The 115,343-nt window shown below is 73.1% G+C and carries 90 protein-coding genes and 1 pseudogene (1 of these 91 running past the window's edge); 42 read left to right on the plus strand and 49 right to left on the minus strand.

From position 1 onward, the window contains the following. The first annotated feature begins 245 nt into the window (after window positions 1-245). Both ABZ721_RS11160 and ABZ721_RS11165 read left to right on the plus strand, forming a co-directional pair. Window positions 246-686 (plus strand): SPW repeat protein, encoded by a 441-nt coding sequence (locus ABZ721_RS11160; protein WP_358788347.1) that lies wholly within the window; start codon window positions 246-248, stop codon window positions 684-686. 131 nt (window positions 687-817) lie between these two features. Continuing rightward, window positions 818-1,333 (plus strand): hypothetical protein, encoded by a 516-nt coding sequence (locus ABZ721_RS11165; protein ID WP_358788348.1) that lies wholly within the window; start codon window positions 818-820, stop codon window positions 1,331-1,333. A 14-nt stretch (window positions 1,334-1,347) separates the two neighbouring features. On the opposite strand, the gene ABZ721_RS11170 is transcribed toward ABZ721_RS11165, so the two are convergent. Together ABZ721_RS11170 and ABZ721_RS11175 are read right to left on the minus strand one after the other, a co-directional pair. Then, window positions 1,348-2,007 (minus strand): response regulator transcription factor, encoded by a 660-nt coding sequence (locus ABZ721_RS11170; RefSeq protein ID WP_358788349.1) that lies wholly within the window; start codon window positions 2,005-2,007, stop codon window positions 1,348-1,350. Further along, a complete protein-coding gene (locus ABZ721_RS11175) occupies window positions 2,004-3,170 on the minus strand; it encodes a histidine kinase (RefSeq protein ID WP_358788350.1) in 1,167 nt (388 codons plus the stop codon). Before ABZ721_RS11175 ends, ABZ721_RS11170 begins: the two co-directional genes overlap by 4 nt. 134 nt (window positions 3,171-3,304) lie before the next feature. Here ABZ721_RS11175 and ABZ721_RS11180 point away from each other — a divergent pair, with 134 nt between their 5' ends. From ABZ721_RS11180 to ABZ721_RS11200, 5 genes are all read left to right on the plus strand, one after another. Continuing rightward, window positions 3,305-4,216 carry an ATP-binding cassette domain-containing protein gene (locus ABZ721_RS11180; RefSeq protein WP_358788351.1) on the plus strand — a complete coding sequence of 304 codons (912 nt, stop codon included), beginning with the start codon at window positions 3,305-3,307 and terminating at the stop codon, window positions 4,214-4,216. After that, complete coding sequence (locus ABZ721_RS11185; protein ID WP_358788352.1) at window positions 4,213-5,088, plus strand: ABC transporter permease; 876 nt, start codon at window positions 4,213-4,215, stop codon at window positions 5,086-5,088. Before ABZ721_RS11180 ends, ABZ721_RS11185 begins: the two co-directional genes overlap by 4 nt. Window positions 5,089-5,177: 89 nt before the next feature. Continuing rightward, complete coding sequence (locus ABZ721_RS11190) at window positions 5,178-5,753, plus strand: TetR/AcrR family transcriptional regulator (RefSeq protein WP_358788353.1); 576 nt, start codon at window positions 5,178-5,180, stop codon at window positions 5,751-5,753. Between the two features lie 4 nt (window positions 5,754-5,757). Continuing rightward, on the plus strand, window positions 5,758-6,306 hold the full coding sequence (locus ABZ721_RS11195; RefSeq protein ID WP_358788354.1) for a hypothetical protein: 549 nt from the start codon (window positions 5,758-5,760) through the stop codon (window positions 6,304-6,306). An 87-nt stretch (window positions 6,307-6,393) separates the two neighbouring features. Further along, a complete protein-coding gene (locus ABZ721_RS11200) occupies window positions 6,394-7,647 on the plus strand; it encodes an MFS transporter (protein WP_358788355.1) in 1,254 nt (417 codons plus the stop codon). A 65-nt stretch (window positions 7,648-7,712) separates the two neighbouring features. Here ABZ721_RS11200 and trxA read toward each other — a convergent pair whose 3' ends face one another. Continuing rightward, window positions 7,713-8,048, minus strand: coding sequence for a thioredoxin (gene trxA, locus ABZ721_RS11205; protein WP_358788356.1), 336 nt, complete (start codon window positions 8,046-8,048; stop codon window positions 7,713-7,715). Window position 8,049: 1 nt separating this feature from the next. Then, a complete protein-coding gene (locus ABZ721_RS11210) occupies window positions 8,050-8,481 on the minus strand; it encodes a MerR family transcriptional regulator (RefSeq protein WP_358788357.1) in 432 nt (143 codons plus the stop codon). Between the two features lie 126 nt (window positions 8,482-8,607). Here ABZ721_RS11210 and ABZ721_RS11215 point away from each other — a divergent pair, with 126 nt between their 5' ends. Both ABZ721_RS11215 and ABZ721_RS11220 read left to right on the plus strand, forming a co-directional pair. Then, window positions 8,608-9,426, plus strand: coding sequence for a DeoR/GlpR family DNA-binding transcription regulator (locus tag ABZ721_RS11215; RefSeq protein WP_358788358.1), 819 nt, complete (start codon window positions 8,608-8,610; stop codon window positions 9,424-9,426). Then, window positions 9,423-10,097: an NUDIX domain-containing protein gene (locus ABZ721_RS11220; protein ID WP_358788359.1), complete on the plus strand. Its 675-nt coding sequence runs from the start codon at window positions 9,423-9,425 to the stop codon at window positions 10,095-10,097. The genes ABZ721_RS11215 and ABZ721_RS11220 overlap by 4 nt, the downstream gene beginning before the upstream one ends. 27 nt (window positions 10,098-10,124) lie before the next feature. Here ABZ721_RS11220 and ABZ721_RS11225 read toward each other — a convergent pair whose 3' ends face one another. Beyond that, a complete protein-coding gene (locus ABZ721_RS11225; RefSeq protein WP_358788360.1) occupies window positions 10,125-10,652 on the minus strand; it encodes an ATP-binding protein in 528 nt (175 codons plus the stop codon). Window positions 10,653-10,742: 90 nt separating this feature from the next. Between ABZ721_RS11225 and ABZ721_RS11230 the strand changes: the two genes are divergently transcribed. Further along, entirely contained in the window at window positions 10,743-11,426 is a 684-nt protein-coding gene (locus ABZ721_RS11230; protein ID WP_358788361.1) for a TetR/AcrR family transcriptional regulator, read from the plus strand. 70 nt (window positions 11,427-11,496) lie between these two features. Next, window positions 11,497-12,012 (plus strand): DinB family protein, encoded by a 516-nt coding sequence (locus ABZ721_RS11235; protein ID WP_358788362.1) that lies wholly within the window; start codon window positions 11,497-11,499, stop codon window positions 12,010-12,012. 56 nt (window positions 12,013-12,068) lie between these two features. Here the strand turns inward: ABZ721_RS11235 and ABZ721_RS11240 are convergent, their stop codons facing one another. The 3 genes from ABZ721_RS11240 to ABZ721_RS11250 all read right to left on the minus strand — a co-directional run bounded on the left by ABZ721_RS11240 (window position 12,069) and on the right by ABZ721_RS11250 (window position 14,813). Beyond that, window positions 12,069-12,974 (minus strand): DUF3626 domain-containing protein, encoded by a 906-nt coding sequence (locus ABZ721_RS11240; protein WP_358788363.1) that lies wholly within the window; start codon window positions 12,972-12,974, stop codon window positions 12,069-12,071. A gap of 98 nt (window positions 12,975-13,072) precedes the next feature. Further along, window positions 13,073-13,585, minus strand: a complete 513-nt coding sequence (locus ABZ721_RS11245; protein ID WP_358788364.1) for a DUF2199 domain-containing protein — start codon at window positions 13,583-13,585, stop codon at window positions 13,073-13,075. A gap of 55 nt (window positions 13,586-13,640) precedes the next feature. After that, window positions 13,641-14,813 carry an alanine--tRNA ligase-related protein gene (locus ABZ721_RS11250; protein ID WP_358788365.1) on the minus strand — a complete coding sequence of 391 codons (1,173 nt, stop codon included), beginning with the start codon at window positions 14,811-14,813 and terminating at the stop codon, window positions 13,641-13,643. 416 nt (window positions 14,814-15,229) lie between these two features. Here ABZ721_RS11250 and ABZ721_RS11255 point away from each other — a divergent pair, with 416 nt between their 5' ends. Then, entirely contained in the window at window positions 15,230-16,072 is an 843-nt protein-coding gene (locus ABZ721_RS11255) for an NAD(P)H-binding protein (protein WP_358788366.1), read from the plus strand. Window positions 16,073-16,138: 66 nt separating this feature from the next. On the opposite strand, the gene ABZ721_RS11260 is transcribed toward ABZ721_RS11255, so the two are convergent. After that, window positions 16,139-17,215 (minus strand): DUF3800 domain-containing protein, encoded by a 1,077-nt coding sequence (locus ABZ721_RS11260; protein ID WP_358788367.1) that lies wholly within the window; start codon window positions 17,213-17,215, stop codon window positions 16,139-16,141. A 180-nt stretch (window positions 17,216-17,395) separates the two neighbouring features. Here ABZ721_RS11260 and ABZ721_RS11265 point away from each other — a divergent pair, with 180 nt between their 5' ends. Beyond that, window positions 17,396-17,968 (plus strand): 3'-5' exonuclease, encoded by a 573-nt coding sequence (locus ABZ721_RS11265; RefSeq protein WP_358788368.1) that lies wholly within the window; start codon window positions 17,396-17,398, stop codon window positions 17,966-17,968. A 27-nt stretch (window positions 17,969-17,995) separates the two neighbouring features. Here ABZ721_RS11265 and ABZ721_RS11270 read toward each other — a convergent pair whose 3' ends face one another. From ABZ721_RS11270 to ABZ721_RS11285, 4 genes are all read right to left on the minus strand, one after another. Then, the gene (locus ABZ721_RS11270; RefSeq protein ID WP_358788369.1) at window positions 17,996-18,283 is read right to left on the minus strand and encodes a DUF6343 family protein; all 288 of its coding nucleotides are present in this window, start codon (window positions 18,281-18,283) and stop codon (window positions 17,996-17,998) included. Window positions 18,284-18,337: 54 nt separating this feature from the next. After that, window positions 18,338-19,660 (minus strand): LCP family protein, encoded by a 1,323-nt coding sequence (locus ABZ721_RS11275; protein ID WP_358788370.1) that lies wholly within the window; start codon window positions 19,658-19,660, stop codon window positions 18,338-18,340. 233 nt (window positions 19,661-19,893) lie between these two features. Further along, window positions 19,894-20,091 carry a hypothetical protein gene (locus ABZ721_RS11280; protein WP_358788371.1) on the minus strand — a complete coding sequence of 66 codons (198 nt, stop codon included), beginning with the start codon at window positions 20,089-20,091 and terminating at the stop codon, window positions 19,894-19,896. Between the two features lie 180 nt (window positions 20,092-20,271). After that, window positions 20,272-20,676: an ATP-binding protein gene (locus tag ABZ721_RS11285; RefSeq protein WP_358788372.1), complete on the minus strand. Its 405-nt coding sequence runs from the start codon at window positions 20,674-20,676 to the stop codon at window positions 20,272-20,274. A gap of 447 nt (window positions 20,677-21,123) precedes the next feature. Here ABZ721_RS11285 and ABZ721_RS11290 point away from each other — a divergent pair, with 447 nt between their 5' ends. Beyond that, on the plus strand, window positions 21,124-22,137 hold the full coding sequence (locus ABZ721_RS11290) for an alpha/beta hydrolase (protein WP_358788373.1): 1,014 nt from the start codon (window positions 21,124-21,126) through the stop codon (window positions 22,135-22,137). A gap of 87 nt (window positions 22,138-22,224) precedes the next feature. Here the strand turns inward: ABZ721_RS11290 and ABZ721_RS11295 are convergent, their stop codons facing one another. Then, window positions 22,225-22,428 carry a cold-shock protein gene (locus ABZ721_RS11295; RefSeq protein ID WP_269276869.1) on the minus strand — a complete coding sequence of 68 codons (204 nt, stop codon included), beginning with the start codon at window positions 22,426-22,428 and terminating at the stop codon, window positions 22,225-22,227. A 318-nt stretch (window positions 22,429-22,746) separates the two neighbouring features. On the opposite strand from ABZ721_RS11295, the gene ABZ721_RS11300 reads away from it, so the two are divergent. Further along, entirely contained in the window at window positions 22,747-23,613 is an 867-nt protein-coding gene (locus ABZ721_RS11300) for an RICIN domain-containing protein (protein ID WP_358788374.1), read from the plus strand. 37 nt (window positions 23,614-23,650) lie between these two features. Here ABZ721_RS11300 and ABZ721_RS11305 read toward each other — a convergent pair whose 3' ends face one another. Together ABZ721_RS11305 and ABZ721_RS11310 are read right to left on the minus strand one after the other, a co-directional pair. After that, window positions 23,651-26,395, minus strand: a complete 2,745-nt coding sequence (locus tag ABZ721_RS11305; protein ID WP_358788375.1) for a right-handed parallel beta-helix repeat-containing protein — start codon at window positions 26,393-26,395, stop codon at window positions 23,651-23,653. Further along, window positions 26,392-32,703, minus strand: a complete 6,312-nt coding sequence (locus ABZ721_RS11310) for a putative T7SS-secreted protein (RefSeq protein ID WP_358788376.1) — start codon at window positions 32,701-32,703, stop codon at window positions 26,392-26,394. Before ABZ721_RS11310 ends, ABZ721_RS11305 begins: the two co-directional genes overlap by 4 nt. Before the next feature lie 229 nt (window positions 32,704-32,932). On the opposite strand from ABZ721_RS11310, the gene ABZ721_RS11315 reads away from it, so the two are divergent. After that, window positions 32,933-33,919: a hypothetical protein gene (locus ABZ721_RS11315; protein WP_358788377.1), complete on the plus strand. Its 987-nt coding sequence runs from the start codon at window positions 32,933-32,935 to the stop codon at window positions 33,917-33,919. Window positions 33,920-34,008: 89 nt separating this feature from the next. After that, entirely contained in the window at window positions 34,009-34,314 is a 306-nt protein-coding gene (locus ABZ721_RS11320; RefSeq protein WP_358788378.1) for a hypothetical protein, read from the plus strand. A gap of 76 nt (window positions 34,315-34,390) precedes the next feature. Here the strand turns inward: ABZ721_RS11320 and ABZ721_RS11325 are convergent, their stop codons facing one another. Genes ABZ721_RS11325 through ABZ721_RS11335 form a run of 3 tightly spaced genes read right to left on the minus strand, consistent with a single transcriptional unit; the run spans window position 34,391 to window position 41,165 of the window. Next, window positions 34,391-39,049 (minus strand): FtsK/SpoIIIE domain-containing protein, encoded by a 4,659-nt coding sequence (locus ABZ721_RS11325; protein WP_358788379.1) that lies wholly within the window; start codon window positions 39,047-39,049, stop codon window positions 34,391-34,393. Next, window positions 39,046-40,608 (minus strand): hypothetical protein, encoded by a 1,563-nt coding sequence (locus ABZ721_RS11330; RefSeq protein WP_358788380.1) that lies wholly within the window; start codon window positions 40,606-40,608, stop codon window positions 39,046-39,048. The genes ABZ721_RS11325 and ABZ721_RS11330 overlap by 4 nt, the downstream gene beginning before the upstream one ends. Further along, window positions 40,605-41,165 carry a sigma-70 family RNA polymerase sigma factor gene (locus ABZ721_RS11335; protein WP_358788381.1) on the minus strand — a complete coding sequence of 187 codons (561 nt, stop codon included), beginning with the start codon at window positions 41,163-41,165 and terminating at the stop codon, window positions 40,605-40,607. The genes ABZ721_RS11330 and ABZ721_RS11335 overlap by 4 nt, the downstream gene beginning before the upstream one ends. A 455-nt stretch (window positions 41,166-41,620) precedes the next feature. On the opposite strand from ABZ721_RS11335, the gene ABZ721_RS11340 reads away from it, so the two are divergent. Together ABZ721_RS11340 and ABZ721_RS11345 are read left to right on the plus strand one after the other, a co-directional pair. Next, a complete protein-coding gene (locus ABZ721_RS11340) occupies window positions 41,621-42,727 on the plus strand; it encodes an LLM class flavin-dependent oxidoreductase (protein WP_358788498.1) in 1,107 nt (368 codons plus the stop codon). 29 nt (window positions 42,728-42,756) lie between these two features. Beyond that, on the plus strand, window positions 42,757-43,392 hold the full coding sequence (locus ABZ721_RS11345; RefSeq protein ID WP_358788382.1) for an FMN reductase: 636 nt from the start codon (window positions 42,757-42,759) through the stop codon (window positions 43,390-43,392). A gap of 62 nt (window positions 43,393-43,454) precedes the next feature. Here the strand turns inward: ABZ721_RS11345 and ABZ721_RS11350 are convergent, their stop codons facing one another. Both ABZ721_RS11350 and ABZ721_RS11355 read right to left on the minus strand, forming a co-directional pair. Then, complete coding sequence (locus ABZ721_RS11350) at window positions 43,455-43,892, minus strand: nitroreductase family deazaflavin-dependent oxidoreductase (RefSeq protein ID WP_358788383.1); 438 nt, start codon at window positions 43,890-43,892, stop codon at window positions 43,455-43,457. 66 nt (window positions 43,893-43,958) lie between these two features. Continuing rightward, on the minus strand, window positions 43,959-44,120 hold the full coding sequence (locus ABZ721_RS11355) for a hypothetical protein (protein WP_358788384.1): 162 nt from the start codon (window positions 44,118-44,120) through the stop codon (window positions 43,959-43,961). 785 nt (window positions 44,121-44,905) lie between these two features. Here ABZ721_RS11355 and ABZ721_RS11360 point away from each other — a divergent pair. Continuing rightward, window positions 44,906-45,559 carry an LPXTG cell wall anchor domain-containing protein gene (locus ABZ721_RS11360; RefSeq protein ID WP_358788385.1) on the plus strand — a complete coding sequence of 218 codons (654 nt, stop codon included), beginning with the start codon at window positions 44,906-44,908 and terminating at the stop codon, window positions 45,557-45,559. Between the two features lie 50 nt (window positions 45,560-45,609). Here the strand turns inward: ABZ721_RS11360 and ABZ721_RS11365 are convergent, their stop codons facing one another. After that, window positions 45,610-45,846: a DUF6011 domain-containing protein gene (locus tag ABZ721_RS11365; RefSeq protein ID WP_358788386.1), complete on the minus strand. Its 237-nt coding sequence runs from the start codon at window positions 45,844-45,846 to the stop codon at window positions 45,610-45,612. A 96-nt stretch (window positions 45,847-45,942) separates the two neighbouring features. Then, window positions 45,943-47,106 carry a beta-1,3-glucanase family protein gene (locus ABZ721_RS11370; protein ID WP_358788499.1) on the minus strand — a complete coding sequence of 388 codons (1,164 nt, stop codon included), beginning with the start codon at window positions 47,104-47,106 and terminating at the stop codon, window positions 45,943-45,945. A 338-nt stretch (window positions 47,107-47,444) separates the two neighbouring features. On the opposite strand from ABZ721_RS11370, the gene ABZ721_RS11375 reads away from it, so the two are divergent. Next, window positions 47,445-48,278 carry a DUF1932 domain-containing protein gene (locus tag ABZ721_RS11375; RefSeq protein ID WP_358788387.1) on the plus strand — a complete coding sequence of 278 codons (834 nt, stop codon included), beginning with the start codon at window positions 47,445-47,447 and terminating at the stop codon, window positions 48,276-48,278. Window positions 48,279-48,420: 142 nt separating this feature from the next. Here ABZ721_RS11375 and ABZ721_RS11380 read toward each other — a convergent pair whose 3' ends face one another. Further along, complete coding sequence (locus ABZ721_RS11380; protein WP_358788388.1) at window positions 48,421-49,914, minus strand: metallophosphoesterase; 1,494 nt, start codon at window positions 49,912-49,914, stop codon at window positions 48,421-48,423. A gap of 177 nt (window positions 49,915-50,091) precedes the next feature. Then, on the minus strand, window positions 50,092-50,565 hold the full coding sequence (locus ABZ721_RS11385) for a VOC family protein (RefSeq protein ID WP_358788389.1): 474 nt from the start codon (window positions 50,563-50,565) through the stop codon (window positions 50,092-50,094). A 150-nt stretch (window positions 50,566-50,715) separates the two neighbouring features. Between ABZ721_RS11385 and ABZ721_RS11390 the strand changes: the two genes are divergently transcribed. Then, the gene (locus ABZ721_RS11390) at window positions 50,716-51,933 is read left to right on the plus strand and encodes a M20 family metallopeptidase (RefSeq protein ID WP_358788390.1); all 1,218 of its coding nucleotides are present in this window, start codon (window positions 50,716-50,718) and stop codon (window positions 51,931-51,933) included. A 166-nt stretch (window positions 51,934-52,099) separates the two neighbouring features. Here ABZ721_RS11390 and ABZ721_RS11395 read toward each other — a convergent pair whose 3' ends face one another. From ABZ721_RS11395 to ABZ721_RS11405, 3 genes are all read right to left on the minus strand, one after another. Beyond that, window positions 52,100-52,435 carry an Lsr2 family protein gene (locus tag ABZ721_RS11395; RefSeq protein WP_358788391.1) on the minus strand — a complete coding sequence of 112 codons (336 nt, stop codon included), beginning with the start codon at window positions 52,433-52,435 and terminating at the stop codon, window positions 52,100-52,102. 180 nt (window positions 52,436-52,615) lie between these two features. After that, window positions 52,616-52,954 (minus strand): DUF296 domain-containing protein, encoded by a 339-nt coding sequence (locus ABZ721_RS11400; protein WP_358788392.1) that lies wholly within the window; start codon window positions 52,952-52,954, stop codon window positions 52,616-52,618. A 58-nt stretch (window positions 52,955-53,012) separates the two neighbouring features. Further along, window positions 53,013-53,582 carry a GNAT family protein gene (locus ABZ721_RS11405; protein ID WP_358788393.1) on the minus strand — a complete coding sequence of 190 codons (570 nt, stop codon included), beginning with the start codon at window positions 53,580-53,582 and terminating at the stop codon, window positions 53,013-53,015. A gap of 104 nt (window positions 53,583-53,686) precedes the next feature. Between ABZ721_RS11405 and ABZ721_RS11410 the strand changes: the two genes are divergently transcribed. Together ABZ721_RS11410 and sigJ are read left to right on the plus strand one after the other, a co-directional pair. Beyond that, window positions 53,687-54,106 (plus strand): SRPBCC family protein, encoded by a 420-nt coding sequence (locus tag ABZ721_RS11410; RefSeq protein WP_358788394.1) that lies wholly within the window; start codon window positions 53,687-53,689, stop codon window positions 54,104-54,106. A gap of 149 nt (window positions 54,107-54,255) precedes the next feature. Next, a complete protein-coding gene (gene sigJ, locus ABZ721_RS11415) occupies window positions 54,256-55,140 on the plus strand; it encodes an RNA polymerase sigma factor SigJ (protein WP_358788395.1) in 885 nt (294 codons plus the stop codon). A 37-nt stretch (window positions 55,141-55,177) separates the two neighbouring features. Here the strand turns inward: sigJ and ABZ721_RS11420 are convergent, their stop codons facing one another. Continuing rightward, a complete protein-coding gene (locus ABZ721_RS11420; protein ID WP_358788396.1) occupies window positions 55,178-55,684 on the minus strand; it encodes an O-acetyl-ADP-ribose deacetylase in 507 nt (168 codons plus the stop codon). Between the two features lie 214 nt (window positions 55,685-55,898). Between ABZ721_RS11420 and ABZ721_RS11425 the strand changes: the two genes are divergently transcribed. The 3 genes from ABZ721_RS11425 (at window position 55,899) to eccD (ending at window position 58,060) form a co-directional block, all read left to right on the plus strand. After that, the gene (locus tag ABZ721_RS11425; RefSeq protein WP_358788397.1) at window positions 55,899-56,249 is read left to right on the plus strand and encodes a WXG100 family type VII secretion target; all 351 of its coding nucleotides are present in this window, start codon (window positions 55,899-55,901) and stop codon (window positions 56,247-56,249) included. Between the two features lie 36 nt (window positions 56,250-56,285). After that, window positions 56,286-56,603, plus strand: coding sequence for a WXG100 family type VII secretion target (locus ABZ721_RS11430; RefSeq protein ID WP_358788398.1), 318 nt, complete (start codon window positions 56,286-56,288; stop codon window positions 56,601-56,603). A 77-nt stretch (window positions 56,604-56,680) separates the two neighbouring features. Beyond that, window positions 56,681-58,060, plus strand: a complete 1,380-nt coding sequence (gene eccD / locus ABZ721_RS11435) for a type VII secretion integral membrane protein EccD (protein WP_358788399.1) — start codon at window positions 56,681-56,683, stop codon at window positions 58,058-58,060. Window positions 58,061-58,125: 65 nt separating this feature from the next. Here eccD and ABZ721_RS11440 read toward each other — a convergent pair whose 3' ends face one another. Next, window positions 58,126-58,827, minus strand: coding sequence for a response regulator transcription factor (locus ABZ721_RS11440; protein WP_358788400.1), 702 nt, complete (start codon window positions 58,825-58,827; stop codon window positions 58,126-58,128). 221 nt (window positions 58,828-59,048) lie between these two features. Here ABZ721_RS11440 and ABZ721_RS11445 point away from each other — a divergent pair, with 221 nt between their 5' ends. Together ABZ721_RS11445 and ABZ721_RS11450 are read left to right on the plus strand one after the other, a co-directional pair. Then, window positions 59,049-60,080 (plus strand): hypothetical protein, encoded by a 1,032-nt coding sequence (locus ABZ721_RS11445; RefSeq protein ID WP_358788401.1) that lies wholly within the window; start codon window positions 59,049-59,051, stop codon window positions 60,078-60,080. Between the two features lie 66 nt (window positions 60,081-60,146). Further along, a complete protein-coding gene (locus ABZ721_RS11450) occupies window positions 60,147-62,894 on the plus strand; it encodes a right-handed parallel beta-helix repeat-containing protein (protein ID WP_358788402.1) in 2,748 nt (915 codons plus the stop codon). 33 nt (window positions 62,895-62,927) lie between these two features. Here the strand turns inward: ABZ721_RS11450 and ABZ721_RS11455 are convergent, their stop codons facing one another. Then, complete coding sequence (locus ABZ721_RS11455; protein ID WP_358788403.1) at window positions 62,928-63,548, minus strand: hypothetical protein; 621 nt, start codon at window positions 63,546-63,548, stop codon at window positions 62,928-62,930. Window positions 63,549-63,836: 288 nt separating this feature from the next. Between ABZ721_RS11455 and ABZ721_RS11460 the strand changes: the two genes are divergently transcribed. From ABZ721_RS11460 to ABZ721_RS11480, 5 genes are all read left to right on the plus strand, one after another. Continuing rightward, window positions 63,837-64,139 (plus strand): WXG100 family type VII secretion target, encoded by a 303-nt coding sequence (locus ABZ721_RS11460; protein WP_358788404.1) that lies wholly within the window; start codon window positions 63,837-63,839, stop codon window positions 64,137-64,139. 78 nt (window positions 64,140-64,217) lie between these two features. Beyond that, window positions 64,218-64,673, plus strand: a complete 456-nt coding sequence (locus tag ABZ721_RS11465) for a WXG100 family type VII secretion target (protein WP_358788405.1) — start codon at window positions 64,218-64,220, stop codon at window positions 64,671-64,673. A gap of 108 nt (window positions 64,674-64,781) precedes the next feature. Continuing rightward, the gene (eccCb, locus tag ABZ721_RS11470; protein WP_358788406.1) at window positions 64,782-68,837 is read left to right on the plus strand and encodes a type VII secretion protein EccCb; all 4,056 of its coding nucleotides are present in this window, start codon (window positions 64,782-64,784) and stop codon (window positions 68,835-68,837) included. Window positions 68,838-68,943: 106 nt separating this feature from the next. Beyond that, complete coding sequence (locus ABZ721_RS11475; RefSeq protein ID WP_358788407.1) at window positions 68,944-87,162, plus strand: nucleotidyl transferase AbiEii/AbiGii toxin family protein; 18,219 nt, start codon at window positions 68,944-68,946, stop codon at window positions 87,160-87,162. 301 nt (window positions 87,163-87,463) lie between these two features. Beyond that, window positions 87,464-89,140 (plus strand): IPT/TIG domain-containing protein, encoded by a 1,677-nt coding sequence (locus ABZ721_RS11480; RefSeq protein ID WP_358788408.1) that lies wholly within the window; start codon window positions 87,464-87,466, stop codon window positions 89,138-89,140. Window positions 89,141-89,184: 44 nt separating this feature from the next. Here the strand turns inward: ABZ721_RS11480 and ABZ721_RS11485 are convergent, their stop codons facing one another. From ABZ721_RS11485 to ABZ721_RS11495, 3 genes are all read right to left on the minus strand, one after another. Further along, window positions 89,185-89,841, minus strand: a complete 657-nt coding sequence (locus ABZ721_RS11485; protein ID WP_358788409.1) for an ABATE domain-containing protein — start codon at window positions 89,839-89,841, stop codon at window positions 89,185-89,187. A 78-nt stretch (window positions 89,842-89,919) separates the two neighbouring features. Continuing rightward, the gene (locus ABZ721_RS11490; protein ID WP_358788410.1) at window positions 89,920-90,762 is read right to left on the minus strand and encodes an amidohydrolase family protein; all 843 of its coding nucleotides are present in this window, start codon (window positions 90,760-90,762) and stop codon (window positions 89,920-89,922) included. 5 nt (window positions 90,763-90,767) lie between these two features. Next, entirely contained in the window at window positions 90,768-91,079 is a 312-nt protein-coding gene (locus tag ABZ721_RS11495) for an L-rhamnose mutarotase (RefSeq protein ID WP_358788411.1), read from the minus strand. Window positions 91,080-91,366: 287 nt separating this feature from the next. Here ABZ721_RS11495 and ABZ721_RS11500 point away from each other — a divergent pair, with 287 nt between their 5' ends. Next, window positions 91,367-91,780, plus strand: a complete 414-nt coding sequence (locus ABZ721_RS11500; RefSeq protein ID WP_358788412.1) for a hypothetical protein — start codon at window positions 91,367-91,369, stop codon at window positions 91,778-91,780. A gap of 56 nt (window positions 91,781-91,836) precedes the next feature. Here the strand turns inward: ABZ721_RS11500 and ABZ721_RS11505 are convergent, their stop codons facing one another. Further along, window positions 91,837-92,034: a hypothetical protein gene (locus ABZ721_RS11505; RefSeq protein WP_358788413.1), complete on the minus strand. Its 198-nt coding sequence runs from the start codon at window positions 92,032-92,034 to the stop codon at window positions 91,837-91,839. 137 nt (window positions 92,035-92,171) lie between these two features. On the opposite strand from ABZ721_RS11505, the gene ABZ721_RS11510 reads away from it, so the two are divergent. Continuing rightward, window positions 92,172-92,912: a methyltransferase domain-containing protein gene (locus ABZ721_RS11510; RefSeq protein WP_358788414.1), complete on the plus strand. Its 741-nt coding sequence runs from the start codon at window positions 92,172-92,174 to the stop codon at window positions 92,910-92,912. 37 nt (window positions 92,913-92,949) lie between these two features. Here the strand turns inward: ABZ721_RS11510 and ABZ721_RS11515 are convergent, their stop codons facing one another. Then, window positions 92,950-93,561 carry a hypothetical protein gene (locus tag ABZ721_RS11515; protein WP_358788415.1) on the minus strand — a complete coding sequence of 204 codons (612 nt, stop codon included), beginning with the start codon at window positions 93,559-93,561 and terminating at the stop codon, window positions 92,950-92,952. A 224-nt stretch (window positions 93,562-93,785) separates the two neighbouring features. On the opposite strand from ABZ721_RS11515, the gene ABZ721_RS11520 reads away from it, so the two are divergent. Continuing rightward, window positions 93,786-94,385, plus strand: a complete 600-nt coding sequence (locus ABZ721_RS11520; protein ID WP_358788416.1) for a GNAT family N-acetyltransferase — start codon at window positions 93,786-93,788, stop codon at window positions 94,383-94,385. A gap of 27 nt (window positions 94,386-94,412) precedes the next feature. Here ABZ721_RS11520 and ABZ721_RS11525 read toward each other — a convergent pair whose 3' ends face one another. Then, the gene (locus tag ABZ721_RS11525; RefSeq protein WP_358788417.1) at window positions 94,413-95,141 is read right to left on the minus strand and encodes a YoaK family protein; all 729 of its coding nucleotides are present in this window, start codon (window positions 95,139-95,141) and stop codon (window positions 94,413-94,415) included. A 133-nt stretch (window positions 95,142-95,274) separates the two neighbouring features. After that, window positions 95,275-96,156 (minus strand): isocitrate lyase/PEP mutase family protein, encoded by an 882-nt coding sequence (locus ABZ721_RS11530; RefSeq protein WP_358788418.1) that lies wholly within the window; start codon window positions 96,154-96,156, stop codon window positions 95,275-95,277. 332 nt (window positions 96,157-96,488) lie between these two features. Between ABZ721_RS11530 and ABZ721_RS11535 the strand changes: the two genes are divergently transcribed. From ABZ721_RS11535 to ABZ721_RS11545, 3 genes and pseudogenes are all read left to right on the plus strand, one after another. After that, window positions 96,489-97,394, plus strand: a complete 906-nt coding sequence (locus tag ABZ721_RS11535; RefSeq protein ID WP_358788500.1) for a DUF1152 domain-containing protein — start codon at window positions 96,489-96,491, stop codon at window positions 97,392-97,394. Between the two features lie 142 nt (window positions 97,395-97,536). Continuing rightward, a pseudogene (locus ABZ721_RS11540) lies at window positions 97,537-97,941 on the plus strand (DoxX family protein); the annotation flags it as partial. Window positions 97,942-98,201: 260 nt separating this feature from the next. Beyond that, window positions 98,202-98,702 (plus strand): levansucrase, encoded by a 501-nt coding sequence (locus ABZ721_RS11545; protein WP_358788419.1) that lies wholly within the window; start codon window positions 98,202-98,204, stop codon window positions 98,700-98,702. A 12-nt stretch (window positions 98,703-98,714) separates the two neighbouring features. On the opposite strand, the gene ABZ721_RS11550 is transcribed toward ABZ721_RS11545, so the two are convergent. The 11 genes from ABZ721_RS11550 to ABZ721_RS11600 all read right to left on the minus strand — a co-directional run bounded on the left by ABZ721_RS11550 (window position 98,715) and on the right by ABZ721_RS11600 (window position 112,577). Continuing rightward, the gene (locus tag ABZ721_RS11550; RefSeq protein WP_358788420.1) at window positions 98,715-100,241 is read right to left on the minus strand and encodes an HAD-IA family hydrolase; all 1,527 of its coding nucleotides are present in this window, start codon (window positions 100,239-100,241) and stop codon (window positions 98,715-98,717) included. A 51-nt stretch (window positions 100,242-100,292) separates the two neighbouring features. After that, entirely contained in the window at window positions 100,293-101,279 is a 987-nt protein-coding gene (locus ABZ721_RS11555; RefSeq protein ID WP_358788421.1) for a hydroxyacid dehydrogenase, read from the minus strand. A gap of 23 nt (window positions 101,280-101,302) precedes the next feature. Next, the gene (locus ABZ721_RS11560; RefSeq protein ID WP_358788422.1) at window positions 101,303-102,256 is read right to left on the minus strand and encodes a carbohydrate ABC transporter permease; all 954 of its coding nucleotides are present in this window, start codon (window positions 102,254-102,256) and stop codon (window positions 101,303-101,305) included. After that, window positions 102,253-103,179 carry a sugar ABC transporter permease gene (locus tag ABZ721_RS11565; protein WP_358788423.1) on the minus strand — a complete coding sequence of 309 codons (927 nt, stop codon included), beginning with the start codon at window positions 103,177-103,179 and terminating at the stop codon, window positions 102,253-102,255. Before ABZ721_RS11565 ends, ABZ721_RS11560 begins: the two co-directional genes overlap by 4 nt. 137 nt (window positions 103,180-103,316) lie before the next feature. Beyond that, on the minus strand, window positions 103,317-104,645 hold the full coding sequence (locus ABZ721_RS11570) for a sugar ABC transporter substrate-binding protein (RefSeq protein WP_358788424.1): 1,329 nt from the start codon (window positions 104,643-104,645) through the stop codon (window positions 103,317-103,319). A 137-nt stretch (window positions 104,646-104,782) separates the two neighbouring features. Continuing rightward, window positions 104,783-105,895, minus strand: coding sequence for a substrate-binding domain-containing protein (locus tag ABZ721_RS11575; RefSeq protein ID WP_358788425.1), 1,113 nt, complete (start codon window positions 105,893-105,895; stop codon window positions 104,783-104,785). Between the two features lie 141 nt (window positions 105,896-106,036). Next, window positions 106,037-106,417 carry a hypothetical protein gene (locus ABZ721_RS11580; RefSeq protein ID WP_358788426.1) on the minus strand — a complete coding sequence of 127 codons (381 nt, stop codon included), beginning with the start codon at window positions 106,415-106,417 and terminating at the stop codon, window positions 106,037-106,039. 69 nt (window positions 106,418-106,486) lie between these two features. Further along, window positions 106,487-107,146, minus strand: coding sequence for a DUF5825 family protein (locus ABZ721_RS11585; protein WP_358788427.1), 660 nt, complete (start codon window positions 107,144-107,146; stop codon window positions 106,487-106,489). A 31-nt stretch (window positions 107,147-107,177) separates the two neighbouring features. Then, entirely contained in the window at window positions 107,178-109,085 is a 1,908-nt protein-coding gene (locus ABZ721_RS11590; RefSeq protein WP_358788428.1) for a RiPP maturation radical SAM C-methyltransferase, read from the minus strand. Window positions 109,086-109,324: 239 nt separating this feature from the next. Then, window positions 109,325-111,214, minus strand: coding sequence for an alpha/beta fold hydrolase (locus ABZ721_RS11595; protein ID WP_358788429.1), 1,890 nt, complete (start codon window positions 111,212-111,214; stop codon window positions 109,325-109,327). Then, entirely contained in the window at window positions 111,204-112,577 is a 1,374-nt protein-coding gene (locus ABZ721_RS11600) for an MFS transporter (protein ID WP_358788430.1), read from the minus strand. The genes ABZ721_RS11595 and ABZ721_RS11600 overlap by 11 nt, the downstream gene beginning before the upstream one ends. 419 nt (window positions 112,578-112,996) lie before the next feature. On the opposite strand from ABZ721_RS11600, the gene ABZ721_RS11605 reads away from it, so the two are divergent. Next, on the plus strand, window positions 112,997-113,836 hold the full coding sequence (locus ABZ721_RS11605; protein WP_358788431.1) for an MIP/aquaporin family protein: 840 nt from the start codon (window positions 112,997-112,999) through the stop codon (window positions 113,834-113,836). A gap of 94 nt (window positions 113,837-113,930) precedes the next feature. Next, a protein-coding gene (gene glpK, locus ABZ721_RS11610) for a glycerol kinase GlpK (protein WP_358788432.1) crosses the window boundary here: on the plus strand, window positions 113,931-115,343 show its 5' portion. Its footprint extends 102 nt past the window's final position; the window shows 1,413 of its 1,515 coding nt (coding positions 1-1,413); its start codon is at window positions 113,931-113,933; the stop codon falls past the right edge of the window.

A 115,343-nucleotide genomic window follows, 5' to 3' on the forward strand; every position in this document is an offset into this window, starting at 1 on the left:
GTCCTCTCCGGCAACGGCGCCGGCAACAACTGATCCCACCCCGCTCGAAAGCTCTGGCCGCCGGTTTCCACCGGCGGCCAGAGCCGTTTTCGGAGTCGGCAACCACTACCGAAATCATTTCCCATTTACATCATATTGAGACAAGAAGCCTGAGCTACACATACAGGCCACCGAGGAGCACAATGGACTCGCGGTAGTCCCCGCAGACGCGGTCGGACTTGCACAAGCCGAAGGAGGCGAGTCGAATGGCCGATCTGTCACACCACCAGGGGGACATCGGAGCGCACCCGGACGTCTCGGAAATGCGCGATCGCTACGCCCGCGTGCTCGGCGGCCGGGGGGCGGTGGGAGTCGACGGACTTCTGCTCCTGGCCGGACTGTGGGCCGCCATCTCGCCCTGGACGGTGCACTTCGCGCCCACCTCCGCACAGCTGGCACAGAACAACCTGATCATGGGCATCGCGGTCGCCGCGGTGGCGCTGTTCCTGAACCTGGCCCCGCAGCGCATGCAGGGCCTGAGCATGGCCTGCGCGGTGATCGGCGCCTGGCTGATCGTCTCCCCCTGGGTGGTCACCCGCCACCCCGACACCGGCGCGATGTGGAACAACATCATCACCGGCGCCGTCATCTGCCTGCTCGGCCTCGCGGCGGCGGGAATGATGATGAGGAAGAGCCGGGAAGCCTGAGCCGGAACCGTATCCGGAGCGGGTGAATACCGACGGTCGCCCCAGGACCGGCGCAGGCCCGGGGGCGACCGTCCGCGCATTGCGGGCCCCGGGACTTCGTGAGTTGATGCCTCCAGGAGGTGCCGCCCGCCATGACCCCATCGCATCAGGACAACACGCCGCAGAAACGACCGTCGCAGGACCGCCCCCACGGACCGCACGAGATCCTCCAGCACGGGGCGGAGTTCGACGCCGAGGCCGCGAAGCGCCGGCACGACGAGGCGCGGGCGCGGGAGGTCCACACCGCCGCGACGGACGCCCTCATCGCGCGCAGCCGCGCACTGCGGGCCACGCTGCAGGAGCTGCACCGGGTCCCCACGGGCACCCCGGAGGGCCTGCCCGCCTTCCGGCAGGCGTTCCAGGAGCACTGCACGGCGAAACAGGCCACCGTCCACCCGCTCCTGGCGCGGCACGACAAGGCGTCCGTCGCCGTGGTGCGCGACCGTGAGGACGGCGCGCAGCTGCTGCGCCGCCTGGACGACGTCATCGCCGGCAAGGTCGCCGTCGAGGGCCTGACGCTCACCACGCAGCTCGTGCTCGGCGAGGTCGACCAGTACCTCCTGCACGAGGAGCGCGATCTCGTGCCGTGGATGCAGCGCGGCCTCTGACCGGACGGAACGCGTCAGCGGCCGGGCGCGACCAGGCCGAGTTCGTACGCCGTGATGACCAGGTGGACGCGGTCGCGGGCGTCGAGTTTGGTGAAGAGCCTGGCCACGTGGGCCTTCGCGGTGGAGACGCTGATGACGAGCTCCTCGGCGATCTCGGTGTTCGACAGCCCGCGGCCCACGAGCGTCAGCACCTCGCGCTCCCGGTTGGTGACGCCGTCGACCGGGACGGGGCGCGGGGCGGCGGGTTCGGGGCGGCCGGCGAACTCCTCGATGAGCCGGCGGGTGACGCTGGGGGCGATCAGGGCGTCCCCGGCGCCGACGACACGGATCCCGTCGAGGATGGACTCCAGCGGCATGTCCTTGACGAGGAACCCGCTCGCCCCGGCGCGGAGCGCCGCGTAGACGTACTCGTCGTCGTCGAACGTGGTGAGGACGAGGACCCGTGTCGGCAGCGACGGATCCGCGGTGATGCGCCGCGCCGCCTCGATGCCGTCCATCACGGGCATGCGGATGTCCATGACGGCCACGTCGGGGCGGACTTCCCCGGCCAGCGCCACCGCCTCGGCACCGTTGGCGGCCTCGCCCACCACCTCGATGCCGGGGGTGTCGGCGATCAGCACGCGCAGCCCGCTGCGGACCAGGGGCTGGTCGTCGGTGAGGAGGACGCGGATCACCGGGCGGCCGCCGCGGGCACCGGCAGCCGGGCGGCGACGCGGAAGCCGCCCTCCGGACGCGGACCGGCGCTGAAGTCGCCGTGCAGCAGGCTCACCCGCTCGCGCATCCCGACGATGCCGTAGCCGTCGCTCCCGGCACCGCCGCTGCCGAGGTCGGTGATCTCGATGGACAGCTCCGCGTCCCGGTAGTCGACGCTCACCCGGCAGTCGCGGGTGCCGGAGTGCCGCACGACGTTGGTGACCGCCTCCTGGATGATGCGGAAGGCGGACAGGTCGATGTCGGACGGCACGGGCCGGCGCTGCCCGCGCCACCGCACGTCGACGCGGACGCCGGCGTCCCGGGTCCGCTCGACCAGCCGGTCGACGTCGTCCAGCCCCGGCGCCGGCTCCAGGGACGCCGCGCCCGGGTCGGTGCGGCGCAGCGCGCCCAGCGTGCGCCGCAGCCCGGACAGGGTCTCGCGGCTGGTGGCCTCGATGGCGTCGAGCGCCTTGCGGGCCTCGGCGGGCTGCGTCCGCAGGACGCGGCTGCCGACGCCCGCCTGGATGGCGATGATGCCGATGCTGTGGGCGACCATGTCGTGCAGTTCGCGGGCGATGCGCAACCGCTCCGCGGTGACCGCCTGGTGCGTGGCCTGCGAGCGCAGCGTCTCGGCGTGGGCCCGGCCCTGGTGGATCGTGTTGCCGATCAGCCAGGCGATGACCGCGGTCGACGCGACGGCCGCCTGGGCCGCGACCCCCGCGTCCAGGTCGCGCAGCGCCCGGGTGACCGTGTACGACGTCACCAGGACGACCGGCAGCAGGACGGCGAGGATCGACATCCGGCGCGAGCGGGTGGCGGCGATGTAGCCCACCACGGCGTCCGCCAGCAAGAACACCGCGATCGGCGCCTCCACCACCCGCGACCCGAGGGCGACGACCACGCCGCCGAGCGCCACGCCGAGGGAGACCAGCGGCGCGCGGAACAGCAGCAGGGCGCCGACGGTGGTGACGACCGCGACGATCAGCAGCGGAGCGCCCTCGATGTTGCTGTCGAGATCGGTCAGCCGACTCCATTCGTCGGGCCGTTGCAGGGAGCGCAGCAGGATGACCGCCGACCAGAAGGCCCCCACCCACACGCCCAGGGGCAGCCGTTTGAGCAGCGGAGGGCGGGGGGCGGCGGTCATGGGCCGATCGTAGGCCACGGGCCTTCACCCGCGCAGTGGCCCACGGGCGTAGTACCCCGGGCCACCCCGCGGCCCGCCGATGGTGACCGCGGGCCCGATGCGGCGCGGGGTCCGGGACCGGCACCGTTGGCGGCATGATCGAAGCCAGTCATCTCACCAAGCGCTACGGCGACACCGTGGCCGTCGACGGCCTGACGTTCACCGTGCGGCCCGGCACCGTCACCGGGTTCCTCGGCCCGAACGGGGCCGGCAAGTCCACCACCCTGCGGATGATCCTCGGCCTGAACGCCCCGACCGGCGGGTCCGTCACCGTCGACGGGGTCCCGTTCGCGAACCGCCCGCGCGGCCTGCGCCACGTCGGCGCGCTGCTCGACGCCCAGGACGTGCACGGCGGTCGCAGCGCGGCCGCGCACCTGTCGACCCTGGCGCGCGGCAACCGCATCCCGCGGCGGCGCGTCGCCGAGGTGCTGGAGGAGGTCGGGCTGGGCAGCGCGGCCCGGCGCCGCATCGGCGGCTTCTCGCTCGGGATGAAGCAGCGGCTGGGCATCGCGGGGGCGCTGCTCGGCGACCCTCCGGTGCTGCTCTTCGACGAGCCCCTCAACGGCCTGGACCCCGAGGGCGTGCGGTGGCTGCGCGGCCTGTTCCGGCGGCTGGCGTCCGAGGGCCGCACCGTGTTCGTCTCCAGCCACATGATGGGCGAGATGGAGCACACCGCCGACCGGTTGATCGTGATCGGCCGGGGCCGGCTCATCGCCGACCAGAGCCTGGCGGACTTCTCCGCCCGCAGCACCGGCACGGGCGTGACCGTGCACACCCCGGGCCTCGACGCGCTGGCGGCCGTACTGGCCGCGGAGGGCGCGTCGGTGCTGCGGGAGAACGGCACGGTGGGGACGGTGACCGGGCTGAGCGCGGCCCGGATCGGCGAACTCGCCCACACGCACCGCATCGTGCTGCACGAACTGGCCACCCGGAGCACGTCGCTGGAGAGCGCGTTCATGGAACTCACCGCCGGCAGCGTCGAATACCTCGCAGGAGATCCCCGATGAGCACGGTCGCCACCACCACGACCACCACGACCACCGCACCGCCGTCCGCGCGGACGGCCGAGCCCCCGGCACGGTTCACCGATCTCGTCGCCGCCGAATGGATCCGGCTCCGGTCGCTGCGGTCGACGTACTGGGTGCTGGCGGTCGGCGCGCTGGCCACGATCGCGGTCAACGTCAACGCCGTCCACGCCGACCTGACCTACCTCGACCGGCCGCCGCGGCCGGGCATGCCGCCGTTCGTCTACGACCCGCTCCTCCACGGTCTGAACAGCATCGGCGTCTACCTCCTGATGCTGGCGGCGGGCAGCGTCGGCGCCCTCTCGGTCCTCGGCGAGTACGCCACCGGGATGGTGCGCACGACGTTCGCCGCCGTGCCCGACCGCGGCGCGGTGGTGGCCGCCAAGGTGGTCGTCGTCTCCGCGGCCACCCTCGTCCTCGGCGCGGTGGTCTCGGCGGCGTCGTTCTTCGGCACCAATGCCCTCCTGGCCTCGCGCCACGTCGGCCTGTCGATCGGCGACCCCGGCTGCCTGCGCGCGGTCACGGCGTACGCGCTGATCGTCCCCGTGTCGGCGCTCGTCGGCATCGCCTTCGGCGCCGTCATCCGGCACGCCACGGCCACCATCGTCGCGCTGGTGACGCTGCTGTTCATCGCTCCCCTGCTGTTCGGCGGCGACCGCTACCGGATCCTCAAGGAGATCGGGAACGTCCTGCCGGTCGGCGCGGTGGACCGGCTCAAGGAGAACCCCGGCAACCCGTACCTGGATCCGGGCAGGTATCCGGCCACGATCACCGGGTCCTGGCTGGCGCTCGGCGGCTGGGCGCTCGTCTCGGTGGTCGTCGCCGTGGTCGTCGTTCGGCGCCGGGACGTGTGAGGCCGGGACGGGTGAGGACCTGCGCGCGGGCCGCGGTGTCGACCCCTGCTCGATTTACGGATCGATCCGTATCGATTATCCTGGGGCCCATGAACCGAGGGCGCCCGCGTGACCACAAGGTCGACGAAGCCGTCAGCGAGGCGGTACGGGAGATCCTGGACGGCGTCGGGTACCAGCAGTTGAGCATCGACCGCGTCGCGGCCCGCGCGGGAGTCGGCAAGGCCGGCATCTACCGGCGGTGGCGCTCGAAGGCCGAGATGGTGTTCGTCGCCGTGGTGCACGGTACGGAGATCGACCCGCCGCCGGACCGCGGCGGTCTGCGGGCCGATCTGACCGCGCTCGCCGAGCACATCCTCGTCCTGCTGTCCGCGCCGCACGCGCGCAAGGCGCTGCCGGGCCTGATCGCCGACATCGCCGCCGACCCGGAGCTGGCGACCCGGTTCGCCGCCACGTTCATCGACCGCCAGCAGGACGTCCTGACGCAGATCCTCGAACGGGCCGCCGCCCGCGGGGAGATCGGCAAGGGGGCGGATCCGGTGCTGGTGCACGCGCAACTGCTCGGCGCCGTCTTCGTCCACCTCTTCCTACTCGGCGGCACCCCGCCGTCGGACCTGCCCCGGCGGCTGGCCGACGCGGTGGCCGCCGGGCTCGACACTCCGGAGTGACCCGATGGAACTCGACCGCGTGCTCCCCGCCTATGACTTCCGCTCCCGGTTCACCCGGCGCATCGCGGCGGATCCGCCGACCGTCTGGCAGGCGCTGCGGGAGCTGTCCGGCGCGGAGCTCCCGGTCTCCCGCCGTCTGCTGATGCTGCGGTCGGTCGGCCGGAGCCGGCTCGACGGCCCGCTGCTCGACACCTTCCCGACGCCCACCCTCGTCACCGTGGAGGGCGAGGAACTGGTCAAGGGCAAGGTCGCCAAGTTCTGGCGGCTGCAGCCCGAGCTCGCACCGATCCCGCCCGGTGACGCCGCCGCCTACACGGAGTTCGCGGAGCCGGGCTGGGCCAAGGCGGCCATGAGCCTGCGGGTGATCCCCGACGGCGACACCACCGTCGTCGCCTTCGAGACCAGGGTGCAGGGCACCGACGCCCGCGCGCGCCAGGCCTTCCGCGCCTACTGGCTGCTCATCCGGCTGGGCGGCGCCACGTTCATCCGGCTCGAGGTGCTGGGGGCCGTGGCGCGCCGCGCCGAGCGCGCCGCCGCCGGAACACCGGCCTGACCGGCGTCGCCCCGCTGTGTCCCCCTGGCCCACGGTGAGGTCGCATTCCCGCCGGATCGCCGGGATCGGCGACGGTTCCATGGGCGCATGGCCCTCCGAACGAACACCACAGAACCGGGCTCCGCGCCCGCGGCGCCGGCGCTTCCGGCTGCGGCCGGGGCGGCCCCACCGGGTCGACCGCCGCTGGTGCACTGGCTCGCGGTCCTGTCGGTCACCCTGGGGATCTTCTCCATCGTCACCACGGAGATCCTGCCGATCGGGCTGCTGACGCCCATCGGCTCCGCCTTCGGGGTCTCCGAGGGCGTGGCGGGGCTGACGATGACGATGCCGGGCATCGTCGCCGCGATCGCGGCCCCGGTGGTCACGGTGACGACCGGGCGGCTGGACCGGCGGCTGATGCTGAGCGTCCTGATGGGGCTGCTGGCCCTCGCCGACCTCCTGGCCGCGCTCGCGCCCGCCTTCTGGGTCCTGTTGCTCTCCCGGGTGCTGGTCGGCGTCACCATCGGCGGGTTCTGGTCGATCGGCGCCGGCCTCGCACCGCGGCTCGTCCCGGCCGGGTCCGCCCCCCGGGCGACGGCGGTGATCTTCTCGGCGGTCCCGCTCGGCTCCGTGCTGGGCGTTCCGGCCGGTGCGCTCATCGGCCACCTGGCGGGCTGGCGGGCGTCGTTCGCCGTGATGGGCGTGCTGAGCGTGGGCGTACTGGTCGCCCTGCGCACCCTGCTGCCGCCGCTTCCCGCACGGCAGGTGACCCGGTTGGGCGTGCTGCGCGGCATGCTGCGCGAACGGAACATCCGGATCGGGCTGCTGGCCACCTTCCTCGTGGTGCTCGCCCACTTCGCGGCGTACACCTACGTGGAGCCGTTCCTGCAGCAGGTGACTCGGGTGGACGCGGGTGGGATCAGCGTGTTCCTGCTCGTGTACGGCGCGGCGGGCGTCGTCGGCAACTTCGCCGCGGGGTGGGCGATCACGCGCGGCCTGCGGGCCACCTGGATCACCTGCACCGGCCTGCTCGCCGCCGCGACGCTGCTGCTGCCGGTCGTCGGCGGCGGGTGGGTCGCGGCGCTGGGGCTGCTGGTCGTCTGGGGGCTCGCGTACGGCGCGGTCCCGGTCTGTTCCAGTACGTGGTTCGCGCGGTCGGCCCCCCGTACCCCGGAAGCGGCGACCGTGCTGTTCACCGCGTCCTTCCAGGCGACGCTGTCCGCCGGCGCCCTCGCCGGCGGGGTGATCGTCGACCGCACCTCGACCGCGACCGTCATGACGCTGAGCGGTGCGGTGGCGGCGCTCATGGCCGCGATGCTGTGGGGCGCCGGCCGGATGCGCCCGCTGCCGCCCGCACCGTGACCGGCGGAGGGGGCGTCACCCCGGACGGTGCCGCCCGGCCGCACGGCGGCGGCCGGGGCGGCCCGTCAGCGCAGCACGTCCTCGAGCTCCTGGAGCAGCCGCCGCTTCGGACGGGCCCCGACCATGGACTTCACCGGCTGCCCGCCCTCGAAGACCATGAGCGTGGGCATCGACAGCACCCCGTACGCCGACTGCGTCCCCGGATTGGTGTCCACGTCCAGCAGCACCACCTTCAGCCGGCCCGCCTGCTCCTCGGCCACCGCTTCCAGCACCGGGGCGAGCATGCGGCACGGCCCGCACCAGTCGGCGGTGAACTCCACGAGCACCGGGCCCTCGGCCGCCAGCACCTCCTCGGCGAACGTCGCGTCCGTCACCGTGGCCAACCCTGTCGCCTGCGCCATCTCAGTCCCTCTTCCCGTCGTTGTCCTGGTAACCGGCGTATTCGCAGCGCGGCGGTGAGCTCTCCGGCGCCTGCGCGGTGAACTCCACCTCCGCCCGCGCCAGCTGCGCCCCGACCTGCTCGCGCACCTCGCGCAGCCGCGCGATGACGTCGTCGAGCTCGGCGAGCTTGCGCCGGTAGACGTCCAGCGAGGCGGGACACGAGTCCCCCTCCGGATGCCCGGCCCGCAGGCACTCGACGAACGGGCGGGTCTCCTCCAGCCCGAAGCCGAAGTCCTGCAGCGTGCGGATCTGCGCCAGGAGGCGCAGATCGTCCTCGCCGTAGGAGCGGTATCCGTTCCCGGCACGGCGCGCGGGCAGCAGCCCGAGCGTCTCGTAATACCGCAGGGCGCGGGTGGTCACACCCGCTCGTTCCGCCAACTCACCGATCCGCATGACTCGACGGTAGACCTTGACCCCGACGTCAACGCCAGCGTTCCGCCAAGGCCCGCGGCGCCCGGCCGGAACCCCCTTCCGCACATTGATCTACCAAAACGAACACAAGCATGTTAGAAATACGCCATGGGTACTGCGAACCGCCTCGACGTCACACTGCGCCTGGTGCAGGGGACCGAGCGGATGGGCGTCGGGGAACTGGCGCGACGGCTGGGTGTGTCGGAGATGACCGTGCGCCGGGACCTCGACGAGCTGGAACGCCAGGGGATGGTGCGGCGAGTGCGCGGCGGGGCGGTCGCGGCCGGCCTGCCCGAGCAGGGTGCGGGGTTCACGGCGCGCGAGCCCTGGCAGGCCGCGACCAAGGACCGGCTGGGCGCGGCCGTGGCCGAGCTGGTGGAACCGGGCAGCACCGTCCTGCTCGACGCCGGCACCACCACCGTGCACGTCGCGGGCCATCTGATCGCGCGCGCACCGCTGACGGTCGCGGTCCTCAGCCTGCAGGCCGCCGTGCGGCTGGCGGACCAGCCGGGTATCCGGCTGCTCGTGCTCGGCGGGGAGTCCCGCCCCGGCGAACGGTCCCTGGTGGGGCCGATCGCCCTGCGGGCGGTGGACGGGCTCGCCTTCGACTGCTTCGTCATGTCGATCGGCGGGGTGCACGCCGAGCACGGCTGGTCGGAGTTCTCGCTGGACGACTGTGCCGTCAAGCAGACCGCGCTGGCCCGCGCCGCCCGCACCGTCGCGGTGGCCGACGCCACCAAGCTCGGGGTGCAGGCGTTCAGCCGGGTCGCCCCGCTGGACGCGGTGGACACCTTCGTCACCGACGCGGCCGGGGACGACCCGGACACCCACCCCGGCGGACCCGCCACCCTCGCCGCCCTGCGCGACGCCGGGGTCGACACCCGGCTCGCGGGCGACGCCGGCACCACGCAGCGGGCCGCCCGATGACCGCCGGGATCGACACGCCCGACCGCCGCGGGCGGACCGGACTGGACCGGGACGGCCGCGACCTGACCGGCAATCCCCGGGTGGTGGTCCGCGACGTCACGCTGCTGTCCTGCCACTGGTACGTGCTGCGCGCCGCCACCTTCGACTACCGCCACGCGGACGGGCACTGGAGCACCGAGCAGCGCGAGAGCTACGACCGCGGCAACGGCGCCACCGTGCTGCTCTACGACCCCGACCGGGCGACCGTGCTGCTCACCCGGCAGTTCCGCTACCCCGCCTACGCCAACGGCCATCCGGACGGCATGCTCCTGGAGACCGCCGCCGGCCTGCTCGACGAGGACGACCCCGAGACGGCGATCCGGCGCGAGGCCGCCGAGGAGACCGGTCACACGATCGGCGACCTGGAGCACGTCTTCGACGTCTACATGAGCCCGGGATCGGTCACCGAGCGGCTGCATTTCTACGCGGCGCCGTACAGTGCCGCGACCCGCGACACGGCGGGCGGCGGGCTCGCGGCGGAGGGCGAGGACATCGAAGTCCTCGAACTCCCCTTCGCCCGGGCCCTGGAACTCATACGTTCCGGGGAGATCGCCGACGCGAAAACCATCATGCTGCTGCAATGGGCGGCCCTGGAGGGCCCATTCGCCCCGGGCCGACGGCCTGGGAATTAATTGCGGGCCGGGCCGTCCGGCTGTCGCTCATTCCAGCGGGGACTTCGCGCCCTTGAGTTCGAACCAGACGGATTTTCCGCGGTCGGTCAGGTCCACGCCCCAGTCGCTGGCGAGTTGGTCGACCAGGGCGAGGCCCCGGCCGAATTCGTCGTCGGGACAGGCGTTGTAGAGCCGGGGCAGCAGCCTGCTGCCGTCATCGATGTGGCACCGCAGCGTCGAACCGCCGTGGGCGGTCAGCTGGATGGGGCCCGGCGCGTACCGCACCGCATTGGTGACCAGTTCGCTGACGAGCAGTTCCGCGGTGTCCGCGAAATGCTCCATCTCCCACTGCCGCAGCACGGCCCTCAGCGCCGACCTGGCGTCGCGGCACGCCGTCGGGGTACGCGGCAGCGGCCAGGGGCCGCCCGTCGGAAAGTCCCGCACCGGCTCCGGCGGCTCCATCGCCAGCAGCGGCCGCTGGCGCGGCACCGGACCCGCGTACGACCGCCCGCAACCCAGCTGCCCCAGCAGATCCGCCGAGGCGGAGGCGCCCGCGAAAGGGCGAGGTCGGCGCATAAGGACCTCCACTTGCCTTTACCGCATGGAACAGCATTACCGCGAAGTAAAAAGAGTATGTCGACTTTACCGTGGAGTAAAGTGCCGGGCATGATCGATGCGGGGAACAGCACGCCATCGCCGGAGGACCTCTCCGTGACCGAACGGCCACGCAGGCGCGCGCCCTCCCATTCCCGGGAAGCGCAGCTGCTGGACGCCGCATGCGCCGTCTTTGCGGACGCGGGCTTCCTGGCCGCCACCATGGAGGCCATCGCCGCGCGGGCCCGTTCCACCAAACCCACGCTGTACGCGCATTTCGGAAGCAAGGAAGACCTCTACCGGCACTGCAGTGAACGCGCCGCCGAGAACCTCGCCCGGCAGCTTTTCGCGGCGCAGGTGGCAGCCGGGGGCCTTTCGCTGGAACAGCAGGTGCGCGCCGGAACGCTCGCTTTCTTCGATTATGCGGCCGCCCACCCCCACGAGTTCCGGCTCCTGTTCGGCTCGGAGGCCTCGGGCACCGTCCCGGCCGCCCGGCAGCGCCTCATGACCGCCGCCACCGACCGGATCGCCGACCTCATCAGAGAGTTCGCGGCAGCGCACGACCAGCCGCCGTGGGGGGCCAGCGCCACCCTGTGCGCGTCCTTCATCGTCGGGCTCACGGTGGAGGGCGCCCGGAGCGCGCTCGGCGCCGGCCCGCTCAGTCCCCGCCTGGCGGCGGAGTTCGCGACGTCGTTCACGGTGGCCGCGCTGCGGCACATCGACCTCTCCCTGGCCGCGGCCGTCGACGCCGGATGACCGGCGCGCCCGGGCCGTGCCGCGATAATCCCCGTGCACCCGGACGGGGGCTGGGCTACCGTCGGCGCCCATGACGCCTCCTCCCCGCATCCGCCCGCCCTATGACGCCGACGAGCGCACCCAGCTGGTCGGCTGGCTCGACATGCAGCGCGCGATCATCCGCTGGAAGGCCGAGGGCCTGTCCGAGGAGGCCGCCCACCGGTCGGTCCTCCCGACCTCACCGCGGATGACGGTCGCGGGCATCGTCTCCCACATGCGGTGGGTCGAGCACTGCTGGTTCGAGGTCATGCTGCTCGGCCGCAAGGCCGAGGGCCCGCAGTTCGACGACGGGCCCGAGGACGCCGACATGATCGTCGACGACATCCCCCTGGCGCAGCTGCTGGCGGAGTACGAGCGCAGCTGCGAGGTCTCCAACGAGATCATCGCGTCCCTGTCGCTGGACACGGCCGGCAAGCACCCCGACTTCGGCGCCTCCGCCGCGACGCTGCGCTGGGTGCTCCTCCACATGATCGAGGAGACCGCCCGCCACGCCGGCCACCTGGACACCGTCCGGGAACTCGTCGACGGCGAGAAGGGCTACTACTGACCGGAGGACCGCCACGGTCCCCCGGCCCCGCCCGGGCCCCGGCAGCGTCCCCTGGTTCAGGAGACCGCCGCGGCCCGGTCCCGCGTCCCGTCCCGCGTCCGGTCCCGTGCGGCCTCGCCGGATCCGAGCGGCGCGCCGAAGCGTGCCAGGTAGTGCCAGACCTTCTTGAGCGCCTGCGGGTCGTGGCGGCCGGTGCGGACCGCCTCCCCGATGACGCGGGGATCGAGCCGGCCGTCGAGCGCGACGGCGACGCCCAGCTCGACGTACTCCCGACCGCGGAAGTCCGGGTAGCGCCGCAGCTCGTCGACGCCGAGCCGGAAGCCGCCGTGCCACTCGACGGGACAGGGCAGCCGGGCCGCCGCGGCCTCCACGTCCGTGCCGCGGTAGCTGGGATCCAGCACCAGGGCCTCCACGTCGCGGTCGAGCCGGACCGGCCCGTGGACCTGCGCCTCGATGTAGCCGTCCAGCGCGTCCAGCTCCCCCGCCACGGCCAGCTCGACCAGGGCGCAGCGGGTGGCGACACCGAAGTCGGTCGGTTCGGTGAAGCTGTCCGGATAGCAGAACGTGGACCGCGCGACGGCCTCGGCGGTCAGCCGGAAGTGCGACGAGCCGAACCGCGGGGCCGCGCCGACGGGCTCGCGGAGGTGGTCGAGCGCACCGTAGACCGGGCGCTCGTGCGCCGGGGCCTGGTCGTAGGCGCCGCCGAAGATCCGGCTCTCCCACCGCCACCGGTCCCCGCCGGGGTGGGCGGTCAGCCCGCCGTTGCTGGTGCCGGTCACGAACTGCGAGGCGTAGACGCCGTCCTGTGCCAGCCGCCGCAGGATCGGCACGCCGCCCGTCCACCGGTCGGGATGGAAGTTCATCGTCACGCGCAGCCCGGCGGGGACCGGGCCGCCCGTGGACCGGTCCGCGACGTGCCGCAGGGCTCTGGCCTGCGGCGACCGGGAAGTGTCAGCGCTCATCCGTGCAGTCTGCACGAGAGCCCCGCACCGCCGCACCCGGATTGAACGGGCCGCCGGCCGGCAGACCGTGGAGCCGGTCCGCCCGTGCGGCCGGCCGCTCAGGGCTGCGGATGCAGCACCGCCTCGGCGATCTCCCGCACCCGGTCCACGGTGATGCCGGTGCGCTGCTCCACCGCCAAGGGGTGGTCCGTGGGCTCGAGTTCGACGCGGGGGCGGCGGCCGACGGGGCGCGTGTGGACGTTCGTCTTGAGGTCCGTCGTGCTCTCCGGGTACAGGGCCAGTTCCGTCGACAGCCAGCCGAAGTACGGCCGTTCGGCCTCCCGGCCCGGGGTCTCCCACAGCTCGCCGGCCCGCGCGAAGCTCTCCCTGCTGAGTGATATCCACACGCCCCAGGCGAAGACGTCCGTGCTCCCGATCACGGGAAGCTCGATGAGTCCCCGGACGAAGAAGGCCTGGTTCCTGATCACGCACTGGTCCGACGACAACACGCTGTCGGGATCGGTGGCGTGGACCGGTTCCCAGATGTCCGGGGCCGGGGCGGAGTAGCTCATCGGGAGCTCATCGTGGTGCTCACTGCAGGAGGAGCAGAGGAAACCGAGATCGACTGACATGGCGGAGACAATATCCGCTCCCGGAGAGCGCCGAATCCGCGCCGGGCGCCGGTCATCACCCCCGGGAACCGCGCAGTCCGTCCACCAGTTCACGCGGCAGCCCGTGGGTCTCGTGCAGATAGCCGTAGTCCTGCTCGCGCAGCGACCCGTCGTAGCCCTGCCGGGAGAGCACCTGCCGGCCCCGCTCCAGCAGGCGGGAGAAGCGGCGCTCCTCGTCGAGCAGCACGTCCCGCACCGGTCCGGTCCCGCCCGGCTGGCGGAAGTGGTCGAGGGTGTGCTCCAGCGGTTCCGTCGGGAGGTCGGACAGCGTGCGCGACGGGTCGTCCCGCCACAGGGTGGTCAGCACCCGGCGGATCAGCCGGCGCAGCACGTAGCCGCGCCCGGTGTTCGACGGCAGGACGCCGTCGCCGATGACCACGACGCCGGAGCGCAGGTGGTCGTAGACGATCCGCAGCGACACCTCGTCGGTGTCCCACAGGCCGGGGACCGTGCTCGTCCACGGATCGAAGAGGTCGCACTCGTAGACCGAGGGTTTGTCCTGCAGCACGGTCAGCAGGCGTTCGAGTCCCAGTCCGGTGTCGATGGAGGGTTGGCGCAGGAGGCGCAGGCCCCCGTCCTCGCCGCGGTGGTACCGCATCGTCACGTGGTTCCACACCTCGACCCACCGCCCATCGGTGCCGGGGGTGCCGCTGGGCGGTGTGTCGCCGGTCCAGACGAAGATCTCCGAGTCGGGTCCGCAGGGTCCGGTGGGGCCGTTGGACCACCAGTTGTCCTCGCGGGTGAGTTCCACCGGCACCCCCAGCTCGTTCCACGTGCGCAGGGAGTCGGTGTCGGGTCCGACCTGCTCGTCACCGCCGAAGACCGTGACGTGCAGCAGGCCGGGCGGGATGCCGAAGCCGTCGCGCAGCAGCTCGTACCCCCAGCGCAGGCTCTGCGGGCCGCCGTACTCCCCCAGGGACCAGGAGCCCAGCATCTCGAAGACGGTCAGGTGCGTGGGGTCGCCGACCTCGTCGAGGTCGGTGGTGCGCAGGCAGCGCTGGAGGCCGACCAGGCGCCGGCCGAGCGGGTGCGGCCGGCCGAGCAGGTACGGGGTGAGGGGGTGCATGCCGGAGGTGGTGAACAGCACCGGGTCCCCCGGTGGCCGCAGGAGCGAGTCACCGGTGATGCGCTGGTGTCCGCGGTCGCGGAAGAAGTCGACGAACGTGCTGACGGTCCGGTCGGTGTTCATGGCGGTTCCTTCGGGTCATGGGACCGGAAAGGGAACCGGGAACACGGGCTGCCGACCAGGGGTCGTACAGCGCACCGGCGGCCGTTTCCGGTCGCCGGGGACGAGGAGTGGGGTCAGGCGGCGGCAACCGACGAGCTGGTAGCTCGCGCGGTCGCGGCGGTGACGCACCTGGTGATCTCCATGCCTTCGACGGTAACAGGGGCGCCCGCCGGTGCGCCCGTGGTTTTCCGGGCCGCGGTCGGCCGCGCCCGAACGCTCCCGGCCCGCCGTTCCGGCTCCGTGACGTGGGGCACACACGGCGGTGCGCTGTCACACTCCGGCCCGCCGGACGGCTCTCGGGAGGGACTGGGAAACGCCTTCCCAGCCGATGCAGCCGACCCAGCAGACCCAGCAGACCCAGTAGAGGACGACAGCCCATGATCATGATCACCGGTGCCACCGGGAACTTCGGCCGCCCGCTCGTCGCGGAACTCGCCGCGCAGGGAAGCAAGGTGCGGGCGCTGACCCGCACGCCCGCCGCCGTGCGCCTGCCGGCCGGGGTCGAGCCGTGCGACAGCGCCGCGCCCGACTTCGCGGGCGTGCGCGCGCTCGTCGTGAACATCGCCGGGGCTCCCGGCAGCACCACGGCTCTGCTGGACGCCGCCAAGGCGGCCGGTGTGCGCCGGGTCGTCACGCTCTCCTCGCTGCTGGTGGCGACGGAGGGCGAGTCCCCGGCCGAGGGCAGCACCGCCGCGCTCCACCGGGACATCGAGGTGGCGGTGGAGGCGGGCTTCCCGCAGTGGACGCACCTGCGCCCCGGCGCCTTCGCGTCGAACTCCCTGCAGTGGGCGGCGCAACTGCGGGCCGGCGACGTCGTGCACGGTCCCTACGCCGGCGCCTGCACCGCGCCGGTCCATGAGGCGGACCTCGCCGCCGTCGCCGTCCGGGCGCTGCTCGGCGACGACCTGCTCGGGCTGGCTCCCTCGTTGACCGGGCCGCAGGAACTGACCCTCGCGGAACAGGTGCAGACCCTCGGGGCGGTGCTGGGCCGCCCGCTGCGGTACCAGGAGCTCAGCCCCGCGGCCGCCAAGGCCGCGATGCTCGCCCAGAGCTCGTGGGTCCAGGAGGCGATGGTCGACTCCCTGCTGGACTTCCTCGCCGGGACGGTCGGGCGTCCCGCCCTGGTCACCGGTGAGGTCGAGCGCATCCTGGGCCGTCCCGCGCTGACCTACGCGCAGTGGGCCGAGGCCAACGCCGCCGCCTTCGCCGCCGCTTCCTGACCGACCGGCGGCGCACCCCCGGACCGGGCCCGGCGGCCCGATCCGGGGGCAGGGTCCGGGGCGCGTCTACAGCCGAACGCCGGACACCGGGCCCAGCAGGGACCAGCTCCTGCCGTCCCCCCAGAAGGACGTCTCGTCGACGTAGGGCCGCAGCAGCTCGGTGAGTTCCGCGTCGCCGCGGTGGTTGAGCTCGTCGGACGCGATCTTCCGCGCCACGCCGGCGAGGAAGTCGGCGAGCTGGATGCGGGCGTCCGACCGGGAGCTGACGAGCGTCACGCTCGTCAGCCGGCCCCGCGGCCCGTACCCGGGCCCGACGGGGTGCGCCTCGGCGAACAGCCGCTGGAGCTGGGCGATCCGTTCCTCGGTCAGCGTGTTGTTCCGGTCGTGCACGAGGGCGACCGGCCGGGTGCCCTCGCTCCAGTGCGCCACGGTCCGCAGGACCGACGGGATCAGCGGGTCCAGCGCGGGGATCAGGGCCGGGTCGTCGAGCAGCCGGGCCCGGAAGGAGTCCGCGGGCGCTCTGGCCGCGGCGAGCCGCTCCAGGATGTCGTCGACCGGGGTGCCCGCACCGGGGCCGCGCAGCTTGTCGACGGTGCGGAAGAACGACTCGACCGGGGTGCGCTCGCCCCAGAGGTTCTTGGTGCGCATCAGGTTGTTCGCCGACTCCAGGAACTCCTGCCACAGCTCCGACCCGAAGGTCCCGGGCCCCTCGCGGTACAGCTCGACGGCCAGCGCGTGCGCCTCCTCGTCCCGGCTCAGGCCCGCGCTGGCCGCGTGCGCGGCGTTCCCGAGCAGCAGGTCGACCGCCCGGCCGACGACGAAGAACGCCTTGTCGGTCAGGTGTACCTGCGCGTGGCCGTGGATCGGGCCCAACGGCCCGAGCAGCCAGGTCAGGACCGGCCGGTGCTTCTCGCGGAGCAGGTGGTTCGCCTTGTACTCCTGCGCGGGCGAGCGGATCCTGTTCCGTATCTCCTGGATGCTGGCCGCCGCCACGGCGACCTCCAACCGCACGCCGGCATGGGCGAACACGTCCGTGTTGCCCCCCAGGAGGTTCTCGCCGTCGGAACCCGACTCGTCGCAGGCGACCTCGACGAGCCCGCCGGTCGCCGCCGCAGGGAGAGGTTCCTCCCGGTCGCCTGTCACTGCCTGGTCCTCCCGCGGATGGACATGCCCGCCATCATCGGTGATCAGCGCGCGATCCACCATGACTTTTCCACCCCCGTCGCCCCTGGGCACCGGCCGGGCGCACCTGGCCGGCCACCGGGCGGTCGCGGCAGCGTAAACCGGGTGACCGGACGGCGGGCGCCTTCTACGCTCGGCGGCATGGACGGGGCCACGGGACTGCTGAACGTCATCGATGTCGAGGCGACCTGCTGGGCCGGCATGCCGCCGCCCGGGGCGGTCAGCGAGATCATCGAGATCGGGCTGACCGTCGTCGACCTCGACACGGACGAGCGGGTCGCGCGCCACCGCATCCTGGTGCGGCCCGCACGGTCCGCCGTCAGCGCCTTCTGCACCGAGCTGACGGGGCTGACGCAGGCCGAGGTGGACACCGGCGTCGCGTTCGCCGAGGCCTGCCGGCTGCTGGCCGCCGAACACCGGGCGGGGAGCCGGCCGTGGGCCAGCTGGGGCGACTACGACCGGCACCAGTTCACCCGGCAGTGCCTGGCGACCGGCACCGCGTATCCCTTCGGATCCCGGCACACCAACGCGAAGCTGGCCTTCACCCAGGCGCACGGACTGCGCAAGCGCCCCGGCATGGCCCAGGCCCTGCGGATCGCCGGGCTGCCGCTGGAGGGCCGCCACCACCGCGGCGAGGACGACGCCTGGAACATCGCGGCCCTCATCCTCACACTGACCGCGGGCGGCACCTGGCCCGGCACGCCGGCACCCTGACCGCACGCTGACAGGGCCGGTCCCCGGCTACGGGCCGTGGTGCCGCAGACGGCTGTCGCCGCCCCCGGCCGGGCGGTACGGCGGGATGGTCCGGCCCGGCTGGTAGTGCGCGCCCTGGCGCAGGTGCCGGACCACCACGAGCAGGTCCACGACGGCCACCGCGGCCACCGCCGCGAGCGCGAGCGCCCACACCGGATGGCCCGCCACGGCGAACCCCACGGCGCCGCCCACCGCCCAGAGCAGCCCGAACGCGGCCAGCCCCAGCCGCAGCCGCAGGGCGCTGCGCGCGGTCAGCGGTTCGCTTCCGGTACGCATGGTGATGCATCACCTCCCCTCCAGCATCCACCTTCGGGGCGCCGGGTGCGAGCGTCAGCCGCCCGAACCGAACACCGTGCCCGCGCAGGTGTCCTGGTCCGCGGAGCGGGCGTCGGACACGACCGTGGAGGGGAGCGCGGTGGGCGTCCCGGTCGGCTGCGCGGAGTCCCCGCCGGGCGGGTACTTCCCGCCGGTGGTCGCCGAAGCGGAGGGAGTCGGCGTCGCGGGCGGGGTGGTCGCCGTACCGGCGGCGTCCTTTCCGTCGATGGTGCGGTCGGCCTTGAGGGTGGCCCACAGGGTGTCCACGGCGGGATGGACCAGCTCGACGCGCTCACCGCTGAAGCGCCAGGGGGTCGTCAGGAACTTCAGGTCGGGCAGGTCGATGTGTTTCAGCGACGTGCCGAACTCCAGCAGCGCCGTGACCGAGCCGAGGCCGGGGTCCACGATCAGCGACTTCGTCGCGGCGTCCGCGAGCGGCAGCAGCGTGGTGGGGTTGATGCCCTGCCCCTTGATCTTCGCCACCAGGGAGCCGAGGAAGGCCTGCTGGCGCATCATCCGGCCGATGTCGGAGCCGTCCCCGATGCCGTGGCGCAACCGCACGTAGTCCAGCGCCCGCTGGCCCTGGACGTTCTGCTTGCCCTTGGCGAGGACCAGGTTGCCCCGGGCGCCCAGCTTCGGGTTGACGTCGCGCTCGTAGATGTCGTTCGGCAAGCAGACCTCCACCCCGTGGACGGCCTTCGTCATGGCCGCGAAGCCCTCGAAGTTCGCCACGATGGTGTGGTCCACCCGCAGCCCGGTGAGCTTCTCGACGGTGTTCTGCGTGCAGGCCGGGTTGCCCGCGTCGGTCTCCCCGACCGAGAACGCCTCGTTGAACATCGTGTGCGTCCGCTCACTGGTCCAACTGCCGTCCGGCAGGCGGCAGGCCGGGATGGTGACCAGGGTGTCGCGGGGGATGGAGATGCCGATGGCGTGCCGGTGGTCGGCGTAGACGTGCAGCAGGATCGTGGTGTCCGAGCGGGCCGTGCCGCTCTCGCCGCCGCCCAGGCTGCTGTTGTTGCCGCCGCGCGAGTCGGATCCGATGAGCAGGACGTTGACGGGGGTGTTCCCGGTGGCGTCCGGTTCGGCGGCGGGCGGGCGGTCCGCGCTCAGCGCCTCGGCGGGGAAGGTCGTCAGGTTGCTGTTGAGGCGGTAGTAGATGGCGCCGGCCGAGACGACCAGCAGGACCAGCGTGCCGACGGCCGTCCAGGCGATGATCCTCCGGGCCCGGCGACGGGGCCGGCGTGCCGCCGGTATCGCGGGATCGTCGGCGCCGGCCTCGGGTATCCCCTCCGAAGCGGCCCCGTCGTGGTCGTGCGTCTGGTCCCGCGCGCCTGGCATCTGCGTCCCTCTCCCCTGGTGTGCGGATCATGCGTCGCACACCGGAGATGGTCGCAGACAGATATGAGGATAATGTTAGATCTCTCGAACACATCCGAACACCCGGCGCCGGCAGGGTCGCCGTCGGACGCGTACGACGTCCGCAGCGCCGTGGCGTGGCGGCCCCGCCGGTCTCCCGGCCGCCCCCGCACACAGGCTCACGACGCGCTCGCTCCGCGCCGCCGGGGATGCCGTCAGGCGTGCCGCTCGCCGTTGCGGCTGCCGCCGTCGGCGGCGTCCTTCTCGACCCAGTAGTCGCCGTACGCGAGATTGCGGGACGGCGGGCACTTCCCGGCGGGGGCGGCGGGCGGCGGCCTGTCGTCGTCCTCGCGGGGCCGGACGGGGGCGCCGGGCAGCCACTCGTCGCCGACCTCACCGAGCGGGTGGCCCATGGGCAGACGGAAAGGGGCCTCACCGGCTCCTGGGCGACGGCTGTGCTTCGACATGACCATCCGCTCCTCACAGCAGGGCTACCGAGCCGATCCTGACCCGGGTCCCGGAGCCACGCCACCGCGGCAGGCCGATCGGGGGACGCAATCCGCCCGGACGGCAGACACCGGCCGGCGGACGCGTCAGGCGGGCGACGGCTCCCAGCCGGGGACCAGGTCGGCCCACACCCGCTTGCCGCCGTCGCGGGGGGCCGCGCCCCAGCCGCCGGCCAGCCGCCGCACCAGGTTCATCCCGTGGCCGCCGGGCCGGTCCGGCCGGGCGGCCCGCATCACCGGCAGCTCCGCGGAGGCGTCGTCCACGGCGATCCGCAGCCGCCGCTCGTCCCACATCAGGCGCAGCACCTCGGCGCCCGAACCGTGCCGCACCGCGTTCGTCACCAGCTCCGACACCAGCAGCGCCACCACCTGGTAGTCCGGACGCCAGTTCACCGGCCCGCCGGACCCCTCCAGCTGCGCGCACGCCCAGGCCCGTGCCTCCGCGACACCGCTCTTCGTGCCGGACACCTGCAGATTGCGTTCAACCATCATCGAGATCCACCTCGTCAAGCTTCCTGCTCCGTGACCGGCGACCCCACCACCCCGTGCGCCTCCCGGCCGTTTCGCGCGCCTGCACTGCGCCTGCCCGGCCTCGCGCGATCTACGGGTGCGATCCGCCCGCGCGGGCCGCACCGCACGGGATCTTCACCCAGAGTGACGGCTCTTGTCACTGGAAGGGGTGAATCAGGCCCGGAATGGAGGTTCCCGCCAATCCGGGCAAACAGACTGCTACGAACACCTTTTGGTGATCGAAGCGGCGAACGGCCCCTTGTGTGCGGACGCCGCGCATGGTGGGCGCTGGGCGTTCGCTCTTCGTCATCGGGCTGTCCGCCGACTCCACTCGGGTCACGTCATAGAGGCGGAACGGTCCGGACGCCGTTCCCGCCCGCGTGGTCGGGGACGGCGTCACACCGCCCTCCCTGAATTCTGGAGCCCTTCATGTCCACCGACACCGCACCTCCCCAGGGCCGCGAGGCACACCGGCTCGGCACCACCGCCACACTCCCCGGACCCACCCAGGCGGCCTACGGAGTCCACGGGGTCCAGGGAACGGCACCACCCATCCGGGTGGAGGAGCGGGATCTGACCTTCGACGGCTTCCGCTTCACCTGCCGCATCGTGCGCCAGGGCCCGGCCCGCACCGAGCCGCTGCTGGTGCTCGGCGGTTCGTCCCAGGACCGCAACTCCTGGGTGCGCCACGAGAAGTGGCTGGCCCCCCTGGGCCAGGTGATCACCGTGGACCTGCCCGGCTACGGCACCGCCGACTTCCTGCCCGCCAAGTACGGGGTCGACTTCCTGGCGGCGGCCGTCCGCCACCTGCTCGACGAACTCGGCGTGACCGGCGTCAATCTCGTCGCCGCCTGTTACGGCGGGGCCATCGGTCTGCGCTTCGCGCAGCACTACCCCGCGCTCGTCGAGCGCCTGTTGCTGGTCGGCATGACCACCCGCATCCCGGCCGGCTACGCCGAGGCGATGGAGCGCTGGTCCGTCATGATCGAACGCGGCGAGACCGAGCCCATCGCCCGCGAGCTCGCGGACCGCTTCATGTCCCCGCCCGGCACCGGCCACGTCCGCAAGCACGCCGCCGTCGCCCGGCTGGTCTACCAGCAGATCATCGGCCAGAGTCCGGAGGAGCTGCGCAAGTCCGCCGAGCACAACACCCGGCTGATGCGGCACGAGTGGTACCGCCCCGAGCCGTCGCCCGCCGTCCCCAGCCTCGTGGTGACCGGCGAGTACGACACGCTGACCACGCCCGAGATGGGCCGCGAGGTGGCCACGGAACTGCCCGCGGCGTGGTTCACCACGATCAAGGAGACCGACCACCTGGCACCCGTCGAGCGCATCGCCGACTTCGCCGACCTCGTCAGCCGGTTCTGCACGGACCTGTCGCTCACCGACCTGCCGTACGCGAACACCGCCGAGCGCCTGGGTACGACCCTCGTCCCGCGCTGAGGCACCGGGAGTGTGTCCACGCCGGGGAAAGCGCACACGAGAAGGGACCGGGCGGGCAGGCGCCGGTCCCTTCCGGTGTCCGAGGTGTCAGCCGCGGACGATGTTCTCCGCCTGCGGTCCCTTCTGGCCCTGCGTGACATCGAAGGTCACATGCTCGCCCTCCGCGAGCTCGCGATAGCCGCTGCCCGAGATGTTGGAGTAGTGGGCGAACACGTCAGCGCCGCCGCCGTCCTGGGCGATGAACCCGAAGCCCTTTTCCGAGTTGAACCACTTCACCGTGCCGCTGGCCATCGTTTTTGCATCCTTCGTCCGTAACAGTGCCGCCCGAACCGGGCGCCGCGGACACCCCGGATCAGGATGTCCGCCACCGTTCTACCCCACCTGCGGCCCGCTTATACGACCGTCCCGATGCGTGATCACGCCGCGTCGGGCGGGGGCGGGCGCCGACGGGTCCGCGACCGCCGGGAGCGGGAGATAGGTACACTGGCCACGTATCCGGTGAGCGAGGTCAGAGCCAGTGGTCAGTGCCTCAACCCGCCCTCTGGGAACGGTTGATGGCAGTGCTCCGGCGCTTCCCCCGTACACCTCCTGAGTCCGACAGGAGCCTTCGTGCCGTCCCTTCCTTCGAAGCAGTCCGCCGAGCGTCCCGACAGCGCGGAGCCCCGCTTCTCCGACACCTTCGCGCGTCGGCCGACGGTGCCGCGGCGCGGGCTGCTGCCCGGGCGACGGGTCTGGGCCACCACCCTCGCCGTGGCGGCGGTGATCGGCATCAGCGTCCTGACGGTGCCGCTGATCAGCCACATCGATCTGAAGGCGGAGACGGCGGCCGCCGACCGTCCGGTGGTCGCGGAGCCGTCCAGGCCGACCCCGAGCGCCTCCGCGGCGGCCCCCAGCGCGACGGCGCCCGCCGCGCAGACCCGCCCGCAGGCGCCGGCTCAGCCGCCCGCCGCCATCCAGAACCAGCCCGGCGCGGTCGCACCGGCCGCCCCCGCCGCGCAGCCGCCGAGCAGGCCCCAGACGGGTGCCGCCGCTCCCGCGCCGACCAGGGCCCCGGCGCCGGCGCCCAAGCCGAAGCCGAAGCCGAGCGTCGCTCCGGGGTCGTTCGTGGTCGGCACGGGCTCGGGCCGCTGCATCACCGTCCCCGGCGGCAAGGGCACCGACGGCCTCGGCCTGCAGATCGGTACCTGCAGCGGGGCCAACAGCCAGCGCTGGGACTTCCAGTCCGACGGCACCGTGCACTCGATGGGCTACTGCATGGACGTGGCCTGGGGCTCCAGCAACGACGGCGCCGTCATCCAGCTCGCGCGGTGCAGCGGCAACCCGGCGCAGCGCTTCATCATGAGCGGCCAGGGCGACCTGGTGAACCCGCAGGCGAACAAGTGCGTGGACGTGGTCAACAGCTCCACCGCGAGCGGCGCCCGGCTGCAGCTGTGGTCCTGCGCGGGCACCCCCAACCAGAAGTGGCACTTCCGCTGACCCGACCGGCCCCGCCGGCCCCGCCGGCCCCGCCGGTCTACGACGTCTGCTGGGTCTCGAGTTCCGGCAGGTCGAGTTCGGAGAGGGTCACCAGGTCGTCCTCGGTCGGCTCGTCGATCTCCGCGACCCGGTAGGCCTGCCGCTCCGTCATCGCCTGGAACGCCTGGCGGGCGGAGCGGCCGTTGCCGAACCGCCCGTCCCTCGGCACGTGGGAGAAGTAGGTGTCGAGCATGGCCCGTGCCGCGTCGGTGAGGTCGTACTGGTGCGAGGCGGCGTGCTGCTCGACGATCCGCACCAGTTCCGCGGTGTCGTAGTCCTCGAACAGCAGCGTCCGGTTGAACCGGGACGCCAGGCCGGGGTTGGAGTCGATGAAGTGCTCCATCTCGGCCGGGTACCCCGCCACGATCACCACCACCGAGTCCCGGTGGTCCTCCATCAGCTTGACCAGGGTCGCGATGGCCTCCTGCGCGAAGTCGTTGCCCGCGCTGCCCCCGACGGGCGCCAGCGAGTACGCCTCGTCGATGAAGAGCACACCGCCCATGGCCTCCTGGAACACCCGCTGGGTCTTCGGGCCGGTGTGGCCGACGTACTCGCCGACCAGCGCCGACCGGTCGGCCTCCACGAGGTGGCCGCGCTCCAGCAGCCCGACGGCGGCCAGGATCCGGCCGTACAGCCGGGCCACCGTCGTCTTGCCGGTCCCCGGGTTGCCCGCGAAGACCAGGTGCCGGCTCAGCGGCGGCGCCGCGAGCCCCGCCGCGCTGCGGCGCTGCACCATCCGCATCAGCTTGACCAGGGACGCCACATCCTGTTTGACGCGGGCCAGGCCGACCAGTTCCTCGAGTTCGCCCAGCAGGCTCTCCAGGCTCTCCTCCGCCTCCTCGGCCGGCTCGTCCGGGCCGGCTCCCTTGATCCCGGAGGCTCCCGACGGGCCGGACGCCGCCGGGGCGGGCAGCGAGGCGGCGGGCCAGAGCGCGGTCTTCACCCGGACGGAGACGCACTCCTCCACCACGGGATCGGCTCCCGGGTCGGCGCTCAGGTCCTCCCCCGCGTCCTGCACCCGGATCCGCCGCAGCACCGGGGTCGCCCCGGCGCCGAGGTGCACGGCGGGGAACTCGGGGCCCGCGATGTCGCAGTCCTCGAACACCCCGGCCCCGCCCGCCTCGACGATGAGGCCGTTCTTGCCGGGCCGCACGATACGGACCCCGCGCAGCTGCGGCTCCGCGTCCCCGGCGACCACCACACCGGAGCCGGCCGCCTCCCGGACCTCCAGATCCGTCACCCGCGGCCGGGCACCCGCCTCGACGACCAGTCCGGCGGTGCCCGGCCGCAGCACCCGCCCGCCGGTCAGCTCGATCTCTCCCGGGCCGAGCACGACGGCCGCCCGCTCCCCGTCGGTGACCGCGCAGTCCAGCAGCCGCACCGGACCGCGGGCCGCGGCCGTGATGCCGTTGCGGCAGCGCAGCACGCTCAGCCCGCGGACCTCCGCGCGCGCCTCGCCGGCCACGTCGAGCCCCGACATCCCGCAGCGGGCGACCGACCCGTCGGTGATCTCGACCGTCGCGGCGCCGACCACGTGCACACCGTGCTCCGGTGACCCGGACGCCCGCAGCCGGATGAGCACGGCGGTGGCCCGGCCGCCGACGTGCACCGGACTGAACCGGCACTCGCCCACCTCGCAGTCCTCCAGCCGTACGCTCGCGTCGTCCGCGGCGAGCAGGCCGTTGGCGTCCGAGTCGCGTACGGTGCTCTGCCCGGCGGTCAGCCGGGCGGTGCCGTGCACCCGCAGCGCGGCGGCGGCCGTCCGGACGATCCGGGTGTCGGCGAGCCACACCCGCGCGTCGTCGCCCGCGCTCACGCCCGCGCCGCCGCAGTCGCGCAGCACGCACGCGGTGAGCAGCACGTGGCCGTGGCCGGTGACGCTCACCGCGTCGCCGCCCGAGTCCGTCAGTTCGCAGCCGTGCAGGCGTACGCCGTCGTCCGCGCGGAGCGTGCCGTCGGCGGCCTTCGCCGGGTCCGCGGGGGCGGGCGAACTGCCCAGGACGCGCACGGCCTCGCCGCCGCACTCCCGTACCCGGCAGTCCGTCAGGAGCGCGGAGCCCTGGTCCTCGACGAGCAGGCCGCTGCGGCCCGCGCGCTCGATGCGGCTGTCGCGCAGCACGACCCGGGCGCTCTCGCGGACCCGCAGCGCGGAGCCCGACGCCCCGCGCACCGCGGTGCGTTCCAGCTCCAGGCGGGTGGAGCCGCCGGCCACCAGTCCGGTCCCGTCGGCGTCCGCCAGCAGGCAGTCGGTCAGGTGCACGGTGCCGGTGGTGCGCAGCAGGGCACCGGTGAGGGCCGCGCCGGTGAGCGTCAGGTCCCGCAACGCGGCCTGCGCGTCGCCGACGACCTCCAGCCGGCCGCGCACGGTGCCGCCGCCGGACCACTGCGTGCTGCCGCCGGCGAGCCGAACGGCGGGCCGGTTCGCCGCGCCGCCGCGTACCGTCAGCCCGCGCAGCACCACCGCGCCGCCGGCCGTCACTTCGAGGCCGGGCCGCTCCTCGTCGGGAGCGGCGACGGTGACCGCGGCGGGACGGCCGGGCGGGTCCTGGCCGTCCGGCGTCCAGGCCAGCAGCGAGACCCCGCGCTCGATCCGCAGGGCCTCGGTGTACTCGCCGGGGGCGATCCGGATCTCGTCGCCGTCCGCCGCCGCGGTCAGGGCGGCGGCGATCGTCGGGTGCGCCGCCGGGTGCCGGGCCGGATCGGCGACGTAGAGGATCGCCGGTCGGGCGGGGGGCGGGGTCACGAGGCGTCTCCGGGTGGCGGGGGCGGCGGCCGGTGGCGGCCGGGGTTGAGGCTGAGATTACCCATCGCGGCCTGCAGGTCGACGCCCAGCCGGGCCAGTTCCGCCTCGGCCCGGTTCAACGCCGCGTTCGCCCGGCGCACCAGGTCCGCCGCCTGGTGGTAGGCGTGCGAGGCGCCGGACGGCCCGCGGGAGCTGCCCGCGCCGGAACCCCCCGGGGCCGGCTCCAGTCCCTGCAACGCCCGCTGCGCCCGGTTCAGTTCGCCGTTGGCCTCGGTGTAGGCGTCCCAGGCGGCGGCCTGCGCCTCGACGTGCGTGACCTGGGGCGCGGCCGGAACGGAGCTGCCGGGCCCGAAGCCCTGCGTGACGGACGAGGACGCGGTGGTCGGCGCCTTGCCCTTCCCCTTGCCCTTGCCCGTCGTGCCGGCGTCGCCGGCCGGACCGGTGCGGGGCCGCTTGGTGGGACCGCCCGCGTCGGCTCCGGGCGGCGGGCCGCCACGGTCCACGGCCGGCGCCGCCCCGTCGACCAGCCGCACGTCCCAGCCGCCGCCCTCGGGGCTGTCGCGCCAGGTGATCTCCAGGTAGTCGCGGGCGCGCTTGCCGCTGGTGGGCCCGTCGATCAGGTGGGGCAGGCCGTCGCCGCCCGTCACCCGGATGTCGCGGCCCAGCGCGTTGGCGTAGAAGCCGAGGACGTGCAGGCTGCCCGCGTCCATGGCGAAGTCCGCGCCGCCGCCGGCCGCGCGCAGGCCCTGCAGGGTGTCCGTGGGCGGGTGGATGCGCCCCTGGACGAGCCGGACGAAGAAGTCCTCCACGCTCAGGCCGTGGGCGTTCAGCTGGTCGGTGAACAGCTTCAGCCGCTTCTGCGCGGTGGCCGCCGTCACCCCGCCGACGTTGTCGATGCGGTCGAAGGTCTGCTGCAGCATCCGCGCCGGGTCAAGACCGGGGGTCGCCAGGGCGGCGCGGTCGAGCGCCGCGAACAGCGACCCGGGTGACAGGTCGATGGCGCGGGTGGGCAGGTGCTCGGCGGCGAAGTACCGCAGGTGGCGCAGGAAGTGCGTGGTGTCCGCGCTGAGCGCCAGGCCGTGCGACACCAGCCGCAGTTCGGCGGGGTCGATCCCGGCGAACACCGACGCGCCGCCGCCGGGCACCGGCGCGGAGACGGCGGTGCCCACGGGGTGCGTCCCGGGGGTGCCCAGCCGGGGGTCGAGACCGCCGGACAGGGACGCGGTGCTCGGGCGCGGCGCGTCACCGGCGCCGGGCCGCACCGGCCACAGCGGGTCGAACGGCTTGCCGTTGTTGAGGTTCGGCGGCAGCTTCGCGTAGTCCTTGGCGATCCAGCTGTCGCGGTGCCCGGCGAGTTCGAGCCCGCTGCGGCCCGCCTGCGCGTTGCCGCCCGACGCGTCGCTGTTGAAGAGCCGGTCCAGCGGCTTCTTGATGTGCGCGTGGTCCTGCGGGAGGGTGCCGTCCTTCCACAGGTCCTTCAGCAGCCGCGACACGTCGGTGGGGATCGCGGCGCCCTGGAAGTCGGTGAGGAACGCGGTGCCGCGCTCCGGCAGGACGTGGTTGGCCGCGTTGAGCTCGCGCAGGGTCAGCCGCGCGTCGAGCGCCTCCTTGGTGTGCCACAGGATCTGCCGGGCCTCGCGGGCCGCGGCGGCCGGCACGCCCGGCAGGTGGTGGGCGCCCTGGCCCAGCGTCTGGGCGAGCGCGTGCAGCACCTCCGGTACCCGTTCGGCGTGCAACCCCCCGACCAGCGGGTCCCCGTTGCGCACGGCGTCCGCCAGGTCGTTGAGCACGCCCTGCGCGTGGTTGATCTCGACCTGGTTCAGGGGCGGCCGGTCCGTACGGAAGGCGTCGTCGATCCGGCTGAGGATCTGCGGCAGCTGGGTGTGGTGCAGGCCGCCGAACGACGGCAGCGGCAGGTTGCGGTCCAGCTCCCAGGCGTTGAGCAGGTTGAGCCGCTCGCTGAGCGTCTGGAACTCCGCGCCGCCCGCTCCGAACCGCACCGGCGGCAGGCCGGGGCGGTTCAGCAGGACGGCGGACGCGTCGACGAAGAGGTTGGGCTCCGGCGAGTACGGCAGCTGCGGGTGCATGCCCGCCAGCCGGTCGCGGACGCGCATGTCGAGGCGGATCCGCGCGTCGAGGGTGGGCAGGAAGTTCTCGGGCACGTTGCCCTTGTCCTTGACCACCCGGGGCTTCTTCACCGACCCGTCGGCGGCGGGCTTCACCGGCTTCGGGGTCTTGGCCGCCTTGGCCGCCTCGGCGGCGAGCCGCTCGTTGGTGACCTTGACCAGGTTCTCCGCGACCCCGGCTCCCGCCATGTCGGGCATCCGGTATCCGCCCGACATCATCAGCGGCCGCAGCGGCGTGAATCCGGGCGAGCCGTGGGCGCCGAGCGCGTCGTCGAAGTGCCGGAAGACGTGCTCGCCGCCGGGCACGACGTGCGGATGGGCGTCGAAGTCCATGATGGAGAAGTAGGGGTGGTTGCCCCGCTGGATCATCGACTCCACCAGATGCGTGCTGGCGGCGCTGGTCATGGTGGCGTTGCGGGCGGTGCCGTACGCGAACTTGGCGGCGGGCGGCATCGGGGTGGCGACCAGCGCGAGCGGGTGCGGGAACGAGGCGTCGCCGAGCGCGTCGTCGATGGCGCCGCGGATCGCGGCGAGCTCGGCCGGCGGGCCGTTGACGCCGATGACGACGGCGACCCGGCCGTCGAAGCCGGTCAGGTTGTGCGTGACGGAGTCCAGGAACGACTGCAGGCCGCCCAGTTCCCGGTAGTAGACGATCGCGTTGACCACGTACGCGACGGGCCGCGACTCCTCGACGCTCCCGTGCACCAGGGCGGTGTAGCGGTCGGCGTTCATCGGCGCGGCGGGATGCGCGCCGCCCAGGTGCGCGAAGGCGTCGTTGACGGCGGTGTGCGGCGCGGCGGCCGTGACGCCGCCCGGCGGGGTCCAGGTGTGGACGCCGCCGGTGGGGGCGGGCGTGTCGACGTGCATCGCGTCCACGCCCTGGTGCGCGGGCGGGGTCATGGTGACGTCGTGCCCGGCCGGGTGCGGGGCCGTGTGCGGCACCGGGCCGCCCGCGGCCTGGCCGGGCACGTGCGGCTGCGGGGCGGGCACGTCGAGGTCCAGGTCCATCGCGTCGTCGGCGGCGGTGTGCGAGGCGGCCGGCGACGGGGTGTCCAGGTCCGCGGAGCCGGGGCGCGGCGCACGGGGGCGGGTCTGGGGGGCGCCGCCGAGCAGGCCGCCGCGCTCGGTGAAGATCTTGCCGGTGACGGAGCGGATCTCCATGCGGGTGGCGCGGGCGTCGATGCCGAGCGCGATCAGGGCGTCCTCGGCCTTGTCGACCGCCGCCCCGGTCCGTTCGACGTCGGCCAGCGCCGCCCGGTAGGCGGCGGTGGGCCCGGTGGAGGCGCCCTGGCCGGGCGGCGGGGTCACGTGGTCGAGCTGCTGCTCGGCCTTGCCCAGCTTGGTCATGGACTGCTCGTAGCGGGCCCAGGCGTTGAGCTTGGCGACGGCCTCCGAGCCGCTGGAGCCGCCGATGACGATCTGCCGGGCGGCGTGGATCCGCTGGTTCATCACCAGCTCCGCCGCCCGCCCGCCGAACCTGCCGCCGGGCGGCAGCGGCTTCACGACGGCGGGCTGCTCGACCGCCTTGCCCTTGCCCTTGCCGCCGGGCGCGGGCAGGTGCGGCACCGGGACGTCGGCGGCCGCCGGGTGCGGGGCGACGGGCACCGGCACCTCCTCGGCCTTGGCAGGGGTACCGGGCCGGGCGACCAGGTCGAGGGCGCTGTTCGGGGGTCCCCCGTGGCCGGCGCCCGCGGCGTCCAGCCCGGGTTTGGCGGAGACGCCGGCCGGGGCGCCGGTGTGCGCGCTCAGTCCGGTGGGCACGGGCGCGCGCAGCTCGTCGTCGCCGCGCAGCAGGCTCATCGCCAGGTCGTGCGAGGACAGGGCGGGCTGCGGGAGCCGCCCCGCGGTGCCGACCGGACGCGGCACGGGCGCGGAGTGCGCCGCACCGCCGGTCGTGACGGAGGGCGCCGGGCGCTCCGCGAGCCCGAGGGGCGTCACCTTGACGCCGCCCGGCTGGGTCGGCACCGTCAGCGCGTGCCCGCCCTGGACGCCGTGCACCCCGGCCGCGGGCACGGGGGGCGTCGAACCGCTCGCCAGGTGCGCGACGGGCGCCGGAGGGACGGGGGCGGTGTTGGCGACCGCGTGCGCGTCGATCGTCTTCGGCGCCGAGTCCCCGATGCGCAGGGTGATGCCGTCGGCCCGGATGCCGGTCACGGCGACGTCGCCCGAGGCCAGGGCGCGCAGTTCGGGGAAGGTCAGGTCGTTCAGCGCCTCGGCGTGGCCGACGGCGCCGCGGGCCATCGTGACGCCCTCGCCCATGCCGACGGTGTGCGGCACGCTCGTCGTGCCCGGGTGCACGCCGGCCGCCTGGTCGAGGTGCACCATCGGGGACCCGACGTGCGCGTCGCGCAGCAGGTCGACGGCGGTGTGGCCGGGCAGCAGCAGATTGCTGTCGAGCCGGACGTGGCCGGCCGCGAGGTCCGCCTGGTTGACCAGGTGCGTGCCGGCGGAGATGCCGCCGCCGTGGGTGAGCGGCACGCTCAGCCCGCCGGGCAGCGTCGTCATGCCGTGCGGCAGCGGCGGGGTGGCCAGGGACGTGGCCCCGAGGTGCAGCCCGCCCGCGCTCGGCGTCCCGAACCCGGTGACGTGCAGGCCCGGTGCGCCGCCCGCGTGGCCGACGGCGGAGGGGGTCGGGATCCCGTGCAGACCGCCGATGGTGAGCGCGCCCGCGCCGGGAGTCACCGCGGTCGGCACGCTGAGGGAGGCTCCGGGCACGTGCAGGCCGTCGAGCCCCCCGACGCGCAGGGCGCCGAGCGAACCGACGCCGAGGTGGGCGAGGTTCACGGTGGGCATCGAGCCCAGCGCGAGGTGGACGAGGTTGGTGGTGCCGGCCCCGCCGAAACCCGCGCCCGGCCGGAACAGCGCGCCCAGCGAGGTGTTGGGGCTGAACGTCCCCGCCGAGAAGTGCAGGCCGCCCGGCGTCACGATCGGGGCCGGGACCATGGCGTTGTGGGCGCCGGCCGCCAGGGGCGAGTTGAAGTGCAGGGCGGCGTCGGTACGGCCCGCGTTGACGAGCAGTTCGTGCAGCTCGGGGTGGGGAATGCCCAGGACGCGCTCGCCGAACGCGAGGCGGGCCGCACCGCCGAAACCCAGCACGCCGATCTCGGTGGCGTTGAGCGGCACGAGCGCGGCGACGCCGAACCGGCCGAGCCGCTGGAGGTTGACCAGGCTGTACGTGCCGACCTTCGCCCAGTTGCCGGTGACGTTGCCGGTGAACTTCGCCCAGTCGCTGTGGATGGCGGTGACCAGTGTGTTCCAGCCGCCCTTGGCCCCGTTGCCGATGCCGCGCAGCAGGCCGCCCAGGTCGATCTTGAGGGCGGGGCCGAGGTGGGAGCCGATCACCATGGGCGCGATGACGAACTTCGGCAGGCCGGTGAGCGTCGAGAAGTGCCCGATCTGCGACCAGATGTTCTTCCCGGCCATCGCCAGCCCGTTGACGCCGCCCTTGAGGCTGTTGCCCAGCCCCTTGAGCAGCGCGCCGACGTTGATGCCCTTGGTCGTCGGGAAGAGCACCCCGAGGAAGGCCAGGCCGAGTTCCAGGCCGCTGGCCTTGCCCTGGCTGAACGCGACGATCGTCTTGATCAGCAGGACGGCGTTCATGCCCCAGGCGATGACGGCCAGGATGCCGCCGGTGAACACCGCGAGCACCGACAGGATGATCGTCAGCCACTGGAAGACCTCCCAGAACAGGTCGCAGTCGCTGACCGGTTGCACCATCAGCTCGCCGGCCGTGTGCAGCTGCCGGCGCAGCTCCGTCGCCGCGGTGGCCACGTCGCTCTTGGCGTCGGCCGCGCGCTGCTTGAGGCCCGGCAGCTGCGTGTCGTCCTGGGGCAGGCCCTGCGCCGCGGACAGCGCCTGGTCCGCCTCGCCCTGGGCGGTGGTGAGGGCGGTGCTGTACGCGCGCAGCGCGGTCTCCGCCGTGTGGAAGGACTCCTCCACCCGGCCGACGAACTTGAAGAGGTGGTCGTCGACCTTGTCGCGCAGCGCGTCGGCGGTCTTGCCGATGAAGCGCTGCCCGTCGCCCGCGGTGACCTGCAGTTCCTTCAGGCCGGTGTTGATGGTCCCGGCCGAGGTGGCGAGATCGCGCATCGCGTCGGCGACGGTGGCCAGGGTGGAGGGGTCGCCGGGGGTCGGGTCGCCGTCCAGGTCGAGTGCACTCCAGTCCCCTGGACGCGTTGCCACGCTCACGCACCTCCTGGCGGCGATCAGCCGTCGCCGTAGGCCTGGTGTACGGGCTCCGCACGGCCCGGACACCTTGTCTACGCACGACGCGCCCGATCGGTTCACTCTGTGAACGACGTCACAAGGCGGCGGGAGGCGGGTGTGCGCCGGATCACTGAACCGTTCCGATCTCCGGTGCGTTGGAAGTGCGTACGCGTCCCGTCCCCGTCTCCGTCCCCCGGGAGTGGCTGTGCCCGACATCGCGGTCGACTACGAACTGCTCAACAACGTCGCCCAGAAGGCCCGCACCCTCAAGGGGCAGGTCCAGGCGGCGCGCGAGGGCAAGCAGGACTACACCGTCAACGAGACCGGGGCGGCGTCCGTCTCGACGGCCATCCGCGCCTACTACTCCGTCTGGAAGAGCTCGTTCAAACGCTCGGAGGAGAAGCTGGAGAAGCTCGGCAACCTCTACGACGGGGTGGCGCGCGGCTGGGCGGACTGGGACTTCCGGCTGTCCGGTGAGGCCAGCAAGCAGGAGGCGTCGCTCGCCGCGGACCTGTACACGACCCAGAAGAAGATCTGGGACGACTGGCAGGCGGCGGTCGCGGCCGGCAACGCCGACCCCAACGACCCGCACGCGCCCAGGCCGCCGGGAGACCGCCCGGGGACCTGGACCACCGACGACGGGCACGGCAACACCACCACGACCACGTACGAGTACGGCGCCGACGGCAAGCCGACGAAGATCACCACGACGCAGCACACGAGCACCGGCCTGACCAGTACGGACACCACGAACTACCACGCCGACGGCACGTACGACTCGTCCGCCACCGATGTCTACGGCAACGTGACGACCACGACCGGCAACAGTCAGACCACCGAGTCGGGGAATACCAAGACCACCAACGACACCTTCAGCAGCACCACCAAGGACACCGACGGCAAGGAGAGTACGACCACGGGCACGACCAACTCGGTCTACAACACGACCACCGGTCACCGTGACTCGGACACCACCTACACCACCGTCGGCCCCGACAAGGACGGCAACCAGCAGACCGTGAAGGGCACGACCCACTCCGCGGTGGACCTCAACGGCCACGAGGTCGTCACGACCATCGAGGTCAACGAGGACGGCAGCGGCACCAAGACCGTGGTGACCGACGGGAGGACCGAGGAGTGGAAGAGCGACAACGCGGATCAGAACAGCGGCTGGGAGACGTCCGACGACTAGGGCCGGAACCGGCTCCAGGGCCGGAACCGGCCCCGCACCCGTGAGCCGCCGACGGCGCCACGATCACCCCACAACCCAGGGAGCGCACCATGCCCGCAGGCAACATCAACCTCGACTACACCGAGATCGTCCGCGTCTCCGGCGTGATGAACCAGGCCGTGAACGACATCAACCCGCACCTGCTGTCGACGAAGACCTCCGTCGAGGGGCTGCTGGACAACGGCCTGTTCATGCAGCAGAGCAGCCCGGCGATGAAGGCCGCCTACGAGAAGCTGACCGCCTCGCTGCAGCAGGCCGTCGAGAGCATCAACAGCTTCGCCATGCAGTTCACCAAGATCAAGGAGTCCGTCGAGAAGATGGACGCCGACATCGCGGCCAGCACCAACCAGTCCTGACCTACGCATCCGAGCCCGCGGCCACCGGATCCGGTGGCCGCGGGCTCGCGCGTGGTCCGCGGCGTCGCGCGACGGGTCAGGCCTCGTCCGACCGCAGCACCGTCTCCGGGACGAGCACCGACACCAGCAGGCCCGACACCGGGTCCACCGTCAGCCCGCGCCCGGGCACCGGGCGGCCGCGCAGCAGGTCGTACGGGACGCGGATGCCCAGCAGATCACCCTCGGCCGGGGACTGCGGGGACAGCAGGACGCCCTTGCGGACCCGCCGCACCTGGCCCAGCCAGCCGATACCCGCCGATGTGAGGGTCTCCGCGGTGGCGGCCACCGCCAGCCCGTAGCCGCGGTCGCGCCCGGTGGCCGCGATGTCGCGCAGCACCGAGTCGGCGGCCGGCATCTGGGCGAGCAGGTCCGCGTCGTCCACCAGCACGACCGCGGGCCCGGACCCGGCCTCCAGCGCCTCGCGGACCTCCTCGGCCATCGGGTCCGGCGACTCCAGGACGACCGCCTGCGGGTGCCTGCGCAGGCCCCGCAGCGGCGACTCGCGGGGGGTGATGGCCACCACCCGGGTCCCGCCGGCCAGCAGCGAGACCGCGAGGCTGGCCAGCGCGGTGGAACGGCCCGCCCCGGGAGGACCGCTGATGAGGAACGACGGCGAGTCCGCCGCGAAGTCCACCCCCACCGGCTCCAGGTCGTCGCCGCCGATGCCCAGCAGCCCCCACAGCGGGCGCCGCTGGTCCGCCGGCACCTTCGCGTACGCGTCGGTGAACGTCACCTGCTTCGGCAGCGTCATCACCCGGGCCGGGCGGCGGGCGGCCGGGACGTCCCGGTCGCGGCGCGTCGCCTCGGCGCCGATGCGCTGCAGCGCGTCTGCCTGCTCCCGGCCGGTGGGCACGCCGCCCGACAGCTCGCCGAGCAGCGCCACCTGCACCTCGGCGGCGCTGCCGCCGCGCCAGCCGCGCCCCGGCGGCACCACGGCCGGGATCAGCTTCGCCGGGATGCCCGCCAGCATGTACTCGCTGCGGTCGGTGAGCCGCAGCAGCAGCCGTTCGTCGTTGAGCGACGCGACCTTGCCGGACAGCAGGGCCCGCTCCGAGGTCGCGATCACGTGCACGCCCATCGGCGCGCCCTCGCGGATCAGTGCGGTCAGCTCCTGCACGGGCCGCCCGCCGTCGTGGTCGCCGAGCAGGGCGACCAGCGAGTCCCAGCCGTCGATCAGGACCACCAGGTGGGCCGGGCGCTCCGCGGCCGGCAGCTGGGTGCGCAGCTCGGCGAGGTTGGCCACGCCGTGCTGCGTCAGCAGCTCCTGACGGCGGCCCATCTCCGCGAGGAGTCGGGCCAGCAGCCGGTTGAGGCGCTCCAGGTCGGCCCGGGGGACGACCGCGCCGCAGTGCGGCAGCGCGCTGAGCGCCGCGAGCGCGCCGCCCGCCGCGTCGATCCCGTACAGGTGCACGTCGGCCGAGGAGTGCCGGCGGGCCAGCGCGCCGCCGATGGTGCGCAGCGCCTGGGAGCGCCCCGACCGCGGGGTGCCGATGATGTACAGGTGCCCGAACTGGGAGAAGTCCAGCTCCAGCGGCTCCTGGCGCTGGATGCCCGGCAGGTCGGCCAGCGCCCAGGGGACGGCGGCCAGCCGGCCGTTCGGCAGGTCGGGCCGCTCGGGCAGGTCGTTCAGCGAGACGGCCGGCGCGAGGGCGGGCAGCCACGGGCTGGGCTGGTGCGGCACGTCGAGTTCGGCCGCCGCGTCCCGGATCGCCTCGACCAGGGCCGTCAGGTCCGTCGGCCCGTCGGGGTCGTCCGACAGGTCCTGGGCGTCGGCGTCCGAGGCGTGCTCGGGGCCCGGCTCGGCGGCCGTGCGCCCCAGCTGCGTCCAGTCGACCGCGCTGGTCCAGACGGGCGGCTCCGCCGCCGGCCGGGCCTCCGCGCCCGTCCCGGACGCCGTGTCAGGACGCGGCTGTTCGCCGTCGGTGTCCTTCCCCGCGCGGGGCGCGCCGACGAAGGCCGTCTGGAACGGCAGGACGGAACGGTGGCCGATCCGGGCCAGCGCGCGGCCCGGGGTGGCCGCGGAGATGGTCACCGCGTCGTTGACCTCCAGGACGTCCTGGCTGTCCATGCCGTCCGTGACGCGCAGCGAGATGCGCAGGTTGGTGTTGGCGCGGATGTCGGCGGTGACGACACCGGCGGGCCGCTGGGTGGCCAGGATCAGGTGCAGGCCCAGGGAGCGGCCGCGCTGCGCGATGGAGACCAGGCCGGGGATGAACTCCTGGACGTCCCGCGCCAGGGTGGCGAACTCGTCGATGACCAGCAGCAGCCGGGGCAGCGCCACCAGCGACGGGTCGCGCCGCCGCAGGGAGCGGTACTCGATGTGGTCCTTGGCGCCCACCTGGGCCAGGATCCGCTCGCGCCGGGTGAGTTCCGCCCCGAGGGACGCCAGGGCGCGCTCCACCAGGTGGCTGTCGAGGTCGGTGACCATGCCCAGGACGTGCGGCAGCCGCACGCAGTCCTGGAAGGCGCTGCCGCCCTTGTAGTCGACGAGTACGAACGTCATCTCGTCGGGCCGGTTCACCGCGGCCAGCGAGGCGACCAGCGTCTGCAGCAGTTCGGACTTGCCGGCGCCGGTGGTGCCGGCGACCAGCCCGTGCGGGCCGTCCTTGATCAGGTCGAAGGTGACCGGGCCGGTGTAGCCGACGCCCAGCAGCGCGGCCGTGGAAGCCGGCCGGTTGGTCCACCGGCGGGCCAGCTCCGCTCCCTGCGGCGGCTCGAGCTCCAGCAGGCCGAGCAGGCCGACCCGGTCGGGCAGCCCGTCGGAGCCGTCGGGCGTCACGTCGCGCACGGGCGCCAGCGCGCGGCCGATCCGCTCGCACCAGTCGGTGTCGACCAGGTCGGGACGGATCTCGGTGAGGTCGGCGCTGCCGGTGCGGCGCAGCGTCACGTCCCGGGCGTTCACGACGCAGACCGAGACGCACTCCTCGGGGAGCATGCGCTCCTCCTGGTCGATGCAGATCAGGAAGACCCGGACGGCCGGCCCCTCCTTCAGGACCTGCACGACGCCGGGCACGTCGCGCAGCCGCCGCGCCCCGTCGAGCACCACGACGAGGTCCGGTTCGCTCAGCAGCGCCCCGCTCATCGCGGAGTCGCGGGCGCGCATCCGCGAGCGGACGGCGGAGACCAGCTCCGACACGCGGTTGGCGACGGTCTCCGGGTCGTTGCCGAGGGTGACGGCCGGGCCGCCGGAGTTCTCCGCGGAGACCCCGCCGCGGCCGGGCCGGGCGTGCGGCAGCCAGCGCACCCACTCCCAGGCCGGGGCGCCCGCGGTGTCGGTGAGGACGGTGATCCGTACGTCGCGGGGGCTGTGCAGGATCGCCGCCTGCGCGACGGCCCACCGGGCCAGCGCGCGGGCCGCGTCGCGCTCGCCGGCGATGCCGAGCACCCCGTCGCCGGTGAGGTCGACGCCGACCGGCATGTCGGGGATCCGCCAGTTGACGGAGCGGTGGTTGTCCTCGCGGGAGGTGTCCTCGACGGTGAGCAAGGACGACTGGCCGACCGTGCCGACCCGCAGCACGAGGTGGTCGGGGTGGCCGCGGCGGCGCTCCCACAGGCGCGCGCCGGGGCCGACCGCCCACAGTCCGGCCTCGGCCGGGTCGGGACCGCCCGCCACCCGCAACCGCCGCTCCCGGTCCACCTTCTGCTGGATGTCCCGCTCCAGCGAGGCGCGCCGGGCCCGGTAGCTGGCGACGCCGTCGGTGTACTCGCGGCGCCCGCTCTTGCGGCCGCTCATCCAGTTGCCGATCGCCAGCACCGGACTGAAGACCGCGAACATCAGATAGAAGTACGAGTGGAGGATGGTGACCATGGCGACGCCGAGCAGCAGCGGCGCGAACACCACCAGCAGCGGCACCGGGCGCTTGGTGGGCGGGCTCGGCGGCGACGGCAGGACGAAGCGTTCGGGCAGCAGCGGCGGGATGATGCGCGGCGGCCGGTTGAAGTCGAGGAACGCGCCGTCGGCGGAGACGGTGACGGCCGCGTCCGCCTCGGTCGGCTCCGTCACCCGCAGCAGGAACTCGCCCAGCACCAGTTCGCCGCCGAGCGGCCACTCCTGCCAGCCGCGTGGCAGCGGCTCGTGGGCGTCGGCGTACGGGTCGGGCAGTTCCGGGGCCGGGGCGGGCGGCAGGGGTGTCGCGTCCGCGCGCGGCCGGGCCGGCGGGGGCTCGGGCGCGGACAGCGCGACGCCGTCGGCCTGCTGGGTGTTGAGCAGGACGGTCCCGTCGGGGCGGACGGTGACCCGCACCCCTTGCGACGGCACGTCCCGGCCCTCCAGGAGGACCGCGCTGCCCGGCAGGGGGCCGACGCCGTGCGTGCCGGGCTCCAGCAGCCAGACCCGTCCGGCGTCCCGGCCGCCGACCAGCTGGAGCTCCACCCGGGGGCCGCGCGGCAGCCGTTCGCCGTCCGCGGACCGCGACGGCGGCGGCAGCAGGTCGCGCAGCGGCCCGTATCCCCCGCTCTCCGGCGCGGCGGGCCCGCCGAGCCCGAGCCGGGCTCCGTCCCGCACCCCGGCGGCGGACAGCGGCAGTTCGGCGGGGAGCGGTCGGTCCCCCAGGTACAGCGGGGGCGGTTCGGTCCCGCCGTCGGGGGACAGTCCGGCGACGAGCGCGCCCACGGTGGTGGCGCCGGTGGCGTCGATCATGAGATCGCGGCCCTGGTCCGGCGTTTCGGCCGGAGTGATGCTGAGGAAGAGTCTCACGAGGTGGGAGCAGTCCGATCCGGGATTTCGCCGGGGGCGGCGGGCAGGGGACGTGACGCGGCGGAGACGCCCGCGGAGCGCGCGGGCGCCGCGGCGGGCTCGGGCTCCGCGAGGTCGAGGTCCGGGTCCAGGGCGTGGGCCGGGGCGGGTGCCGGAGCGGGTGCGGGCGGCGGGACGGCGGTCGGCTCGGGGGCCGGGTCCTGGTCCGGCTTCGCGACCGGGCCCGCGCCCGGCTTCGCGACCGGGTGCGCGTGGGAGTCCGGGGCAGGCGCCGGGGCCGGGATGGCGGGGGTGGCGGCGGGGGTCGCGGCGGGCTCGATGAAGTCCGGGTCGTCGGTGCCGGTCCGGGCACTCACCGGCTCGACGGGCGCGGGCGTCGGCGTCTCCGCTGCGGCGGAGGCTGCGGATGCCTCCTCGGACACCTCCGATACTTCGGCGGCTTCGGACGTCACGACCGGCGTCGTCGCCGGAGCCGTGGCGCGAGCGCGCGAGCGCTGCCGGCGGATGGCACGGCCCACCGCCTTGGCGAGCGAGGCCGCCTCGACGTCGATCTGCATCCCGGGACCCAGCAGCCGCCCGTCGGGCTCCGCGTGCAGCGTCCAACTGGAGCCGGGCAGGCTCCCGCCGGCCAGGACCAGGGCGCTGCCGTCGGCGCTGAGCGCGGCCAGCCGCTCCGCCTGTTCGGGGTTCGGCATCCAGCACGCGAGGACCGGCGGCAGGAGGGAAACCCGTCCCGTCTCCGCCTCCGTCCCCTCGTCCGGGCCGCCCACCGGCACGGCCTCCACGCTCCCGCGCGCGGACACCTCCGCGATGAGGTCGTCGAGTCCGGGGCCGGGGAACCGCGGGTGCAGACCGCGGGCGACGAGCACCTCCGGCCCGTCCGGCAGGCTGTCGAGCTGCGCGGTCAGCGCGTGCACCACGCTGCGCGCCACGCGCGCGTCGCCCTCGACCACCAGCGAGGAGGGGCCGCTCGCCCAGTCGACGAGCACGACTCCGGGCACCTTGCGGTCGACACCGACGACGAGCAGCAGCCGCTCCCGGTCCTCCTCGAGCGCCGCGGTCGCCGACGGCTCCGCCTGCGCCGGGGCGGACCAGGTCCACTCCCCCGGGTCGGCGGCGGCATCCGTCCACGCGCCCGAGGGACCGAGCGGATCCCGGCCCGCGATGACCACCCGCGTACGGTCGCGCGACGGCCCGATCCACACGGTCGGGGCGTAGCAGCCGGCTCCCTGGGCCGCGTCGGCGCGGTCCAGCGCCGCACCGGCGAGGACGCGGGCGTCCGGGTCGGCGAGGAACGACGTCAGCATCCGCGCGCAGCGGCGGTGCAGCCGGTAGGCGCGCAGCGGCTGGGAGAACGCGCGGCCGGTCATCCGCGCCTCCCACACAACACGCCGGCAGGTGCGCCGGAACCCGCCCTGGGACCTGATGATCCGGGAGACCACCCAGATGAGCAGGACCAGGGCGGTCAGGAAGCCGATGATGATCAGCCAGGAGTTGCGGTCGGGCATCGCGAGGGCGAGCGACTGCCGGCCGGCGACGGCCGCCGTGCGGCCGGTCACGCGCACTCCCGTACGAAGGCGGCCGAACGTCGCAGGTCACGCATCGCGTGGTGCAGACGGGACTTGACGGTCCCGGTCGGGATTCCCAGCGCGAGCGCCGTGTCGGGGCCGGAACATCCGAGCAGGTACGTGTACACCAGAACCTCACGGTGGGGGCGGGAGAGGGGGGCGAGCAACTCGACGAGGTGGGTGCGGTCGACGACCCGCGCCTGGTCGTCCGCGACGGCGGCCGTCTCGGGAAGGTACGCGGTGGGCAGGGCGGGACGGACACCGTCCCTGCGGCTCCAGTCGATGACGACGTTCCGGGCCACGGTGCAGAGCCAGGGCAGACCGGGCTGGAAGCCGTCGGCGCGCCGTGCCCCCGGCCCGGTGGGCGACGCCAGCCAGGCCCGCAGCAGGGTCTCCTGCACGGCGTCCTCCGCCCGCTGCGGGTCGTTGGGCAGGAGCGAGCGCACGTAGCGCAGGAGGGGTTGGCGGTGGGGCCCGATCAAAGCGGTGAACCGCTCGTCCGTCTCGCGTGTCGCGTACCGCGGTGCGGAGAGTGCCGCTGAACTCATGCTGCTGCTGCCTCGGAGGGTTCGGGGTCATCGGGGCGGCCGTCGCGCGGGGAACCGGGCAGGGGAGACGAACGCGCGGATAGATGGATCCACCACAGAACGCACACCCTAGTCACGCCGGACGCACGGAGGCAAAGGCGGCTATCGGCCAAATCACCCCTGCGGGCGGCGGTTTGCGTCGGCCCCTTGACGAGCGTCGAAACTCCGCTCGGGGCAGTACAGCCGTGGTTCCGCCGTGCGCCGCACGCGCCGGGCGGCAGGCGCGGGAACGCGGTTCAAGCCACCGGACCGGCGGCGGGCGCGGCGGAAAAAGAGGCGACAATCACACCCCGTAGCCACCCGTGCGAGCTGCGAACACCCCCACCCGACCTGCGCAAAGACCGGGGAATAGAGCGGCGGGTGCTGCCGTTCTGGGTGATAGTTGAATCAGCAACTACATGGATGTGGTGAGCACAGTGCAGTTCGGGATCTTCAGCGTCGGCGACGTCACCGCCGACCCCACGACGGGGACGACGCCCACGGAGAACGAGCGGATCAAGGCGATGGTCGCCATCGCGCAGAAGGCCGAGGAGGTCGGTCTCGACGTCTTCGCGACGGGCGAGCACCACAACCCGCCCTTCGTGCCCTCGTCGCCGACGACCATGCTCGGCTACATCGCGGCGCGGACCGAGCGCATCATCCTCTCCACGTCCACGACGCTGATCACCACCAACGACCCGGTGAAGATCGCCGAGGACTTCGCGATGCTGCAGCACCTGGCCGACGGCCGCGTCGACCTGATGCTCGGGCGCGGCAACACCGGGCCGGTCTACCCCTGGTTCGGCAAGGACATCCGCCAGGGCATCCCGCTCGCGGTAGAGAACTACGCGCTGCTCCACGAACTGTGGCGCAACGAGGTGGTCGACTGGCAGGGCACGTTCCGTACGCCGCTGCAGTCCTTCACCTCCACACCCCGGCCGCTCGACGGCGTCCCGCCGTTCGTCTGGCACGGCTCGATCCGCAGCCCGGAGATCGCCGAACAGGCGGCCTACTACGGCGACGGGTTCTTCGCGAACAACATCTTCTGGCCGAAGGAGCACTTCAAGCGGCTCATCGAGCTGTACCGGGAGCGGTACGCGCACTACGGCCACGGCACCGCCGAGCAGGCCGTCGTCGGTCTCGGCGGACAGGTGTTCATGCGGAAGAACTCCCAGGACGCGGTGCGCGAGTTCCGCCCCTACTTCGACAACGCGCCCGTCTACGGCCACGGCCCCTCGCTGGAGGAGTTCACCGACCAGACGCCGCTGACCGTGGGCAGCCCGCAGGAGGTCATCGACAAGACCCTGACCTTCCGCGACTCCTTCGGCGACTACCAGCGCCAGCTGTTCCTGATGGACCACGCGGGCCTGCCGCTGAAGACGGTCCTGGAGCAGCTGGACCTGCTCGGCGAGGAGGTCGTACCGGTGCTGCGCAAGGAGTTCGCCTCGGCACGGCCGGCCGGGGTGCCCGAGGGCCCCACGCACGCCGCCCTGGTCGCCCGCGCCCTGGCGGACGACGCGAGCGACGCGCACGACGCCGTCTGAGCCACCCGACCGCAGGAGAGAGGGAACCCATGAACACCGTGCATCTCGTCGTCGTCTCGGCGGGCCTGAGCCAACCGTCCTCGACGCGCCTGCTGGCCGACCGGCTCGCGGAGGCGACCCGGCGGGCACTGAGCGACCGGGACGAGGACCGTACGGTCGCCATCCGCGTCATCGAACTGCGCGAACTGGCCGTCGACCTCGCCAACCACCTGGTGACCGGCTTCCCCAGCGCGGCGCTGCGCGACGCCCTCGAGGCGACGGAGCGGGCCGACGGCCTGATCGCCGTGACCCCGATCTTCAGCGCCTCGTACAGCGGCCTGTTCAAGTCGTTCTTCGACGTGCTCGACAACGGGGTGCTCGCCGGCAAGCCGGTCCTGGTCGCGGCCACCGGCGGTACGGCACGGCACTCGCTCGCGCTGGAGCACGCGATGCGGCCGCTCTTCGCCTACCTGCGGGCGCTCGTCGTGCCGACCGCGGTCTATGCCGCCTCGGAGGACTGGGGCTCGGGTGGGGACGCGGCCACCGACGGCCTCGCCGCCCGCATCGCCCGCGCGGCGGGCGAGCTGGCCGACCAGCTGGCCGGCAGGCCGGCCGCCTCGGCCGCCCCGGATCAGGTCGTGCCGTTCGCGCAGCAACTGGCGGCGCTCCGGCCCTCCGGCCACTGAGGCATCCGACCGCTGAGGCATCCGACCGCGCCTGGCGCCACCTCCCGTGGCGGCGGGCGCGGTCAGTCGAGCGGAAGCAGCTCGAACACGGGATGGCGGGCGGCCTCGACGGCGAACTCCTCGTCCGTCGAGGCTTCCGTCACGTCGAAGTACGCGCGCGTGATCGGGACTTCGCGCAGGTACTGGCGCAGTACGGGCACGCTCTGCGCGGATCCCAGCTCGACGGCCCGCAGATCCTCGGACCGGCCGCCGCGGCTGATGCGGACCTGCCCCGCGGCCCGGGCGTTGTGCACCCAGTTGGTGACTCCGTACGCGGCGACCAGCCAGCGCTGTCCACCGGCCGCCATCACGTCGACGGGCGTCGACCGCGGCTGCCCCGAGGAGCGGCCCCGAACGGTCAGCACGTGCCGGTACCCCTTGCCGATCCCGAAGCGGGTCATCACCGCGAACACCCGGTTCACCCCGCGCGTCCCGGCCCCGACCCGATATTCCTTCGCCATTCCCGCCCCCGTTCCCACACCCGTTAAGCCCCGACAACCCCGGCAGCGGCCGGCGGCCGCCGCGTACTACCGCGACGCGCTCTCCAGGTCCTGGTCGAAGTCACCGTCCGATTCCGCCGCGTCGAACGGGAGCAGGGCCGGGGAGAGGAACGGATCCGTCGACGGGCCCGGGGCCTGCTGGGTCGGGCTGGATTCCGTGCGGAGCGTTTCGGAGAACAACGAAGACATGGGCACCTTCTGACAATCGGTCCCGTCCGCTGAGGCGGACGGGCAGCGCTATCAGAAAGGTACACGCGTACGAATCGCCGGTGATCACACCACGCCGCCGTGTCCGGCCGACGCCCGGCGCCAGATCATCATGTCCGGCGCATTGACGGGCCCCCTCGGCGCCGTTAACTTTTGTGAGCGCTCTCAGACTTCACTCTCAGGCTTCGTACCGGCCGCTCCCCCGGCCGTCAGGTCTCCGGAGGTCAGGTGAAGGCAGTCCGGTTCAGCATCGCCGTGCTCATCGGAACACTGTGGACAACGTTGTCACCCCAGGGCGCGACCGCCGCACCGGAGGGTTCGTCCCTCCCTCCGGTGCGGGCCGTCCGACCGCAACCCGCTCGACCAGTACGGCCTGCGCTGGTCCGGCCCGCCGGACACGATGGACGCGGCCCGGCAGCAGAGCGCGCTCGACCTGATGAACGCGGCCTCATGAGACCGCACCCGGGCAGCAACGCGGCCGGCGCGTACCGCTGGGTCGGGGGCGACGGGCACGGCGGGTGGATCGATCAAGGACGGGTCTTCCCGGGGGTCCCTGTCGGCTGACGCGTCCGTTCCGCTTCCGCCGCCGACCTGGTGATCTCCAAGTTGACAGGAGGCGCGCAGGAGTTGACGATGAGTGACGCCCCCAAAGCCCGCGTGCCCGCGACCGGTTCATGAGGTCTCGACGTCCACGCGATGGCGCGGGGCACCGTGCGGACACCGTTGCCTTTGGCGCGCCCGCCTTCATGAACTGTGTGGAGGAAACTGTGATATCCAAGCGCGGGCTGTTCGCCGCCACCGCAGCGGGGGCGGGCGCGCTGCTGCTCACCGCAGGCCCCGCCGCCGCCTGCAGCATCGGTGACTTCAGTGCGAACGCCGTCGCGGCGTGCGACACGAGCACGGGTACGCCGATGGCCGCCATCACGGTCACGGACAAGGACCCGTCCAGCACGCCGGCCGACATCTCGGTCGTCCTCCGCATGGCGTCCGGCATGGCGGGACCCGCCGTCGGCAGCGTGCACATCGCCCACCCGACGGCCGCCGGGGTCACGAAGAAGGTCCTCGTGGAGTGGAAGCCCGGGTACCAGTGGTACGTCCAGGTGACGGCCGGGAACCTGCACCAGCAGAACCTGGAGGTGCTGCCCGCGTCTCCCGACACCGCCTGCCTGCTGCCCGTGAAGCCGTCGCAGGCCCCCTCCCCCACGGCACAGCCGACGAAGGCCGCGCAGGTCACCACGGCACCGACCACCTCGCGCCCGGCCACGCCGTCCCCGGCGGACTCCCCCACCGGAACCGTCCTGGCGTCGACGGGCGGCAACGGCGACAGCACGACGATCGCGGCACTGGCCAGCGCGTTCCTCCTCGTGGGCGCCGGCGGCCTGTTCGTCCTGCGCCGCCGCGCCGACACGGGCCGGCACTGACACCGTCCCCTCCAGCCGTCCCCCACCAGGGGTACGCCATCCAGGCCCTGTCAGGTCCCGGGCAGCTGCTCCTGCTCGACGTCGTTCACGCCGGGCCGGGGAGCGCTGCGGGTGTCGAGCTTGTTCCGGCAGCCCTCCCCCAGACCCCACAGCCGCGACTCGGGATCGTTCAGCGGCCGGCCGCACAACCGGCACAGGACGCGGGGCCGCCCGGCGACCGCCTCATCGGCGTCGGATGCGGCGAAGCCGGGCAATGTCGCGGGGTCGGAGTCCGAAGCGGAGAACATACCCCCAGGTCTACCAGCTCGCGCCGCGAACCACCCACGCCGCCCGCCCCGGGAGTCTGCGGGCGGGCGGCGTGGGTGCGGCGGGCGGGTGCGGGCCTAGTTGAAGGGGTCCAGGGTGATGTACGCCTGCTGCGGGTTGGAGTCGTTCACCAGCGACTCGTGGTTGCCGACGTCGTCGAAGGCGAAGGCGTACGCCTTGCTGTCGGCCATCTGAGCGTGGATCTTCCGGGCGAACTGGTTGGTCACCGCGTCCTGGTAGAAGTTCGCGGAACTGGCGTCGGGCTGGTTCGCGTTCACCAGCAGCGTCGAGCGGTTGTACCCGGCGCACAGGGTGCGCGAGATCGGGCCGCGCACCAGGTCGTTCGGCGCGTCCAGCAGCTTGTAGCAGCCGAAGATGCTGTCGGCGTCGGGCTTCTGGAAGGTGGTGACCACGGCGCCCGCGCTGTTGGTGAAGTTCATGGCGTTGCCGGACACCTTGCCGAAGTACTTCGTGTTCGGCTGGTCCCCGAAGGGGGTCACGGTCAGCGTCGACGTGGAGTACTTCTGCCACACCCGGTTGATGTAGTCGTCCATCACCGAGGCCGGCAGCGCGCCGGACTCGATGCCGTGTCCGGGGGCGAGGGCGCGCAGCACCGTGCCGTCGGAGCGGGTCTGGATCAGGTTGCCCCAGCCGCCCGGCTGGTTGCGCAGCGCGTTGTAGAAGCCGTTGTACCCGCCGGCCTTGAGGTGGCCGGTGCTCTTCGTCGAACCGCCGGGCAGTTTCACGCCGACGGCGTAGGGGGCCGAGAACATGTCGACCTGGGTGCTGTTGATCCAGAGCCCGGAGTCGTTGAGGGTGTACTCGGACCAGTTGAAGAGGATGTTGTGGTTCGGGTCGGTGGGGTTCTGCACCGCGGGCTGCACCAGTCCGCCCACGGCCAGCTTGAAGACGAGCTTCTGGCCGTAGGAGAAGTAGACCCGCCCGGAGAACTTGGGCATCCGCAGCGTCATGGACTGGCCGTTGGCCGGTCCCGCGATCGCGGCGTCCGGCGCCGGGGCGGGCGGGTTGGCGCCGCCGGGCCAGGCGTGGAACGTACCGCTCGCGTCGGCCCAGCCCTGCCGGCCCGTCGAGAGCTGGGTCCCGAGGTTGTAGATGTAGATCTGCTCGCCGCGGCCGGAGTTGTTCGTGAAGGTGAGCGGAATCGTGTCGGGGACCGCCGCGCCGGCGGGCGCGATGGGCCCGATGGTGGCGAGGCCTGTGCCGATAGCCGCCGCCGATATCAGCGACACCGACAGCTTCCATTTCTTGGCGAACACGCTTGGCTCCTTGCTGTACACACCACGTGGGGGGAGGTGGGGGGTGGGGGTGGACATGCGGTCGTTCCGGACCGGCTCCCCGGCCGCGTGGTCCGGACCATCCGGCCTGAGAGCGCTCTCAGAATGCGAGCGGGACGGTGCCCTGTCAATGGCCCCAGCAGAAACTTCACCAACTCTGACAACACCGCTGGCGCAGACCGGGTTTGACGAACGACCCGGCCGGGCCCGTACGGTCGACCTGGTCACCGCCGTGATCGGCAGGATCCACCCACCAGCACAGCGTCTACGAAGGAGCTCCACCCGTGACCGGACCGATCGTCGGGATCCTCCACCCGGGCAGCATGGGCGCGGCCGTCGCCGCGCAGGCCGCGACGCACGCGGCGACCGTTCTGTGGTGCCCGGCCGGACGCAGCGAGCGGACCGTGGCACGGGCCACCCGCTTCGGGCTGGAGCCGGTCGCGACGTCGGCCGACTTGCTGGACCGCGCGGACATCGTCATCAGCCTGTGCCCGCCGGCCGCGGCCGAGGACGTGGCGCGGGAGGTGGGCGCGCACGGGTTCGAGGGCCTGTATCTGGAAGCCAACGCCATCTCGCCGCAGCGGGTCGGGCGGATCGTGGACCTGCTGCCGGAGGCACTGGTCCTCGACGGTGCGGTGACCGGCACGCCCCCGGCCGGCGGTGAGGCGCCCACGCTCTTCCTCGCCGGGCTCGCGCCCGCGGCGGCCGTCGTGGAGAAGCTGTTCGCCGGAACGGACGTGACGACCAAGGTGCTCGGCGACACCGTCGGCCAGGCCTCCGCGCTCAAGCTCGCCTACGCGGGTCTGCGCAAGACGTCCGAGGTGATGGCCGCGGTGTCCCTCGCCATGGCGCAGGAGCACGGGGTCGGGCCGGAACTCCTCGCCCTCACCTCGCGCCTGGCCTCCCCGCTCGCCGCGCCGGACCGCGTCGCGGGCACGGCCGCCCGCGCGTGGCGCTGGGGTCCCGAGTTGGACGAGGCCGCGGACCTGGCGGCGGCCGCCGGCCTGCCGGAGGACCTGCTGCGGGCGGCCGCCCGCACCCTGGCCCGCTGGAGTGACAGCAAGGACGACGACGCCCTGAGCGCGGACGAGGCCCTGCGGCGGCTGCGGCGCGCCTGACGGCACCACGGCACGGGGCGCCGGCAGCCGCTGAAGTCCGCGGCCCGGCGCTCCGACGCCGACGTCCCGGCGCCGTGAGACGGTGACGTCCCGGCGCCGTGAGGCCGTGCCGTCCCCGGCGGCGCGCCCGGCGCCGGGCCCCTCACCCCAGGGGGATCGTGAAGTCGTCCTCGACCGGGGGCTCGGCCTCCTGCTCGCGGTAACCGGTGGCCGCGAAGCAGCGGATCCGCAGGTCGTGCGGAGTGACGTCCAGCCGCAGGAAACTCTTGAAGAACGGCGGGGCGTACGTCGCGGCACCCGGCGACAGGACCCGGGTGTAGACCTTGCGGACCGGCAGCCGGAACCACGATCTGCCGTCCGGGCGGGAGGGCACCCCGAGCAGCGTGGCGACCAGCCGGGTGCGCAAGGTCACCGGCGCGCTCGTCGTACGGGTGGCGGGGATGCCGAGCCGTTGGGCGATCACCGCCGACGCCTGCTCGGCGGTCAGCGCGAAGAACCGTTTCATCCGCAACCGCCGACCGTAGAGCCCGCTGTAGAAGGCCAGCGAGTCACCGCGCAGCGGATAACAGCGGAAGTCCTGCTCGGAGACCCCGGCCACCCGCACCCGCGGGATGATGTGGGTGGCGTGCATGAACGCCCCGCCGCCGCCGGACACGACGTACTCGATCCTGCGGCCGTCCACGTCCACCGGGAAGTGCTGGTAGTTGTGGATGTCACCGCCGATGGCCGCGACGTAGTGGCAGTCCGCGTCGCGGACGATCTCGTCGACGGTGCCGCCGCCCTCGATGGCGCACGGGTGGTACTTGTCGTCCACGTAGATCGGCGAACCGGTCACGAGGATCTTGGGCCGGGGGCCCTGGGAGACGCGGCGCAGCCACTCCCCCTGCTCCTTGTCGATCCCGCCGAGCAGACCGGTGTCGATGCCGATGATGCGCAGCGGCCCCGAGTCGATGGCCCAGTACGGTCCGGGTTGCGCGCTCTGCTGCGCCGGGGCGGAGCGCAGCGACCGCGCCTCCCGCAGCCGCTGCTCGTCGGCGACCTCCGGGCTCTTCCACAGCAGCGACCTCCACCAGGCGGCCGACAGGAGCCCGGGCCGTGCGGCGGGGGGCACCGCGAGCGCCTCGCAGAAGACCCGCATGAAGCCCGTCAGGCCGTCGTACCAGTCGTGGTTGCCGGGTATCGCGTAGATCGGCGCGTCGTAGTCCCGGTAGGGGCGGAAGAACTTCGGGCCGTAGTCGTTGACGCTGCCGACGGGGTAGATGACGTCGCTGGACAGCACGGCGAACCGGGAGCCCTCGGCCGCCTTCAGCAGGCCGGGGACGACGGCGTACTGCGGGGCGTCGCCCTCCCCGGTGTCCGCGATGAGCATGAAGGAGTACGTGTCCGGGTCGTCCCGCGCGATGACGAGGTCGTCGGGGACCCCGCGCTCGCGCTGACCGGCCACCCAGCGCCGCCGTTCGTCGTCGGTCGGGTCCCCGAAGAGGGAGGCGAGCGGCCCGTTGCGGGCGCTCCACAAGGTGGCCGGATTCAACCAGGAGAGCTTTTCGACCCGTTCCGGCATCAGGCTCTCGAACCGGCCGAGCTCCTGGCCGTGCCATCCGGCACCGGTCGCTGAATCGCGCGAGGAAACTGACACCGGCGCACCCTAGCAACACCCGTCCCGGCGCGCCGGTTTGGACCGCCGGCCCGGCACGCCCCCCACCCCGCGTGCTGCCGCGGCCGGGCAACGCGGTGCGGCGCGGGAGGTCCGGACGGGGTCCGGCCCGGCCCGCGCCACGGCGGCGTTCCCGTCCTTGCTGGGCCCGGGCTCCCGCTACGCCTGGTCCGCGGCGGCGTGGATGGCGGCCACGTCCAGCTTCTTCATGCCGAGGACCGCCGACATCGCCCGCTGGGCGCGGCCCGGGTCCGGGTCGTTCAGCAACTCGTCCATCCCGGTGGGAACGACCTGCCAGGACAGTCCGTACCGGTCCTTCAGCCAGCCGCACGGCCCCTCCTCGCCACCCTCGGAGAGCTTGGACCAGTAGTAGTCGATCTCCGCCTGGTCGGCACAGGCGATCATCAGGCTGACCGCCTCGGTGAACGGGAACTGGGGTCCGCCGTTGATGGCGAGGTACTCCTGGCCGTCGAGCAGGAACGTGACCGTCAGGACGGTGCCGGCTTTCCCGGGGCCGGCCTCCGTGTAGTGCGTGACGCTGGTGATCTCCGAGTTCGGGAACACCGAGGTGTAGAACTTCGCAGCCTCTTCGCCCTCGGTGTCGAACCAGAGGTTGGGGGTGATCCGCGGCATGGCGCTCTCCTCGCTTCGTGGGTGTTCTGCCCTGCTCCTGTACTGACCGTCGCGCCCGTCGAAACTCATCGCCGCTCCGCGCGGAATCCTCGGATCAGTGGAGAGGATGGGAGGAGAGAGCCGATGCCGCCGGACAACGCAGGAGACGCCATGACCGACGCCGCACACCGCCAGGCCGGCCTTCGCCGGTCCGCCGCCGCGCTCCAGGCCGAGCTGGAGGCGCTGCGCCGCGCGCTCCACCGGGAGCCGGAGATCGGGCTGGAGCTGCCGTTGACTCAGGCCAGGGTGGTGGCCGCGCTGGAGGGGCTGCCACTGGAGATCACCCTCGGCAAGCAGCTCGGCTCGGTCACCGCCGTGCTGCGCGGCGCGCTGCCCGGACCCGTGGTGCTGCTGCGCGGGGACATGGACGCGCTGCCGGTGCAGGAGGCCGGCGGGGCGCCGTACGCCTCCGCCGTGGCCGGGGTGATGCACGCCTGCGGCCATGATCTGCACACCGCGGCGCTGGTCGGCGCGGTCCGGCTGCTGTGCGAGCGGCGCGAGGAGCTGGCCGGGGCCGTGGTGTTCATGTTCCAGCCGGGCGAGGAGGGCCTGGGCGGCGCCCGGCTGATGGTCGATGAGGGCGTGCTGACCGCCGCCGGTGACCCGCCGGTCGCCGCGTACGCCCTGCATGTCGCCGCGTCGCAGCTGCCCGGCGGGCTGGTCGCCGGCCGTTCCGGCCCCGTCATGGCGGCGTCCGACACCCTCACCGTCACGATGCGCGGACGCGGCGGCCACGGCTCGAGCCCCCATCTCGCCCTGGACCCGATCCCGGCCGCCTGCGAGGCCGTCAGCGCGCTGCAGACCATGGTGACCCGGCGCTTCGACCCTTTCGATCCGGTCGTCGTGACCGTCGGCAGCTTCCACGCGGGCACCGCCGAGAACGTCATCCCCGACGAGGCGGTCTTCGCCGCCACCGTCCGCTCCTTCTCCCCCGGTGCGCGGGCCCGCGTGTTGGAGGAGGCACCCGCGGTCGTCCGGGGCATCGGCCGGGCGCACGGGCTGACGGTGGACGCGGTCGTGACCGAGGGATACCCGGTCACCGTCAACGATCCTGTGGAGGCGGCGTTCGCGGCCGGGACGGCCCGCGAACTCCTCGGCGCGGATCGCTATGTCGACTTGCCGCAACCCGTCGCCGGCTCCGAGGACTTCGCCGTCGTCGCCGAACTCGTCCCCGCGGCCTACCTGCTGCTCGGCGCCTGCCCCGCCGACCGCGACCCGGCCACCGCCGCGTACAACCACTCCCCGCAGGCCGCCTTCGACGACGGCGTGCTGGCGGACGCGGCGGCGCTGCTCGCCGAACTCGCCCTGGGCCGGCTCTCCCGCAACTGAGGGCGGCCCCACCGGAGCCGCCGGCCGCGGCCGGGCGCCGACTGCGTCCCGGGGCAGAGCGTCGGCTGCGTCCCGGCCGTCATTCCGCGCACCGGTATTCCCGGGCACGACGACGGCCCCGCAGCTTCGGAAGAGCCGTGGGGCCGTCGTCGGACGAGTACGGGTTTCAGTGCGCCTTTTCGTACGCCTCGCGAACCGCCGCGGGGACGCGTCCCCGGTCGTTCACGTCATAGCCGTTCTCCTTGGCCCAGGCCCGGATCTTGGCGGTGTCCTCGGAACCGGCGGCGGCGAGCTTGCGCGGACCGTTCGCGCCCTTGTTCCGGCCCACCTTGTGCCCGGCCGCAATGAAGGGGTTCAGCGCTTCGAGAAGAGAGTCGAAGCTGTCCGGGGCGAGGTCGATTTCATAGACAACGCCATCAACGGCGAACGTGTGAGTCGCCGCCTCCGCCGACTCTTTGCCGGTGAGGTCGTCCGTGTAAATGGTTACGATTTTCTGAGCCATAGGCCGCAGATTAGCAGTAATGCGGGGGGCCGTATAGAAATCACTTACCGTCCGCTCGTGTGTACGGACGGGTAGCACGGCAGAGCGATCCGCCGATCCGCCACCGGCGTTCAACGGCGTTTAGCGGCACGCTCCCCTCCGTATAGCGCCGCTGCCGGAGTTCGCCGGCGGCGGGGCGAACTAGGCGGGGAGCGCCGGGAGTACGTACGCCCGCACACAGTGCGTTTCCACCCGAGCGTGGAGCAGATGCCCAGCGATGGCCTTATCGCCTGCGACGGCCAGAACGGCGTGAATGTGAACGGCGCCGCCACGGATCTCGCCCGTGCCGCTGAGTTCGGCGGGACAGGTGTAGTACGTGCGCTGGTCCTTGGTGGCATCGGTCTCTGACATCGTCGTGACGGTAAAGGCGTCCACCGCGCCGATCAGGGACACGATGGCCCCGTCCGCGATGCCCGCCGCTGCGGCCTGGCCCGCTATCGACTCCAGCAGCTCGCCGCTTCCGACCTCGAATACGTGCATGCGATCACTCCCCAGCGCAATGCGGCCCCGCACCCGGAGCCTATCGACGTGCATCCCTTTACGGACGGCCGTTCCGGCCACCGGCTGATTCCCGCCACTCCTCGCGCAACATCCCGAACAGCACGTTGTCGTGCCACTGCCCCGCCACGAGCACGGCATCCCTGCGCCGGCCCTCTTCGCGGAATCCGGCCTTTACGAAGGCGTGGACGGCCCGCTCGTTGCCGCCCCAGGTGTCGAGTTCGACCCGGTGCAAGCGGCAGGTGTCGAAAAGGTGCCCCACGAGCAGCCGCAGCGCCTCGGTCCCGTGCCCCCGCCCCCAGAAGTCCTTTTCCCCGATGGTGATGCCGACCGTGGCCCCGCCCGCGAACGGGTCGAGGTCGCGGTAGTCGACCATGCCGATCGGCGTGCCGTCGGCCAGGTCCTCGACGGTGAAGACCCGCGAGTCGGCGGGGTCGAGGCCCAGCATCGTCTCGAAGCCGCGCTCCACGGCGGTCCGCGTGACGGGGCCGAAGCGCGGATGGCCGCCGGTGGCCCAGTGCACCACCTCGGGGTCGTTGCGCCAGCGGACGTGGTGGTCCAGGTCCTCCGCGCGCAACGCGCGGAGCCGCACCAGGTTTCCTTCGATCATCGGGAAATCGTAAGTCGGCGCGGAAGTGCCGCGCCAACCCGCTGGACAGATAGTCGTCGCGCAGATAATCTATGGGCAGATCAAACGACTGAGGGAGTCACCCCATGTGGGCATACGAGAGCAGCATCGAGACCGGCGCCACCCCGCAGGCGGTCTGGCGCCTCTGGGCCGACGTCGAGAACTGGGGCGCCTGGAACGCCGAGATCGAGAAGATCGAGATCAGCGGCCCGTTCGCGCCCGGCGCCCGGATCACGATGACGCCGCCCGGGGACGACCCGATCGCGCTGGTCGTCGCCGAGGCGGTCGAGGACGAGCTGTTCGTCGACGAGGCCCGGTTCGGCGATCTGCTGCTGCGCACCACGCACCGGATCGAGCCGCTCGGACAGGACCGGATCCGGGTGGTGTACCGGATGGAGATCAGCGGCGCCGGATCCGACGAGGCCGGGCCGCAGATCGGCCCGGCCATCACCGCCGACTGGCCCGACACCCTGGCGGCCCTGGTCGCGCTGGCAGCACGGAACTGACCGCACGACCCGTCAAGGCCCCGCGGAGCGCCCCCGGTCCGTCCCGCCGCGCGACCCGAGCGGCGGGACCGCGCCGCGCCGGGGCGGACACACCGCACGGCCGTGCCCCGGGTCATCGGCAGGACAGCGGCGACGGGAGAATGGGAGTGATGAACGACGAAGAGATCCTCGCCGAGCGGTTCGAGGCGCACCGCACCCATCTGCGCGCCGTGGCCTACCGCATGCTCGGTTCGCTGAGTGAGGCGGACGACGCCGTGCAGGACGCGTGGCTGCGGGCCAGCCGCGCCGGCACCGACGGGGTGGAGAACCTGGGCGGCTGGCTGACGACGATCGTCGCCCGGGTGTCGCTCGACGTGCTGCGGTCGCGCACCAGCCGCCGCGAGGACCCGCTGGACGTCCATGTCCCCGACCCCGTCATCAGCGGCGCCGACGGTCTCGACCCCGAGCACGAAGTACTGCTGGCGGACTCGGTCGGCCTCGCGCTGCTCGTCGTGCTGGACACGCTGCCGCCGGCGGAGCGGCTCGCCTTTGTCCTGCACGACATGTTCGCCGTGCCCTTCGACGACATCGCCCCCATCGTGGACCGCTCCCCCGCCGCGACCCGCCAGCTCGCCAGCCGGGCCCGGCGCCGCGTCCAGGGAGCGGCCCCGGCGCCGGACGCGGACCGCAGCCGCCAACGCGAGGTCGTCGACGCCTTCATGGCGGCGGCGCGCGGCGGCGACTTCGACGCGCTGGTCGCGGTCCTCGACCCCGACGTCCTGATGCGGGCCGACACCGGCACCGCGGACGGCCGCGTCTCCCGGCTCATCCGCGGGGCACGGCAGGTGGCCCAGCAGGCCGTCACCTTCGCGGCCTACGCCGCCTTCGCCCGTCCCGCCCTCGTCAACGGCACGCCGGGAATCGTCACCGTCCCCGACGGGAAGCTCTTCTCGGTCATGGCCTTCACGGTCGCCGACGGCAAGGTCACCGAGATCAACCTCCTCGCCGACCCGGACCGGCTCGCCGGGCTGCGCTGGGAACCCCGTTCGGACTGAGCCGGACCGGCCGCCGCCCACGCAAGGGCGGCGGCCTTCAGCCCTGCGCCGCGAAGACGTCGTGGGCGGCCTGGTCGAAGAGCACGAAGCGGACCTCGGACACCGTCGTCCCCGCGGCCCGGACCGTCGCCAGGGCGATCCGCGCGCCGTCCTCCATCGGCCACCGGTACACCCCGGTGGAGATCGCCGGAAAGGCCACCGTCCGCGCCCCGAGCTCGTCCGCGACCCGCAGCGACTCCCGGTAGCAGGACGCCAGCAGCTCCGAGCGGTCCTCGTCCGGCGACCAGACCGGACCGACGGTGTGGATCACCCACTGCGCCGGCAGCCGTCCCGCGGTGGTGGCCACGGCCCGGCCGGTCGCCAGGCCCTTCCCGTAGCGGGACGCGCGCAGCGCACGGCACTCCGCCAGGATCTCCGGCCCGCCCTTGCGGTGGATCGCCCCGTCGACTCCCCCGCCGCCCAGCAGCGAGGAGTTGGCGGCGTTGACGATCGCGTCGACGTGCTGTCCGGTGATGTCGCCGAGGGCGAGGCTGACGGTGACCATGCCGCCATCCTCCCAGACGTGCCGTCCCCGGAGACGATGCAGCGCCGCCGGTCACGTCCGTCCGGGGCGGTCGGCGGGGGACATCCGAAACGGTGACTGGAGGCGTCCCGGCGGGGTCCGGGAAGGTGGGGGCAGTACTCCGGGTGCGGTCGCGGGTGGGGCGGCGGCGGTGTGCTGTTCGCCTCCCATCAGCAGACCGCCGGAAGGGCCAGGGATGACGACCCCCAACAACGCGGGCAACGGCGGCGGGATGGCCGGCTACTCGGTCACCCCGGAGGGCGTCGCCTCGGCGGCCGCCTACGTGACCACGCAGGCCGTCGACGTCGACGCCAAGATCGCCGCGCTGCGCACCTACGTCGCCGGCCTGGGCAACATCTGGCAGGGCTCCGCGCACGCCGCGTTCGAGACGCTGATGATGGACTACGACATCTACGCGCGGATGATGCACGACGCGCTCTCCGACATCGCCTCCGGGCTGCGCGGCAACTACGTCAGCTACACCGAGTCGGAGCAGGCGAACCTCGCCAACCTCCGCCACGTGCAGCTGCCCGCCGCCAAGTTCTGACGATCCGCCCCGCCCCTCCACGACAGGAGCACCGGCATGAGCAACTTCTCCGACGCCGTCCCGATCAGCGTCCAGCAGGAGCTGGAGACCGCGGGCCCGTACCTGAACGCGCAGGCGGCCGAGATCTCCGAGGAGCTGCACCGGCTCGCCGAGTACCTGAACACGCTGCCGGACATCTGGCAGGGTGCGGCCTCCGGGTACTACCAGGGGCTGCAGGCCGAGTGGAACATCGCCGCCGACGGCCTGTTCGGACCCACCGGGGTACTCGGCCAGATCGCCCACGCGATGAACGCCAACTGGGCCAACTACAGCGACGCCGAGTGGGCCAACTCCCGTACGTGGACGCACGGCTGACCCGCCGCAGGGGTTGGTCCGACAGGCCTCGACGACGGCCCCCGCACCCTCACTGAACGATTCCGAGAGAGTTCCGCATGGCTGACAAGCACTGCCGCGTGACGGTGGTCGGCACGCGCAAGCGTGTGGACCTCGCGGTCCCCGCCGCCGCTCCGATCGCGGAGTACGTCACGACGCTGGCCCACCTGTGCGGCGAGGAGGAACTGGAGGAGCTGCCGGCCGCGTGGTCGCTCGCGCTGGTCAACGGCCGCACCCTGCACCCGGTCTCCTCGCTCGGTGACGCCGGCGTGGTGGACGGCCAGCTGCTCTACCTGCGGGACGCCGCCGAGGGCGAGTTCGAGGAACCCCTCGTCAGGGACCTCGACGAGATGATCGCCGAGGTCGCCGACTCCTTCGGGGACCTGCGCTGGACCCCCCGCACCCGCGCCGCCACCGTCGCGGTGCTCGGGGCGGCCTGGCTGGCGGCCGCCTGCCTGGTGCCGGCGGTGTCCGCCAGTTGGCCGGGGAGGTCGGCCGGCCCGCTCGCGCTGGGCCTCGGCTTCGTCCTGCTCTTCACCGCCTGGGGCCTGCGGCGCAGCGGTGCCGCCCCGTCAGCACAGCCGGCACAGCCCACCCTGCCGAACCGGCTGGCGCTGCCGCTCGCGCTGGCCACGGTCCCCTGCCTGGCGGTTGCCGGGTGGTTCCTGCCCGACCCGTCGGCCGGCAGCCCGCTCGGCGCGGCACTCGGCGCGATGGTCGGCGCGGCCGCCGCGCTCGGCGCGGTGCCGTCGGTGACGGGTGCGGCGGTACTGGTGCTCGGTGTGGCGGGCGCGGGCGTCGTCGGCCTGCTGGCCGCCCTGCGCACGGACCTGACCGAGGGCGCGGCGGCCGTCGCGGTGGCCGGCTACGGCATGCTGCTGGCCGCCCCTTCGCTGGCCGGCCGGCTCGCCGCGGCCTGGCCGGTCACCACCGAGGAGGGCGGCGTCGCGGGCTCCGACGACAGCCTGGTCCGGACGGTGGTGCTGCGCGCCCGCAACGTCCTGCTCGGCTGGACCTGCGCGGTCTCCCTCGTCGTGGCCGGCTGCCTCGCCGTGCTGGGTGCCGCGCACGGCGGGTACGCGCCCGCCCTGGCCTGCTGCCTGGCGGTCGCGCTCCTGCTGCGGGCCGGTACGTTCCGGCTGCTGGGCGAGGCGGTCCCGGTCGTGCTCTGCGGCGCGGCCGGCCTGTTCAGCGCGCTGCTGGCCGTCCCCGCGACGACGCCGGCCCCCGAGTGGGCCGGCCCGGTGGCGGTCGCCGCCGCCGGAGCCGTGCTGCTGGGCACCGGCGCCGCGCTCGCCTTCCGGCGCCCGGGGGGCCGGACCGAACGGCCGAAGGCCCTGCGGGCGGTGGCCGGGCTCTGCTCGGTGGCCGCGATCCCGCTGGCGATCGGTGTGTTCGGGGTGTTCCAGCACCTGACGACGTACGGACACCACCTGTGAGACGGCCGAGCGGGACGGCTCTCCTCCTCGCGCACCCGCGCTCCCTCCGCCGGCACCACGCGCTGTCACACCGGTACTTCGGACGCCGGACGGATGTGGCCGGGCAGCCACCGCGCCGGACCCGACTCGTCGACGTACCCCAGCGCGATGGCCTTGCGCGTCAGTTCCGCCTTGTTGCCGGCGTTGAGCTTGGCGCGGATGCGCTTCACGTACGTGTTGACGGTGGACTCGGTAAGTCCCATGCGGCGGGCTATCTGGCCGTGGGTGTACCCCTTGGCGATCAGCCGCAGCGTCTCCACCTCGCGGCGGGCCAGGCACTGGCCCTCGCCGGGGGACATGCGGCCGAGTTCGGCGTGCAGATGGGTGGCGAGCCCCGACGCGAGGTAGAAGCCGCCCCGGGCCACCGCCTCGACCGCGGACAGGAACTCCGTGTCGTCGGTGTGCTTGGTGACGAAGCCGTGCGCTCCGGCCTTCACCGCGGCCAGCAGATGGTCGCGCTCGTCGGACGGCGACATGACCAGCACCGCGCTCTCGACGCTCAGCGCGCCGATCGCCTGCAGCGAGGCCTCGGCGGGATAGGGAGCGGGATCGAGGACGACCACGTCGGGAGTGAGCCCGGTCTCCGAGAATTCATCCAGTGTTCCCACCGACGCGATGACTTCGAGCCAGGAACTGCGGGCAAGGACTTGCTCGATCCCCATTCGGGTAATGCGGTGGTCTTCGACAATGCCAACGGTAGGCATGACTCGGCCCTTCGATCTACCCATTCCCCGTATAGCCGTCTCCTGCGGCCCTTCTATGGGCGTCCACGCCAAGTTCTATCATTTTCCGCCTCTTGCGGTCGCCACCACCTGCACGCCCTTGCCCGCGACCTACCGGCCGCCGCGGCACCGGACGCGACCCGACGGGAATCGCGTCCCGAAATCGACCTGAAGTTCGTCCGAAACTCGTGGGTGCTTCGCGCCCGCTCACACCCCGGAGTTGGGTAATGGCTGAATCCGAGCAGCAGTCCGAGCAGCAGGAGGGCATGGACCGGCGCGGTCTGGCCGCCGCGTTCGTCAACGAGGTGCGGCAGCCGGGGAGCCGGCCGCGGATGCTGCCGCGGGCCTGGGCGGTCGGCATCATCGTCGCGGTGGTCGGCGCCGGGGCGGTCGGGATCGGGATGATGGCCGCGAACGACGGTCACGCGGGCGACGGCAAGGACGCGGTCAAGGCCGCGGCGAAGAAGCCGGTGGCCGGACCGGGCAGCCCCACCGCGGGCCAGAGGTACCCGACCCAGCCGGCGAACGGCGGGTCGGGCGGACCGGGCGGCACCGGGCCCGGCCCCGTCATCCCCGGCACGGCCGACGGACCCGGCCCCGTCCCGGCGGGCGGCTCCGACGGCACCGTCCCCGGCGCGCCCCCCTCCGCCGCGGGCCCTGTCACGGGCTCCCGCCCGGGCACCACCGCGGCCGCCCCGCCGGCCAACCGCAACAGCCTGGCCGTGCGGAAGCCCGCCTACACCGCGGTGGCCGGCTACGGCTGCGCGAAGACCGACACGTACGGCTTCGCCGAGCACGGGCGCAACAGCAACGGGATCAAGGGCTGGTACACGGTCAAGAGCGGCGGCTGGAAGGCCGACGGCTGCAACGGGCAGTTCGACGCGATGCCGATGTCGGGCTCCGCCACCAAGGACGACAGCGACAACTACGCCACCTGGTACTTCCGGCCGGTGGCGGTACTGACCAAGGGGACCTGCCAGGTCCAGATCTACGTCCCCAACGACAAGGACATCACCCATGTCGGCGGCAACCCCGCCCACTTCGAGGTGTTCAACTCCTTCAACCTCTCCGACAAGCCGATCCACGACTTCGACATGTCCCAGTCCGGTCGCCTGGGGACCTGGGTGCAGGTGGGCTCCTTCCCCATCACCAAGGGGCTGCTGATGATCAAGCTGGACAGCCGGGGGCTGGACTGGCACGGCAGCACGGAGACCCACGCGCACCTGGCCGTCACCCAGATGCGCGCGACCTGCAACTGACCCGCCACCGGTCCCGTCGGCCCGGACCGTGACCGCCCCGAGGGCGACTGATTGGACGGAGCTCGCGTGAGCCAGAAGTGGGTGCGGGTCGCCCAGCGCGGCTGGGGTGTGCAGCACACCATCGGCGCGGCGGTGCGCGGCGCCGCGGACGGCGCGACCGTCTCCGTCATGCCCGGGGAGTACCAGGAGAGCGTCCTGCTGGAGCGGGACGTGTCGCTGGTGGCGGAGAAGGGGCCGGGCACGGTGCGCATCACGCCCGCCCGGGGGCCGGCGCTCACCGTGTCCGCGGGCAGCCCCTCGGTACGCGGGCTGGTCCTGGCGGGCGCGGACCCGGCGGAGCCCGCCGTCGTGCTCAGCGGCGGCGCGCCCGTGCTCGACGGCTGCGAGGTCGTCGGCGGCCGGGTCGACGTGACCGGGCGGGCCGCGCCCACGCTGCGCGACTGCCGCGTCCACCGGGCGGCCGGTGCCGGACTGCGGCTGGCCGGCGACAGCCGGGCCGTCGTCGAGGACTGCACGGTCGCGGACGTGGACGGCGTCGGCGTGCAGGTCACCGAGGGCGCCGCGCCCGTCGTCCGCGGGACCGCGGTCGGCCCGTCCACCGCCGAGGGACTGGAGTTGGGCGGCACGCACGGCGGCACGTTCGAGCGCTGCGAGGTGACCGGCAGCGGGGGCGCGGCCGTCCGTGTCGTCGGCGCCGCGGCCCCGCGCCTGCGCTCCTGCCGCCTGCACGGCAACCGCGCGGCGGGCGTGCACGTCTCGGCGGCCACCCCCGTGCCGCCCGACGCCCCCGCACCCAGCGCGGAGGGCGCTTCGGGCAGCGCCGCGGCGGACCGGGACGCGGCCGACAGCGCCGCTGACGCGAGCGGAACGGTCCTGCACGACTGCGAGATCTCCGGGACCGGAACCGCCGGGCTGCTGGCCGACGAGGACGCCCGCGTCCTGCTGCGCGACTGCCGGATCTCCCGCACCGGCGGGGCGGGGATCATCGCCGTCGACCGCAGCCACCTGCGGCTGCACGCCACCACCACCGCCGACACCGGAGACACCGGCCTGGCCCTGGGCGGTGACGCGGTGGTGCGCGCCGACGGCGGCGGCTTCCTGCGCGCCGCCGGCAACGGGGTCTACGCCGCCGGTGACAGCGAACTGACCCTGACCGGCTGCGAGGTCGCCGACGCCGGGTACAGCGGCATCCACCTCGGCGAGGGCGCCGGCGCGGTGCTGACCGGCTGCCGGCTGCACGACACGCCGGAGCACGGGATCCGCGCCACCGGCAACTCCCTGCTGCGCGCGCACGACACCGGCATCGAGCGGGCCGGGATGGCCGGGGTGTCGGTGGAGGAACGCGCCGACGCGGCCCTGCGCGGCTGCACGGTGCGGGGCACCGGCACCGGCGTCCGCCTGCACACCCCGCACCGCCCGCTGCTCGACGACTGCGAGATCGCTGACACCGAGGGCACCGGCGTGGAGATCGGCGCGGGCACCGGAGCGCTGCTGCACGGGACGCGGATCCACCGCACCGGCGGGTCGGGGCTGCTCGCCGCGGCGGACAGCACCCCCGCGCTGGACGGCTGCGAGATCGCCGACACCCAGGGCAGCGGCATCGTGATCCGCGCCGGCGCCCGGCCCGTCGTGCGGAACACCTCCGTCGCGCGCACGGCCAAGAACGGGGTGTACCAGGATGACGGTTCGCACGGCGTCCTGGAGGACTGCGCGCTGTCCGCGACGGGCTTCCCCGCCCTGTACGTCGGCCGGGCCGCCGACCCGGCCGTCCGCCGCTGCCTGTTCCACGACACCGCCGAGGACGTCGCCGCGGCCGACGGTGCGGCGCCGGTGATCGAGGAGTGCCGCGCGGACCGGGTGAAGGTCTCCACCCTGCCGGCGTCGGAGCGCCGGGTGCTGCCGGCGGGACCGGCCGGCATCGGGCGCGCCCTGCCCGGCGACGCCGCCGCCGAGGACGTGCGCAAGGACACCGGGGACACCGGCGACGCCGCGGAGGAGTCGTTGGAGACGCTGCTCGCGGAACTGCACCGGCTGGTCGGCCTCGAACGCGTCAAGCGCGATGTCGGAACCATGGTCAACCTCATGCAACTGGTGCGCCGGCGCCAGGAACTGGGCCTTCCGCCGCCCCCCACCAGCCGGCACCTGGTGTTCGCCGGCAACCCCGGCACCGGCAAGACCACCGTGGCCCGCCTGTACGGGCGGATCCTGCACGCCCTGGGCATGCTCTCCAGCGGCCACCTCGTCGAGGCGGACCGCGGCGACCTGGTCGGCGAGTACGTCGGCCACACCGCGCCCAAGACCACAGCGGTCTTCCGCCGCGCGCTGGGCGGGGTGCTGTTCATCGACGAGGCGTACGCGCTGGTACCGCGCGGCCAGGGCGGCGACTTCGGCCAGGAGGCCATCTCCACCCTGGTCAAACTGATGGAGGACCACCGCGACGAGATCGTCGTCATCGCCGCCGGCTACCCCGGCGACATGCAGCGGTTCGTGGACGGCAACCCGGGCCTGGCCTCCCGGTTCACCCGTACCCTGACCTTCGACGACTACCTCGGCGCCGAACTCGTCGACATCGTCGCCCACCAGGCCGAGCAGCACCGCTACGACCTGCCGGAGGAGACCGTCGCCGCGCTGGCCGGCTACTTCACCGCCCTGCCGCGGGACGAGGGCTTCGGCAACGGCCGCACCGCCCGGCAGGTCTTCCAGCGGATGACCGAACGGCACGCCCAGCGGGTGTCCGGCGTCGCGGACCTGACCGCCGAGGACCTCTCCCTCGTCCTCCCCGAGGACCTGCCGGAGCTGGGGACGCCGGTCTAGGGCCGGTCCTCGCCCCGGCCACCGCCGGGCCGGTCAGTCCGACTTCGGGGCCGGGGTGACGTCCGGCAGGATGGAGTTCCAGTCGGCGGACGCGTACGCCTGGGCGGCCAGGTTCAGCCGGCCGATGTACCCGCCGACGAGCTCGACGGTGTCCGCGACCTGGCGCAGCGCGCGGGTCATCTCCGGCCCGATGATCGGGGCGAACTTGTGGGCCGCCTCCTGGACGGGCTTGTCGTACGACGTCTGCGGGCGCAGCGGTCCCGGCCCGGCACCGCCGGCGATGGCCGCCGGGTCGCTCCACATGACGGTGCTGGTGGCTTCCTGTCCCCAGAAGCTGCTGCTGGCCAGCACCCCCTTGACCCGGGCGTTCAGGTTGTTGTACCCGTCCACCAGGGGTTTGGTGCTGTTCAGCAGGGTCTGCTCGGTGCTCAGGATCGTCGCCAGGTTCACCGAGAGCGGTGCGTGGGCGACCGGGGTGACGGGCGCCTGGCCCGGTGCCGGCGCGGTCCCGGCCTGGCCGATGATCACCGGCGGGGTCGTCCAGAGCATGGCCAGGGTCGGGTCGGCCATCGGGGCGGCGGGGGTGGCGTCGTCACCGCCCGAGGCGTTGGGGTCCGGCTCCTTGTAGAGCGGGGACTTCAGCGGTTCGACCATGGTGACTCCGGTTCCTGGAGCGGGCCCCGGGCGCCGGAACAGCACCCGCGGCCTGACCTGACGGCGTACGGACGGGGCATACCGTCCCCCATCGTTCCGTGGGGGCCGCCCCGGGCGGGAGGTCCCTGTTAGGGGACACCGCGGTGCCAGAAAGCGGAGATGTCGGGGCCCCGCGACGGCTGCCTAGACTCCGGCGGGAGCCAGCCGTACCGACGTCCCCGCGTACCGACGCACCGGGGTTTCCCCCGCGCGAACGCGAACCCGACCATCCATCTGGGAGTGCCTGCCGTGTCCTTCACCTTGCAGGAGCTCCGGATCGCCCTGCACGACCTCCAGGAGGCCGCCGAGACGGTGCGGCGCAAGGGCGAGGACATCCAGCAGGAGATCGCGAACATCAACGCCGCCCTGGCGGTGGTGGGACCCGGCTGGATCGGCCCGGCCGGCACCTCCTTCGCCGCGATCAAGCAGGTCTACGCCGACGACATGGACGTCCTCGTCTCCCTCCTGGAGGAGATGGTGAAGCGCATGCGGCACGCGTACGCCACCTACCACGCGATGGAACTGGCCAACTACCGGAACGTCGCGTCCTGAACGCCGCGTCCCGCAGACCGTCGCCCCCCGAACCCCGGCACCCTCCGGGGTCACGTCACGTCCCGATGCGGAGAAGCCATGTCCACGCCGCGACCCGCGACCGCCTACGACACCGTCATCATCACGGTGACCCCCGAGGACCTGCTGACCGCCGCGACCACGGTCTCCCAGGCGATCGTCCGCATCGTGCACGACCTCAGCGACATCAACGGCACCCTGGGCGAACTCCAACTGGGCTGGGCCGGGGACACCGCGACGAAGGCCCAGGAGTTCTCCGACCAGTGGTCCGCCTGCATGACGGAGATGTTCGGCAGGAAGGACCACGCGGCGGACGGCATCCTCAACCGCCTGGTGGACGCCCTGGCCGGCGCGCGGGGCAACTACGACGCGACCGAGAGCTACGTCGTGGACCAGCTGTTCGGCCCCCTCACCACGGCGCTCAACGCACCGCCGACCCCCGGTGCCGCACCCCCGCCGGACACGACGGTGAACGACCCGACCCTGACCGCGGTCAGCGAGACCTTCGGCACGTGACCCCCTGACCGGCACCACCGCCCAGCCCGAGCACCGAGAGGCACTTCAGGTGATCACCCGTCAGGCCCCGTGCACCGCACGGACCGCCGCCGCGAAGGGGGTCCGCGCATGAGCAGGGTCCCCTTCCACCGCCCCACCCGCGCCCTCCCACCGGCCCTGCCGGACCAGCGGGTGGTGCTGCCGGCCCCGCCGCAGACCCCGCAGAACACCGGGGCCACCGCCACCACCTGGCTGACACTGCTGCTGCCCCTGATGAGCAGCATCAGCATGGCCGCGTACATGGTCATGTACCGCAAGCCGCTGCTGATCGCGCTGGGCGTGGTGTTCGTGCTGATCTCGGTGGGCGCCACCGTCGCGGTCCGCTACCAGATGACCAGCGTGACCCGGCAGAACAAGGCACGGCAGCGCGAGCGCTACCTGCGGTACCTGACCGAGGTCCGGCAGACCGCCCGCCAGGTGGCCGGCGGTCAGCGGCTCGCCGCGGGCTGGCTGCACCCCTCGCCGGAGCGGCTGTGGGCACTGGCCGAACGCCGCCGCCGGGTCTGGGAACGACGGGCCTCCGACGACGACTTCCTGCGGGTGCGGCTGGGCCAGGGCCGGGCCGCGCTCGCCACCCCGATCCAGCTCGGCGCGCGCAACGACCCGATGGCGGACTACGACGAGCAGACCCACGCCGCCGCGCAGCGGGTCATCGACCAGGCCGGGAAGGTCGGCCGCCAGCCCGCCCTGGTGGACCTCGCCAAGGCGGGCGTGGTCAGCATCCTGGGTCCGGTGGACCGGACCCGGGCGCTGGCCCGTTCGCTGCTCTGCCAGCTCGCCGTCCTGCACGCCCCCGACGACGTCACCGTCGTGGTGTGCACCGGCGGCAGCCCCGACTGGGAGTGGGCGAAGTGGCTCCCGCACGTGCACGAGGCCGGCGCCGCCGGTCCGGCCGGGGTCGTCCCGCCGGTGGCGGACGACTTCGGCTCGCTCGCCGATGTCCTGGAGTCCGCGCTGCTGCGCGCCCAGAACGAACGGGCCACACGCCGGGGCCCGATGAAGATCGGCCAGGCGGGGGCGCCCGTGCACCGGCTCGTCGTCCTGCTCGACTCCTACGACCCGGCCGCCGACTGGGCCCGCGGCACGGTCGCGACCGCGCTGCTCGAAGCCGCCGGGCCCGACCTGGGCATCACCGTGGTCTGCCTGGTCGCCGCGGAGCGCGACGAACCGACCCGCACCGAGGTGCGGGCCCGCGTCGGCGCGGACGGCTCGCTGCTGCTGGAGGGCCGCCGCGGCGAGCTGTACAGCACCGTCGAGAACGGCGTCGCGGACGCCCCCGACCCGGTGCTGTGCGAACTCACCGCGCGGGCGCTGGCCCCGCTGAGCCTGTCGGAGGAGGCCGAGCAGCTGCTGGCGCGGACCATCACCCTGCCCGAGATGCTCGGCACGCCCGACGTGGCGGCGTTCGACCCGTCCGAAGGATGGACCCCGGCCGGCGACGAACGGCTGCTGCGGCTGCCGATCGGCCTGTCCGGGGACGGCGACCCGGTCGTGCTGGACCTCAAGGAGTCCGCCCAGGGCGGTATGGGGCCGCACGGCCTGGTCGTCGGCGCCACCGGCTCCGGCAAGAGCGAACTGCTGCGCACCATGGTCACCGGTCTCGCCATGACGCACTCCCCCGAACACCTCAGCCTGGTACTGATCGACTTCAAGGGCGGCGCCACCTTCGCCGGGATCACCGGACTGCCGCACGTGTCCGGGCTCATCACCAACCTGGCCGACGACCTGTCGCTGGTCGACCGGGTGCGGGCCGCCCTGCACGGCGAGCAGCAGCGCCGCCAGCGGCTGCTGCGCGACGCCGGGAACGTCGACTCGCTGCGCGAGTACCAGCTGCGCCAGGCGGCGGGCGGGAGCGACGTCAACGGCAAGCCGCTCGAACCGCTGCCGTACCTGCTCATCATGGTCGACGAGTTCGGCGAACTGCTCTCCCAGCGGGCCGACTTCATCGACCTGTTCGTCCAGATCGGCCGCGTGGGCCGCAGCCTCGGCATGCACCTGCTGCTGGCCACCCAGCGGCTGGAGGAGGGACGGCTGCGGGGCCTGGAGTCGCACCTGTCGTACCGGATCTGCCTGCGGACCTTCAGCGCCGCGGAGAGCCGCGCCGTCATCGGCACCCCGGACGCCTACCAGCTGCCCTCGATCCCGGGATCCGCCTACCTCAAGGTGGACGAGTCGCTGTACCAGCGCTTCCGCGTCGCGCATATCTCCGGGCCCTACCGGGCGCCGGGCGAGGGCGAGGGCAGGGCGGGCGGCGCACCGCCGGTCGTCCCGTACGAACTGCGCACCCCGCCGCAGGAGGAGCCCGAGGAAGCCGTCGTCCCGCAGCAGGTGGCCCTGCCCGCGGGGCCGACCGAGATGCAGGTGGCCGTCGAGCACGTCTGCCGGTTCGGCCAGTCGGTGCACCAGGTCTGGCTGCCGCCGCTGCCGCCGGCCATCCCGCTCGACAGCCTGCTCGGCCCCCTTTCCGACGTGCCGGGACGCGGGCGCCAGGCCGGACTGTGGTCCGGCGCCGGCCGACTCGCCTTCCCGGTGGGCGTCATCGACCTGCCGCTCCAGCAGCAGCAACTGCCCCTGCAGTTCGACTTCGACCGCGCCCACGGCAACCTCGCACTGGTGGGCGCCCCGCAGACCGGCAAGAGCACCATGCTGCGCACGATGCTGCTGTCCGCGATGCTCACCCACACCCCCGACGAGGCGCAGTTCTACTGCCTGGACTTCGGCGGCGGCAGTCTGTACCCGCTGGAGAGCGCCCCGCACGTGGGCGCGGTCGCCGGGCGCCGGGACGTCCAGCGGGCCCGCCGGGTGCTGGCCGAGACCGCGCGCCTGATGGCGGCCCGCGAGCAGCTCTTCGGTGAGCTGGGCGTCGACTCGGTGGCCGGCTTCCGCGCGATGCGCAAGGCCGGGAAGCTGCCGGCCGGCACCCGGGCCGCGGACGTGTTCCTGCTGCTCGACAACTGGGGCGCGATCAAAGCCGAGTTGGAGGACGTCGAGGCGTCCGTGGTGGAGATCGCCTCGCGCGGGCTGGGCGTCGGGGTGCACGTGGTCCTGACCGCCAACCGCTGGGCCGACGTGCGGATGAACCTGCGGGACAGCATCGGCGGGCGGCTGGAACTGCGGCTGAACGACCCGACGGAGTCCGAGGTCAGCCGCCAGGTGAGCCGGCAGATCCCGCACGGCGTCCCCGGGCGCGGAGCCGTGCCGCCCGGCGTGCTCTACCAGGCGGTGCTCCCCCGGCTCGACGGCCAGGAGAGTGCCGACGGCCTGGCCGAGGCCCAGGAGGAGGCGGTCGCGAAGATCACCGCTTCCTGGACGGGGCCGGTCGCCCCGCCGGTGCGGGTCCTGCCGGAACGCGTCCTGCTCTCCGCCGTCGACCGGCAGGCCCCGTCGGCGGGCGCCGAGGTGCCCGTCGGCCTGGGCGAACTCGACCTGGAACCGGTCGGCATCACGATGGGCACGGCCGATCCGCACTTCCTGGTGCTCGGGGACGCCGCCAGCGGCAAGTCGACCTTCCTGCGCACCTGGATGCGCGGCACGGCCGCCCGCCGCACCGCCTGGGAAGCCCGGTTCATGGTCATCGACTACCGGCGCAGCCTCCAGGACGCCGTCCCGGAGGAGTACATCGGTGCCTACGCGGGCGACGCCCACGCCGCCGAGGCCTACACGCAGCAGCTCATGGCCAAGCTCGACGAGCGGATGCCGCCGCCCGGCATCTCCGCCGCGCAACTGAAGGCCCGCGACTGGTGGGAGGGCCCCGAGCTGTACGTCGTGGTCGACGACTACGACCTGGTCGCCTCCGGGGGCCGGCAGTCCCCGGTGGCCGGACTCGCCGAGTACGTCACCCAGGCCCGGGAGATCGGCCTGCACGTGGTCCTGGCGCGCCGGGTCGCCGGCATCGGCCGCCCGCTGATGGCCGACCCCCTGCTGTCGCGTGTCAAGGAGCTGGGCTCCGGAGGGCTCGTCCTGTCCGGCGACCCCCGCGAGGGCCTGCTCCTCGGCGACCAGCGGGCCGCCCAGCGGCCACCGGGCCGCGGCGTCCTGGTCCGGCGGGGCAGCCCGGTGACGCTGCTGCAGGTCGCGGTCTCCGACGAGGACGCGGCGGACGACGCGGCCGGCGACGGGGCGTAGGGCAGGTCGGGCGGGGTCGGTCGAACGCAGGCGGTTCGGCAGTTCAGCAGTTCAGCGGTGGTTCAGGCAGTTCAGCGGTGGTTCACGGCAAAAAGGGTGATGCGGGATGCGCGACTACAGCCCGGACTTCGGTGTCAACGAGATCTACGAGCTGGGCAACGCCTGGATCCAGTTGGGCAACGACCTGCAGGCGCAGGCGGCGAACATGTCGGCCGCGATGCACGCGACCGGATGGACGGGGGACGGCGGCACCGCCGCGACCGCCGCCTTCGACGCTGTCAACGCGCATGCCCTGCAACCGGCGTGCACCACCTGCTGGACCATCGGCGACGCGATCAACGAGTACGGCCGGGCCATCCGCGCGATCCAGGTCAAGGAGGCGGAGGCGGTCGCGGCGGCGAACCTCGCCGAACTCATCGCCGGCATCATCGGCCTCGTCCTGCCGATCGGAATCGGCCTGCTGGCCAAGCTGGTCGCACCGCTCATCTCGGGCCTCATGGAGACCCTCAGCAACATCATCGCGGCTCTCAGCACCGCCATGCAGGCGGTGGTCCGGGTGATCGGATACCTCTCCGGGATCGTCGGCTCGGCCGCCACCCAACTGGGCATCGACTTGCTCTCCCAGTGGATCAGTGACCTGGTGTACCACCTGCCCTTCGAGATCGACTGGAAGAGCGAGGGCATCAACATGGGGATCGCGGGGGGTCTCGGCGCGATCCTCGGCGCACACGAACTGTTCCCCAACGCGGGTGCGGGTCGGGGCATCAAGGGCGGCGGCACCCCGGTCCCCAAGATCGACGTGCCGGCACCGAAGGTCCCCGGGGCCGGGGAACGTGGAGTCGGTACCGGAGGGCTCCACGAAGGACCGGCCCTGACCCCTCCGGCGCTGCACGCGCCCCCGGGCGAGGGCATCGTGCCGCCGATCGGCGGTGACCTGCGGCCGAACCCGACGAAGCCGCTGGAACCGGGTCTCACCCTGGGACAACGGCCGCCGGTGTCCCCGCCCGGCGCCCACCCCGGCGGACGGAACACTCCGGTGCTCGGCAACGAAGGGGGCGCCCCGCCGCCCACCACCAGCAGGCCGACACCGCCCGGACAGACCGGCGCGCCGCACTGGGGGAACGATCCGATCGGCAACCCGGCGATCGGCCACGGGCCCGAGGTCGGCGGCACGCCCGGCCGGGGCGGCCCCGCGACCGGTAGTGGCAACCAGCACCTTCCCGGCGTCGGCGACACCGGCCTGACCCCGGCCCCCGTCCGCAGCGGGAACCCGGCCGCGGGCCACGTCGAGACGCAGGCGCCGGGACCCCAGCGGAGCATCGCACCGGAGTCCGCCCCCCGTTCCGTGACGGAAGCCCCGACCACCTCGGCGCCTGCTCCCAACCGCAACGTCACGGCGCCGACGGAGCCGGGCACGTCGACCGGCTCGGCGCCGGGCACCCGTGCGTCCGAGAACCCGAACGCCCAGACCTACCGGTCCTCCTTCGAGCAGCAGCCCCGGGAGACGGGGAAGGTCACGACAGGCGACGGCACGGCACCGAACGTCCGCAGCGGACAGGACTCCGTGTCGCCCAACCAGGCCAACCCGAACGCGACGAAGTCCGCTTCCGCGATGGAACCCGGGAACGGGAACGGGAACAGCACCGGCGGCGGCAAGCAGGGAGTCGCGAACAAGAGCGTCGAGAACCCGCAGTCGGTGCGGGGAACCGCCCGATCGGCGAACGAGGCTCCGGCCGGCACGAGCGGCACCGGCACCTCCCAGAAGACGGCCACCGGCCCGGAGGCCACCGCACCGGAGAAGTCCGCGAACACGTCGGTGTCCGCGAAGGGGGAACGCGACGGCAGCGGCGCTCCGGCGAAGGGCGGCGACGGCAAGGCCGGTGGGAACGCGTCGGCCGGCAGGCCCGGTTCGACGGCGGTGAAGCCGTCGCCCAGGGCCGGCGAGACCATGACGATCCCCGACCTCCACCGGCCCCCGAAGCCCGCACCGAAGCCACTGCCGACCGAAGGCGGCCACACCCTGGGCAGCGGCTCGGCCCCCAAGAGCACGAAGCCGGACGACGTCATCGGCCCCCTCACCGAGAAAGACGCCCACGCCGCACGCACCGCACCCAAGAGCACCGACGCGCAGAAAGCCTTCGACTCGGCAGCCGCCCGCCAAGCCGAAGCAAAGGCCAACCCTGCCCCGACAGAAACTCCGGCGCCCAAGCCCGAAGCGGCACCGGCCCCCGCCGCCAAGCCGTACCCCCCGGCCAAGAAGGCAATGACGCTCGCCGACCTGGACAAGCCCGCCGCGAAACCGGACACCGAACCCTTCTCCAACGAAGGCAACCGGACGGGCTCAGGCCGCAAAGCACCCGACGCAACCACGTCGGCCACCGACCCCAACGCCACACGACAAGCACCGCAGAACCAGCAAGGCAAGCGAGCCAACAACGCCGCAGAAGCCCGCCGGGCCGAAGCCGCAGCAGCACCCAAGCCGGCACCGAAAACCTCACCGTCAACGGCACCCAAGCCCGAAGCGGCACCGGCCCCCGCCGCCAAGCCGTACCCCCCGGCCAAAAAGGCAATGACGCTCGCCGACCTCGACAAGCCCGCCGCGAAACCGGACACCGAACCCTTCTCCAACGAAGGCAACCGGACGGGCTCAGGCCGCAAAGCACCCGACGCAACCACGTCGACCACCGACCCCAACGCCACACGACAAGCACCGCAGAACCAGCAAGGCAAGCGAGCCAACAACGCCGCAGAAGCCCGCCGGGCCGAAGCCGCAGCAGCACCCAAGCCGGCACCGAAAACCTCACCGTCAACGGCACCCAAGCCCGAAGCGGCACCGGCCCCCGCCGCCAAGCCGTACCCCCCGGCCAAAAAGGCAATGACGCTCGCCGACCTCGACAAGCCCGCCGCGAAACCGGACACCGAACCCTTCTCCAACGAAGGCAACCGGACGGGCTCAGGCCGCAAAGCACCGGACGCAACCACGTCGACCACCGACCCCAACGCCACACGACAAGCACCGCAGAACCAGCAGGGCAAGCGGGCCTACAACGCCGCGATGGCCCGCCAGACCGAACACACATCGGCGCCGTCAGCGGCACCGGCTTCGGCGCCCATGCCCAAGCCCGAACGGGCCCCGGCACCGGCCGCCAAGCCGTACCCCCCGGCCAAGAAGCCCATGACCCTCGCAGATCTCCCGCCTGACAACGCGGCGAAGGGTGCCGGGCTGAGTGATCACGGTGGAGGCGCCGCAGGCGGCGGGACCAGGACGAGCTCGCAGTCCGCAGGAAGCAGCACGGATACGGTGCCGCCCGGCCGGTCGACGGAACAAAAACCGCCGGCGACCGGGACCGCCACTGCCGCCGCCGATCCCTTCCCCAACAAGGGCGTGAAGCTCGGTGGGGAGGCCCACCCGGCACCCGGCAACGGGGGCCAGGCCGCCAAGGCGCGTGCCGACGCGTACGCAGAGAGCCCGGAGGCCAGGGCTCTGGCGCAGGAGAAGCTCGATGCCGAGGCCAGGGCCAGCGCTTACGCGGAGGGACCGGAGGCCCAAGCTCGGGCGCAGCAGCGGATCGACGCGGCCGCCCGGGCCAAGGCGGCCGACGACGCCCGGTGGCAGGTGTCCGAGGACCGCAGGCAGCGGGTCGCCGAGGAGAACGCCCGCGCGGAGCAGCGGCAGCAGGACAAGCTGGCCCGGGACGAGGCCGCGTGGCAGAAGCTGGTGGCCGATCACCGGGACAAGTCGGGTGGTGACTCGGGGAGCCTCGGCGACATCTCGCTGTCCGAGGCCCGGGCGCACGTCCGTCAACGGGTCGACGCCCGGCTGGACTCGGCCGCCCGCGACTACCGGGGGTCTTCGGACTTCGACGCCATCGACCGGCACTTCGCCTCGGTTCAGCGCGAGGCGGAGAGGACGGCCTGGCGCGGACTCGCCGGTGACCTCGGCATCAACGTCGAGTCGTTGGAACGCCGTGGCCTGATGCCGGCGTTCCCCGACCACGGCCCGGCCGCACCGGCACGCCCGGCCACGTCCGGCACCCCCGCCCCGTCACCCCGCCCCACGCTCGACCCCCCGCAGCGGACGGCCCCGGTCACCGTCGAGCCCGCCGGCACGCCGGCCCCGCAGCCCCGCCCGGAGCCTCGCCCGGACGGCGGCGCCGCTCCCACCACCCGGACCGCCACCCCTGTAGCGCGCTTCCTGAGCGGCGACGAGCAATCCGCCTCACGCCCGCCGGTGACGTCCACCCCGCCCGCCGCCGCGACGCCCGATCCCCATCCGGTGGCCGCAGGTGGCGCGGGCGGCAGGGTCACGGAGCAGGACCTGGTGGGCACCGCCGAGATGTTGGCGCCGTCGACCACCAGCAGCACGGCACCGACCAGGGACCAGGTGCTCGCCGCCGGGGCGCTGCTGAAGGTGCACGACGACCTCTTCCCGGCCGAGGGCCCTCGCAGCGAGCCCACCGTGCGGGCGCTCCGGGAGCTGGAGACCTTCATGCGGGCGAGGTACCCCGCGATGGACGGCTTCGTCACCGGGGGCTGGTTGTCCGCACTGACCCACGAGCTGCTCGGCCTCCAGCCGCTCGAACACGCGACGCCTCAGGACCTCCAGGCGGTCGTCCAGGCAGTCGTCCGGGCAACGGCTGCCGGCGAGACGCCCGTCGAGTGGGACCGACTGGTCGCCGCGCTGGCCCCACGACGACCGGAGACCAACCCCGCGGCCGTCACCGCGACCGAGCCCGCTCCCGCCACCGCGGACACCCCCGATGCCGCCGCCCCGGCCGGCCGGCCGGCGCCGCCCGAGATGACGCATCTCCCGGGCAGGCTGCTGGGCGAGGACGGGACGACCCAGGTCGGAGTCGCCTTCAGGAAGTCCAGGACCAAGCCGCCGGCGGACGCGATCGTCAAGGACCCGACGACGTACGACTGGTACTGGCCCGAAGGGGAGGAGACGGCGGAGCCCGCGGCGGACGGCACGGCCGCGGCGCCGAGGGCACTCGAACTCAGGGAACACGTCAGCCAACTGAGCTCCGTCACCACGGCGCCGGTATTCCTGGTCGTCCTCCAGGGCGCCTACGACGAGTTCGCCGTGGAGAGGGTGGCCGAGGCAGTACGGACCTCTCCTGCGGTGGCCGCGCTGCCGGCCGATCACCAGCTCCTGCTGCTGGGCCCTGCCGAACTGGGCGACAGTCTGGAATTCCCGCGGGCGATAGCCGAGGTCACCGGGCGGACGGTGTGGACCAACACCGTGTCGTCGAGTGTGGTGGACGGGCGCATCCGCGTGGAGGCGAAGAAGAAGGCGTGGAGGGAACGCGGCTTCTGGATCCGGGAGGTTCCGCCGCTTCCGCGCCCGTCGGTGCCGGGCGCCGAGGGGGCCCGCCGGGGACTGGCGCTGGCGGGCTTCGCGACCATGACCGTCAAGAAGGGGGACGACGGCCGGCTGGTCGAGTCCGGCAAGCCGCAGTGGGAGGACGACGAGGATCTCCACACGCAGACGATCCTCTTCCCGTGGAACCAGCAGTCGGGCGGCCGGATCTACTACGAGGAGTCCCGCGAGCGGGACTTCGAAGACACCCGCCGGGGCTTCGACGCCACCAAGCCGCATTTCCAGTATCTGCCCACCGACTACAAACTGCCCGAACCGGGTGAAGAGACCTCGGTCGAGCTGAACCCCGACCTCGATTCGATCGCGCTGGTTCCGTGGGATGTCACGCAGCCCATCTACACGGTCTTCACCCATGCCACGCATCTGGCCGCTCACATGCCGACCAAGCGAAAGTCGAAGGAGGACAAGCACAAACTGGAGCACGTCCGGGTGCCCGGTACGTCCCTCGGGGCGGCGCTGCGGCGTCGACCGAGCTTGGAGCGGATGCCTCCGCAGGCGCAGATCCTTCTGGTGGCCTGCCAGGCCGGGGCCACAGGGGTGCACGGCCAGGTGGTCGCCCAGCAGGTGGCCGACGCGACCGACCATGTGGTGTGGGCCTCCACCACGACGATCTGCCTCTTCAACGACCGCAAGGACGTCTCCCTCGGCATCATCCGCAACCAGTACGGGACGCGGGGCCGCTGGGTGAAGTTCGTCCCGGGAGGCAAGCCGGAGACGGAGCTCGGCTCCCACCCCCCGCGCGAGGCGAAGCCCGTCGAGACGGTCAAGGCCAAGGCCAAGAAGGCCAAGAGCAAGGCGAAGGCGACCACTCCCGAGGTCAAGAGGAGGTTCGGCCGGGAGATGGTCTCCACGATGACGGAGACGACGGAGCCGGCCGTGTCCACCGAGGCGCCCGCGACCTCCACGGACCCGGTGACCTCGGCGAGTTCCACGACTGCGGCGACCGCCGACCCCGGCAGGGTCGACGCCGGCGGCGTGGGCGGCAGGGTCACCGAGCAGACGCTGCGCGCCATGGCCGAGACGCTGGCGCAGCCCGCGGCGTCGACGGCGAGCACGACGGTCTCGGAGGAGACGACGTCGTCGCGGGAAGCGGCGCCGTCGCGGAAGGAGCTGCTCGATGCCGGAGCCCTCCTGAAGCTGCACGACGACCTCTACCCGGAGGAGGGCGATCTCGCGCTCAAGGTGCCGGCGCTCCAGAAGCTGGACGCCCTCGCCCGCACCAGGTACCCCGTGATGGGGGCCCGCCTCACCGGTGGCTGGCTGTCGGCCCTGACGCACGAACTGCTCGTGCTGCAGGCGCACCAGCACGCCACACCGGCAGAGGTCCGTGCGGTCGTCGACGCGGTGGCGGCCCTCGACGGACCCGTCGTCTGGGACGAGTTGTCGCAGAAGCTGGCCTCCCACCGGCGCCCTGTGGTCGCGCCGGAGTCTGCGGTCGCCCCGGACACCGTCGTCGTACCGGAGCCCGCCGCTGTGCCGGAGCCCGCCGCCGTGCCGGATGGCCCCGCGACCGTGACCGCGCCGAAGGGGGAGGCCGCGAAGCCACACCTTTCCAGCCCGTTGACGGGTCCCGACAAGAGCACTGTGATCGGCATCGCCTTCGGCAAGAGCAAGAGCAAGCCCCCGGGGGCGGCGATCGTCGACGAACCGACGACGTACGAATGGTTCTGGCCGCGCCAGAAGGAGGCAGTACCCGTGAAGGGCGGGAAGGCCGCTGCCAAGCCCGCGACGGTGAAGCTCACCAGGCACACCCGCCGGCTGAGCGAGATCTCGAACGCACCGCTGTTCGTGGTCGCTCTTCCCAAGAACGCCTTCGACGACTTCGTCGTGGAGGAAGTGGCGGAGGCGGTGCGGACCGATCCGGCGGTGTCGGCGCTGCCCGCCGACCACCAGATCCTCCTTCTCGGTCCCAGCCGCATGGGCGAGACCCTGGAGATTCCGCGCATGATCGCCAAGGTCACCGGGCGTACCGTCTGGACCAGCACCGTGACGTCCTCCGTGGCGAAGGGTCGCATTCGCGTCGAAGCGGAGGAGAACGCGGACGGGGAGCACGGCTTCTGGATCCGTGAGGTTCCGCAGGAGTCCGTCGACGAGCCGGTGGCCGAGGGCCTCAGGCTGCCGAGCGTCCCCACCATGGTCGTCGGGAAGAAGGACGGCCGGAGGGTCGACACGGGAGGCAGGGGCTCAGTCGATGACGAGGATCTCGACAGCCAGGCCCTCGTGTTCCCGTGGAACCAGCAGTCGGGCGGCCGGGTCTTCTACTCGGGCTCCCGCACGCGGGGCTTCGAGCGCACGCGCAACGGATTCGACGCCACCAGTCCGCACTTCCAGTACCTCCCCCTCGACTACGAGAAGATCGAGGACTCCGACCTCTCGACCGACACGACGCCGGACATCGACTCCATCGCGCTGGTTCCCTGGGACGTGACGCGGCCCATCTTCACGGTCTTCACCCACGCCACGCATCTGGCCGCCTGGATGCCGACCCGCGAGCCGGCGGACGAGGGCGAGACGGTGGTGCACAAGCACCTGCCGGGCACGTCTCTCGGAACGTTGCTGAGCCGTCGGCCGAGTCTGCGACGCCTGCCACCGGAGGGCCAGATCCTGCTGTGCGCCTGCCAGGCCGGTGCGCGGGGCGCGGACGGCAGTGTGATCGCCCAGCAGGTCGCCGACCGGACCAACCACGTGGTGTGGGCCTCCACGACGTCGATCTTCATCTTCCACCACCGGTCCGAGGTGCCGCTGGGCATTCTCCGCAACGAAGACGGCACGCCGGGCCGCTGGGTCAAGTTCGTCCCGGGGGGAACTCCCGTGACCGAGCAGGGCTCCTACCCGCCGGCGAAGGCGCAGCCTCCGGCCGTTGCCGCGACCGGTCCGAAGAAGAAGGGCCAGAAGAAGAAGGAGGGCACTACCCGCCCGTCGAAGGTCGGCGACACGTCGACGTCGGTCGGGACAGATCTGGAGACGGAAGGGGACGCCTTCGAGGTGCCCGCCCGGACCCCGTCGTCCGCGCCCTTCAAGACATCGAGCAGCGCGGCCCCGACCGTGGAGGGCTCGACCTCGGAGGGTTCGGGCTCGGACAGCTCGGGCTCGGCAGCGGCGGACCCGGACCGCGCCGTGTCGGACCCTGCCGATTCCCTGCGGCAGAAGGCGGCTGCCGCCGCCGAAGCGCGGATCGCCGCCGAACTGACCGACCCGGCCGCTCAAGCGCGGGCGCAGGCCCGCGTTGAGGAGCGGCGCAAGGAGGCGGCACGGCAGGCGAGCCGGAATGCCTGGGCCGGCGCCATGGAGCGGGCGCGGCTCGACGCCCAGTGGCAGGCCCTGCAGCGGACGAAGGCACGGGTTGCGGAGGAGACCGCCCGACGGGAACGGGAGCGGGCCGCCCTGGCCGAGGCCGATCCCGTGGGGCTGTACGACCCCGTCCCGGTGAGGGAGGAGTTCGAGCGGGGCCACAGCAGCTTCGACCTCGACCCCGCGTCCGCCCGCAACCGCATCCCGTTCCCGGGCCACAGACCGTGGGAGACGACCGCTGAGGCCGAGGCAGAGCCCGTCACCGTCCCGGCCGAGCCCGTCACGCCCGTGGCGCAGCCCGTCCCCGTCCCGGCGGAACCCGCCACCACCGCGGCGGAACCCGCCACGCCCGAGGCAGAGTTCGTCACCCCCGTGACCGACGCGGAGCCCGTCGAGCAGCCGCCGGTCGTGCCCCAGCCCGCTCCCACCCTGCCCGCCGGTCCGCTGCCGGCCGGGCTGGCGCGGTTCGGGCTGACCGAGTTGAAGGACGTCGCGCAGGCGGACCTCGACGCGGTTCTGGCGGCGATCCGGGAGCAGCTGCCCGCGTCGCTCGACCACCTCACCGCCGCGGACGGCCTGTTCCACCTCGCGCTCTCCGAGGCGGGGTTCAAGGAGGTATTCGAGGCGGTGCGCGGGGACGGCTGGGCCGTCACCGTAGGTGCGGGGCCGAACGCCCGCGAGGTCGTGATCAGGGTCGACCTGACCAATGGAACCGGTCGGGACGGTGCTGAGGAGGGCAAGGTCACGCGGACCCACGGGGACAGCAAGACCGGCGCCGTCGACCAGAGCGACAAGGCCAACGACCGACCGGAACTGAACATCAGTCAGGTGCCGCTCACCCTCGGCCAGGGCACCGAAGCGGCGCTGCGGACCGTCAGTCCCACCGTCAACGTCAAGGGCCTGATCAGCACCGCCGCCCGTGAGTCCACGGCGAACCGGGCCGTCCAGCAGTCACGCGGCAGCACCAGCACCGGCTACTGGCACCCGATCGCCTTCGACTCGTCGTGGCGCGTCACCGTGCGTCCGGCGGGCGACGCCGGGACCCCCGTCACCCTGCCCGGTACGCCGGGCGGCCTCGTCCTGAAGGTCCCGGACCATGTGGTCGGGGCCGCGGCCCAGGCGCAGGCGCTGCCCCTCCCGGCAGCGGGCGCCGCGGCGGGCGTGCCCGAGGCGCTGCCGCTGCCGCCGCTGCACGTGCCCGAGTACGTCAGCACCGGCGACGGGCTCCTGCTGCGCGAGGTGCTGGCCATGCTGCCGCCGGAGTTCCGGGTGGTCGGCAGCGGCGCGTACGAGACCCTTCGGGATTTCCTGAGCCGGCCCAACCTGGAGGCGTCCTTCGAGCAGCTGGTCAACGGGCTGCTGATCTCGCCGACCCTGGAAGCCGCGAACGGCCCGGGGGCGAGCCGGGCCGTGGTGCGGGTGCAGGCCAGGCTGGATACTCCCGCGCTGCTGGGACGGTCCGATGTCGTGTCGCTCGACAACGGGACCAACCTCGGCACCGAGAACAAGACCGCGACGGGTGCCACCCACTCCCTCTCCATCACGCTCGGGACCACCGTCGGGTGGCTGGTCCGGCAGTTCGAGGGGCTGAAGGGGAACGGCAGTTACCACGGCGTGGGCGCCAGCGTGAACGTGGGGGCCGGCGCGAAGGACGCGCACACCTCGACGACCACCACCGGCGCCAACGCGGAACAGGGGCTCGGCTACACGGGTCCCACCCACCTGTACGAAGCCCGCATCACCTTCGATCTCGCCGTCATGGTCGAGGGCCGGAGTGAGCGCACCACCTCGGTGCCTCTCGACCACGGCGTACGGGTACGGGTCCCGGCTCCGGACTCCCCGCTGGGCGTCCACCCCACCGACGCGTACCGGGGGCCGGGGCAGGTCCGGCACCTGGCCGCCGACGGCCTCCAGGCCGCGACCGTGCTCTGGGCGGGCGGCTCCCAGAACGTCCTGCAGGCCGTCGCCGAGGGGCTCCGGCTCCGGGGCGCCTCGGCTGCCGCCGGCGCCGGTGCCGGAACGGGCGCCGGTAGCGTGGAACCGGTCGGCCTCGGGGCGTTCAAGGAGAACGCCAACGCGCTCCGGAACCTGACGACGGCTGTGTCGCAGTCGGGCCTGCAGGGCGTGTTCTGGAGCGGTGACTCCCTGCTGCTGAAGGCACAGACCCGGCGCACGGCGTACCCCCATCCGGAATACGTCCAGGTCATGATCCGGCCCCGCCCCTCCGGTCCGGCGGTCTTCCGGGGGACCAGCACGAGCCTGGAGGTGACCAGCAGCGCGAAGAGCAGCGGAAAACTGGAGGGCAAGCAGGCGCAGACCCGGTCGCTGGAAGGCGGGGCGGACCTGGCCTTCACCTTCGGCCTCGGGACCGACACACCGCTGCGCGCGCTGGTTCCCAAGGCCGCCGGCAAGGCCACCTACGAGTGGGAGAGGACGACCACCGCGACGACGAGCGTCGGACGCACGCAGCAGGCGGTGGGCCCCCGGGAGGCCGCCGTGTTCGTGCTCCCGGTCGCGTACGAGATCACGATCCGCCACGAGTCCGGTGCGCTCGAGACGCTGACGCCGGTGGCCGCCCAGGTGCAGGTGCTGGTGCCCATCGACCTGGCTCCCCTGGGTGAGAACCCCCGGCCGGGCGTCATACCGGACGTCGGGCGGGACGCCGGGGCGATGAGCACCGTGGCGCACGAGCAGCCGGTGGTGCCCCGCGGAGCGCCGACGGTGCGGCTGCCCGACTTCCACGCCGTACTGCGGGTGAACGGGGTGGATCCGCTGCCGGAAGGCGTCCGGCAGGTCCTGCTGGCCAGCGCCACCCACGAGCAGCCGGTGCCCCGGCCGACCCGGGCGGGCCGGTCGTACGACCGCGCGATGGCCTACCTCGTCCAGGTCGCGGCAGCGCTGCCGCTCGGCCCCCCGACGGCCGGCGGTTACGCGACGATCGCGTCGCAGCAGGTGGAAGCGGCGTTCAACGAGGACACCGTACGAGCCAACTTCCAGCGGATCCTGCGTGACGGCTACGGAACCGGGCCGATCTTCCGCTACGGGCGGATGGGCGACGGGATGGACCAGGCCCGGCTCTTCGGCGCGCTGAGCAATCCGCGCATCGTGGGTCGTGGCCAGGTCGAGCTGAAGAACACCACCACCGGCGGCAACACGGTCAAGACGGCCGCGAAGAACGGCTTGTCGGGTGAGGTCGGGCTGTCCCTGGGGTTCTCGGTGGCGCAGCAGCCCTGGACGATCACCCCGGGTCCGGGCGTCAAGCCCTGGACGGCGAAGTCCTCCCGCACCGGGGCGGAGGACTCTGCTGCCGGCCAGGAGAGTTCGGCGACCTTCAAGGGCAGCGGGCTGCTGGTGAGCCTCGACGTGACCTACCTGATCAGCGGGAGCAGCACGTCGCGGAACGTGGTCACGGACGTCCTGGGCGCGCTCGCGGGACCGGTCGCCCGCAAGCAGCTGCACGTGCCGGGCGGGGTCCAGGTGTGGATCCGCGAGCAGGACGCGGCGCAGTACTTCCACCTGAATCCGGACGGCACTCCGGTGGCGGCACCGGCCGCTGCTGCCGCCGCGACTGCCGTCGTCCCGGCCGCCGGCTCCGCGACTGCCGGCCCGTCGACCGCCGGCCCGTCGACCGCACCGGTCACCGCGCCCGTGCGGCTCGATCCGCCCGCCTACTACCGGACTCTCCCCACGGCGACTCCCCCGCCCGCCGCTGCCGCTCCCGCGGCCGTGCCGCGCGGGTACTCCCTGGCCGACTCCGGCCTCGGTCCCCTCGATCTCCAGCGGGTGGTCGGTCAGCTGCGGGAAGCCCTCGACCAGCTCCCGAGCACCTGGATGACCGCCGCGGCCGCGACCCGCACCCGTGCCCGGCTGGAGCAGCAGATGCTGCTGCTCATCTCGCCCGAGGGGCTGGGCGGGCTGTTCGACGTGCTGACCGGCGGCGGCCTGTCGGTGCACGAGACCGACGACGGTCCCTTCGGCCGCTTCCAGCTGCAGGTGCTGCTGGAAGCGGAACTGTCCAACCCCCGCTTCGACCCCGCGCCGGCGGCGGAAGGCACGACCTCGACCGAGGTCGCCTCCAACGCCACCGCCGGCCAGGAGGACATCGCGGAGAGCTCCCGGGGCCTGGAGGTCTCGGCCGGCCTCACTTTCTCCAACCTCCTCCAGACCAAGGACTTCGCCCGCGCCGGCGGCAGCGGGGCCGACGCGAAGTACGTCCGCGACCGGGGGCTGACGGCCACCGGGAGCAAGGCCGGGAAGAGCACGGTCACCAGCAAGCAGGGAGCCGCCGGTACGGCGTCGTGGGTGCACGACGTCACCTGGAGCGTCAGTGTGCGCCGGGTCCAGGGGCACGGCAGGCTTCCCCAGGTCGCCACGCTGGGGATCTCGCAACTGGTCGGTCGCTGGGGCGACTGGCACCATGCGCCCCCGCTCACCGTCGAGGACGGAGTCCGCTCCACGACACCGGCGGACGACTCCGTCGCGTACGCGGGGCCCGCAACCGTGACGGCGCCGCCGGCCGACTTCGTCCTGCCCGAGAACAGCCGCGTGCTCACCTACCACCTGTCACGCGGGGTGTGGGAGGCGGTACGAGGCCTGCTGCCGGACACGCTCACCGCGCCGTGGACCGACCATGTGCTGCGCAGCCAGCTCAACGCCGCCTCTTTGGCCGCGCAGTTGCAGCGTGATCCGCAGGGCGTGCACCGGATCGGCGGCCTGGCGGGCGAGGCCGGGGTGATCAGTCTGCTGCGGGAGATCCAGGTACGGACCCAGCTGCGCAACCCGCGCGTGGTGTCCTCCAGCACGACGCTGACCCTCGCCGGCAAGACCGAGGCCACTGGGGGCGACAAGAGCAAGGTCACCGGGTCCCAGGGGGTCAACGCCGCCGCGCAGGGCACCGCCACGTTCCAGGTCGCCACCGTCAGCGAGGGGGGCAACGGCCCCGGTGGCGCCGACACGTGGACGCCGTCGGTGGGGCTCCCGCCGTACAAGACCGACTACACGCGGGAGGCCGCGTCCGAGGCGTCGGCGAAGAAGAAGGGAAGCAGCAGCAGCGAAGGCAGCACCTACCTGGTCCAGGCGGACACCTCGATCACCCTCACCGGGCTGGGCAACTGGTGGGGCCGCGGCGGCACCCGGAACGTCGACGTCCCGGGCGGAGTCTTCTTCCGCACCGACGAACAGGGCGCCCGCGCACTGGGCCTGCTGCCGCCGGTGCCGGTGGCGGTCGAGGAGCCGGTGGTGCCGGAGGCGGCGGTCACGCCGCCGGTCGCGGTGGCACCGGTGCCGGAGGCTGTGGTGGCCCCACCGCTGCCACCGGTGGCAGTCACGCCGGTCGCCGCCGCGCCCGTGGTGCCCGAGCCGTCCGTTCCCGTGCCGGCGGAGAACGTCTCCGAGCCGGTCGCCACACCGGCGCCCGTGCCGGCGCCCGTGCCGACGCCTCTCCCGACGCCCGTCGCGCCGGAACCGCCGGTCGCGCCGGAACCACCGGTCGCCGCGCCCCCCGTCGTCGCACCGGTCGTCACAACACCCGCCGTCGCATCACCCATCGCATCACCCATCGCATCACCTGTCGCCCCGCCGCTCGCCCGGCAGCGGGGCGTGCGGCCCGAGGACGCCCGGGCCCTGCACGGGCCCGTCAGCTCCACGAACGACGGCGAGGGCATCGCCCTCCAGGACCTGCCACCCAGGGGCGGTGCGTCCGCGCCCGCCAGGTCACCTCGTTCGGCCTTCCCGCCGGCCGCCTTCGGGCCCGTGCCGTCGGGCGGGCGGACCTCCCCCGCCGCCGCGGTGGCGCCGCTGCTGGCGCCTGCGGACTGGGCTGACGTCCGGCGCTTCGCGGAGCCTGCGCTGCTGACCACCGAGCGGTTCGATCCGGAGGTCAGCGGCCAGGCCGGCACCGGGCCGATCGGCGGCCCCACGCTGCCCGGCCGCTATGCGTCCCGGCAGCGCGAGCTGCGCTGGCTCCAGGGCCGGGAGACCACGATCACCTACGACGTGCGGCACTTCGAAGCGCGGCCGGGGCAGTGGGTACGCGAGTTCACCCTGCGGCTGCACCTCGAGCCGTACCAGGGAACGACGCTGACCGACGCCGGTCGCACCGAGCTGTGGAACGCGGCGACGGCGGCGGTCGAGCGGTACTTCAACGGCAGGTTCCGGTTGCCGGGCGGCGCCCAGGTCCATCTGAACCTGGAGCTGTCCGGCACGGCGGAAGGCGCGCACCGGACCATCCAGGTGCGCCCCGGCGACGGCACGAGCAACCAGCTGGTCTGGTTCACGGAGAGCTCGGCCGGAGTGCTGCTGCACGAGGTGCTGCACTTCCTCGGCCTTCCGGACGAGTACGCGAGCGCTCTGATGGCGCTGCGCCAGGAGTCGCGGATGGCACAGTTCGCGGACGACCGGGGCGTCATGGGCGAGGCCGCCAACGCAGCTGACTTCGCGGTGCTCGACCGCCACCTCCGAAGGATCGACGCGGTGTCGCGGTCCGGCCCCGTGGTACGGGACCTGTCCCACGCCCGGTACCGGGAACTGCTGGCCGACAACCGCACCGCCCCGGACCGCGCTGCCACGCCCGTCCAATCCGGCGACACCCTCGACTCCGTCGGCACCGGATCGGTGCGCAGTCCGTCCTCGGCACCCGCGAAGCCCAAACCCGTCGGCAAGTTCCAGGCCGTGATCCGCCGGACGGACCGGGCGGCATGGCAGACGATCGTGGACGCGCTGCGGCCTCCGCTCCCCGTGGCGGAGTCGAGCACGGCCACGGGCCCCGGCGCCGCTCCGCTGAACAAGGCCCCGATCTCGCTGACCCTCTCCGTCGACGGTCCGAGGGATTCCGGCGACGCCGTGCTCGACCGCCTCAAGGACTGGATCGGCGAGCAACTGGCGCCCGAGGGCGTCCCGGCCACCGCCCCGACGCTCGCGCTGACACCCGACAAGCTCCCGCAGCGCTGGAAGCCCGGGCTGCACGAGGTGCAGCTCTTCCTGCCGGCGCGGGACACCCCGGAGGACGTACAGGCCACGCCGGCCGTCCTGGTCGTCTTCCACATCACCATCGAGCTTGCGGCTGGCGAAGGGACGTCGAGCACGGCCACCGCCACCGCGGCCGCCGCGACGGCCCCCGCCGCGGCTCCCGTGCTCAGCGACGCGCGGAAGCTGGTGGTGGGCCGGGAGTTCAGCGAGGTGATGCGGCAGGTGACGCCGAGCTTCTTCCTCTCCGGCGGCGCCGCAGTGCAGCTCATGTTCGGCAGCCCGCGGCCGATCGCGGACCTCGACTTCCGGCTCAGCGACCGGGAGCTGTCCCTGAGGACACTCCTGCCGGCCATCAACGCCGGGCTCGCGCAGGACGGTCGCTTCACCGGCGCCTTCGCCGTGGATGCCAAGGACAAGCAGGCCGTCACCGGGGTCATCAACGGTGTGGAGATCACGGTCGGACCGAACAGGACCGTGGCCTACCAGCCGGGCAGCGTGATCGGCGGCATACCCGTTCCCAGCGTCGAGGACATGGTCCTCGACAAGGCACACGCACTGACCGACCGTCAGGGCGAGAAGGTGTACAAGGACCTGTTCGACCTGCTGTCGTCACTCAGGGGCCTTCCCGACCACGGTGCCGCGATGCTCCGTCGGCTCGGCGACCAGCGTGGTGACGCGCACGCCGGTCGCGAGAGCATCGCCGTGGGAGAGACCGGCCGGGTACAGCTGATGAACGCCTTCCGGTGGAAGCTGCAGACCCTCACCAGCGGCTCCAAGATCGGCACGCTCAAGACCCACTGGAGCACGTTCGGTCCCGAATCCCACATCGCGGAGCTGGTCGCGAGGTTGAAGGTGCTGCTGAAGGCACTGCAGGTGCCCGCGGCCCTCGATCCCGCCAGGCACCGCCTGGTCGCGATGGCCGGCAACTTCACCGGGGACATGTTCGGGGTCTCCGCGGCGCTCCTGCTCAACCCGCACCTGCATGTGGTCGTGGTGTCCGGGGGAACCGTGGGCGATCAGGTGAGCGAGTTCCTGCGGACGTCACTGGGCGCCCAGACGGACCGGGTGCACACCATCACGGTCGAACAACCGCATGACCTCTATCGGCGGGCCACCGACAGCCGGAGCGCCAGGACGGGACCTGAAGCGCTGCCGTACGAGGACGCCGTCCCGCCGATCCCCCACGATCTGCGCAACCCCAGGTTCCAGGACCCGGTCTCCCGGGCGACCCAGCAACTGGCCGACCTCTGGGGCCAGCAGAGCAGGGAGACGATCCGCCGCGCCTGGGGGATGGCCTCCACCACCGACCAGGATGCCGTCATCGAGGGCTTCCTGCGGGCGGTCAGGGTTCCCACGAGCGGCACGTTCGTCATGCTGTGGACCCGGTTCAGCGGCAAGAAGGGCGGGCCCCACCCCCAGCACGACACCAGCATCACCGGTCTGAGGATGCTGATCGCCAAACTGGCCGCAGATGTGCGCGTCGTGCTGGTCGGCGACCGGGACCAGGGGGCGGTCAAGTTCGCCGCGATGGCGGCCGCGGACGAGCGGGTCCACGACCTGACCGAGTTCTGGAGCAGCCAGGCCTGGCTGGAGCGGTTCCCCGGCGGTCGTCGTACCGATCAGTTCCGGCTCTTCGACTACCTCCACCGCACCAATCCGCAGGCGGTGCAGCACCTGGGCTTCCGCAGCGGAAACCTGGAGATCTACGCCCTGCTCGGGCACAAGGTGCGCTATCTGGAGGAGGTGGGGAACGGTCAGGCCACGCGGATGACGCGCTTGGAGAGCATCGGCTACAAGCGCCTCGAGGTGTCGCGGCCGCCCAGCCTCACCGGCCAGTTCATCGTCATGAAGGAGCGGGAGAAGAACGGCAGGGGTGCGGAGACGAAGCTGCCCTGGCGCGTCGCCGACGCGGAATCGGGCGCGCCGCAGTGGAAGTCCTCCGGCTGGAAGGAGCGCAAGGCCGCCGAGTTGGGGAAGGTCGCGCTGAACGACCCGGAGCTGCGGGGCTTCGCCGACACGGACCTGGCGAAGATCGTCGAGGAGCTGGAACGCCCCGACACGGTCGCTGCCGTGCGCCCGCCGAGAGCCGCCCGGGCCGCCGCTCCGTCGGCGCGGACGCCCGCGCCGGCTCCGGTGCTGCTCCCGGAACACGAATCCGAACCCGAACCTGCTCTCACACCGGCTCCCGTGCCGCTGATCCAGAACCGCGCGCTGCTGCGCGGGCGGCTGCAGGTGTTCGACTGGGTCACCACTGACCCGCTGACCGGGACGGGCGAGCGGGGCGCCGGGCGCGGGCAGTTGCGGTACGGGCGCGGCATCGTCGACGTCAGCGAGCTGCCCGCGGAACACCCCGTGCAGGCTCTGCTGGACACGGCGGCGGGCGGATCCGGCGAGCCGCCGGCCGTCATGACCGTGACCGGCATGCTCTGGGACGGCGACGGCGAACGGTCGGCGTCGACCGTGCGGGCCCTGCTCCGGGACGTCGCACGGATCGCGCGGGCCGCGAACGTCGACACCGTCGTGATCACCGCCGATCCGCAGGACGGTGAGCAGCTGCTGGAACCTCTCGGGTTCCTGCCGCTGGACCCGGCGCGGAGCCTTTGGCAGGGCTCGGCGCGGCACCTCCGGCTCTCCCTGCCGGAGGAGCCCGTCGACCTGGTCGTGGACGACTGTGCCTCCGGCACCTGACAGCGAACCGGGCAGCGATCGGGGGCGAGTGGACGCTGTCCCAATTCGCCACGCAGAGCCAGGGTTCCGACCCTTGTGGTGCCTGTGCTTTGGCATGATCCTGTCTGGTGTCAACGCGGGGTGCACGGTCGATCTCCCTTGGTGATCGACCGTGCGCCCCGCCAGGGCACGGCCCTGGGCCCCGGCGGCGAGCTCCGCCCGGGCCCGGCGGCCACGCCCGTGGTCAGGTACCGCGCCGCGGTGGAAGCCAGGGCTCCTTCGGTGTCCGCTGCCACGGCGCGGAACGAGGGGGGAGATCCGCATGAACACGTTTGTCCGCGCCAGAGGTCCACAGCCGTTAGGGCGCCGCAGGATCACGGCGCTGGCCGCTTCGGTAGCCCTGGGCCTGAGCGGGCTCACGGCGCTGGCCGCCCCGGCCCACGCCATCCCGCCGGGCGCCACGACCGCCTACGTCGCCAACGCCACCGACAACACGGTGTCGGCGGTCGACACCGCGACCAACACCGTCGTCGCCACCATCCCCGTCGGGTTCGGCCCTCAGGGCGTCGCGGCGGCGCCGGACGGTGCGCATGTCTACGTGCCCAACGTCAGCTCCAACACCGTGTCGGTCATCGACACCGCCACCGAGTCCGTCGTCGCCACCACCCCCGTGGGCGCCAGCCCCACCGCGGTGGCGGTCGCACCCGACGGCGGCCACGTCTACGCCGTCAACCTGAGCGCCAACTCGGTCTCCGTCATCGACACCGCCACCAACGCCGTCTCCGCCACCATCGCCGTCGGCGCCGCCCCGGACGCGGTGGCCTTCACCCCGGACGGCGCCCACGCCTACGTCACCAACAGTGGGGCGGGCGGCAGCGTCTCCGTCATCGACACCGCGAGCAGCACCGTCACCGCGTCCATCGCGGCCGGTGCCTTCCCGATCTCCGTGGCGGTCGCGCCGGACGGTGCCCACGCCTATGTCGCGAGCATCGGCGACAGCGCGCTGGTGGTGATCGACACGGCGACCAACACCGTCAGCAGCACCCTGCCGACCCCCGCCGCGCCCTTCGCGGTGGCGATCGCACCGAACGGCGCGCACGCCTACGTCGCCTACGCCAGCACCAACAGCGTGTCGGTGCTCAACACCGCGACCAACACGTTCACCGGCGACATACCCGTCGGCACCGGCCCGCAGGCGCTCGCGGTCACCCCCGACAGCGCCCATGTGTACGTCGCCAACCTCGGCTCCAACACCGTGTCGGTCATCGACGCGGCCACCGCGGCGGTCGCCACCACCACCGCCGTCGGCCGCAACCCGATCGGGGTGGCGATCGGCACGACCGTCGTGCCCGTGCCCCCGCCCGTCGTGACCGGGGTCAGCCCCAACACGGGCCCGCCCGCCGGCGGCACACCGGTCACCATCACCGGTACCGCCCTGTCGGACGCCACCGCGATCACGTTCGGCCCTGGACACAACGCCACCGGCGTCAGCTGCACGGCCACCGCCTGCACGGCGATCGCCCCGCCGGGCGCGGTCGGCACGGTGGACGTCCAGGTCACCACCCCGGCCGGCACCAGCGCCGTCAGCGCCGCCGACCACTTCACCTACGCGGCGGCCGACGTGAGCGTGTCCCTGGCGGCCAGCCCCGCGCCCGGACTGCTCGGCGGGAAGATCAACTACACGGTGACGATCACCAATCTCGGCCCGTCCGGGCTGACCTCGGCCGCGGTCACCGCGCTCCTGCCCGCACCGATGACCGCCACCTCCAGTGACTGCGGTGTCAGTCCGGGGCACGTCAACTGCACCGTGGCGACGCTGGCCTCCGGAGCCGCCACGACACGTCACTTCACCGTCCCCGTCGGCCTGTTGACCCTGGGCCTGCCGTACGGGGTCACCGCGAACCGTACGGCCAGCACGCCGGTCGACCTGAACGCGGCCAACAACAGCTCCACCCGTACCTGCACCGTCATCACCTCGCTGATCATCACCTGCTCCTGAGCGGTGACGCGTGACGCGGACGGCCGGCGGTCCGGCCGGCCGCGTCACGCGGAGGGATCGGCGTGGTGGCGCTGGTAGTGCCGGGCGACGCGGGCACGGTTGCCGCAGGTGGCCGAGCACCATTCCCTGCGGGGATGAACGCGCACGAAGTACAGCACGCAGCCGGGAGCACCGCAGGCCCGCAACGCACCGCGGTCCGGTCCCGCGAACAGCTGGACGGCCTGCTCCGCGATCCGTGAGAGCGCCGCCGCGGCCCCGCTGTGCGGCGAAGCGGTGGCGGTGGTGCGGGACGGCGTTCCCCCGTCGGGCCACACCATCCGCGACCACTGCGGCGCGTAGGCGCAGGCGCGGTTGACCGCCTCCACCGCCGTCGCCAGATCCGGCGTCGCCGACGCCGCCGACCCGCGGCCGTCCTCGGTCGCGACGGCCGCCAGCCGGCGGAGCGCGTCCCGTAGCTGCCGGTAGCGGTCCACGAGGGGCGGCAGGGGTGCGGGGCCGGGATCCGCGCCGGGCTCGGGCGCGGGCAGGGCGAGGGCGGGCTCGAAGCGCGGGGCGACGGCGCGCAGCCAGTTCCCCAGGCCGTCGGCGTCGGCCAGCGCGTCGTGGGCGCCGTCCCGGTCGACCCAGACGGTGTTCATCAGCTCGACCGGCAGCGGTTCACCGAGCAGGGGCACGCCGGGCTGCTGGTCGGGGCTCTCCATGGTGTCGACCGTAAGCCTGGGCCTCATGGTTCACCAAGCGTGCAGCCATGTGGATCCCGTGCCGCCCGTCGGCTCCCGTCACAGGCCGTAGACCCGGGTGGCGGTGCCGGCGAAGACCGCCGCGCGCTCGTCCGGGGCGAGGGAGCCGGTCAGGGCCAGGGCAGTCTCGACGACCTGGGTGTACGAGCCCGCCAGGCGGCACACCGGCCAGTCGGACCCGAACATCACCCGGTCCGGGCCGAACGCGTCGAGCACCGTGTCCGCGTAGGGCGCGAGAGCGGCCGTCGTCCAGGTGTCCCAGTCCGCCTCCGTGATCATCCCGGAGAGCTTGCAGACGGTGTTGGGCAGGGCCGCAAGCCGTCGCGCGTCCTCGGCCCAGGAGCCGGGTTCGCCGCTCGCGATGGGCGGCTTGCCGAGGTGGTCGAGGACGAACGTCAGCTCGGGTCGCAGCTCCGCGACGGCGCACGCGGCGGGCAACTGGTGCGGCAGGACGAGCAGTTCGTAGACGAGCCCGGCGGCTGCCACGGCCGACAGCCCGCGCAGGACGTCCTGGCGCAGCAGCCAGCGCGGGTCGGGCTCGCCCTGCACCTGGTGCCGGATGCCGACGAGCCGGTCGCCGCCCGGCAGTTCCCGCAGGGCGGCGAGTGCGTCGGAGACGCCGGGGACGGTCAGATCGGTCCACCCCACCACCCCGGCCACCAGGTTGTCGCCGGTGGCGAGCGCCAGCAGCTCCGGGGTCTCCTCCGCGACCGTGATCGTCTGGACCACGACGGTCGCCTCGACCCCGGCGGCCCGCGCCGCGGGCTCCAGCTCCTCCAGGGTGAAGTCCCGGCGCAGCGGGGCCAGCGCGTCGCCGGTGATCCAGTCCTGGTCGCGGACGGCGAGGTCCCACACGTGGTGGTGGGAGTCGACGATGCGCATCGGGCTCACAGCTCCCACACGACGGGCAGCGACGCGTCGGAGCCGGCTGCCGAGTAGTCGTGCGCGATCTCCGTCAGCTCGCCCATGCGGGCCTGCCAGGCGACGTTGACCGGCAGTTCCGACAGGGCGGCGATCATCGCCGCGTAGTCCTCGACCTCCAGCACGTGGAACAGGTCGGTGCCGCTGCGCCAGATCGTCCAGGCGGTGGCGCCGGCCGCGCGGATGGCGGCGGTCAGCTCCTCCGGCACCTGCCGGTGCGCGGCCTCGTACTCCTCGATCCGGTCCTCGCGCACCTTCGTGTGCAGCGCGACTCTCATGGCGCACCTCCCTCCGCTTCACGGAGCAGCCAGGCAATACATCCGATGTATCGACTTCTGCCCGGACCCTACGTGGCCCGAGTGCCGGAGACAAGGGGCGTTCCCCCGGACCGACCCTGAGAGGTCCCATGTATCGAGTGCCCACTGCACGAGACGCCGCGCCGAAACGTACCCAACCGGACCTCCGGGCGCCCGGAGCACGAGCCCGCGCCCGGCGCGCCCCCTGGCGACCCCGCGTCGGCGGGCGGACGGCTATCGGCCGTCGCACTTCGGGGTAACCCTTGGGTATGGCATCGGACGAGCCGGACGCGTTCCCGGACATCTGTGACTACTGCGGCCAACCGATCGGTGCGCAGGGCCGTCTCGACCTGGTGCCGGACTCCTCGGCGGTCCACGCCCGGGATCCCGACAAGGACGGCCGGCGGCTGATAGTCGTCTGCTCGCCCGAGCACCTGGGCGCGCTGCAGGACGAATACCTGCGGCGTCCCTTCGTACCCGAGGAGCTGTGGGCGGGGAAGATCAGCCGCGCGCTGCAGGGACGGCCCGGGGACCTCGTCGGACCGGAGATCCTGGCCGCGGCCACCGGTCTGAGCGTCGAGGAGATCGACCGGGCGGTGATCTGGAAGATGGAACGGATCCGGCGCTGGTACGAGCAGCACGGCGACGGCGCGGAGGGCGACCCCGAACCCACCGGCCCCTGACGGCCCGGCCGGCACGTCAGGGGCCCGCGCGTCAGGGGCTTGCAGCGTGCCGTGGATCAGGGGCCCGGGTCCGTGCCGTCGCCCAGCCGTCGCCGCGCGGCCGCGGGCTCCGGCGGAAGGTCCTCCCCCACCGCCGCCCTTGCCGCTTCCGCGGCCGCGCGCTGCGCGGGCGTCATCGCCCGTTGCGCGCGCCCCTCGTCCGGATCGGTGTCGGGGTGCGGTCCGGTGCCCAGTGGGCGGCGTTGAACTGTCATGCGTGCAGTCTCCTCCCCCACGCTCCCCACCGGACCCCGATGGGTGATCCACGGCGCGAAGGAGATCCGTCCGCAGGCCGAAATGCCACGCCCCCTAAGGTGATCCGCACGGACGGCGGTCGAACGGTGGAGGGCACATGGCGGGGGTCGCGTACGACCGGCAGGGCGCGGAGGAGTACCGGGCCGCCCGGGAGATCCCGCTCGCCGGGCTCACGGCCTGGCAGGCGGCCGTCGGCGAGGAGGTCGCCCTCGCTCCGGGCATGACGGTCCTGGACGTCGGCGCCGGTACGGGCGCCTTCGCGACCGCCTTCCGTGACTGGTTCGGCGTCCGCGTCCTCGCCGTCGAGCCGTCGGAGGCCATGCGGCGCCTGATCCCCGCCACCGGAGGCATCGAGGCCCTCGACGGGGAGGCGGCCGCGCTCCCCGTGCCGGACGGCTGCGCGGACGCGGCCTGGCTCGGTTCGGTCATCCACCACCTGCCCGATCTGACCGCCGCCGCCCGGGAACTGCGCAGGGCGCTGAAGCCGGGAGCACCCGTCCTCGTCCGCAACACCTTCCCCGGGCGCTGCGACCGTGATCTGCGGGTGCGGTTCTTCCCGGCGACCGCGCGCGTCATCGACGGCTACCCGACCGTCGAGCAGGTCTGCGACGCCTTCGCCGTGGCCGGGTTCGAGCGGGTGGCGCTGCGCTCGGTACCGCAGGAGAGCGCCGTGAACCTGACCGCCTTCGCCGGGACGATCCGCCGCGACGCCGACTCGAAACTGCGCGCGCTCAGCGACGGCGAGTTCACCGACGGCATGGCCCGCCTGCTCGCGGCCGGCGCGGCCGACCCGGAAGCCCCCGCCACCAGTTGGATGGACCTGCTCGTCCTGGCCTGAGACGTCGGCGGGCGACGGTTGCGCCCGGCCCCCGGTCTCAGCCGTCGGTCGCGGCGCGGCCGGCGGCGAAGGCCTCGTCGATCCAGCGGCCGACGGCGAACGCGGCGGCCGGGTCGGCCCGGACGATCCGGTCCACCACGGACTCGTTCTCCTCACCTGCCCCGCCCCGCACCCCGGCGCGGGCCAGCACGCGCAGCAGGACGTCCCGGGCGTCCCGCTCGCCGCCGTCCGCGCGGTCGGTGCCGTCGTCCTCGATCCGCCGGGCGGCGTCCCGGTTGGCCTGGGCGGTCAGTTCGCCCTGCACGAACGGGTCGGTGTCCGGGTCGTAGGGTCCCGCGTGCGTGGTGAGGAGATCGACGATGCGCTCCCACTCCTCGACGGCCGGGCTGACGGCTCCGTCCTCGTCGCCGCCCTCCCCGCCGGTCTCCTCGGACCGGGCCTTCTCCAGCGCTTCCTCGGCCTCGTGGTGCGCCATGCCCCGCGCGGCCCCGCGGATCGCGGTCCGGACGGCCTGCGCCTCGTCGACAGCGTCAGTGCCGGTGCCGATGCCGGTATCGGTGTCGATGCCGGAATCGGCGGAAACCGTACGACCGGCTTCCGCGCCGGTGGTACCGGAGGTGTGGGGGCGCGCGTACTGGTCGGCGGTCATCGGTCTGCCTCGCATTCATGGACCCGGGTGTACGTCGTCCCGCCCGGCGGCGGTGCGGTGGCCGCTGAGCGCCCCCGTTCGACACCGGAGTCTACGGAATCGGCCCCGGCCGCCCGTCCCGGCCCCGGCCGGACGCGGAACTCCCCCTGACCGATGATCGTTTGTTCACGGTCGGCGGATAGGATCTGGCCCGGCCGCCGAAAGCTGACCATGGGAGTGCGCGCGTGAGCGGGATAGCCATCCGACAGGCCGACATCGCCGAGGAGGAGACCGTCGCCCGGCTCCTGGCGACCGTCTTCGACGAACTGCCGTTGCACGCCTGGCTGGTTCCCGTGCGGGAACGGCACCCGGAGATCTTCCCGCGGTTCTTCCGCATCCTCGTCGCCCACGCGCTGCGCCACGGCACCGTCCACGTGACCGACGACCTGCGGGCCGCCGCGGTGTGGCTGCCGGAGCCCTCCCCCGCCATCGACGGGTACGACGACCTGCTGGCGGCCGCGTGCCAGGAGCACGTCGGACGCTTCCACGAGCTCGACGAGGCGATGGCCGCCGCCCAGCCCGCCGACCGCGGCGCCTTCGAGCACCTGGCGTTCCTGGTCGTCCACCCGGACCTGCAGGGCAACGGCACCGGCTCGCGGCTCCTGCGACAGCACCTGGCGACGCTCGACCGGGCGGGCCGCCCGTCCTACCTGGAGGCGACCAGCCCCGCCAGCCGCAAGCTCTACCTGCGGCACGGCTACACCGACCTCGGCGAGCCGCTGGCGCTGCCCTTCGACCCCGAGGCGATGTACCCGCTCTGGCGTCCGGTCGACGGCGCGGTGTGACGGCCCGCCCCCCATCCGGGGGCGGCGTCAGGCGATCCAGGCCCGGGTGGTGCGGACGTGGCAGGACGTCACCGCGGCCATCGCCGCCAGCGTGAGCACGGCGAGCAGCAGCGGCAGCGCCGGTTGCGAGCCCTGGATGAGCAGCCCGCCGACCAGGGCTCCAAGGAACATGGCGATCGCCGACAGGGCGCGGGTGCCGGCCTTGCCCGCGGTGCCTCCCGCGAGGCGCCCGTCGGCGGCGATACCGGTGATGGTCAGGGTCAGCACGGTCGTGGTGAGGTCGGGGACGCCCAGCCTGCGGGCGGCGGCGTTCTGGCCGCCCATGGCGAGGCCGAGCAGGACGATGAGCAGGAAGCGGACGGTCGTGGAGGGCCGGTCGGCGGTCAACTCGCTGCTCAGGAAGGCCGCCAGGACGAGGGCCCCTTCGAAGGCGGTCACCGTGAGCAGCAGCCGTGCCCGGTGGTGCGGGAAGCGGTTGGCGATGCGCCCGCCGACCACGGCTCCCACGGCGAAGGCGCCCAGCGACGTCAGCGAGGCGCTCAGGGAGAAGCCCTCCGCGCCGGCCAGGGAGAACGCCATGAAGACCACGTTGCCCGTCATGTTGGCCACGAAGACGTGGCCGAGCACCAGGTAGCTGAACGCGTCGACGAGCCCGGTGACGACGGTCAGCGCGAGCATCAGCGGCGGCAGCGGTCCGTGGCGGCTGTCGAGGTCGGGCACCAGGGTCGTCCAGGCGTCGCGCAGGATGACGGGCACAGCGGCGGCTCCCTCGGGGTGATGTCGGGCCGGCGTCGGGCCACGTCCTCACGCCAAGGGATACACCATGCGACGGCCGGGCCCGATGGCGGCGGGACGCTCAGATGCCCGGCGGCGTCACCCGTTCACCCCCTCACACGCCCACCCGCTCCCGCGGCAGGGTGCCGGGCGCTGCGGGGCGCAGGCGCGCGATGTTGCGCTCCAGCAGCTGGGTGACGGTCGCGACGCCCACGCCGTCCGCCCCCTCCACCGCGGGCAGCCGACCGCCCGCCGCCTTGAGGTCGGCGAGCGCGGAGTGCATCGCCTCGTGGGCCGCGAACAGGCACGGCGTGCTGTAGATGGCGACGTCCACGCCCAGTTCGGACAGCTCGGGCAGCGAGAGCCGCGGCGACTTGCCGCCGGCAATCTGGTTGAACAGCAGCGGCTTGCCCCCGACCACCTCGCGGATGCGGCGGATCCACTCGACGCTGCGGACCCCGTCGACCAGCACCACGTCCGCGTCGGTCGCGGCCAGCCGCTCGGCGCGGTGCAGGATGTCGTCCTCGTCGGTGGCGTCCGTACGGGCCACCACCACCAGCTCCCGCCGGGTCGCCAGCACCATCTCCAGCTTGGCGAGGTACTCGGACAGCGGGAGCACCTGCTTGCCGTCGGCGTGCCCGCAGCGGCGCGGACGCTTCTGGTCCTCCAGGATCACACCCGAGGCGCCGATCCGCTCCAGCCTCTCCACGACGTGGCAGGCGACTTCGGGATCGACGTATCCGTCGTCGATGTCCACCAGCAGGTGGTGCCGCGGGAACGCCCCGCGCAACCGCTCGACGAAGGCGACCATGTCCGGCCAGGCGATGAACCCGATGTCCGGCAGCCCGTAGTGGGAGGCCGCGAAGCCGAAGCCGGAGACGAACATTCCGTCGTAGTGTCCGGCCGCGATCGACGCCGAGTGCATGTCGTGGACGCCGATCAGTGGGGTGGTCCCCGGCCTCGCGATGTGCTCCCTCAGCTGCTTCCCGTACGTCAACGTGCGGTTCCTCTCTCGGGTTTCGGCATATCGGGCGGCAGGGGGTGCCGCGACACGACGGTTCTTTGCCAAGACATGAGGATCTCTGGAGAGAAGCCGAACGCGTCCACCGACAGGCCTCACTCACCCCGATGGCGCAGGGCGTTCACCGGCGAAACGTCACGCCTCCCCGGCCGCACCCGCCGCCCGCCGCCCGCCTCCCGCCTCCCGCCTCCCGCCCGCACCGTGCACCCGGCGCGCTCGCCGGTGCGGGCACGCTCGCTGTACGGTTCCCTCCCGTGTCCTCCTTCGCCGTACCGCCCCTGTTCGCGCGCCTCGCCCCGGCACGCCGGGTGCTCGTCGCCGGTGCGGGCGGTGGCTTCGACGTGTACGCGGGGCTGCCGCTCGCCCTGGCCCTGCGGGCCCAGGGCAAGGAGGTCCACCTGGCGAACTTCTCGTTCAGCGATCTCTACGGACTCGACTCCGACGTCTGGCTCGCGCCGGACGTCGCCGCGATCGGGCCGGACACCGAGTCGGCCGCCGAGTACTTCCCCGAACGGACGCTGGCGCGCTGGCTGCGGCGGCACGGGATGCCGGAGACGGTGTACGCCTTCCCATCGGTCGGGGTGCGGCCGCTGCGGGCGGCGTACGAGGCGCTGGTGGACCATCTCGGCGTCGACGCGGTGGTGCTGGTCGACGGCGGCACGGACATCCTCATGCGCGGCGACGAGTGCGGGCTCGGCACGCCGGAGGAGGACATGGCGAGCCTCGCGGCCGTGCGGAAGCTCGCGGTGGCGAACCGGCTCGTCGTGTGCCTGGGCTTCGGCATCGACGCCTACCACGGGGTGAACCACGCCCTCGTGCTGGAGAACATCGCGGCGCTCGACCGCGACGGCGCCTATCTGGGGGCGCTGTCCGTCCCCCGCGACAGCCGCGAGGGCGCCCTGTACCTGGACGCGGTCGCCCATGCCCAGACCGAGACGGCCGTGCACCCGAGCATCGTGCACGGCTCGATCGCCGCCGCGGTGCGGGGCGAGTTCGGCGATGTGCGGTTCACCGAGCGCACCCGGAACTCCGAACTCTTCGTCAATCCCCTCATGTCGCTGTACTTCGCGTTCGACCTGGACGGCCTCGCCCGCCGCTCCCTCTACCTCGACCGCATCGAGGACACCCAACTGGTGCGCCAGATCAGCAGCCGAATAGCGGAGTTCCGCGACGACCTGCCCCGGCAGCGTCCCCCGCGGACGTTCCCGCACTGAGCCGCGCCGGCCCCCGGTTGCGCCATTCGGCTGTCACCGGTGGGGCGACACCCGCGCACCGCACCGGATTTAAGTGCGGCTTCAACCGTTCTTCCTACTCTTCCCGCATCGGTACCTCCCTCTCGGCCGCAGGAGACCCCCCATGCGTTTCCCCACCTCACGGACTTCGCCCGCCCGCGCGCAGGAGCAGGTGCTGTCGCTGTTCCGTATCGTCGTCGGACTGCTCTTCGCGTGCCACGGCGCCGCGTCGCTCTTCGGCGTGCTCGGCGGGGCGTTCGGCGGCGGCACGGTCGCGGCCGGAACCTGGCCCGGGTGGTACGCGGCGCTGATCCAGCTCGTCGGCGGCGGACTGGTCGCGCTCGGCCTCGGCACCCGCTACGCGGCGCTGATCTGCTCCGGCTCGATGGCCTACGCGTACTTCACCGAGCACCAGCAGCACGCCCTGTGGCCGATCCAGAACGGCGGCGAGCCGGCCGCGCTGTACGCCTGGACGTTCCTGCTGATCGTTGTCACCGGGCCGGGCCGCTGGTCCCTCGACGCGCTGTTCGGACGGCTCGCCGCCACGGACGGCGCGCAGGACACCGGGGCGTCCGTCGCGGCCGCCGCACCGGCCCCGGCGACGTTCGCCACCGGGCTCCGCAACGGGAGCGACACCGGCTCCGCGACCGCCGTGCGCTCCGAGGCCACCGCCTCCTCCCCCGTCTGAGGGACGCGGTGGGCCCGGTGGTTCGGGAGCGACGCACCCGCTGCGGGTCCGTCCCTCCCGAAAGCTTCCCGGGGGCGGCGGATGCGGGGACAATCGCGTCCATGAGCGAAGAGTCACCTCGAAACTACCTGACCGCGGTGGAAAGCCGACTGGCGTCCGACGGGTGCAACCCGCAGTGGCAGGACTGGTCCGGTGTGCGCGTGCTGGTCGGCCGCCGGTCCGACTTCAAACTGCGCTGGGCGGCCACCAACCTGCACGTCTTCACGATCGCCGCGGCCGTTCCCGAGATATCCGTCGGAACCATCGACACGTTCACGACGCAGAGCCTGAGCTTCGCCAAGAAGAACAAGGGCGGCCTGCCCGTGGGGATGCAGACCGGGGTCGCCGTCTTCCCCGTCCTCGTCAGCGAGCGCGTCGATCCGGCCGCGGTGGCGTGGGCCGAGGAGAAGCAGCGCAACCAGTTCGCCTGCTTCGCGCGGCCCGTGGTGGTGGACACCGCGAAGCACTACGTCGGGCTCTTCCGCGGCAAGCCCGTGCTGGGCCGGATCTACGCGTCACACCTCGCCGACAAGGGCGAGCGGTACTTCAACCACCCGGCCTGACCGGCCGCGGACTCAGGCGTCCTGTGCGGCGACGAGCGCGCGCAGCCCGTCGAGGTCGATCCCCTCGAGGCTGTCGCGCACCGTCCGGCCGGGCGCCGCGGGAATGGGGGTGAGGGACGGGACCGCCAGCACGACACAGCCCGCCGCCTCGGCGGAGGCCACGCCGACCGGGGTGTCCTCCACCGCGACACAGGCGGTGGGCGCCACCCCGAGTGCGCGGGCGGCGGCGAGGTACGGGTCGGGGGCGGGCTTGGTGGCGGGGGTCTCGCCCTCGGCGACGGTGACCTGGAAGCGGTGGGCGCCCAGGGTCTTCAGCACCGCGTCCACGACCGCGCGCGGCGACGCCGAGACCAACCCGAGCGGAACGCCGTCCCGTTCCAGCAGGTCGAGCAGTTCGACGGCGCCGGGACGCGCCACGGTCCGCTCCTGGACCTCGGCGAGGAACCGGCGGTCGAGCTCGGCGGCGATCTCCTCCACCGTCCGCCGCCCACCGGTGGTCTCGTGCAGATGGGCGGCTGAGTCGTGGACGCTCCGGCCCAGGACCGCCGGCAGGTCCGCGTCGCCGAGGACGTGCCCCAGCTCCCGGGCGAGCGCCTCGACCGTCCGCCACCACAGGGATTCGGTGTCGACGAGGGTGCCGTCCATGTCGAACAGCACGGCCCGGGGCCCCGCGGTGAACGGCCGTCCGTCAAGCGTCCAGTGCCGGTCGGCGGTCCGGCCCAGGGCCGCGTACACGTGCGCGGCCACGTCCTCGTGCCGCACCCGGTCCGGCGCCCGGCCGGCGATGACGTCGGGTCCCGAACAGGCCACCCAGGCGGTGCGTTCGGCGCCGGACCGGCCGCCGTGGCCGCCCGCCCGGACGTGGCCGTGGTCGGTCACCACGATCACCGTCCAGTCCTCGCCGGCGTAGCCGGCCCGGCCGCGCACGGCGGCCAGGAGCCGGCCCAGCCGCTCGTCGGCCCGGACGACGGAGCGCTCGTACGCGTCCCCGCAGCCCAGGAAGTGGGCGGTCTCGTCCGGGGCGCCGAGGTAGACGAACGAGGCCTCGGGGTCGTCGGTGCCCAGTACCCGCACGGCGTCCCGGGTGATCTGCTCGTCGCAGTCCTCCCAGGCCTGCGGGGTGTCGGCGGCCGGGGCGCTGTAGCTCAGCCGGGACGGGTGCGCGAACAGGGGCCCCCCGTGGGCCACGGTGACCAGGGGGTCCCAGCCCGCGGCGACGTAGGTGCGCCGCCCGTCCTGCCGGGCCAGGCGGGTGGTGAAGTCGGGGAAGACCCCCAGCCGGTTGCCGGAGAAGTCGTTGCTCCACACCGCGTGCTTGTCGACGGTGACTCCGGTGGCGATCGTGGCCCAGCACGGCCCCGACATCGTCGGGGTGCCGTCGGCGACCTCGACGGCCGCCAGGAATCCGGCGGCGGCGACCGCGTCGATGTGCGGGGTCGGCAGCGCGAGCAGGACGTCGTGGCGGACGCCGTCGATGCCGACGACCAGGACACGGCGTGCCTTCTGCGGCGGGGATGCGGGCTGGGACGGCTCGGACAACAGGGTTTCCTCACGGGCGGTGGGTGCTGGGAGGGCTGGGGTGTCGGCGGGTCAGGCGGAGTGCGCGAGGGCGGCGGCGTGCACCGGGTACGCGAAGGGCAGCCCCTGGGCGTACCGCTCCAGTTCGTCGATGGCCGTGTCGGCGAGCCGCCGCAGCTCGCCGCCGAGCGAGCCCGCCATGTGCGGGGTCAGCAGGACGTTCGGCAGGTCGTAGAGCGGGGAGCCGGCGGGCAGGATGTCCGGGGCGGTGATGTCCAGCACGGCGTGCAGGCGGCCGGAGACGAGTTCGGCCGTCAGCGCCCCGGTGTCGACGAGCGAGCCGCGCGCGGTGTTGACCAGCGTGGCGCCGTCGCGCATCAGGGCGATCCGGGCGGCGTCGAAGAGGCCGCGGGTCTCCGGCAGTTCGGGGGCGTGGATGCTGACCACGTCGCTGCGGCGCACCAGGTCGTCGAGGCCGACCAATGTCGCGCCCAGCGCGGCCGCCCCGGCCGGGTCGAGGTACGGGTCCTGCACGAGGACGGTGAGGTCGAAGGGCCGCAGGAGTTCGATGACGCGGCGGCCGACAGCGGAGGCGCCGACCACGCCGATGGTGCGCCGGTAGTTGCCGACGGCGGGGAACTGGTCGAGCAGCCGTACCCGGTCGCGGGTGCGGCGGTAGGCGTCGGCGCCCGCCAGGACGCGCTTGTTGGCGAAGAGGATGGCGGCGAGCGTGTACTCGGCGACCGGCAGCGCGTTGGCCCGGGCGGCCGTGGAGACGGTGATGCCGCGGTCCCAGGCCGCCTGCGTCAGGTGGCCCTTGACGGAGCCGGCCGCGTGCACCACGGCGCGCAGCCGCGGCATCGCGGCGAGCACCGCGGGCGTCAGCGGCGGACAGCCCCAGCCGGTGAACAGCACCTCGGCCTCGCGCAGGGCGGCGGCCAGACGGTCGTCGCGGGGGCTGAGGTCGACGGCCAGCAGGCCGGTGTCGATGAGCGCCGTGCGCTCCAGCCGGCGCAGGGCCGCGGCATCGAGGACGGAGTCCCGGGTCTCGGCGCTCATGGCCAGGACGGTGCGGGGACGGTTCACTTGACGGCTCCGGCGGTGAGGCCCGAGCGCCAGAAGCGCTGCAGGCCGATGAAGACGGCGATCAGGGGCACGACGGCGACGAGGGCTCCGGTGATCGCCAGGCTGTAGTACTCGGGGTTGTTGACGACGACGGTGTTCCAGTTGTAGATGCCCAGGCCGACCGGGTACAGGCTCTGGTCGTTGAGCATCATCAGCGGCAGGTAGAAGCTGTTCCAGCTGCCCGTGAAGGAGAACAGGAAGATGGTCATGAAGCCCGGCGCCAGCATGGGCAGCGAGACGGTGCGGAACGTCTTCAGCTCGCTCGCTCCGTCCATTCGGGCGGCTTCCAGCACCTCGTTCGGGATGTAGCCCTCGGAGAAGACCCGGGCCAGGTAGACCCCGAACGGGTTGACGAGGGAGGGGATCAGGACCGCCCAGTAGGTGTTGACGAGGCCCGCCTCGGAGGCGAGCAGGTACATGGGCAGCGAGATCACGGTGCTGGGGACGAGGATGCCGGCCAGTACGACCCCGAAGAGCTTGTCCTTGCCCGCGAAGTGGTACTTGTCGAAGGCGTAGCCGGCGGCCACGCAGATGAGGGTCGACACCAGCGAGCCCACGAGCGAGTACAGCAGGCTGTTGAGCAGCCAGCGTCCGTAGATGCCGCCGTCGGCGGTGAACACGGCGCGGAAGTTGTCGAAGAGGTGGAACGCGCCGAGCGTGAAGCCGCCGGTGCCGAACAGGTCGCCGTGGTCCTTGGTCGCCGCGATCAGGAGCCAGGCCAGCGGCATCAGGGTGTAGAGGGCGGCGACGGCCAGCAGGCCGTTGACGGCCGCCCGGGAGAGCACGGCGGCGCCGGAGCGCGTCCGCCGGGAGCGCCGGGCCGGGCGGCGGAGGGGTTCGGGCGCGTGCGGGACGGGTGCCGGCACCGCCTCGGGTACGGTCTGGCGGCCGTCGAGATCAAGGGTGCTCATGCCGTCTTCCCCCGGTTTCCGATCCTGGTGACGATGAAGGAGAGTGCGGCGGCGGCCAGCGCCAGCAGCAGCGAGGACGCGGCGGCCAGACCGTAGTCGTGGCGTTCGAAGGCGGCTTTGAAGATGTACATCGTCGGTGACCACGACGAGCCGAGGGAGGACGCCCGGCTGGAGAGGATCTTCGGCTCGTTGAAGAGCTGGACCGCGCCGACGCAGGTGAACAGCAGCGTCAGCACCACGGACGAGCGGATGACCGGCACCTTGATCTGCCAGGCGATGCGCAGCTCGCCCGCCCCGTCGACGACCGCCGCCTCCAGCGTCTCGCGCGGGACGGCCTGCAGGGCGGCGTAGAAGATCACCATGTTGTAGCCGATCCACTGCCACACCGCGATGTTGATCATCGAGGAGAGCGCGTGGTCGCCGGAGAAGAAGGCCCAGTTGCCGCCGAGGTCCTCGATCCAGCCGGTGACCGGGCTGAGGCCCGGGGTGTAGAGGTAGATCCAGATGATCGCCGCGATCATGCTGGGCACCGCGTGCGGCAGGAACAGGGCGAGCTGCAGGAAGCGCTTGGCCCGGGTGAGGGCGGAGTCCAGCAGCAGGGCCAGGACGAGCGCGCCGCCGATCATCACCGGGATGTAGGCGACGCAGTACACGGCGATGTGCGCGAACGAGGTGCGGAACGCCGGGTCGGACAGCGCCCGGGTGTAGTTGCCCAGGCCGGAGAAGACACGTTCGGTGCCGCCGAAGCCGAGGCCGGAGGAGCGTTCCTGGAACAGGCTCATCCACACCGCGTAGCCGATGGGTGCCACCATCACGAGGCTGAACAGGGCGAAGAACGGGACCAGCAGCACGGTCAGGGCGCCGCGCCGGCCGGGACGGGCGGTGGAGCGGCGGCGCGGGCTCCGGGCGAGTGGTACTGCCACGGGGACTCCTTGGGGCGGGTTCGTGGGGAGCGGGCCCGCCGGGCGCGTGCTGACGTGCCCGGCGGGGGGGCGGGAGGACCGGGTGGCGAGGGGCCGGGTGCCGGGCCGGCGGTTCTGCCCGGCGGCCCGGCGGCCGGTCACTTGGCCAGGTTCAGCCCGCGCTCCTTGATGCCCTTCTCGGCGGAGGCCTGACCGGCGGTCAGGCCCTGGGCCAGGTTGCCCTTGGCCGCCGCGTCGGTGATGGCGGTGTTGGTCGCGATCTGCACCGGGCCGAACGTCCAGCCCGGGACGATGGTGTCGACCTGCGCACCGGCGATCTTGTAGACGTCGAAGCCCGCGTAGTAGGCCCCGCCCTTGAACGCCTTCGCGGCCACGTCACGCATCTCCACGTTGGCCGGCAGGGCGCTGCTCGGCGACTTCAGCGAGCTGAGGCGGGCGGTGACGGCGGCGGCGTCCGTGGTGACCCACTTCGAGAACTCGGCCGCTGCCTCGAGGTGCTTGCTGCCCTTGGGCACGGCGTACGTGGTGCCGCCGTAGCCGCCGCTGGCGGGCTTGCCGTCCCAGGTGGGCAGCGGGGCGATCCCCCACTTGCCGCTCAGCTTGGGCATCGCGACGGTCATGCCGCCCGCGCTCCAGGAGGCGCCGATGAAGCTGGCGACGGTGCCCGACGTCCTGGCCTTGGTCTCGTCCTCACTGCCGGCCGGGATGGAGTTGACGACGCCGCTGTCGATCAGGCCCTGCCAGTAGGAGGCGACCTTCTGCGAGGCGGCGTCGTTGATGCCGACCTTCCAGGCGTCGCCCTCGGTGCTGAACCACTTGCCGCCGCCCTGCCAGGCGAGCGCCGCCAGCAGTACGGCGTCGTTGTCGGCCCAGGACGCGATGTGCACGTTCTTGTCGGCCTGCCGCAGCTTCTCCCCCGCGGTCTTGAACTCCGCCCAGGTCTTGGGGACGGCTATGCCGTACTTCTGGAACAGGTCCGTGCGGTAGTAGTACAGCTGCGGCGCGACGTCGTAGGGCACGGCCCAGGTCTTGCCGCCGAAGGTGACCAGGTTCTGGATGGAGGCCGGGAACTTCTGCTTGACGGTGTCGCCGGCCTGCTCGGTGAGGTCCTCGAGCAGGCCCTGGCTGGCGAACTCCGGGAGCTGGGTGTACTCGATGCCCGCGACGTCGGGGGCGTTGCCGGCCTTGACCGCGTTGGTGATCTTCGCGTACCCGTCCGGGCCGCCGGCGATCTCCGAGTACTTGACCTGGATGTTCTTGTGCGTCTTGTTGAACGCGTCGACGGTCGCCTGGGCGCCCTTGGCCCATCCCCAGTAGGTCAGGGTGACCGGCTTGGCGTCCGGCGCGGCGCTGCCGCCGGCGGCCTTGTCCCCGCCGCAGGCGGTGGTGGCCAGCGCCAGCGAGGCCACAACGGCCGCGAGGGCGAGACGGGTCGTGCGGGAGGTGGGTCGGGAGATGGGCTTCATTGCGCGTGCTCCTACGGTGACCTCGCGAGTTGAGGTGAATGCAGGCCATCATTTGCGCAACATCGATCGTCGTCAAGAGCGAATGAGTGATTCGATCGTCTAGAGCGGATATCGATCAGGTAACTACGATCATTCGCTCACCGGGTACCGGCCGGGGCGCCGCAGGACTGCCGCACCCGCAGCTCCGGCAGCAGCTCCACGTGCCGGCGCGGCTGCGCCGGGGCGCCCTGGGAGTGCTCCGCGAGCCGGTCGAGCAGCAGGTCGGCGGCGAGCGCCCCGACCACGCGCTTCGGCGGGGCGACCGCCGTCAGCGGCAGGTCCGCGAGCCCGGCGACCTCGTCGTCGTACGCGATCAGGGCCAGATCCTCGGGCACCCGCACCCCGCGCGCCTGCAGCCGCGGGATCAGCACGATGGCGTCGGCGTCGCTGTGCACCAGCGCCGCCGTCACCCCGTGCTTGCCGACCGCGTCGCACAGGTACTCCAGCGTCCGGTCGAACCGGCCCGACTCGTCGCGCGACGGCTCCGCCTCCAGCGGGGAGCGCGGCGCGGGATCGAGCCCCAGCGCCTCGACGGCCGCCGCGTGCCCGATGCCCAACTGCACGGCGGTCGGGCTCTCCTGGGCGGCCAGCGCGACCGTGCGGTGCCCGAGCGAGGCGAGGTGGCGCACGGCGAGGGCGGCGCCGTGCGCGTGGTCGGTGCGCACCCGGTCCAGCGCGGCCGCCGGACTGCCCAGCGGCGCCCAGCGCTCCACCAGCACCGCGGGAACGCCCTGCCGCGCGATCCACTCCTCCTGGCCGGGCTCCGGCACGCCGTGGCCCCAGCTGGGGGTGAGCAGCAGCCCGTCGGCGCCGGTCGACAGCAGCCGGGCGGCCTGCGCACGGTCCTCGTGCGGCAGGTACTGCGACAGCCCGATGACCAGGCGGGCGCCGCGCGCGGCGGCGGCCTCGCGGGCACCGGCGACGACCGCGGCGAAGTAGTAGTCGGTGGTCGGCACGACCATCCCGATCACGGGCCCCGGCCCGCCGGCCACGGGGGCGGCGGGAGCCTCCACGACCTGCGGTCCGTCCGGCCACACGACCGACCCGTGCAGCCTGCGCACCCGCCCCTGCGCCGCCAGCGTCTCCACGTCCCGCCGCAGCGTCACGGCGGAAACCCCCAGCTCCGCCGCCAGCTCGGCAACCCGCAGGCTCCCCCGCTCCCGCACGAGCTTCAGCACGAGCTCATGACGCTGGTCGACATGCATCCGCATTGGATTCCCCCTGGTCGCGGCAGCAACGGCCGGCCGTGCGCAATCCGCTCACGACACTGACCGCACTCTACGCCCTCTATCATATCGATCGCTTTCCGATCGTTATGATCGATCATCCGCGGCGGACGGCGACTGGGGCCGTCAGCTGGTGCCGCCCGGCGCCGGGTCTCCCCGGTCGAAGGCACGAACGGCCGAGCGGGCCGGCGCCGCGATCGTGGGGCGACCGGACCACAGGACGACACCGCTGCCGTCCGGCACCCGGCGGCTGTCCGCCACGACGAGTCGGGTGTCGACGTCGGACCCGTCGCGGCGGAAGAACCACCGGTAGACCTGGGGCTCCGCCTCCAGTTCGGCGCGCGTCTCCTCGGTGCCCAGCACGAGACGGGCGATCGCGTACAGGAACTGCTCCGGGCCGTCGGTGACGTACGAAGCGACGGCCTCTGCCTCGCCCCGGTCGTCGGCAACCCTGACAGCGGCCCACCCGCGCCCGTCCAGCGCCCATGTGATGGTCGGAGAACTCAACTCTCCCCCTCGGGGGTGACCCTACGGTCCGGCGCGGCAGCCCGGCAGCGCGTTCGGGGAGAGCCGTGCTCAGACCACCATCGCCGTGTGGATCCAGCGCTGGATGCGGTACGGGTACCACCAGGCCAGGCCGCCGACCTCGCCGATCAGTTGTTCGGCGCGGAAGTCGGACAGGACGTCCGCCGGGAGGTCCGCGACCGGGGCGCCGTGTTCCAGGAGGGTGATGGCCTGGTGGTAGTGGGGCTCCTCGGCGGTGAAGCGGTGGAGTTCGCCCCAGCGGCGGTCGCGGATCTGGACGAAGCCGGGGCCGTTGCGCCAGATGCACTTGCACAGGTAGTGCTCGTCGCGCCAGCGGCGCACCACCTCCTCGGGGTCGGACGGGCCCTCGATCTCCAGCGGCGGGTGCAGATGGTTCAGCGGTCGCCAGGCGTCCGGGTCCGGGCCGGTGCGCAGCCGCCAGTCGACGTAGACGGCGCGGGCGGTCAGGTCGCGGATGAGGCAGAGCGTGCGGACGGTGTCCGCGGCGGCGGCCGTGTCGGTCAGGTCGACGGTGCCCGGCAGTTCGACCCGGCGCGCGCCCTGGTCCCACAGCTGCCGCACCGCCGCGGAGCCGCCGCCCTGGATCTCCAGCTGCCCCAGCAGCATGCCGGGCAGGTCGCAGGCGGCCGGGTCGTGGTCCCGCCAGGCGGTGACCGTCAGGGTGTCGAGGGTGTCGGTGGTGATGGTCAACGGAGTCTCCTTCGCCGAAAACGGGTGCCGGTCAGACCAGTGCCGCGGGCTGGGCCTGCCGGACCTGGTGGGCGTAGCGCATGAAGTCCAGCCGCAGCATGTCCTCGTTGACCGCGGGCGGCGCCACGTGGACGTACTGGCCGCCGTCGGTGAAGACCACGCCCAGCCGGCGCCAGTCGAGCAGCAGCTCCAGCACCGCCTGCTCGGTGACGTCCGCCCCGGGGTTGCGGGCGGCGATCTTGCGGGTGAGGGCGGCCGGCGCGTGCGGCTGCTCCAGCAGCCGGAAGGCGGAGACCTGCACGGGGTCGGTCAGTTCGAGCGTGGTCCAGTCGAAGGCGCGCCGGCGGTTGATCAGGTTGATGCGGTCCCCGAGGTCGGCGTGGGTGAGGCGGCTGCTGCGGTAGTTCGTCTTCCACGCGGCGATGGCGTCGTTGAGCGGCTTGATCGTCTCCTCGCCGACCCCGCGCGGCGGCACGTCGAAGACGTACGCCAGATCGAGCATCTCCGACTCCGGCAGGTCGTAGGTCAACCGGTAGGGCTCGGCGGGACGCAGCTCGGAGAAGCCCAGTTCGGGCTTGTTGAAGTACGGGCTGAACCGCTCGATGGCGATGCGCGCCGACAGGTCGACGGGCGGGTTCAGGTGCTCCAGGGCCGGGATCTGGGCGATGACGTCGTCGTAGTCGGCGGCGGTCTCGCCGGGGAAGCCGTGCAGGTAGTTCCAGGAGATCGACAGGCCCACCGCGGCCCCGTCCCGCAGCATCCGCACGTTCTGAGTGCCGCTGACGCCCTTGTCCATCAGGTCCAGGACCCGGCTGTTGAGGCTCTCGATGCCCGGCTGCACGTAGATCAGCCCCGCGTCGGCGAGGATCTGCAGCTGGTTGACGCGCATGTTGGACTTGATCTCGATGTGCATGCGCAGGTCGTAGTCGCTCTCGATGATGCGCGGCAGGACGGTGCTGAGATAGCCCATGTCGAGGATGTTGTCGACGACGTACATGTCCAGCACCCGGTGCTTCTCCGCCAGCCCGATGATCTCCTCGTAGAAGGTGTCCGGGCTCTTGCTGCGGAACTGCATCGACGACCCGTTGAGGCCGCAGAACGTGCAGTGGTGCTTCTCGCCCCACCAGCAGCCGCGGGCGCCCTCGACCACCAGTTTCGGCTCCACCCAGGACCGGGCCTTCGACGCGGCCAGCCGCTCGAAGTAGCCGGTGTAGTCGGGCGCCAGGATGGCGGCCGGCGGCATCGGCACGGTGCTCATCGAGTTGGCCACGCTCCGCCCGTCCACCCGGTGGCAGAGGCCCGGGATCCGGGCCAGGTCGGTCTCCTCCTGGAGCGCGGTCAGCAGCGCGGGGAACGTCTGCTCGCCCTCGCCGCGGATCACGTAGTCGACGAAGGGGAAGTTGCGGTGCACCGACTCGCCCTGCGCGCCGTCGCAGTTGGCGCCGCCCATGACGACGCGGATGTGCGGGGCCATGCGCTTGACGTACTTGGCCGCGGCCAGGGCCGCGGTGTTCTGCTGGAACGTCGAGGTGAAGCCGACCACGTCGGGCTCGGCGGCCACGATCCGGTCGGCCATCAGCTGGACGAACTCGGCCGCCTCCGTGTGCAGTTCGAGGGTCATGGCCATGCGCTCCTTGCGCACCTTGCCCTTCATCGCCTCGGTGAACTCCGCGACCCGCCACTGCGGGTCCTCGTACAGCGCGGCGGAGAAGACCCAGTCGCCGACTCCCATGAAGTAGGAGGCGAGCGAGAAGTACTCGTAGTCCTCCAGCGAGAACTCCCGCCGCTGCGTGATCCAGTCGACGTACTCGAGGTTGGCGTGCAGTACCTCGGCGCTCGCGCCGGGGGTCTTCTCGTCGACGCTGCGCTTGAGGATGCCCAGCGCGAGTGACGGAAGGTCGATGGGGGACCAGGGCATGTTCACCAGCAGTACGCGCACGGCTTCGTCTCTTCCTCGTCGCACAGGGTTCCAGCACGGGTGTTCAGCACGGGGGTACATCGGGTGGTGCGGAGTGGGCCGGCCCGGCGGCATGAGCCGGGCCGGCCTCCGGACTCAGCTGTTCTCCGGCTCGTCGGCGTTACGGAAGGGGATCCTGACGACCACCCCCACGCCAGGCTTCCGGTTCTCCGCCTCGTCCTCGAGCGGGTCGTTCTGGATGATGTCCTTCTGCATGATGGCTACCTCCTCTCTGCGTTCCGGCGGGCGGGACCGGCGGCCGAGGCCGCCGGTCCCCTGGCCCCCGCCCCTGACGGGGCGGGGAGCTCGTCGTGCGCGGTGCGCGGCGGACGGCGGGGCCCGCGCAGGTGCCGGTCGAGGAAGACCAGCGACCGGTGCAGCACCTGTACGTGGTCGCCGCCGTCGTTCCCGTCGTGGCCGCCGTCCAGCCACAGCGCGTCGTGCGGGACGCCGCAGGCGCGCAGCGCCGCCAGATACGTCTCGACCTGCTCCGGCGGGCACTTGGCGTCCTGGGTCGCGGCGACCACCAGCAGCGGCGCCCGGACGGAGGCGACATAGCTCGACGGCGACGAACGCGCGTAGACGTCGGGGATCTGCTCCGGGGTGCCGCCGAACAGCTCGGTGTCCAGGGCGCGCAGCGCCGGGGTGCCGGCGGCGAACGCCTGCGCGCAGTCGGCCAGCGGCTTGACCGCGACGGCCGCCTGCCACAGGTCGGGGCGGGTGCCCAGCGCCAGCAGCACCAGGTAGCCGCCCCAGGAGGTGCCCCACAGCCCGATCGCGTCCGCGCGGGCGACCCCGCGGCGCAGCAGGTCGGCGCGGACCAGCGCGAGGTCGGCGACCTGGGTCAGCCCGACGCCCTGCCCGTACGCGGCCCGCCAGCGCGGCCCGTAGCCGGTGGAGCCGCGGTAGTTGACGCGGGCGACGGCGAACCCGGACTCCACCAGGGAGTGCACGGCCGGGTCGTAGGCGTCCCGGTCGTGCGCGGCGGGGCCGCCGTGCACCAGCAGGACCAGCGGGTGCGGGCCCTTCGCGCCGCTGGGCACGGTCAGCAGGGTGTGCACGGGCCCGTCGGGGCCCGGGGTCCACACGTCCTCCGCGCGGCCGGCTATCGGCGGCGGTTCGGCTTCGAGCCCCGGCAGCGGTGCCCCGAGCAGGGAGCGGGTGCGCGGCGGGGTGAGGGTGTCGGTCCACAGGTAGTGCACGTCGCCGCCGGGTTGCGGGGCCGCGTCGAGCACCGTGCCGGCGGGCACGGCGACCGGAGCCCGCTCCCGCCGGTCCAGGTCCGCGGTGACCAGCCGGCTGCGGCCGTGCCGGTCCTGGCGGACCAGGACGGTACGGCCCTGCGGGTACCAGCGGGCGGTGATCTCGGTGTCGAAGGCGCACCAGCGGTGCAGTTCGAGTCCGGTGTCGGCACGCCAGGTGCCGATCACGTACCGGCCGTCGCGCTCCGCGACGAGCAGCAGTTCCGGGGTGGTGCTTCCGGGGGCGAAGCCCAGCGCCCACAGCCGGCCGTCGGTGCCCGGCAGGGTCTCCAGGACGGTGCCGTCCGGTGTCAGGAGGGTGACCGCGTCCTTGGTGGCCGCGCCGCGCGCGACGGCCAGCAGGTCGCCGGCCGGGGCGAGGTCGACCAGCAGGCCGTGGCCGTCGGTGCGCAGCACCTCGCGGCCGGCGCCGCCGCGCGGGCCCAGGTGGACGCGCAGCCCGTGCTCGTCGCCGAGCCCGAGGGCGACGGTGCCGCTGTCGTTGACGGCCAGCCCGCAGGGGCGGCCGGAGCCGGTGCCGGTCAGGCCCGGGGTGTCGGGGCCGCCGGCGAACGGCTGGGTCCGCCAGGTGCCGCGCCCGTCGGGCTCCTCGTCGAACCACCAGATGACGGCGTCGGCGTCGACGGCGTACAGCAGGGTGCCCTCGGGGCGGTCGGTGACCTGGCGGGCGGCGCCGGTGGCGGCGTCCCAGGCGAAGACCTCGCAGCGGCCGTCGACGTCCCCGGCGAGCACCATCAGACCGGGCGACTTTCGGCAGGAGGCGGGCAGCACGGGCCGGTAGACCTGGTAGCCCAGGCCCGAGTCCCGGCCGACGGGGGTGGCGGGGACGGCGGGCAGCTCACTGCTCATGAGGGCTCACCTGCTTCGAGCGGTTGGGGGCGGGGCAGGACGCCGGAGTCCGGTTCGGCGGCGTGGTCCGCGTCGGAGCCGTGGTCGGACAACCGGTCGAGGTGGCCGTCGGGCTCGCGGCCGGGGTGGCCGGGCGCGGGCAGGAACCGGCCGGCCGCGGTCGCGGTGGCGTACGCGGCGAGCAGCGCCAGCCCGGCCGCGCAGAGCAGAGCAGGGCGGTCCGGGTGGAGCCGAGGTGGCCCGTGAGCAGACCGGCGGCGGCCGGAGCCAGCACCGTCGCGATCCCGCAGGCCGTGTCGAGGGCGGTGCCGACGCGTGACTGCAGCTGGTCGGGAGTCACCAGCACGGCCCGCGAGTGCAGGACGACCGCGACCGCGGGCACGGTCAGCGAGACCGCGCCCAGCAGCAGGCCGTAGACCCAGGCCCGGCTGGTGAAGGCGAGGGCGGCGGCGACCGGCACCATCGTCCAGGAGGCGGCGATCACGATCCGCGCGACGGGGATCCGCCCGGCGAGCCGGGGCGCGGCGGCGGCGCCGACCAGCCCGGCGGCCCCGGACAGGGCGAGTACGAGGCCGGTGGACGTGGTGTCCGAGCCCTGGCCGCGGATGCTGAACACGGCGCCGTAATAGAGCGCCGTCAGGAGTCCGTTGACACCCGCCGTCCACAGCAGGACGAAACGGAGGAATGACTCCCCGCGAACGAAACGTAATCCCGCCCGGAATTCCCCGGTAAAACGCGGAGGGGATTCCTCCGATTTCCGGTGCGGATTGAGATCGGCCCGGATGGCGCGTACACAGAGCGCGGAGAACACATAGGAGAGGGCGTCGACGAGAAACGGCAGCCAGCGGGCCAGCGGGAACAGCACGCCGCCCAGCGCGGGCCCGGCCACCAGCGCGCCCTGCTCCCCCGCCTCCAGCCGCGCGATCGCCCGCGGATAGTGCACCGGCGCCACGACGTTGACCAGCGTTCCCCGGGCGGCCGCCTCGTAGCAGGCGGTGGCGACCCGTTCGACGAGCGCGGCCGAGCACAGGAAGAGCAGCGAGGGCCGGCCCAGCGCGGCGGCGCCCGCGATCGCACCCATGGCACCCGCCGCCACCAGGGCGGATCCCACCATCATCCCCCGCCGCCAGCGCCGGTCGGCGAGCACGGACGCGGGCGGCCCGGCGGCTAACCCGCCGATCGCGGAGACCGAGGCCAGGACGCCGACGGTGCCCGGGGACGAGCCCAGGCCGAGCAGCAGCAGCGGGAGCACCAGGCCCGAGGCCTGGGTGCCGAGCGCGTCGGAGGTGCCGGCCGACCAGTACAGCCAGAAGTCCCGGGACCGGGACGCTCTGCCGTGCGACGTGCGACGTGCAGCGGTCATGGCGAGGCCGTCCTACATCCCGGGCGGAATTACCGCAGAAGAGGAGATAAAGCCGTGTTTCCTCTCGAATCCCCGGAAGCGTAGCGAGGCGGATTCCGGCTCCGCAATATGAACATACGATCCATTACTCCGAGTTGACGCACCTTTGAGGAAGAATTGGCCACGTCGCGAGCATGAATCGAGCATGAATCGAGTGCGGTCGTGCATTTTTTTGCGGAGTTCTCTTCGCCGCGGTGCCGGCCGCGGCCGGCCGCCCTTCCGTGACCTCGCCTTTCGGCCTCCGCGGGGCCGCCGGAGCCCGCCGCGTCACCCGTTCGGCAGCACGACGGGCCGCTCGCGGTGCCGCCGGACCGCCCTGCCTGTCGAATGGGTCGAACGCGGGTCGGATGCGGGCCCGCACGTCGCGAAGGGCTGGACCGGTGGCCGATACGACAGGTGTTACCCGAAGGGCGGTCGGGCTGGGCTCGCACCGCCTGCTGGGCGAACTGCTCGCGGAGTTCGCCGGCACCATGGTGCTCATCCTGTTCGGGGTGGGCGTGGTCGCGCAGGTCAGCGCGGCCGGCGTGGGCGACCACGACAGCATCGCGTGGGCCTGGGGCTTCGGCGTCACCTTCGGCGTCTACATCGCCGCACGGCTGTCGGGCGCGCACCTCAACCCGGCCGTGACGGTCGCGCTGGCGATGTTCCGCGGCTTCTCCTGGCGCAAGGTGGCCCCGTACGCGCTGGCGCAGACGCTCGGCGCGTTCGTCGCCGCGCTGCTGGTGCGCTGGAACTACTCCGAGGTCCTCGCCAAGGCCGACCCGGGCCACACCATCAAGACCCAGGGGGTGTTCTCCACCCTCCCGGGCAACGGCACCTTCCCGGTCAGCGAGTGGGGCGCGCTGCGCGACCAGATCATCGGCACGGCGATCCTGCTGCTCGTCATCATGGCGCTGACCGACGTGCTCAACACCGCGCCCGGCGCCAACATGGGTCCGCTGCTGACCGGCCTGCTGGTGGTGGCGATCGGCATGGCCATCGGCACCGACGCCGGGTACGCGATCAATCCGGCCCGCGACTTCGGCCCGCGGCTGGCGAGCTTCCTCACCGGCTACAGCGGGGCGTGGCGCGACCAGTACGGCGAGTTGTACTTCTGGGTGCCCATCGTCGGCCCGCTCATCGGCGGGCCGGTCGGTGCCGCCTTCTACCGCTACGTCATCGGCCCCTTCCTGCCGGTACCGGATCAGCAGCCGGGCCGCTCCCTGACGCAGGACGGGTGACGGGCCCGCCCCCGGGGCACCGAGCCGAACCCACCGCAGCCGTCCGGGCCGGCCGGCCGGCCGTCAGCAGCGAATCACGCGTGGAGGAACCGACATGGCGGACTACGTCGCCGCGATCGACCAGGGCACGACGAGCACTCGCTTCATGATCTTCGATCACGGCGGCAACGAGGTGGGCCGCCACCAGCTGGAGCACGAGCAGATCATGCCGAAGGCCGGCTGGGTGGAGCACAGCCCGGTGGAGGTCTGGGAGCGCACCCGCTCCGTCATCGCCACCGCGATGAACAAGCACCACCTGGTGGCGAGCGACCTGGCCGCCCTCGGCATCACCAACCAGCGCGAGACGACCCTGGTGTGGAACCGGCGCACCGGCCGCCCCTACTACAACGCCATCGTCTGGCAGGACACCCGCACCGACCGGATCGCCAGCGCCCTGGAGCGCGAGGGCAAGGGCGCGGTCATCCGCGCCAAGGCCGGACTGCCGCCGGCCACCTACTTCGCGGCGGGCAAGGTCCAGTGGATCCTGGAGAACGTCGACGGGGTGCGCGCGGACGCCGAGCGCGGCGACGCCCTGTTCGGGACGATGGACACCTGGGTGCTGTGGAACCTCACCGGCGGACCGCGCGGCGGGGTGCACGTCACGGACGTCACCAACGCCTCGCGCACCATGCTGATGGATCTGCGGACGCTGGCCTGGGACGACGAGCTGCTGTCGTTCTTCTCCATCCCCCGGGCGATGCTCCCGGAGATCAAACCGTCCGGCGTGCCGACCGGCTACGGCGAGTCGCCCGACGTCAGCCCGCTGGCCGGCGTGCCGATCAGCGGCATCCTCGGCGACCAGCAGGCCGCCACCGTGGGGCAGGTCTGCTTCGCGGAGGGCGAGGCGAAGAACACCTACGGCACCGGCAACTTCCTGCTGCTGAACACCGGCAACCGGCCGGTGCACTCCCAGCACGGGCTGCTGACCACCGTCGCCTACCAGTTCGCGGACCAGGATCCGGTCTACGCCCTGGAGGGGTCGATCGCGGTGACCGGGTCCGCGGTGCAGTGGCTCCGCGACCAGCTGCACATCATCGGGGACGCGGCGGCGAGCGAGACCCTGGCCCGCCGCGTCGAGGACTCCGCGGGCGTGTACTTCGTGCCCGCGTTCTCCGGTCTGTTCGCGCCCTACTGGCGCTCCGACGCGCGCGGCGCCATCGTCGGCCTGGCCCGCTTCCACCAGGACGCGCACATCGCGCGCGCCACCCTGGAGGCGATCTGCTACCAGAGCCGGGACGTCGTCGAGGCCATGGCCAAGGACTCCGGCGTGGACCTGGAGGTGCTGAAGGTCGACGGCGGCGTCACGGCCAACAGCCTGTGCATGCAGACCCAGGCGGACGTGCTGGGCGTGCCCGTGATCCGTCCGCAGGTCGCCGAGACCACCGCCCTGGGCGCGGCCTACGCGGCCGGTCTGGCCGTGGGCTTCTGGCGCGACACCGACGAGCTGCGGGCCAACTGGAACCAGGCC

This window comes from Streptomyces sp. NPDC006733 (assembly GCF_040636125.1).
Taxonomy (GTDB): domain Bacteria; phylum Actinomycetota; class Actinomycetes; order Streptomycetales; family Streptomycetaceae; genus Actinacidiphila.

Bases quoted from the DNA above. Each gene is read 5' to 3' on its own strand.
- ABZ721_RS11160 (WP_358788347.1), top strand. From the start codon at position 246: ATGGCCGATCTGTCACACCACCAGGGGGACATCGGAGCGCACCCGGAC.
- ABZ721_RS11165 (WP_358788348.1), top strand. From the start codon at position 818: ATGACCCCATCGCATCAGGACAACACGCCGCAGAAACGACCGTCGCAG.
- ABZ721_RS11175 (WP_358788350.1), bottom strand. From the start codon at position 3,170: ATGACCGCCGCCCCCCGCCCTCCGCTGCTCAAACGGCTGCCCCTGGGC.
- ABZ721_RS11180 (WP_358788351.1), top strand. From the start codon at position 3,305: ATGATCGAAGCCAGTCATCTCACCAAGCGCTACGGCGACACCGTGGCC.
- ABZ721_RS11185 (WP_358788352.1), top strand. From the start codon at position 4,213: ATGAGCACGGTCGCCACCACCACGACCACCACGACCACCGCACCGCCG.
- ABZ721_RS11190 (WP_358788353.1), top strand. From the start codon at position 5,178: ATGAACCGAGGGCGCCCGCGTGACCACAAGGTCGACGAAGCCGTCAGC.
- ABZ721_RS11195 (WP_358788354.1), top strand. From the start codon at position 5,758: ATGGAACTCGACCGCGTGCTCCCCGCCTATGACTTCCGCTCCCGGTTC.
- ABZ721_RS11200 (WP_358788355.1), top strand. From the start codon at position 6,394: ATGGCCCTCCGAACGAACACCACAGAACCGGGCTCCGCGCCCGCGGCG.
- trxA (WP_358788356.1), bottom strand. From the start codon at position 8,048: ATGGCGCAGGCGACAGGGTTGGCCACGGTGACGGACGCGACGTTCGCC.
- ABZ721_RS11210 (WP_358788357.1), bottom strand. From the start codon at position 8,481: ATGCGGATCGGTGAGTTGGCGGAACGAGCGGGTGTGACCACCCGCGCC.
- ABZ721_RS11215 (WP_358788358.1), top strand. From the start codon at position 8,608: ATGGGTACTGCGAACCGCCTCGACGTCACACTGCGCCTGGTGCAGGGG.
- ABZ721_RS11220 (WP_358788359.1), top strand. From the start codon at position 9,423: ATGACCGCCGGGATCGACACGCCCGACCGCCGCGGGCGGACCGGACTG.
- ABZ721_RS11225 (WP_358788360.1), bottom strand. From the start codon at position 10,652: ATGCGCCGACCTCGCCCTTTCGCGGGCGCCTCCGCCTCGGCGGATCTG.
- ABZ721_RS11230 (WP_358788361.1), top strand. From the start codon at position 10,743: ATGATCGATGCGGGGAACAGCACGCCATCGCCGGAGGACCTCTCCGTG.
- ABZ721_RS11235 (WP_358788362.1), top strand. From the start codon at position 11,497: ATGACGCCTCCTCCCCGCATCCGCCCGCCCTATGACGCCGACGAGCGC.
- ABZ721_RS11240 (WP_358788363.1), bottom strand. From the start codon at position 12,974: ATGAGCGCTGACACTTCCCGGTCGCCGCAGGCCAGAGCCCTGCGGCAC.
- ABZ721_RS11245 (WP_358788364.1), bottom strand. From the start codon at position 13,585: ATGTCAGTCGATCTCGGTTTCCTCTGCTCCTCCTGCAGTGAGCACCAC.
- ABZ721_RS11250 (WP_358788365.1), bottom strand. From the start codon at position 14,813: ATGAACACCGACCGGACCGTCAGCACGTTCGTCGACTTCTTCCGCGAC.
- ABZ721_RS11255 (WP_358788366.1), top strand. From the start codon at position 15,230: ATGATCATGATCACCGGTGCCACCGGGAACTTCGGCCGCCCGCTCGTC.
- ABZ721_RS11265 (WP_358788368.1), top strand. From the start codon at position 17,396: ATGGACGGGGCCACGGGACTGCTGAACGTCATCGATGTCGAGGCGACC.
- ABZ721_RS11270 (WP_358788369.1), bottom strand. From the start codon at position 18,283: ATGCGTACCGGAAGCGAACCGCTGACCGCGCGCAGCGCCCTGCGGCTG.
- ABZ721_RS11275 (WP_358788370.1), bottom strand. From the start codon at position 19,660: ATGCCAGGCGCGCGGGACCAGACGCACGACCACGACGGGGCCGCTTCG.
- ABZ721_RS11280 (WP_358788371.1), bottom strand. From the start codon at position 20,091: ATGGGCCACCCGCTCGGTGAGGTCGGCGACGAGTGGCTGCCCGGCGCC.
- ABZ721_RS11285 (WP_358788372.1), bottom strand. From the start codon at position 20,676: ATGATGGTTGAACGCAATCTGCAGGTGTCCGGCACGAAGAGCGGTGTC.
- ABZ721_RS11290 (WP_358788373.1), top strand. From the start codon at position 21,124: ATGTCCACCGACACCGCACCTCCCCAGGGCCGCGAGGCACACCGGCTC.
- ABZ721_RS11295 (WP_269276869.1), bottom strand. From the start codon at position 22,428: ATGGCCAGCGGCACGGTGAAGTGGTTCAACTCGGAAAAGGGCTTCGGG.
- ABZ721_RS11320 (WP_358788378.1), top strand. From the start codon at position 34,009: ATGCCCGCAGGCAACATCAACCTCGACTACACCGAGATCGTCCGCGTC.
- ABZ721_RS11335 (WP_358788381.1), bottom strand. From the start codon at position 41,165: ATGAGTTCAGCGGCACTCTCCGCACCGCGGTACGCGACACGCGAGACG.
- ABZ721_RS11345 (WP_358788382.1), top strand. From the start codon at position 42,757: ATGAACACCGTGCATCTCGTCGTCGTCTCGGCGGGCCTGAGCCAACCG.
- ABZ721_RS11350 (WP_358788383.1), bottom strand. From the start codon at position 43,892: ATGGCGAAGGAATATCGGGTCGGGGCCGGGACGCGCGGGGTGAACCGG.
- ABZ721_RS11355 (WP_358788384.1), bottom strand. From the start codon at position 44,120: ATGTCTTCGTTGTTCTCCGAAACGCTCCGCACGGAATCCAGCCCGACC.
- ABZ721_RS11365 (WP_358788386.1), bottom strand. From the start codon at position 45,846: ATGTTCTCCGCTTCGGACTCCGACCCCGCGACATTGCCCGGCTTCGCC.
- ABZ721_RS11385 (WP_358788389.1), bottom strand. From the start codon at position 50,565: ATGCCGCGGATCACCCCCAACCTCTGGTTCGACACCGAGGGCGAAGAG.
- ABZ721_RS11390 (WP_358788390.1), top strand. From the start codon at position 50,716: ATGACCGACGCCGCACACCGCCAGGCCGGCCTTCGCCGGTCCGCCGCC.
- ABZ721_RS11395 (WP_358788391.1), bottom strand. From the start codon at position 52,435: ATGGCTCAGAAAATCGTAACCATTTACACGGACGACCTCACCGGCAAA.
- ABZ721_RS11400 (WP_358788392.1), bottom strand. From the start codon at position 52,954: ATGCACGTATTCGAGGTCGGAAGCGGCGAGCTGCTGGAGTCGATAGCG.
- ABZ721_RS11405 (WP_358788393.1), bottom strand. From the start codon at position 53,582: ATGATCGAAGGAAACCTGGTGCGGCTCCGCGCGTTGCGCGCGGAGGAC.
- ABZ721_RS11410 (WP_358788394.1), top strand. From the start codon at position 53,687: ATGTGGGCATACGAGAGCAGCATCGAGACCGGCGCCACCCCGCAGGCG.
- sigJ (WP_358788395.1), top strand. From the start codon at position 54,256: ATGAACGACGAAGAGATCCTCGCCGAGCGGTTCGAGGCGCACCGCACC.
- ABZ721_RS11420 (WP_358788396.1), bottom strand. From the start codon at position 55,684: ATGGTCACCGTCAGCCTCGCCCTCGGCGACATCACCGGACAGCACGTC.
- ABZ721_RS11425 (WP_358788397.1), top strand. From the start codon at position 55,899: ATGACGACCCCCAACAACGCGGGCAACGGCGGCGGGATGGCCGGCTAC.
- ABZ721_RS11430 (WP_358788398.1), top strand. From the start codon at position 56,286: ATGAGCAACTTCTCCGACGCCGTCCCGATCAGCGTCCAGCAGGAGCTG.
- eccD (WP_358788399.1), top strand. From the start codon at position 56,681: ATGGCTGACAAGCACTGCCGCGTGACGGTGGTCGGCACGCGCAAGCGT.
- ABZ721_RS11440 (WP_358788400.1), bottom strand. From the start codon at position 58,827: ATGGGTAGATCGAAGGGCCGAGTCATGCCTACCGTTGGCATTGTCGAA.
- ABZ721_RS11445 (WP_358788401.1), top strand. From the start codon at position 59,049: ATGGCTGAATCCGAGCAGCAGTCCGAGCAGCAGGAGGGCATGGACCGG.
- ABZ721_RS11455 (WP_358788403.1), bottom strand. From the start codon at position 63,548: ATGGTCGAACCGCTGAAGTCCCCGCTCTACAAGGAGCCGGACCCCAAC.
- ABZ721_RS11465 (WP_358788405.1), top strand. From the start codon at position 64,218: ATGTCCACGCCGCGACCCGCGACCGCCTACGACACCGTCATCATCACG.
- eccCb (WP_358788406.1), top strand. From the start codon at position 64,782: ATGAGCAGGGTCCCCTTCCACCGCCCCACCCGCGCCCTCCCACCGGCC.
- ABZ721_RS11475 (WP_358788407.1), top strand. From the start codon at position 68,944: ATGCGCGACTACAGCCCGGACTTCGGTGTCAACGAGATCTACGAGCTG.
- ABZ721_RS11480 (WP_358788408.1), top strand. From the start codon at position 87,464: ATGAACACGTTTGTCCGCGCCAGAGGTCCACAGCCGTTAGGGCGCCGC.
- ABZ721_RS11485 (WP_358788409.1), bottom strand. From the start codon at position 89,841: ATGGAGAGCCCCGACCAGCAGCCCGGCGTGCCCCTGCTCGGTGAACCG.
- ABZ721_RS11490 (WP_358788410.1), bottom strand. From the start codon at position 90,762: ATGCGCATCGTCGACTCCCACCACCACGTGTGGGACCTCGCCGTCCGC.
- ABZ721_RS11495 (WP_358788411.1), bottom strand. From the start codon at position 91,079: ATGAGAGTCGCGCTGCACACGAAGGTGCGCGAGGACCGGATCGAGGAG.
- ABZ721_RS11500 (WP_358788412.1), top strand. From the start codon at position 91,367: ATGGCATCGGACGAGCCGGACGCGTTCCCGGACATCTGTGACTACTGC.
- ABZ721_RS11505 (WP_358788413.1), bottom strand. From the start codon at position 92,034: ATGACAGTTCAACGCCGCCCACTGGGCACCGGACCGCACCCCGACACC.
- ABZ721_RS11510 (WP_358788414.1), top strand. From the start codon at position 92,172: ATGGCGGGGGTCGCGTACGACCGGCAGGGCGCGGAGGAGTACCGGGCC.
- ABZ721_RS11515 (WP_358788415.1), bottom strand. From the start codon at position 93,561: ATGACCGCCGACCAGTACGCGCGCCCCCACACCTCCGGTACCACCGGC.
- ABZ721_RS11545 (WP_358788419.1), top strand. From the start codon at position 98,202: ATGAGCGAAGAGTCACCTCGAAACTACCTGACCGCGGTGGAAAGCCGA.
- ABZ721_RS11555 (WP_358788421.1), bottom strand. From the start codon at position 101,279: ATGAGCGCCGAGACCCGGGACTCCGTCCTCGATGCCGCGGCCCTGCGC.
- ABZ721_RS11560 (WP_358788422.1), bottom strand. From the start codon at position 102,256: ATGAGCACCCTTGATCTCGACGGCCGCCAGACCGTACCCGAGGCGGTG.
- ABZ721_RS11570 (WP_358788424.1), bottom strand. From the start codon at position 104,645: ATGAAGCCCATCTCCCGACCCACCTCCCGCACGACCCGTCTCGCCCTC.
- ABZ721_RS11575 (WP_358788425.1), bottom strand. From the start codon at position 105,895: ATGCGGATGCATGTCGACCAGCGTCATGAGCTCGTGCTGAAGCTCGTG.
- ABZ721_RS11595 (WP_358788429.1), bottom strand. From the start codon at position 111,214: ATGAGCAGTGAGCTGCCCGCCGTCCCCGCCACCCCCGTCGGCCGGGAC.
- ABZ721_RS11600 (WP_358788430.1), bottom strand. From the start codon at position 112,577: ATGACCGCTGCACGTCGCACGTCGCACGGCAGAGCGTCCCGGTCCCGG.